The sequence below is a fragment of the Actinoplanes sp. 13 genome, assembly GCF_056134165.1.
This window is the reverse complement of record NZ_JBVYOQ010000005.1, coordinates 1-111,507: the sequence shown is the minus strand read 5'-3', so window position 1 is coordinate 111,507 and position 111,507 is coordinate 1. Positions and strand designations below refer to the sequence as shown.

General features: G+C 72.0%; 106 protein-coding genes (1 of these 106 only partly in view). 57 read left to right on the top strand and 49 right to left on the bottom strand.

All coding sequences use genetic code 11. The features are described from left to right. Nucleotides 1-797: the 5' portion of a lactate 2-monooxygenase gene (locus tag AC0NH5_RS13030; protein WP_474403166.1), read on the bottom strand. Its footprint begins 496 nt before the window's first position; 797 of the gene's 1,293 nt are visible here — the first part of the coding sequence; its start codon is at nt 795-797; its stop codon lies beyond the left edge, outside the window. Nucleotides 798-905: 108 nt separating this feature from the next. Between AC0NH5_RS13030 and AC0NH5_RS13025 the strand changes: the two genes are divergently transcribed. Continuing rightward, nucleotides 906-1,145 (top strand): hypothetical protein, encoded by a 240-nt coding sequence (locus AC0NH5_RS13025; RefSeq protein ID WP_474403164.1) that lies wholly within the window; start codon nt 906-908, stop codon nt 1,143-1,145. Here AC0NH5_RS13025 and AC0NH5_RS13020 read toward each other — a convergent pair whose 3' ends face one another. The 4 genes from AC0NH5_RS13020 to AC0NH5_RS13005 form a co-directional block, all read right to left on the bottom strand. Next, on the bottom strand, nt 1,146-2,333 hold the full coding sequence (locus AC0NH5_RS13020) for a CehA/McbA family metallohydrolase (RefSeq protein WP_474403162.1): 1,188 nt from the start codon (nt 2,331-2,333) through the stop codon (nt 1,146-1,148). A 35-nt stretch (nt 2,334-2,368) separates the two neighbouring features. Then, nucleotides 2,369-3,583 (bottom strand): polyamine ABC transporter substrate-binding protein, encoded by a 1,215-nt coding sequence (locus AC0NH5_RS13015; protein WP_474403160.1) that lies wholly within the window; start codon nt 3,581-3,583, stop codon nt 2,369-2,371. Between the two features lie 471 nt (nt 3,584-4,054). Beyond that, a complete protein-coding gene (locus tag AC0NH5_RS13010) occupies nt 4,055-4,462 on the bottom strand; it encodes a GNAT family N-acetyltransferase (protein WP_474403158.1) in 408 nt (135 codons plus the stop codon). Beyond that, entirely contained in the window at nt 4,459-6,534 is a 2,076-nt protein-coding gene (locus tag AC0NH5_RS13005) for a S9 family peptidase (RefSeq protein WP_474403156.1), read from the bottom strand. The genes AC0NH5_RS13010 and AC0NH5_RS13005 overlap by 4 nt, the downstream gene beginning before the upstream one ends. Nucleotides 6,535-6,576: 42 nt before the next feature. On the opposite strand from AC0NH5_RS13005, the gene AC0NH5_RS13000 reads away from it, so the two are divergent. After that, nucleotides 6,577-7,746 carry a lycopene cyclase family protein gene (locus AC0NH5_RS13000; RefSeq protein ID WP_474403154.1) on the top strand — a complete coding sequence of 390 codons (1,170 nt, stop codon included), beginning with the start codon at nt 6,577-6,579 and terminating at the stop codon, nt 7,744-7,746. Here the strand turns inward: AC0NH5_RS13000 and AC0NH5_RS12995 are convergent. Together AC0NH5_RS12995 and AC0NH5_RS12990 are read right to left on the bottom strand one after the other, a co-directional pair. Beyond that, nucleotides 7,733-8,056, bottom strand: a complete 324-nt coding sequence (locus tag AC0NH5_RS12995) for a nuclear transport factor 2 family protein (protein WP_474403152.1) — start codon at nt 8,054-8,056, stop codon at nt 7,733-7,735. The genes AC0NH5_RS13000 and AC0NH5_RS12995 overlap by 14 nt on opposite strands. Before the next feature lie 113 nt (nt 8,057-8,169). Then, nucleotides 8,170-9,540 carry a glycoside hydrolase family 6 protein gene (locus AC0NH5_RS12990; protein WP_474403150.1) on the bottom strand — a complete coding sequence of 457 codons (1,371 nt, stop codon included), beginning with the start codon at nt 9,538-9,540 and terminating at the stop codon, nt 8,170-8,172. Between the two features lie 168 nt (nt 9,541-9,708). Between AC0NH5_RS12990 and AC0NH5_RS12985 the strand changes: the two genes are divergently transcribed. Both AC0NH5_RS12985 and AC0NH5_RS12980 read left to right on the top strand, forming a co-directional pair. Then, entirely contained in the window at nt 9,709-11,079 is a 1,371-nt protein-coding gene (locus AC0NH5_RS12985) for an MFS transporter (protein ID WP_474403148.1), read from the top strand. 39 nt (nt 11,080-11,118) lie between these two features. Next, nucleotides 11,119-13,461, top strand: a complete 2,343-nt coding sequence (locus AC0NH5_RS12980) for a GH92 family glycosyl hydrolase (protein ID WP_474403146.1) — start codon at nt 11,119-11,121, stop codon at nt 13,459-13,461. Nucleotides 13,462-13,723: 262 nt separating this feature from the next. On the opposite strand, the gene AC0NH5_RS12975 is transcribed toward AC0NH5_RS12980, so the two are convergent. Beyond that, the gene (locus tag AC0NH5_RS12975; protein ID WP_474403144.1) at nt 13,724-14,311 is read right to left on the bottom strand and encodes a TetR/AcrR family transcriptional regulator; all 588 of its coding nucleotides are present in this window, start codon (nt 14,309-14,311) and stop codon (nt 13,724-13,726) included. Nucleotides 14,312-14,324: 13 nt separating this feature from the next. Next, the gene (locus AC0NH5_RS12970) at nt 14,325-17,030 is read right to left on the bottom strand and encodes a PEP/pyruvate-binding domain-containing protein (RefSeq protein ID WP_474403142.1); all 2,706 of its coding nucleotides are present in this window, start codon (nt 17,028-17,030) and stop codon (nt 14,325-14,327) included. Nucleotides 17,031-17,300: 270 nt separating this feature from the next. Between AC0NH5_RS12970 and AC0NH5_RS12965 the strand changes: the two genes are divergently transcribed. The 3 genes from AC0NH5_RS12965 to AC0NH5_RS12955 all read left to right on the top strand — a co-directional run bounded on the left by AC0NH5_RS12965 (nt 17,301) and on the right by AC0NH5_RS12955 (nt 18,447). Next, on the top strand, nt 17,301-17,573 hold the full coding sequence (locus tag AC0NH5_RS12965; RefSeq protein ID WP_474403140.1) for a hypothetical protein: 273 nt from the start codon (nt 17,301-17,303) through the stop codon (nt 17,571-17,573). A gap of 106 nt (nt 17,574-17,679) precedes the next feature. Beyond that, nucleotides 17,680-18,159 (top strand): macro domain-containing protein, encoded by a 480-nt coding sequence (locus AC0NH5_RS12960; RefSeq protein WP_474403138.1) that lies wholly within the window; start codon nt 17,680-17,682, stop codon nt 18,157-18,159. 57 nt (nt 18,160-18,216) lie between these two features. After that, nucleotides 18,217-18,447 carry a hypothetical protein gene (locus AC0NH5_RS12955; protein ID WP_474403136.1) on the top strand — a complete coding sequence of 77 codons (231 nt, stop codon included), beginning with the start codon at nt 18,217-18,219 and terminating at the stop codon, nt 18,445-18,447. Between the two features lie 49 nt (nt 18,448-18,496). Here the strand turns inward: AC0NH5_RS12955 and AC0NH5_RS12950 are convergent, their stop codons facing one another. Further along, nucleotides 18,497-18,775, bottom strand: a complete 279-nt coding sequence (locus AC0NH5_RS12950; protein WP_474403134.1) for a hypothetical protein — start codon at nt 18,773-18,775, stop codon at nt 18,497-18,499. A 142-nt stretch (nt 18,776-18,917) separates the two neighbouring features. Here AC0NH5_RS12950 and AC0NH5_RS12945 point away from each other — a divergent pair, with 142 nt between their 5' ends. Continuing rightward, nucleotides 18,918-19,364: a hypothetical protein gene (locus AC0NH5_RS12945; protein WP_474403132.1), complete on the top strand. Its 447-nt coding sequence runs from the start codon at nt 18,918-18,920 to the stop codon at nt 19,362-19,364. On the opposite strand, the gene AC0NH5_RS12940 is transcribed toward AC0NH5_RS12945, so the two are convergent. Further along, a complete protein-coding gene (locus AC0NH5_RS12940) occupies nt 19,361-21,985 on the bottom strand; it encodes a putative bifunctional diguanylate cyclase/phosphodiesterase (RefSeq protein ID WP_474403130.1) in 2,625 nt (874 codons plus the stop codon). The two genes, AC0NH5_RS12945 and AC0NH5_RS12940, sit on opposite strands and share 4 nt — an antisense overlap. A 110-nt stretch (nt 21,986-22,095) precedes the next feature. Beyond that, entirely contained in the window at nt 22,096-27,555 is a 5,460-nt protein-coding gene (locus AC0NH5_RS12935) for an ATP-binding protein (protein ID WP_474403128.1), read from the bottom strand. Nucleotides 27,556-27,692: 137 nt separating this feature from the next. Here AC0NH5_RS12935 and AC0NH5_RS12930 point away from each other — a divergent pair, with 137 nt between their 5' ends. Together AC0NH5_RS12930 and AC0NH5_RS12925 are read left to right on the top strand one after the other, a co-directional pair. Further along, complete coding sequence (locus AC0NH5_RS12930) at nt 27,693-28,691, top strand: nitronate monooxygenase (protein WP_474403126.1); 999 nt, start codon at nt 27,693-27,695, stop codon at nt 28,689-28,691. Between the two features lie 330 nt (nt 28,692-29,021). Then, nucleotides 29,022-30,077 (top strand): hypothetical protein, encoded by a 1,056-nt coding sequence (locus AC0NH5_RS12925; protein ID WP_474403124.1) that lies wholly within the window; start codon nt 29,022-29,024, stop codon nt 30,075-30,077. Nucleotides 30,078-30,140: 63 nt separating this feature from the next. On the opposite strand, the gene AC0NH5_RS12920 is transcribed toward AC0NH5_RS12925, so the two are convergent. Then, nucleotides 30,141-30,692 (bottom strand): GtrA family protein, encoded by a 552-nt coding sequence (locus AC0NH5_RS12920; RefSeq protein ID WP_474403122.1) that lies wholly within the window; start codon nt 30,690-30,692, stop codon nt 30,141-30,143. Nucleotides 30,693-30,930: 238 nt separating this feature from the next. Here AC0NH5_RS12920 and AC0NH5_RS12915 point away from each other — a divergent pair, with 238 nt between their 5' ends. Both AC0NH5_RS12915 and AC0NH5_RS12910 read left to right on the top strand, forming a co-directional pair. Further along, nucleotides 30,931-31,818, top strand: coding sequence for a GNAT family N-acetyltransferase (locus AC0NH5_RS12915; protein WP_474403120.1), 888 nt, complete (start codon nt 30,931-30,933; stop codon nt 31,816-31,818). A 216-nt stretch (nt 31,819-32,034) separates the two neighbouring features. After that, entirely contained in the window at nt 32,035-32,619 is a 585-nt protein-coding gene (locus AC0NH5_RS12910) for an NADAR family protein (protein WP_474403118.1), read from the top strand. Nucleotides 32,620-32,661: 42 nt separating this feature from the next. Here the strand turns inward: AC0NH5_RS12910 and AC0NH5_RS12905 are convergent, their stop codons facing one another. Next, the gene (locus AC0NH5_RS12905; RefSeq protein WP_474403116.1) at nt 32,662-33,375 is read right to left on the bottom strand and encodes an FKBP-type peptidyl-prolyl cis-trans isomerase; all 714 of its coding nucleotides are present in this window, start codon (nt 33,373-33,375) and stop codon (nt 32,662-32,664) included. Nucleotides 33,376-33,586: 211 nt separating this feature from the next. Between AC0NH5_RS12905 and AC0NH5_RS12900 the strand changes: the two genes are divergently transcribed. Then, nucleotides 33,587-33,742, top strand: coding sequence for a hypothetical protein (locus AC0NH5_RS12900; protein ID WP_474403114.1), 156 nt, complete (start codon nt 33,587-33,589; stop codon nt 33,740-33,742). A 35-nt stretch (nt 33,743-33,777) separates the two neighbouring features. Further along, nucleotides 33,778-34,335 (top strand): alpha/beta fold hydrolase, encoded by a 558-nt coding sequence (locus AC0NH5_RS12895; RefSeq protein ID WP_474403112.1) that lies wholly within the window; start codon nt 33,778-33,780, stop codon nt 34,333-34,335. Here AC0NH5_RS12895 and AC0NH5_RS12890 read toward each other — a convergent pair. Together AC0NH5_RS12890 and AC0NH5_RS12885 are read right to left on the bottom strand one after the other, a co-directional pair. Further along, a complete protein-coding gene (locus AC0NH5_RS12890; protein WP_474403111.1) occupies nt 34,319-37,243 on the bottom strand; it encodes a PQQ-dependent sugar dehydrogenase in 2,925 nt (974 codons plus the stop codon). The genes AC0NH5_RS12895 and AC0NH5_RS12890 overlap by 17 nt on opposite strands. A gap of 86 nt (nt 37,244-37,329) precedes the next feature. Beyond that, nucleotides 37,330-37,755, bottom strand: coding sequence for a methyltransferase domain-containing protein (locus AC0NH5_RS12885; RefSeq protein WP_474403108.1), 426 nt, complete (start codon nt 37,753-37,755; stop codon nt 37,330-37,332). Between the two features lie 48 nt (nt 37,756-37,803). On the opposite strand from AC0NH5_RS12885, the gene AC0NH5_RS12880 reads away from it, so the two are divergent. Continuing rightward, on the top strand, nt 37,804-38,613 hold the full coding sequence (locus AC0NH5_RS12880) for a YndJ family protein (RefSeq protein ID WP_474403106.1): 810 nt from the start codon (nt 37,804-37,806) through the stop codon (nt 38,611-38,613). A gap of 2 nt (nt 38,614-38,615) precedes the next feature. Here the strand turns inward: AC0NH5_RS12880 and AC0NH5_RS12875 are convergent, their stop codons facing one another. The 3 genes from AC0NH5_RS12875 to AC0NH5_RS12865 all read right to left on the bottom strand — a co-directional run bounded on the left by AC0NH5_RS12875 (nt 38,616) and on the right by AC0NH5_RS12865 (nt 42,223). Continuing rightward, nucleotides 38,616-39,134, bottom strand: coding sequence for a hypothetical protein (locus AC0NH5_RS12875; RefSeq protein ID WP_474403104.1), 519 nt, complete (start codon nt 39,132-39,134; stop codon nt 38,616-38,618). A gap of 280 nt (nt 39,135-39,414) precedes the next feature. Further along, nucleotides 39,415-41,595, bottom strand: coding sequence for a GmrSD restriction endonuclease domain-containing protein (locus AC0NH5_RS12870; protein ID WP_474403102.1), 2,181 nt, complete (start codon nt 41,593-41,595; stop codon nt 39,415-39,417). Nucleotides 41,596-41,605: 10 nt separating this feature from the next. Continuing rightward, complete coding sequence (locus AC0NH5_RS12865; RefSeq protein WP_474403100.1) at nt 41,606-42,223, bottom strand: hypothetical protein; 618 nt, start codon at nt 42,221-42,223, stop codon at nt 41,606-41,608. A 519-nt stretch (nt 42,224-42,742) separates the two neighbouring features. On the opposite strand from AC0NH5_RS12865, the gene AC0NH5_RS12860 reads away from it, so the two are divergent. Then, entirely contained in the window at nt 42,743-43,273 is a 531-nt protein-coding gene (locus tag AC0NH5_RS12860; RefSeq protein WP_474403098.1) for a class I SAM-dependent methyltransferase, read from the top strand. Between the two features lie 118 nt (nt 43,274-43,391). Here the strand turns inward: AC0NH5_RS12860 and AC0NH5_RS12855 are convergent, their stop codons facing one another. Genes AC0NH5_RS12855 through AC0NH5_RS12835 form a run of 5 tightly spaced genes read right to left on the bottom strand, consistent with a single transcriptional unit; the run spans nt 43,392 to nt 47,474 of the window. Continuing rightward, entirely contained in the window at nt 43,392-44,354 is a 963-nt protein-coding gene (locus tag AC0NH5_RS12855; protein ID WP_474403096.1) for a quinone oxidoreductase family protein, read from the bottom strand. Further along, a complete protein-coding gene (locus AC0NH5_RS12850; RefSeq protein ID WP_474403094.1) occupies nt 44,351-44,713 on the bottom strand; it encodes a hypothetical protein in 363 nt (120 codons plus the stop codon). Before AC0NH5_RS12850 ends, AC0NH5_RS12855 begins: the two co-directional genes overlap by 4 nt. Beyond that, nucleotides 44,710-45,573, bottom strand: coding sequence for a DODA-type extradiol aromatic ring-opening family dioxygenase (locus AC0NH5_RS12845; protein ID WP_474403092.1), 864 nt, complete (start codon nt 45,571-45,573; stop codon nt 44,710-44,712). The genes AC0NH5_RS12850 and AC0NH5_RS12845 overlap by 4 nt, the downstream gene beginning before the upstream one ends. Before the next feature lie 9 nt (nt 45,574-45,582). Then, a complete protein-coding gene (locus AC0NH5_RS12840) occupies nt 45,583-46,356 on the bottom strand; it encodes a citryl-CoA lyase (protein WP_474403090.1) in 774 nt (257 codons plus the stop codon). After that, nucleotides 46,338-47,474, bottom strand: coding sequence for a CaiB/BaiF CoA transferase family protein (locus tag AC0NH5_RS12835; protein WP_474403088.1), 1,137 nt, complete (start codon nt 47,472-47,474; stop codon nt 46,338-46,340). Before AC0NH5_RS12835 ends, AC0NH5_RS12840 begins: the two co-directional genes overlap by 19 nt. Before the next feature lie 154 nt (nt 47,475-47,628). On the opposite strand from AC0NH5_RS12835, the gene AC0NH5_RS12830 reads away from it, so the two are divergent. Both AC0NH5_RS12830 and AC0NH5_RS12825 read left to right on the top strand, forming a co-directional pair. Continuing rightward, nucleotides 47,629-49,065, top strand: coding sequence for an amidohydrolase family protein (locus AC0NH5_RS12830; RefSeq protein WP_474403086.1), 1,437 nt, complete (start codon nt 47,629-47,631; stop codon nt 49,063-49,065). Nucleotides 49,066-49,069: 4 nt separating this feature from the next. Continuing rightward, complete coding sequence (locus AC0NH5_RS12825) at nt 49,070-49,873, top strand: IclR family transcriptional regulator domain-containing protein (RefSeq protein WP_474403084.1); 804 nt, start codon at nt 49,070-49,072, stop codon at nt 49,871-49,873. 113 nt (nt 49,874-49,986) lie between these two features. Here AC0NH5_RS12825 and AC0NH5_RS12820 read toward each other — a convergent pair whose 3' ends face one another. Then, the gene (locus AC0NH5_RS12820) at nt 49,987-51,153 is read right to left on the bottom strand and encodes a serine hydrolase domain-containing protein (RefSeq protein WP_474403082.1); all 1,167 of its coding nucleotides are present in this window, start codon (nt 51,151-51,153) and stop codon (nt 49,987-49,989) included. Nucleotides 51,154-51,289: 136 nt separating this feature from the next. On the opposite strand from AC0NH5_RS12820, the gene AC0NH5_RS12815 reads away from it, so the two are divergent. Both AC0NH5_RS12815 and AC0NH5_RS12810 read left to right on the top strand, forming a co-directional pair. After that, nucleotides 51,290-51,790, top strand: a complete 501-nt coding sequence (locus tag AC0NH5_RS12815) for a hypothetical protein (protein WP_474403080.1) — start codon at nt 51,290-51,292, stop codon at nt 51,788-51,790. Nucleotides 51,791-51,881: 91 nt separating this feature from the next. Beyond that, nucleotides 51,882-53,240, top strand: a complete 1,359-nt coding sequence (locus tag AC0NH5_RS12810) for a phenylacetate--CoA ligase family protein (RefSeq protein ID WP_474403078.1) — start codon at nt 51,882-51,884, stop codon at nt 53,238-53,240. 35 nt (nt 53,241-53,275) lie between these two features. On the opposite strand, the gene AC0NH5_RS12805 is transcribed toward AC0NH5_RS12810, so the two are convergent. Genes AC0NH5_RS12805 through AC0NH5_RS12795 form a run of 3 tightly spaced genes read right to left on the bottom strand, consistent with a single transcriptional unit; the run spans nt 53,276 to nt 55,871 of the window. After that, nucleotides 53,276-53,854, bottom strand: coding sequence for a GerMN domain-containing protein (locus AC0NH5_RS12805; RefSeq protein ID WP_474403076.1), 579 nt, complete (start codon nt 53,852-53,854; stop codon nt 53,276-53,278). Next, on the bottom strand, nt 53,851-55,197 hold the full coding sequence (locus tag AC0NH5_RS12800) for a HAMP domain-containing sensor histidine kinase (protein WP_474403074.1): 1,347 nt from the start codon (nt 55,195-55,197) through the stop codon (nt 53,851-53,853). The genes AC0NH5_RS12805 and AC0NH5_RS12800 overlap by 4 nt, the downstream gene beginning before the upstream one ends. Continuing rightward, a complete protein-coding gene (locus AC0NH5_RS12795) occupies nt 55,194-55,871 on the bottom strand; it encodes a response regulator transcription factor (RefSeq protein ID WP_474403072.1) in 678 nt (225 codons plus the stop codon). Before AC0NH5_RS12795 ends, AC0NH5_RS12800 begins: the two co-directional genes overlap by 4 nt. Before the next feature lie 126 nt (nt 55,872-55,997). Here AC0NH5_RS12795 and AC0NH5_RS12790 point away from each other — a divergent pair, with 126 nt between their 5' ends. The 9 genes from AC0NH5_RS12790 (at nt 55,998) to AC0NH5_RS12750 (ending at nt 63,097) form a co-directional block, all read left to right on the top strand. Then, nucleotides 55,998-56,270, top strand: coding sequence for a hypothetical protein (locus tag AC0NH5_RS12790; RefSeq protein ID WP_474403070.1), 273 nt, complete (start codon nt 55,998-56,000; stop codon nt 56,268-56,270). Continuing rightward, complete coding sequence (locus AC0NH5_RS12785) at nt 56,267-56,608, top strand: STAS domain-containing protein (protein WP_474403068.1); 342 nt, start codon at nt 56,267-56,269, stop codon at nt 56,606-56,608. Before AC0NH5_RS12790 ends, AC0NH5_RS12785 begins: the two co-directional genes overlap by 4 nt. Nucleotides 56,609-56,787: 179 nt before the next feature. Continuing rightward, the gene (locus tag AC0NH5_RS12780; protein ID WP_474403066.1) at nt 56,788-57,483 is read left to right on the top strand and encodes a hypothetical protein; all 696 of its coding nucleotides are present in this window, start codon (nt 56,788-56,790) and stop codon (nt 57,481-57,483) included. Then, nucleotides 57,480-57,836, top strand: a complete 357-nt coding sequence (locus tag AC0NH5_RS12775; protein WP_474403064.1) for a transcriptional regulator — start codon at nt 57,480-57,482, stop codon at nt 57,834-57,836. Before AC0NH5_RS12780 ends, AC0NH5_RS12775 begins: the two co-directional genes overlap by 4 nt. A 145-nt stretch (nt 57,837-57,981) precedes the next feature. Next, on the top strand, nt 57,982-58,851 hold the full coding sequence (locus AC0NH5_RS12770) for a hypothetical protein (RefSeq protein WP_474403062.1): 870 nt from the start codon (nt 57,982-57,984) through the stop codon (nt 58,849-58,851). Next, nucleotides 58,848-59,519: a DUF4129 domain-containing protein gene (locus AC0NH5_RS12765; protein ID WP_474403060.1), complete on the top strand. Its 672-nt coding sequence runs from the start codon at nt 58,848-58,850 to the stop codon at nt 59,517-59,519. The genes AC0NH5_RS12770 and AC0NH5_RS12765 overlap by 4 nt, the downstream gene beginning before the upstream one ends. Then, nucleotides 59,516-60,820, top strand: a complete 1,305-nt coding sequence (locus AC0NH5_RS12760) for a DUF4350 domain-containing protein (RefSeq protein WP_474403058.1) — start codon at nt 59,516-59,518, stop codon at nt 60,818-60,820. Before AC0NH5_RS12765 ends, AC0NH5_RS12760 begins: the two co-directional genes overlap by 4 nt. Further along, the gene (locus AC0NH5_RS12755) at nt 60,817-61,779 is read left to right on the top strand and encodes an AAA family ATPase (protein WP_474403056.1); all 963 of its coding nucleotides are present in this window, start codon (nt 60,817-60,819) and stop codon (nt 61,777-61,779) included. Before AC0NH5_RS12760 ends, AC0NH5_RS12755 begins: the two co-directional genes overlap by 4 nt. A 1-nt stretch (nt 61,780) precedes the next feature. Then, nucleotides 61,781-63,097 carry a DUF58 domain-containing protein gene (locus AC0NH5_RS12750; protein WP_474403055.1) on the top strand — a complete coding sequence of 439 codons (1,317 nt, stop codon included), beginning with the start codon at nt 61,781-61,783 and terminating at the stop codon, nt 63,095-63,097. Between the two features lie 177 nt (nt 63,098-63,274). On the opposite strand, the gene AC0NH5_RS12745 is transcribed toward AC0NH5_RS12750, so the two are convergent. From AC0NH5_RS12745 to AC0NH5_RS12735, 3 genes are all read right to left on the bottom strand, one after another. Beyond that, nucleotides 63,275-64,873, bottom strand: coding sequence for an MDR family MFS transporter (locus AC0NH5_RS12745; protein ID WP_474403054.1), 1,599 nt, complete (start codon nt 64,871-64,873; stop codon nt 63,275-63,277). 259 nt (nt 64,874-65,132) lie between these two features. Further along, nucleotides 65,133-65,999: a TIGR03620 family F420-dependent LLM class oxidoreductase gene (locus AC0NH5_RS12740; RefSeq protein WP_474403052.1), complete on the bottom strand. Its 867-nt coding sequence runs from the start codon at nt 65,997-65,999 to the stop codon at nt 65,133-65,135. A 14-nt stretch (nt 66,000-66,013) separates the two neighbouring features. Then, nucleotides 66,014-66,985: a stage II sporulation protein M gene (locus tag AC0NH5_RS12735; protein ID WP_474403050.1), complete on the bottom strand. Its 972-nt coding sequence runs from the start codon at nt 66,983-66,985 to the stop codon at nt 66,014-66,016. A 54-nt stretch (nt 66,986-67,039) separates the two neighbouring features. Here AC0NH5_RS12735 and AC0NH5_RS12730 point away from each other — a divergent pair, with 54 nt between their 5' ends. After that, nucleotides 67,040-67,867: an RDD family protein gene (locus AC0NH5_RS12730; protein ID WP_474403048.1), complete on the top strand. Its 828-nt coding sequence runs from the start codon at nt 67,040-67,042 to the stop codon at nt 67,865-67,867. A gap of 82 nt (nt 67,868-67,949) precedes the next feature. Further along, the gene (locus AC0NH5_RS12725) at nt 67,950-68,510 is read left to right on the top strand and encodes a HAMP domain-containing protein (protein WP_474403046.1); all 561 of its coding nucleotides are present in this window, start codon (nt 67,950-67,952) and stop codon (nt 68,508-68,510) included. Nucleotides 68,511-68,594: 84 nt separating this feature from the next. Here the strand turns inward: AC0NH5_RS12725 and AC0NH5_RS12720 are convergent, their stop codons facing one another. After that, entirely contained in the window at nt 68,595-69,710 is a 1,116-nt protein-coding gene (locus tag AC0NH5_RS12720) for a TDT family transporter (protein ID WP_474403044.1), read from the bottom strand. A gap of 94 nt (nt 69,711-69,804) precedes the next feature. Here AC0NH5_RS12720 and AC0NH5_RS12715 point away from each other — a divergent pair, with 94 nt between their 5' ends. After that, nucleotides 69,805-70,725 (top strand): LysR family transcriptional regulator, encoded by a 921-nt coding sequence (locus tag AC0NH5_RS12715; RefSeq protein WP_474403042.1) that lies wholly within the window; start codon nt 69,805-69,807, stop codon nt 70,723-70,725. Between the two features lie 160 nt (nt 70,726-70,885). Here the strand turns inward: AC0NH5_RS12715 and AC0NH5_RS12710 are convergent, their stop codons facing one another. Then, complete coding sequence (locus tag AC0NH5_RS12710; RefSeq protein WP_474403040.1) at nt 70,886-71,281, bottom strand: PPOX class F420-dependent oxidoreductase; 396 nt, start codon at nt 71,279-71,281, stop codon at nt 70,886-70,888. 83 nt (nt 71,282-71,364) lie between these two features. On the opposite strand from AC0NH5_RS12710, the gene AC0NH5_RS12705 reads away from it, so the two are divergent. Continuing rightward, entirely contained in the window at nt 71,365-72,177 is an 813-nt protein-coding gene (locus AC0NH5_RS12705) for an SAM-dependent methyltransferase (protein WP_474403038.1), read from the top strand. Here AC0NH5_RS12705 and AC0NH5_RS12700 read toward each other — a convergent pair. Beyond that, complete coding sequence (locus AC0NH5_RS12700; RefSeq protein ID WP_474403036.1) at nt 72,089-72,604, bottom strand: hypothetical protein; 516 nt, start codon at nt 72,602-72,604, stop codon at nt 72,089-72,091. The genes AC0NH5_RS12705 and AC0NH5_RS12700 overlap by 89 nt on opposite strands. A gap of 98 nt (nt 72,605-72,702) precedes the next feature. On the opposite strand from AC0NH5_RS12700, the gene AC0NH5_RS12695 reads away from it, so the two are divergent. From AC0NH5_RS12695 to AC0NH5_RS12685, 3 genes are read left to right on the top strand one after another with little or no spacing between them, the layout of a single operon-like run. Next, nucleotides 72,703-73,161 (top strand): SRPBCC family protein, encoded by a 459-nt coding sequence (locus AC0NH5_RS12695; protein WP_474403034.1) that lies wholly within the window; start codon nt 72,703-72,705, stop codon nt 73,159-73,161. Beyond that, nucleotides 73,158-73,508: an ArsR/SmtB family transcription factor gene (locus AC0NH5_RS12690; protein ID WP_474403032.1), complete on the top strand. Its 351-nt coding sequence runs from the start codon at nt 73,158-73,160 to the stop codon at nt 73,506-73,508. The genes AC0NH5_RS12695 and AC0NH5_RS12690 overlap by 4 nt, the downstream gene beginning before the upstream one ends. Continuing rightward, complete coding sequence (locus tag AC0NH5_RS12685; RefSeq protein ID WP_474403030.1) at nt 73,508-73,942, top strand: SRPBCC family protein; 435 nt, start codon at nt 73,508-73,510, stop codon at nt 73,940-73,942. Before AC0NH5_RS12690 ends, AC0NH5_RS12685 begins: the two co-directional genes overlap by 1 nt. Here AC0NH5_RS12685 and AC0NH5_RS12680 read toward each other — a convergent pair. Then, a complete protein-coding gene (locus tag AC0NH5_RS12680; RefSeq protein WP_474403028.1) occupies nt 73,827-74,975 on the bottom strand; it encodes an AAA family ATPase in 1,149 nt (382 codons plus the stop codon). The two genes, AC0NH5_RS12685 and AC0NH5_RS12680, sit on opposite strands and share 116 nt — an antisense overlap. Before the next feature lie 67 nt (nt 74,976-75,042). Here AC0NH5_RS12680 and AC0NH5_RS12675 point away from each other — a divergent pair, with 67 nt between their 5' ends. The 5 genes from AC0NH5_RS12675 (at nt 75,043) to AC0NH5_RS12655 (ending at nt 78,926) form a co-directional block, all read left to right on the top strand. Continuing rightward, nucleotides 75,043-75,744 carry a hypothetical protein gene (locus AC0NH5_RS12675; protein ID WP_474403026.1) on the top strand — a complete coding sequence of 234 codons (702 nt, stop codon included), beginning with the start codon at nt 75,043-75,045 and terminating at the stop codon, nt 75,742-75,744. Next, nucleotides 75,689-76,294, top strand: coding sequence for a P-loop nucleotide/nucleoside kinase family protein (locus AC0NH5_RS12670; protein WP_474403024.1), 606 nt, complete (start codon nt 75,689-75,691; stop codon nt 76,292-76,294). Before AC0NH5_RS12675 ends, AC0NH5_RS12670 begins: the two co-directional genes overlap by 56 nt. A gap of 158 nt (nt 76,295-76,452) precedes the next feature. Then, nucleotides 76,453-78,189 (top strand): galactose-binding domain-containing protein, encoded by a 1,737-nt coding sequence (locus AC0NH5_RS12665; protein ID WP_474403022.1) that lies wholly within the window; start codon nt 76,453-76,455, stop codon nt 78,187-78,189. Between the two features lie 79 nt (nt 78,190-78,268). Further along, nucleotides 78,269-78,568: a YciI family protein gene (locus AC0NH5_RS12660; RefSeq protein WP_474403020.1), complete on the top strand. Its 300-nt coding sequence runs from the start codon at nt 78,269-78,271 to the stop codon at nt 78,566-78,568. A gap of 1 nt (nt 78,569) precedes the next feature. Continuing rightward, nucleotides 78,570-78,926, top strand: a complete 357-nt coding sequence (locus AC0NH5_RS12655; RefSeq protein WP_474403018.1) for a VOC family protein — start codon at nt 78,570-78,572, stop codon at nt 78,924-78,926. Nucleotides 78,927-78,995: 69 nt separating this feature from the next. On the opposite strand, the gene AC0NH5_RS12650 is transcribed toward AC0NH5_RS12655, so the two are convergent. Both AC0NH5_RS12650 and AC0NH5_RS12645 read right to left on the bottom strand, forming a co-directional pair. Next, a complete protein-coding gene (locus tag AC0NH5_RS12650; protein ID WP_474403016.1) occupies nt 78,996-79,745 on the bottom strand; it encodes a MerR family transcriptional regulator in 750 nt (249 codons plus the stop codon). A 13-nt stretch (nt 79,746-79,758) separates the two neighbouring features. Further along, nucleotides 79,759-81,114 carry a serine hydrolase domain-containing protein gene (locus AC0NH5_RS12645; protein ID WP_474403014.1) on the bottom strand — a complete coding sequence of 452 codons (1,356 nt, stop codon included), beginning with the start codon at nt 81,112-81,114 and terminating at the stop codon, nt 79,759-79,761. 103 nt (nt 81,115-81,217) lie between these two features. Here AC0NH5_RS12645 and AC0NH5_RS12640 point away from each other — a divergent pair, with 103 nt between their 5' ends. Beyond that, the gene (locus AC0NH5_RS12640; protein ID WP_474403012.1) at nt 81,218-81,697 is read left to right on the top strand and encodes a hypothetical protein; all 480 of its coding nucleotides are present in this window, start codon (nt 81,218-81,220) and stop codon (nt 81,695-81,697) included. Nucleotides 81,698-81,769: 72 nt separating this feature from the next. On the opposite strand, the gene AC0NH5_RS12635 is transcribed toward AC0NH5_RS12640, so the two are convergent. Continuing rightward, nucleotides 81,770-82,342, bottom strand: coding sequence for an XRE family transcriptional regulator (locus tag AC0NH5_RS12635; protein ID WP_474403010.1), 573 nt, complete (start codon nt 82,340-82,342; stop codon nt 81,770-81,772). A gap of 65 nt (nt 82,343-82,407) precedes the next feature. Here AC0NH5_RS12635 and AC0NH5_RS12630 point away from each other — a divergent pair, with 65 nt between their 5' ends. Further along, on the top strand, nt 82,408-82,854 hold the full coding sequence (locus AC0NH5_RS12630; RefSeq protein WP_474403008.1) for a DinB family protein: 447 nt from the start codon (nt 82,408-82,410) through the stop codon (nt 82,852-82,854). Between the two features lies 1 nt (nt 82,855). Here the strand turns inward: AC0NH5_RS12630 and AC0NH5_RS12625 are convergent, their stop codons facing one another. Both AC0NH5_RS12625 and AC0NH5_RS12620 read right to left on the bottom strand, forming a co-directional pair. After that, the gene (locus AC0NH5_RS12625) at nt 82,856-83,791 is read right to left on the bottom strand and encodes a hypothetical protein (RefSeq protein WP_474403006.1); all 936 of its coding nucleotides are present in this window, start codon (nt 83,789-83,791) and stop codon (nt 82,856-82,858) included. Between the two features lie 88 nt (nt 83,792-83,879). Further along, on the bottom strand, nt 83,880-84,383 hold the full coding sequence (locus tag AC0NH5_RS12620; protein WP_474403004.1) for a GNAT family N-acetyltransferase: 504 nt from the start codon (nt 84,381-84,383) through the stop codon (nt 83,880-83,882). Between the two features lie 52 nt (nt 84,384-84,435). On the opposite strand from AC0NH5_RS12620, the gene AC0NH5_RS12615 reads away from it, so the two are divergent. Next, the gene (locus AC0NH5_RS12615; RefSeq protein ID WP_474403002.1) at nt 84,436-84,963 is read left to right on the top strand and encodes a TetR/AcrR family transcriptional regulator; all 528 of its coding nucleotides are present in this window, start codon (nt 84,436-84,438) and stop codon (nt 84,961-84,963) included. Between the two features lie 91 nt (nt 84,964-85,054). Beyond that, entirely contained in the window at nt 85,055-86,215 is a 1,161-nt protein-coding gene (locus AC0NH5_RS12610) for an alkaline phosphatase PhoX (protein WP_474403000.1), read from the top strand. A gap of 5 nt (nt 86,216-86,220) precedes the next feature. Here AC0NH5_RS12610 and AC0NH5_RS12605 read toward each other — a convergent pair whose 3' ends face one another. Further along, nucleotides 86,221-87,081, bottom strand: a complete 861-nt coding sequence (locus AC0NH5_RS12605) for an NADP-dependent oxidoreductase (RefSeq protein WP_474402998.1) — start codon at nt 87,079-87,081, stop codon at nt 86,221-86,223. Between the two features lie 84 nt (nt 87,082-87,165). On the opposite strand from AC0NH5_RS12605, the gene AC0NH5_RS12600 reads away from it, so the two are divergent. Continuing rightward, entirely contained in the window at nt 87,166-88,071 is a 906-nt protein-coding gene (locus AC0NH5_RS12600) for an AraC family transcriptional regulator (protein ID WP_474402996.1), read from the top strand. A 179-nt stretch (nt 88,072-88,250) separates the two neighbouring features. Continuing rightward, nucleotides 88,251-89,048, top strand: coding sequence for an AfsR/SARP family transcriptional regulator (locus tag AC0NH5_RS12595; RefSeq protein WP_474402994.1), 798 nt, complete (start codon nt 88,251-88,253; stop codon nt 89,046-89,048). A 100-nt stretch (nt 89,049-89,148) separates the two neighbouring features. On the opposite strand, the gene AC0NH5_RS12590 is transcribed toward AC0NH5_RS12595, so the two are convergent. The 5 genes from AC0NH5_RS12590 to AC0NH5_RS12570 all read right to left on the bottom strand — a co-directional run bounded on the left by AC0NH5_RS12590 (nt 89,149) and on the right by AC0NH5_RS12570 (nt 95,435). Further along, nucleotides 89,149-89,931, bottom strand: coding sequence for an aminoglycoside adenylyltransferase domain-containing protein (locus tag AC0NH5_RS12590; RefSeq protein WP_474402993.1), 783 nt, complete (start codon nt 89,929-89,931; stop codon nt 89,149-89,151). Then, nucleotides 89,928-90,707, bottom strand: coding sequence for a RibD family protein (locus tag AC0NH5_RS12585; RefSeq protein WP_474402991.1), 780 nt, complete (start codon nt 90,705-90,707; stop codon nt 89,928-89,930). The genes AC0NH5_RS12590 and AC0NH5_RS12585 overlap by 4 nt, the downstream gene beginning before the upstream one ends. A gap of 148 nt (nt 90,708-90,855) precedes the next feature. After that, nucleotides 90,856-91,920: a hemolysin family protein gene (locus AC0NH5_RS12580; RefSeq protein WP_474402990.1), complete on the bottom strand. Its 1,065-nt coding sequence runs from the start codon at nt 91,918-91,920 to the stop codon at nt 90,856-90,858. Further along, entirely contained in the window at nt 91,917-93,272 is a 1,356-nt protein-coding gene (locus AC0NH5_RS12575) for a hemolysin family protein (protein ID WP_474402988.1), read from the bottom strand. The genes AC0NH5_RS12580 and AC0NH5_RS12575 overlap by 4 nt, the downstream gene beginning before the upstream one ends. A gap of 48 nt (nt 93,273-93,320) precedes the next feature. Further along, entirely contained in the window at nt 93,321-95,435 is a 2,115-nt protein-coding gene (locus AC0NH5_RS12570) for an NACHT domain-containing protein (protein WP_474402986.1), read from the bottom strand. 263 nt (nt 95,436-95,698) lie between these two features. Between AC0NH5_RS12570 and AC0NH5_RS12565 the strand changes: the two genes are divergently transcribed. The 7 genes from AC0NH5_RS12565 (at nt 95,699) to AC0NH5_RS12535 (ending at nt 104,417) form a co-directional block, all read left to right on the top strand. Further along, nucleotides 95,699-96,622, top strand: coding sequence for a carbohydrate ABC transporter permease (locus tag AC0NH5_RS12565; RefSeq protein WP_474402984.1), 924 nt, complete (start codon nt 95,699-95,701; stop codon nt 96,620-96,622). Beyond that, nucleotides 96,615-97,514, top strand: a complete 900-nt coding sequence (locus AC0NH5_RS12560; protein WP_474402982.1) for a carbohydrate ABC transporter permease — start codon at nt 96,615-96,617, stop codon at nt 97,512-97,514. The genes AC0NH5_RS12565 and AC0NH5_RS12560 overlap by 8 nt, the downstream gene beginning before the upstream one ends. Nucleotides 97,515-97,532: 18 nt before the next feature. Then, nucleotides 97,533-98,840 carry an ABC transporter substrate-binding protein gene (locus AC0NH5_RS12555; protein ID WP_474402980.1) on the top strand — a complete coding sequence of 436 codons (1,308 nt, stop codon included), beginning with the start codon at nt 97,533-97,535 and terminating at the stop codon, nt 98,838-98,840. Further along, nucleotides 98,837-101,011, top strand: a complete 2,175-nt coding sequence (locus AC0NH5_RS12550; RefSeq protein WP_474402978.1) for a rhamnogalacturonan lyase — start codon at nt 98,837-98,839, stop codon at nt 101,009-101,011. Before AC0NH5_RS12555 ends, AC0NH5_RS12550 begins: the two co-directional genes overlap by 4 nt. A gap of 526 nt (nt 101,012-101,537) precedes the next feature. Next, a complete protein-coding gene (locus AC0NH5_RS12545; RefSeq protein ID WP_474402977.1) occupies nt 101,538-103,136 on the top strand; it encodes an alkaline phosphatase D family protein in 1,599 nt (532 codons plus the stop codon). Beyond that, nucleotides 103,136-103,969: a discoidin domain-containing protein gene (locus AC0NH5_RS12540; RefSeq protein ID WP_474402975.1), complete on the top strand. Its 834-nt coding sequence runs from the start codon at nt 103,136-103,138 to the stop codon at nt 103,967-103,969. The genes AC0NH5_RS12545 and AC0NH5_RS12540 overlap by 1 nt, the downstream gene beginning before the upstream one ends. Then, a complete protein-coding gene (locus AC0NH5_RS12535) occupies nt 103,938-104,417 on the top strand; it encodes a cupin domain-containing protein (RefSeq protein ID WP_474402974.1) in 480 nt (159 codons plus the stop codon). Before AC0NH5_RS12540 ends, AC0NH5_RS12535 begins: the two co-directional genes overlap by 32 nt. An 11-nt stretch (nt 104,418-104,428) precedes the next feature. Here AC0NH5_RS12535 and AC0NH5_RS12530 read toward each other — a convergent pair whose 3' ends face one another. Then, nucleotides 104,429-105,943: an Hsp70 family protein gene (locus AC0NH5_RS12530; protein WP_474402972.1), complete on the bottom strand. Its 1,515-nt coding sequence runs from the start codon at nt 105,941-105,943 to the stop codon at nt 104,429-104,431. A gap of 185 nt (nt 105,944-106,128) precedes the next feature. Between AC0NH5_RS12530 and AC0NH5_RS12525 the strand changes: the two genes are divergently transcribed. Beyond that, nucleotides 106,129-107,319, top strand: a complete 1,191-nt coding sequence (locus AC0NH5_RS12525) for an aminotransferase class I/II-fold pyridoxal phosphate-dependent enzyme (protein ID WP_474402970.1) — start codon at nt 106,129-106,131, stop codon at nt 107,317-107,319. A gap of 37 nt (nt 107,320-107,356) precedes the next feature. Here AC0NH5_RS12525 and AC0NH5_RS12520 read toward each other — a convergent pair whose 3' ends face one another. Continuing rightward, nucleotides 107,357-107,923 (bottom strand): TIGR03086 family metal-binding protein, encoded by a 567-nt coding sequence (locus AC0NH5_RS12520; RefSeq protein WP_474402969.1) that lies wholly within the window; start codon nt 107,921-107,923, stop codon nt 107,357-107,359. 88 nt (nt 107,924-108,011) lie between these two features. Then, nucleotides 108,012-108,608: a dihydrofolate reductase family protein gene (locus tag AC0NH5_RS12515; protein WP_474402967.1), complete on the bottom strand. Its 597-nt coding sequence runs from the start codon at nt 108,606-108,608 to the stop codon at nt 108,012-108,014. Nucleotides 108,609-108,706: 98 nt separating this feature from the next. Between AC0NH5_RS12515 and AC0NH5_RS12510 the strand changes: the two genes are divergently transcribed. Both AC0NH5_RS12510 and ligA read left to right on the top strand, forming a co-directional pair. Then, nucleotides 108,707-109,237: a winged helix-turn-helix transcriptional regulator gene (locus AC0NH5_RS12510; protein WP_474402965.1), complete on the top strand. Its 531-nt coding sequence runs from the start codon at nt 108,707-108,709 to the stop codon at nt 109,235-109,237. Further along, nucleotides 109,234-111,219 (top strand): NAD-dependent DNA ligase LigA, encoded by a 1,986-nt coding sequence (ligA, locus tag AC0NH5_RS12505; protein ID WP_474402963.1) that lies wholly within the window; start codon nt 109,234-109,236, stop codon nt 111,217-111,219. Before AC0NH5_RS12510 ends, ligA begins: the two co-directional genes overlap by 4 nt. Nucleotides 111,220-111,507: the final 288 nt, after the last annotated feature.

The following is a 111,507-nucleotide window of genomic DNA, read 5'->3' as shown; positions in this document are numbered from 1 at the left end:
GTCTCGACCGAGGCGCGCGGCCGGGGCGAGCGCAGGTTCGCCCAGAACGACCCGGGGTGGTTGCGGACGATCGAGAGCAGCGAGCGGATCGCGGCCAGGGTCACCTGCGGTCGCGGGCCGGTCGCGGGCGGGCGCTCGTCCACCAGCGACCGGAACCGGGGGTCGGACGTGTACTGCCCGATGCCCAGCCCCTGAGCGAACGGCAGCGAGCCGAGGTTGAGGTCCTGCGGCCGCCAGCCCAGCACCGTGGTGTCCAGGGTGATGACCAGCGCGCCGGCGCCGATCGCCTCGGCCCGCCGGATCAGGCTGTCGACCAGGTCCTCGTCGGTGCTCCAGTACAGCTGGAACCAGCGTGGCGCGTCGCCCATCGCGGCGGCGGCGTCCTCCATCGGGGTGCCGCCCTGGTTGGTGAAGACGTACGGGATCCCGGTGGCCGCGGCGGCGCGCGCGGTGTGCAGGTCGCTGTCCGGGTCGACCAGCTGGCCGGCGCCGACCGGGGCGAGCAGGACAGGGGCGGGCAGGCGGGTGCCGAGCAGGTCGAGGGACAGGTCACGCTCGCCGGCGCCGCGCAGCATCCGCGGGACGATCGCCCACCTGTCGAACGCCTCCCGGTTGTTGCGCATGGTGCGGCCCAGCCCGGCGCCACCCGCCACGTACGCCCAGGCCTTGGCGCTGGACGCCCGGCGGGCCCGGCGTTCCAGCTCGGTGAAGTCGGTGGGGACGGCCGGCCGCCGCCCGAGCACACCGGCGCGGTAGATCTGGTTCTGCCGGAGACGCCCGGGCCCTGCGGAGATCATGCGCACACGATAGAGGGCTGGCCGCGAAGGTCGTACACCGTGAGGCGTGAGAAGACCGCGTCCTGGGTAGACGAATCCTGTCATCGACTTCGATCGGAAGGGACCCCCATGAGCCAGACGACGAGCGCCCGGCGCGGTGTCACCGCCGCCCGCGTCTGCACGATCCTCGCCTTCGTCTTCGCCGTCCTCGCCGTCCTCGTCAGCCCGCTGATCTTCGGTCTGGCCGGCCTGGTGCTCGGTGTCGTCGGTGGTTACCTGGGTGACCGCCCGCTCGGCTATTACGCCGCCGCGGCTGCCGTGGCCGGTGGCGTGCTCGGCGTGGTCCTGAACGCGATCATCCTGTCCTGATCAGGGAGCCAGCCACCAGGGGCTCGAGTACGCGACGCCCCAGTCGTTGCAGGGATGACCGGCCGGGCCGGGCGACCCGTTCGCCTGGCCCGGGTCGGAGACCCGCAGCACCACCCACGCCCCGTCCTCCACGTCGAGCGGCACAGTGAACTCGGTGATCCGCCCGGCCTGCGTCTCGACGACGTCCGCGACCGCCGGTGCCGCCGTTCCCGGCCGCAGCACCTGGATGGTGAGGGGCTTGCCCGCCCACTCCGGGCCCCGGTCGAGGTCGGCGACGAAACGCACGTCGCCCCGGGCGAACGGCAGACTGCCCCCCATGCGTACACCGTCGGCCGTCGCGTCCAGCCGCAGCCCGCTGACCCGGGTCGCGAAGAACCGCCGGTCCCGCATCGCCGCCAGCACGCCGTTGCGGGTGTTCTCCACCGCCCAGATCCCGGTGCGGCCCTTGCCCTCCGGGTAACCCCACTCGGTGCCGTGCTCGTCGGTGACCCCGGTCAGCCCGGTGCGCCAGCCCGCGTTGAGGCACGCGTTCAGCGGCGAGGTCTGCCCGTCGCGCCAGCCGTCGAAGAGGTAGTCGTCGCCCCGGTTGAACATCTCCAGGCCGACCATCTGCTCCCGCAGCGCGGCGTTGTAGGCGAAGTTGTTGAACCGCAGCAGTTCCCGGCCCGGGTGGTTGAAGCCCCCGATGCCGCCGGTCCGGCTGATCCAGTCGTAGAGCCGGTTCATGCTGCTGGACCCGCCGAGGTCGGTGAAGCCGCCGGTGTACCAGACGTTGACGTGGCCGAGCAGCGGATGGGACCACTCGAAACCGCGCAGCGCGGTGTAGACGCCGGGCTCGTTGGCGGCGTCGGCCAGTTGGCCGGTGCGGTTCCACTCGGCGGACGAGAGGCCTTCGATGCCGAAGAGGGTGGCGTGGTCGGTCAGCGCGGCGACGTCCAGACCGGCGTCGCGCATCGAGGCGAAGGCCTTCGCCGGATCGCCGTCACCGTCCGACATGAGCGTGTGGTTGTGCAGGTCGGCGTGGACCAGGGTGGTGCCCTGGGTGATCGCGGAGGCTCTCGCCGCGCCGCCGGCGGCCCTCCCGCCGGCCACGGTGGTGGCCGCTGCGGAGGCGGACCCGGGAGTGGCGGCCAGCATCAGGAGCCCGCCACTACCGGCCAACAGGGAACGTCTTCCGAGGGGATTCATCGATTCAGCAGAATCGATGCCGGGTAACGCCGCAACTACCCCAGGACGATCGGATCGAAAATCTTCGAGAAGTCCTGCTGTTCCTCGGCGGTGTCGAACCCGACGTAATAGTGCAACTTCGCGTAATCCGCCGCGCTCGGGAACACGAGCGCGCTCTCGGCGACCGCCCGGTCCTTGACGAGCTTCTTCGCGGCCGGCACCGGGCACACATAGTTGATGTACTCCGCCAGCGACGCCGCGGTCTCCACCTCGTAGAAGTAGTCGATCAGCATGAGCGCGTCCACCGGGTTCGCGGCGGTCACCGGGATCGCGAAGTTGTCGGTCCAGATGGTGCCGCCCTCCTCCGGGATCACGAACTGGAAGTTCGTCCCGTCGGAGAGGTTCTTCTGGAAGATGTCACCCGACCACGCCTGGGTGATCCACACTTCGCCCTTGCCGAGCGCGTCCACGTATTCCTGCTGGTAGTACTTGCGGACGATCCCGGCGTCCCGCTGCTGCTTCAGCTTCGCGGCAGCCTTGCGCCATTCCGCCTCGCCCGACTCCGCGGGCACGCTGCCGGTGGCCAGCAGACCGAAGTTGGCCAGCTCGGTGGTGTCCGACATCATGCCGACCTTGCCGGCGAACTCCGGATCCCACAGGTCGGCCAGCTTCGTGATCGGCCGCTTCACCTTCGCCGGGTCGTACGCGATGCCGGTGATCCCCGACGCCCACGGCACGCTGAACACGTTGCCCGGGTCGAACGCCTCCTGCGAGTACTTCTTCGCCGCGTTGGCGGTGTAGTTCGGCAGCCGCGAGTGGTCCAGCGGCGCCAGGAAGCCGGCCGCCCGGAACTGACCGAACTGGATCCCGTTGGTGATCACCATGAGGTCGAAGTCGATCGGCTGCTTCGCCGACAGCAGCGGCTGCACCTTGGCGAACCACGGGCCCATCTCCTGAATGACCTCTTCGTAGTTCACCGCGATGCCGGTCCGCGCGGTGAACTCCTTGAGCTCCGGCCGCGCCGGATCCATGTAGAGCGGCCAGTTCGCGAAGTCCAGCCGGCCGTTCCTGGCCCTGCCGTCCCAGAACGTCGCGATCGCGTCGGCGTCCGCACTCGCCGCCGGGGCACCCCGCCCTTCCACGCCGCATGCCGCGAGCGCCGCACCCAGCGCCGACAGCCCACCGAGCCGCAACACGTCACGCCGCCCCGGACGCCGCCCCGGACGCCGCCGCGTGCCGCCGCGCAGAAAGGAAGGGTCAGGGAAAGGCATCGTGCTCCTCGGGCAGGCTTCTCCAGTGCAAGATCACCCTAGGTGCGGCACCGCAGCGCCCGGATCGGGAGGAAAGCCCGCCCAAGATCACCCATCGGCGCCCGGAGGCCGACGTTCGGCTCTTTCTCTGTTAGATCGCCCACGCCGGATGCTTTCCTTTCGAGTACGCCTACGGAAGTCCCCACCCACACCGCGACCCGGCGGGGCCGCCCGGACCGTCCGGCGACCGCCGGGCTGACCTGCCCACCACAACCAACGCCGGGCCGCTCAGGCGCAGGGCCCGCTCACGCGCAGGGGCCGCTCACGCGCCAGGGCCCGCTCACGCCCAGGGCTGCCGCTCCGCGGGGCAACGCTCACTCGCGCCCGTGGCGACTCGCGCCCGCGGGGCCTCCCGGCAAGGGTCCCAGCCGAGGGCTCGCGCCCGGCGCCGGCTCCGTTCAGAGTGGCCTCGCGTGCAGAGTGCCTTCGCGTTCACAGCGGCTTCGTGCAGAGGATGTCGGGCATCGGCAGATAGCCGAGCGCCTGCCAGAACCGCAGCCCGTCGTCGTTGTCCGGCATCACCAGGAGGTTGACGCGCGGGCAGCCGAGCCGGCGGAGCCGGGACTCCAGCTCGGCGACCAGCCTGCCGCCGATGCCCCGGCGGCGCCGGGACGGGTGCACCGCCAGCCGCAGGATCCAGCCGCGCCGGCCGTCGTAGGTGCCCATCACGACGCCGGCGAGCCCGCCGCCGTCCTCGGCGACCAGGAACAGCTCCGGGTCCCGGACCAATTTCGCCGCCAGTTCGGCGCGGGGGACCACTTCGCGCCCGGCCGCCGCCCACACCGCAGCGACCGCGTCGTAGTCGTCCCAGCAGAACTGCCGGATCGCCGGGACGGTCACGCCAGGCCCAGGGAGCGGCGCAGGAAGTCCGCCTCGAACTGCCACAGGTTCTCGGTGGTGCTGCCCATGTGGGTGGCCGCGGGCAACGGCAGCACGGTGTGCGGGCGCCCGGCGGCCAGCAGCGCGGCGGAGAGCTTCATGGTGTGCACCGGCAGCACGTTGTCGTCGAGCAGGCCGTGCACCAGCAGCAGCGGCCGGCTCAACCGGGGCGCGTCGCCGATGAGGGAGCCGTGGGCGTACCCCTGCGGGTTCTCGGACGGCAGGCCGAGCGTCCGCTCCTGCCAGTGGGTGCTGTAGAGCAGCTGATCGGTGACCGGTGCACCCGCGACAGCCGCGTGGAAGACGTCCGGCCGGCGCAGCACCGCGAGCGCGGCCAGATATCCGCCGGCCGACCATCCGCGGATGCCGACCGTGGCGAGGTCCAGGTCCGGGTATTCCTCGGCGGCCGCGTGCAGCGCGTCCACCTGGTCCTGCAGCCGGGCCCCGGCGTGGTCGTCGCCGCGGGCGCGTTCCCAGCGCGGCCCCCGTCCGGGGGTGCCGCGGCCGTCCGCGATCACCACCGCGAAACCCTGGTCGGCGAACCACTGGGCCGCCCAGTACCGGTTGCGGGCCGCGACCGCGCGCTGGGCCGCTGTCCCGCCGTAGGGGTCCATCAGCACCGGGAGCCGCCCGGATCCGGGTTCGTGGCCGGTGGGGAAGAGCACCGCCGTCCGCAGCGAGCGCTCCCCGAGGCTGTGCAGGCGCACCACCGGCCGAACCTCCGGCGTGGCGGCGAAGCTGCGCAGCTTCCGGACCTGGACCCGGGGAGCCGAGCCACCGGGAGAGCCGTCGACGGTGACCGTCTCGCCGGCCGGGGTGAAGGAGGTCGTCACGGTGACCCCGCCGGCGCGGACACCCGTGTGCAGCCCCGGCGCGTCGGTGAGCTGCGTGAGCCGGCCCGCCGTCCACGTCCACAACTGCCGCGACGCCGGCTCCGACCGCCCGGTGAACAACACCGTCTCCCCGTCCACCGAGAGCAGCTCCTCCATCTGCAACCCGGGCGGGGTGACCGGCACGCCGTCGGCGGTGAGCCGCCGGGTGTCGCCGTCGTCGATCGTCCACATCAGGGTCCCGTCCGGGGTCCGGGCCGGCACTCCCGCGACGATCGTGGTCCACCGCGGATCGGTGCTCTCGGCCACCACCTCGGTCAGCCCGGTGACGGGATCACAGGCCAGCACCCGCATCACGGTCTGCCGCCGGTTCTGCACCACCACGAGCAACCCGTGGCTGTCCCAGACCACCCGGGTCACATATTCGAACCCGTCCCGGTCCCAGACGACCGGGACCCGGCTGCCGTCCAGCCCCAGCACGTGCAGGCTGACGTCGGCGTTCGGCGTGCCCGCGGACGGATATCGCAGGGCGGTCGGCGGCAGCGACGGGCGCGCGGGGTCGGTCACGTACCAGACCTGCACCGGGCTGTCGTCGACCCGCGCGGCGACCAGGCCGCTGCCGTCCGGCGCCCACCAGTACCCCTCGAAGCGGTTCATCGACTCGGCGGCCTCGTGCTCCGGCAGACCCCAGGACACGTCCGGGCCGTCCGGTTCGGCCAGGGCCCGGTCGTCCTTGCCGTCGCGGCCGATCAGCCGCAGCCCGGTGTCGTGGACATAGGCGATCGTGCGCCCGGCCGGATCGATGCGCGCCTCGGCCGCGGGCTCGGCAGCGCCCAGCGTGGTCAGGTCACCGGACGCCACGTCCACCGCGTAGAGCCGGCCGGACACGGTGAACACCGCGGTCCGCAGGGCTGCGTCGGTGGCGTACGCGCCGATCCCGGCCGACCTGTCGCGGGCCCGCTCGCGCCGGGCCTTCTCCCGCTCGCCGAGTTGCACGCCGGTGCCCAGCGACCGGGCGTCCACCAGGCAGTGCTCCGCGCCGGTGGCCACGTCATAGATCCAGAGATGTCCGACCGGGTCCTCGCCGCCGTCGGAGCGCAGGAACAGGACCCGGGAGCCGTCCGGTGCGACCGCCGGCCGGCGGGCCAGCCCGAGCGTGAAACCCTGGGTGCGGGCGACCGTCGAGGGGAACGAGGAAGTCATGCCACGTACTCTTTCGCAGCCGCCGCCGGGCCGGAAGCGATAATGGTCGCCGTGGACGTCGACCTTGCCGTGACCGGATCCGGTGGCGCGGCGTCGCTGCTGCTCAGCGCCCTCGACCGGCACGGAGTGCGGGGACTGCGGATCGCCGTGATCGATCCGCTGCCGGCGCGTGGGCACCGGACGTGGGCGTTCTGGACCGGGCCGGCCGACGACCTCGACCCGGTGCTGGATGCGGCCTGGCCGCGGGTCGACCTCTACGGGCCGTCCGGCCTGCGGCGCCTCGACCTGACGCCGATGCGTTACGCCATGGTGCGGTCGGAGCCGGTCTACGCGGCGGCGGAGCAGGCGGCGGACCGGCTCGGCGCGAAGAACATCACCGCTGCCGCGGCCACGCTGGAGGACGACGGCGATTCGGTCACGGTGCGTGATGCGCAGAACCAGGTGATCGTACGAACCAGGTGGGCGCTCGACTCGCGTCCCGTGGCGCCGGCCAGGCCGGGCCGGACGTTCTGGCTACAGCATTTCCGCGGGTGGTGGGTCGAGGCGGCGCGGGACGTGTTCGACCCGGCGTCCGCGATCCTGATGGACTTCCGCACCCCGCAGCCCGCCCGGGGGGTGTCGTTCGGTTACGTGCTGCCGACCGGACCGCGGACGGCGCTGATCGAGTACACCGAGTTCTCCCCGGCACGCCTCGACGACGCGTCCTACGAGAGCGCGCTCCGGTCGTACCAGAAGATGCTGGGTCTGAAGGATCTGCGGGTGACCCAGGTCGAGGACGGCGCCATCCCGATGACCGACGCCCCGTTCGTGCGGCGGCCCTCGCCGCGCGTGGTGCGGCTCGGCACCGCCGGCGGGGCGACCCGGCCGTCCACCGGTTACACCTTCTCGGCGATGCGCCGCCAGGCGGACCAGATCGCGGCGTCGCTGGCGGCGGGGCGGGCGCCGGTGCCCGGGCCGGCCTATCCGCGACGGCACCTGTGGATGGACTCGGTCGCGTTGCGGGCCTGGGACCGTGGTCTGGTGCCGGCGCCGGCCTTCTTCGAGCGGCTGTTCGCCCGCAACCCGGCGGACCGGGTGCTGCGCTTCCTCGACGGGCTGACGTCGCCGGCCGAGGAGGTGGCACTGATGGCGTCGACACCGCTGCTCCCGATGACCCGCGCCGCCGCCGGCGACCTCCTCGGGCGCGCCGCCGGTGGCCTCAGTCGAAAGTGACGGTGAGCTCGGCGATCTGGCCGTCCTGGTGGCCGAGGGTGAGGGTGCCGGTGCCGCCGCGGGTCCACTCGAAGGTGACGACGTCGCTGTCGCCCTCGGACGCGATGCCGACGATGCGCATGGTGTCACCGGGCGGATTGGCCACATAGGCCGCGGCGATCGCATGCCGGCCGTGGAACGGCCCCACCGGCGGCCCGACGAGCGTCATCACCGCGGCCGGGTGCAAGGCGCTGACGAACGCTGTCCAGTCACCGTCGGTCACCGCCGCGTTGAACCGTTCGATGTGATCGCGTGCCGCCGTCTCGCTCATCGGAGGAACGATATCGTTCGATCCCGGCGATCGGATGACGGTGGCGGCTTTCTCCCGTGACGGAGGTGGTGACCGGCCGGGGGCGCGGGCGTCGGCGCCCCCGGCCGATCAGATCACGCGGCGGTGCAGGTCAGCGTCGGCGACCCGGGCGTACCCGAGGCGATCAGGCCGAAGGTGGCCGACCCGTTGGCGGGCAGATTGCCGTTCCAGGACACGTTGCGCACGGTGGCGGTCGACCCGGCCGTGGTCAGCGTCCCGTTCCACACCTGGTTGACGGTCTGCCCGGCGGGCAGGGTCCAGGACACGGCCCATCCGCCCTGCGTGCCACCGGTGGACCGGACGGTCACCTCGGCCTGGAAGCCGCCCTGCCACGTGCTCACCGCGCGCAGCGTCGCCGTGCACGGGCCGCCGGGCTGCGGCGACGACGGGCCGGGTGACGACGGGCTGGGCGAGGACGACGACGGCGACGAGCTCGGGGAGGAGGACGGCGACGACGGCGGGGACGACGGCGGGTTCTGGGCGCTGCTGGCCAGGCTGTACGCCAGGTCCGGCTGGAACGAGCCGGCCGAGTACCGGCAGCCGTCCGCCTCGCCCGGCGGCTTGATCCACAGGTAGGCGTCGATGTTCGCGTCGCCGGTGTTGACCGTCGGGTACTGGCCGATCCGCCGGTCGGTGTTGTCGTCACCGCACCAGTCGCCGCTCGCCCCGCCGTTGCGGCTGGTGTCGATCACCTGGCGCTTGCCGCTGACACCCTGCCCGTTCAGCGCGTTGATGATCGCGCGCCCGTACGACGCCTCGGCGCTGGTGGGCTGGAAGTTCGAGGCGTTGGTGTAGAAGCCGTCGGCGCTCGCGATACCGGCCGCCACCAGCCGCGACGCCTGCTCGCTCGCGCTGTTCCACGCCGAGTGGCCGCCGTCGAGATAGACCTTGGCGTTCGGGTTGCCGGCCTTCAGCGTCTGCGTGGCGGTCCGCAGCGCCTGGTTGCGGGCCGCGATCTCGCTGCTGCTCAGGCAGGTGAGCAGGGCGATCGAGTCCGGCTCCAGGTTGATGATGACCGTCCGGTTGCCCAGCGACCGGGCGATGTTGCCGACCCACGTCTGATATTGGTTGAGGTCCGGTGCGCCGCCGGAGCTGGCGCCGCCGCAGTCCCGGTTGGTGATGCCGTAAACGGTGAGGGCGGGGATCTGCCCGGCGGCGTTCGCCGCGTTGACATAGGAGGCGACCTCGCCGCCGATGGTGGAGATGTTGAAGTTCGACAGCCACCGCGTGGCCGGCTGGCTGGCGATCCGGTCACGGATCACGGCGGCGCGCGAGTCGCCGGGGTTCGCGGCGAGCCAGCGGTCGGCCGGGGTGCCGGTGTCGCGGTACAGGGTTCCGGAGATCGTGCCGGCGGAGGCGGTGCCGGTCGCGAGCCAGATCCCGGCCGAAGCCACGGTGGCGCAGGCCGCCGCGGCCGCGAGGGCCTTGAGGGGGGAACGGATCATGCTGCTCTCCTGGGGACGAGGGGTGGGAGCGCTCCCAAGTTAACTGCATCGATGCGCCTCGGCAATATCTGGGTGCCCGCTCCGCTCGTGGCGGGGAAAACCCCCGCCCGGCTTCGAGGGCTGTCCCGGGTGGTTTCGATCCGCACCGGCCGGTGACCTGAAAGGTTCATGGAGGACAACCACGGCTGGGGCGCCGCGCTGGTGCTGGCCGGCGCCATGTTCCTGGTGCTGTTCGACAGCCTCGCGGTGGCCACCGCGCTGCCCGCCATCGGCGCCGAGTTCGACATCCCGCCTGAGCAGTTGCAGTGGGTGGTCACCCTCTACTCGCTCAGCATCGGCGGTTTCCTGCTGCTCGGCGGCCGGGTGTGCGACCTCTGGGGCCGCCGCCGGCTGATCGTGGCCAGTCTCGGCGTCACCGCGGCCGGCCTGCTGCTGTCCGGTGTGGCGACGTCGACCCCGCCGTTGCTGGCCGGCCGGGTGTTGCAAGGTCTCGGTGCGGCTTTCGCCATTCCGGCGACGCTGGCCTCGGCGGCCACGCTCTTCCCGGGCGAGCCGTGGCGGAGCCGGGTGTTCTCGGTGGTCGCCGCCGCCGGCAACACCGCCGGTGTGGCCGGGGCCGTCCTCGGCGGACTCATCACGTCGGCCCTCGGCTGGCGCTGGATCTTTCTGGTCGTCGTCCCGGTCGCGGTGCTGGGCGCCCTCGCCGCCCTGGTCGTCCTGCCCGCTGACACTGCGCACCGGGCAGCGCCGGGGAGCCTCGACCTGGTCGGCGCGTTCCTGGCGACCGGCGGGGTGCTGAGTCTCATCTACGGCGCCACCCGCGCCGGCGAACACGGCATCCACCTGGCCACCGTGCTGCCTTTCGTGGCCGGGCTGATCCTGCTGGCCGCGCTCCGCCCATGGGAGCGGCGCGTCAAGGATCCGCTGATCCGCCCGTCGGCGGTCCGTTCCCGCCGGCTGATCGCTTCGTGCGTCGCGTTCTTCGCGCACTGCGCCGCCTACAGCGCCGTCATCGTGGTGGGCAGCCTGCAGCTCCAGGACGTGCACGGCCTGTCCGCCGCCCAGGCGGGCCTGGCCCTCGCCCCGCTCCTCGTCGGCTCGCTGATCAGCTCGGTGCCGGCCGGCTCGCTGCTCCGCCGGTACGGCACCCGCCGGGTCGTGGTCTGCTGCCTGACGCTCAGCTCGGTCAACCTGGCCTTCGTCGCCGTCGCCGGCCGATACTCGCTGCCGCTGACCGTGCTCGGCCTGGTCCTCTGGGGTCTCAGCTCCGGCCCGGTCTTCGTGGCTCTCACCCGTGAGTGCGTGGGCGACGCCGCCCCGGAGGACCGGGGCATCGCCTCCGCGCTGTTCGAGTCGACGAGCCACGTCGGCGGCGCCATCTCGGTGGCCGTCTACCTGACGATCCTCGGCGTGGGCGGCGGGTACGACGTCGCCCAGCTCGTCGGCGCCGCAGTCGTGGGTGCGGCGGTGATCCCCACCTTGCTGATCATGCCGAAACGTAAGGAAACCTTCACGCAGGCTCCGATCGGCGCCCGCTGATTCCTCATAGGTTGAAGGCGACCCAGGAGAGGAAGACGCATGTCGATGAGGGCGACCATCGCCGCGGCCATGGCCACGGTCCTGACGATCACGCCGGCCGCACCGGTCCACGCCGCACCCCCGGAGATCGACCCGGTGAGCTTCGTGGACCCCTTCATCGGGACCACCCGTGGCGGCAACACGTGGCCCGGCGCCACCCGGCCGTTCGGGATGATCGCCTGGAGCCCGACGGGCAGCAACGGCGACCAGACCAACGCGCCCGCCAACGGCTACGAGTACAACACCACGAAACTGCGCGGCTTCAGCCTCACCCACGTCAACGGCGCCGGCTGCGCGCCCGGCGCCGCCGGCGACGTCCCGATCCTGCCGTTCACCGGCGCGGTCGACTCGTCACCGACCGCCGACACGAAGGACGCCAAGTACGTCGCGTCCTGGTCGCACGCGAACGAGGCGGCCACCCCGGGCCGCTACACCGTCACGCTCGACGACGGGACCCGCACCGATCTGGCGGTGACCACCCGCGCCGGCGTCGGCGAGTTCGCCTTCCCCGGCGGGCGGGAGGCGAACCTGCTCTTCCGCACCTCGAACTCGCTCAACGGCAGCGAGGACGCCGAGATCAGCATCGACCCGGCCACCCGGACGGTCACCGGCTCGGTGCTCACCGGCGGCTTCTGCGGACGGCGCGGCAACGGTGGCGGAGACACCAACCCGAACCGGCGCTCCTACTACCGCCTGCACTTCAGCGCCGTCTTCGACCAGCCGTTCACCAGCACCGGCACGTGGGTGAACAGCACCCTCCACCCGGGTGCCACCACGGCCACCGGCGGCGAGGGATACCTCACCGGCGCCAACCGGGCGGGACGAGGCTCGGGCGGCTGGGTCGCGTTCGAGCCGGGCAGTGACGTACGGATGCGCGTCGGTGTCTCGTACGTCAGCAAGGAAGGCGCCGCCGCCAACCGCGACGCCGAGATCCCGGCCGGAGCCACCGCCGACACCGTCGCCCGGCAGGGGCGTGCCGCCTGGCACGCCGAGCTGGACCGGATCCGGGTGGCCGGCGGCACCGCGGCCCGGACCACCGCCTTCTACACCGCCGTCTACCACGCGCTGATGCAGCCGCAGACCATGAACGACCTGGACGGCCGCTACCTGGGTGCGGACCAGAAGATCCACACGAAGCGGCCCGGGCAGCAGGCCGTCTACGGCACGTTCTCCGGCTGGGACCAGTACCGCGCGCAGATTCAGCTGCTCGGCCTGCTCCGCCCCGACGTGGCCGGCGACATGGCCACCTCGATGATGCACTTCGCCGCGCAGAACAACGGCATCTGGGACCGCTGGCTGCACCTCGGCGCCCCCACCCACGTGATGACCGGCGACCCGGCCGCGCCCACGCTCGCCACCTGGGCCGCCATGGGCGTCCGCAACTTCGACACCACCGGGGCCCTCGACTCGCTGGTGCGGCAGGCCACCGTGCAGAACCCGGACGCCCTCTCCGACGCCGGCTGCCCCGGCCAGTGCAAGGGCCAGCGCCCCACGCTCGACACCTACCTGGCCCTGGAGTACGCCGCCAACGACATCTGCCACTGCTGGGGCGGCGCCGCCGAGACCCTGGAGAACTCGCTCGCCGACTTCTCGCTGGCCATGTGGGCACGGCGCACCGGCCGCACCGGCCTCTACCGGCAGCTCCTGCCGCGCGGCGGCTACTGGAAGAACACCTTCAACCCCGCCGTCGGATATCAGGCCGCCCGCAAGGCCGACGGCAGCTGGCAGCCCGGCTTCACCCCGAACACCGACGTCGGCTTCGCCCAGGGTTCCAGCGCCACGTACACCTGGATGGTCCCGCAGGACGTGTCCGGCCTGGCCGCCCTGATGGGTGGCCGCGCCACCGCCGCCGACCGCCTGGACGCCTTCTTCGCCAGCGGTTACGACCCCACCAACGAGCCCGGCATCCACGCGCCCTGGCTCTACAACGGGCTCGGCAAACCGTGGAAGACCCAGGAGACGGTGCGCCGCCTGGTCGACACGGTCTACGGCACCGGCCCGGCCGGCCTGCCCGGCAACGACGACCTCGGCACCATGAGCGCCTGGTACGTCTTCGCCACCATGGGCGTGTTCCCGCAGGTCCCCGGCCGCGCCGAACTGCTCGTCGGCAGCCCGGTCTTCGCCCGCGTGGACGTGCGCCGCAGCAACGGCGTGGTCCTGACGATCAAGGCCGACAGCACGGCCACCTACATCCGCTCGGCCCGCCTCAACGGTGCCGCCCTGACCCGCTCCTGGCTGCCCGAGTCCTTCGTCCAGCGCGGCGGCACCCTCACGCTCACCCTCGCCGACACCCCCGACCAGACCTGGGCGACGGCGCCGCGGGACCTGCCGAAAGATCATTGACCCGCGGGGGTACGACCTACCCGAGTCCCGCACTGCACGCGACCCGGCTGCCGCTCCAGCCTGTGCCGCGACCGCCGGGCTGAGCTGCCCACTCCAGCCCTGCGAACCCGAAGTCCCTACACAGGCCACCCAAATCTGTGTGGTGACTTCGGGTTCGCTGCGCACCCGAAGTCCCCACGCTGACTGCTCGCCCCTTGGTGCGCGCTGCGCACCCCAAGTCGCCGGCGCGCCTTGTGTGGTGACTTCGGGTTTGCTGCGTGCCTCAAGTCGGCACGCTGCGGGCCGGCTGGCTGAACAGCAGGTCGAGCTGGGTGTCGAGGGCCGTCAGGGCCTGCTCCTCCGTGTACTGGCCGCCGAGCAGATACATCCCCAGCCCTTCCATCAGCGCCAGCAGACCCGCCGCCCGGGTCTCGTCGCCGTCCGGGAGCAGGCCGGTGATGAAGCCGAGCATCTGTGCGGTCCCCTCCCGCAGCGCCGGCGCCGTGGCCGGCCGCACCGCCGTGTAGGCCAGGAACGCCAGCGCCACCCGCCCGTCGGCCCGCGTCTCCTCGTCGAGCGGCAGCAACGCGGCCAGCAGCGTTCGCAGCAGCAGCCGCGGCGCCGGATCAGCGCCCAGGGCTGCGACCGCCGCGTTCACCCGGGCCTCACCGCGGTCCCGCACCACGTCCAGCGCGAACGTCATCATCTCGTCCTTGGTGCTGAAGTAGTGCTGCACCATGCCGGCGGACACCCCGGCCTCGGCGGCCACGTGCCGAAGGCTGACCGCCTCGAGGCCCTGCTCGGCGGCGACCCGCATCAGCGCGTCGGCGATCTGTGTCCGCCGTTCCTGGCGGTCGACCTTCCTGGGCATGGCGCCGATGCTTTCACGCCACCGTGACGGTGCCGGCGGCACCGTCCACGATGATCGTCTGACCGGGACCGATGCGGGTGGTGGCGCCGGGCACGCTGATGACGGCCGGGATGCCGTACTCGCGGGCCACCGTCGGACCATGCGCCATGATCGCCCCGGTCTCGCTGACCAGGCCGCCGGCGGTCAGGAACAGCGGCGTCCACGCCGGATCCGTGGTGGACACGACGAGGATGTCGCCGGGCTCGACGTGTGCGGTCGCCGGATCGTGGATGATACGGGCCGGCCCGGTCACCCGACCCGCCGACGCCCCGACCCCGCGCAGCGTCCCGCCGGAAGCCAACGCCGTGCCGCCGCCCGCCGTGCCGCCCCTGACAGCCATCGCGCCGCTGCCCGCCGTGCCGCCCCTGACTGTCATCGCGCCGCCGCCCGCCGTGCCGCCCTCGACGGCCGCCGTGCCGCCTGATGACATCGCCGCGGCGACCTCCACGTCGGTGCCGTCGGAGAGCAGCGCGACCGGCACATGCCGCCGCCGTGACTCGGTCTCGTGGATCTCGCGGCGCCGGACGACCAGGTCACGGTGGTCGGCGCCGTGCCGGATCGCGGCCTCCACCTCGTCCAGGTCGAGGAACATGATGTCGTGCGGCGCGGCCAGCAGCCCGCGCCCGGTCAGGTCGGCGCCGATCAGCAGGAGCTGTTCCCGCACCGTCCGGAGGTGGTGCAGCCCGGCGAACTTGCCCGATTCCCGCAGGCCCATCAGCGCCCGGGCGCGGCGCAGGAAGAACACCGCCAGGCTGCCGCGCACCGGCCTGCGCCGCCGGGCGCGCCTGGTGAGATCCAGGAGGGTCACTTCCGCTTTTTCTGCGGTACGCGTGAACCGCGCATCCGGGGCCTGTGCGGGGTCGTCGACGCGCAGATAGTTGGCGATGGCGGCGAAGACACCCGTCGGGTCCTCGGCCCACCGGGGCACGCCGAGATCCGCCTCGGCGGGGCCACGGTGACCGTAAGTGGCCAGGAACGGCCCGAGCCCGATGTCGGGGAGGTCGCCGCCGAGGTGTAGCGCCGCGAGGGTGCCCGGTGGCGTGTGCAGCAGCAGGTCACGATGGGCGGAAGCGTCCCGGGCGAGCCGCCACAGGGCCAGGTCCATCTCCAGCGTCACGTTGTGCGGGAGGCCGCTGAGAACAGTGTGGATCTCGGCCGGTTCGGCGAGGCCCTTGAGGAGCACACCGGGCACGGAGGCGGAGAGCAGACCCGCGACGATCGGCCAGGTGATGTCGTCGGCGGCGGCGGGGGAGTCGTCCTGCCGTACGAAAGCCAGCCGTTGATCTGAGGTGTGCAGGTCCGGGGGAGCGGCGGCAGCGAGCCTGAGCTGCTCGGTGGCCGCCTGGAGCCGCCGGCGCGCCGCGTCCGGCCGGGCCAGCGCCCGGGTGATGCCGGACAGCGCGCGGACCGCGGTGCGCGCCGCCGAGGCGTCCTTCTGCGGCCGGCCACCGTCGCCGTCCCGCTGGTCAGGGCCGGTCTCCCGCGATGTGCCGTCGCCGTCCCGCGTCTTGCCGTCGGCCACCCGCGTCTTGCCGTCGGCCACCCGCGTCTTGCCGTCGGCCACCCGCGTCTTGCCGTCGCCCACCCGCGTCTTGCCGTCGCCAACCCGCGCTTTGCCGTCGCCCGCCCGCGCCTTGCCGTCGCCCCGCGGCTTGGTGGAGTCGGGGGTGAAGCGCGGGTCGGCCAGAACGTGTTCCATCGCCGCCTGGGCTCGCGGGCCGAAGTCGACCGCCATGAGCTTGACCAGGCGTTTCCGGGCGGTGCGGTGGCGGGCGAGGTCGGTGAGGTCGCCGTAGAGCCGCCCGCCGATGTCCACGATCTCGGCGCGCAGCCCGAGGGCGGCGGTCATGCCGGCGATCAGCTGCTTGAGCGAGGACATGCCCATCGGGGTGGCCGGCTGGAGCATGCCCTGGACGTGGCCGAACTCCAGGTAGACCCGGATGTCGTCGGTCGCGGGCGGCAGCGGGAACAGCGTGGTGATCGGCCGGGACTGGAGCAGCCAGAGCACGCCGTCGTGGTCGAAGGCCCACTCGATGTCCCGCGGTTCGCCGGCCGCCCGCTGGATCCGCTCGCCGGCGGCCTTCAGCTCGTCCAGCTGTTCCTGGTCGAGGCAGCCGCCCTGACCGGTTTCGCTCAGTCGATAATGATCGGCCGCCGCGGTGCCGTCGACGACTCCGGTGCCCAGCCCGGGCACCGCGTCGGCCAGCATCTCGGTGCGGCTGCCGGTGAGCGGGTCGGCGGTGAACAGAACGCCGGCCGCGGCCGGGTCGACCATGCGCTGCACGATGACGGCCATGCTCAGCTCGGTGTCGTGCCGGGCATGGGCCTCGCGGTAGGCGCGCGCCCGGTCCCCGTGCACCGATTCCCAGCACTTCGCGACCGCCGTCAGAATCTCGTCGACGCCTTCCACCCGCAGGAAGGTCTCGTGCTGTCCGGCGAAACTGGCGCCCGGAAGGTCCTCGGCGGTGGCGCTGGAACGGACCGCCACGGCGCCGCCGCCGATCGCCTCGTACGCAGCGGCGATCTGTTCCCGGGAGAGCACTCCGTCGCGGTGCGCCGTGGTGGTGATCACGAAGCCGGGCGGTACGCGCTCGCCGTGGCGGATCAGGGTGGCGAGGCCGGTCGCCTTGCCGCCGGCCAGGTCTGTCCGGTCGGCGTCCCGCAGAGGGATCACGAGCATCCCGGCCTCCCCATCATCGTTGCAATGCAAGTGTATTGGTTTCGAGCGTAGCCGGTGATCCGATACAACTGCAATGTCGTGGACCGGGCGGTGGCGCTGTCGGAGACCGGGCAGCCCTGACTGGCGGCGTGGACCTATGTTCGAAGAGGCGGCGAATGCCCCGGCAGAGCGGCCGGAAAAAGTGTCGTACCCCCGGGCTAGCGTCAGCGATGAGTTTCCGGGAGCCGGCCGGTCCACCGTTGGTAACGCCGTTCGAAGGAGGAGATCCCGATGACCACCATGCTTGCCGCGGCCCGCGCCGAGGCCCTCTTCACCAGCACCCTGTCCACCGGCAGCCGTCCCGCCGGTGACACCGTCGAGCAGCTGATCCGCGTCGCGGTGCGCTCGCACGGCGGCGTGCGGGGGTGCGCCGCCGACGTCGCCAGTGAGTATGGTGATCATCCCGATCTGGCCGTCCCGCGGATGCGGTGGGCGCTCGAGGTGGTCGACGGCTACTACGGCGGTCATCGGCGTCCGCTCGGCGCGTCGGCGCTCGTGGGCTGACCGGCCCACGCCGCCGGAGGACGGACCACCGCCCGGTCCGCCGAGCGCCCGCCCGTCCGACCGACCGCCCGCCCGCCCGGTCCGCCGTTCTCCCTGAAGGATGCACATGGTGCCGCTGAGATTTCTCAAGGGCGACGCGACCAGTCCCCAGGCCGCCGGGCCGAAGGTCATCGCGCACGTCTGCAACGATCTCGGCGGGTGGGGCAAGGGGTTCGTGCTCGCGGTGTCGCGGCGCTGGCCCGAGCCGGAGCGGGCGTTCCGGCAATGGCACCGGGGGCGGGCCGGCAACGACTTCGGGCTCGGCGCCACCCAGCTGGTGCAGGTGCGGCCGGACGTCTGGGTGGCCAACATGGTCGGTCAGCGCGGCATCCGGACGGCGCGGAGCACCGGGGTGCCGATCCGCTACGAGGCGGTCGGCAAGTGCCTGACGTCTCTCGCCGAGCATGCCGTGCGGTTGCGGGCGTCCGTCCACATGCCCCGGATCGGCTGTGGTCTGGCCGGCGGCAAGTGGGAGCGCATCGAGCCGCTGGTGGTGGAGGCGCTCTGCGCCCGGGACATTCCGACGGTCGTCTACGACCACGACTGACAACGGCGGCGCGCGCCGTGGAGCGAAGCTCCGGCGTGGCACGCGGCCGGGTGGGCAGTGCGAGCCGGCATCCTCGCCGTCGCGATGACCGGCACCGCGCGAGCCGGCATCCTCGCCGTCGCGATGACCGGCACCGCGCGAGCCGGCGTCCTCGCCGTCGCGATGACCGGCACCGCGCGAGCCGGCGTCCTCGCCGTCGCGATGACCGGCACCGCGCAAGCCGCCCAGGCCGGCGCCGGCAGCTACACCGAGACGCTCCCGGCCGGCGCCAAGCTACCCAGCGTGTGAAGTTGCGGTCCGATTCGAGCCGCAAGTCCCCACGCAGGGGGTGCCGGCATCAGAGGACCGCGCGGAACTCCGGCCACGTGCCCCAGAACCGCTCCACCTCTTCGATGATCGGCTGCATGCTCGACGCGACCTCCGGCGGCACCGGTGTGCCGTCGTCCCAGCGCGGCGAGTCGGGCAGGTAATACAGGCCGCCCCGGACGCCCGGTTCGACACCGAGCGTGAGCACGTGCCCGTCGAGCTCGAACTGTCTGGCGAAGCGGCCGTGACCGCGCAGGATGGCGCCCGAGTGGTGTTGCGCCTCCTGGCGGTGCAGCTCCTGGACCGTCATGGTGTCCTCCTCCATCGGCGGGGTGATGACCCCGGCACCAGTGGGTACGCCGCTGCGACGCCACTGGTTCACTTCGATATCGGGCTCATGAGGTCACGGAAAGTTGCGGGATGGCGTTCTGCCACCCGAAGGTGTGACCGCTTTGCCATGGTATGGTGTGCGACTTTCCGGGCTCAGGCGGACCGCGGTCTGGCAGTTCGCCGCCGCGCCGCCGGCGATCTGGCTGGTGCTGACGCTGGCCGGGGTGGGCGGCCTGGTGACGCTGGGGCGCGGCGGCAGGCAGTCGCTGGGGCGCGGCGGCAGGCAGTCGCTGGATCAGCGCTTCGAGCTGCGGGTGCAGCTCGTGGCGGACTTCGTCACGAGTTACGTCGCGGACCTGCTGGAACGGGAGCGGGTGCAGGCCGAGGCGTTCCTGACCGAGCCGGTGGTGGACGAGCGCGACTTCGTGCGCTCGGTCGGCGCGTTCGGTCACCCGGCCGCGGTGCTGCTCGACGACGAGGGACGCGGCCACCCCACCACCGGCCGTCGGGCACCGTCCCGTCCCGGCCGCCCGGGACACGGCACCCACGTTCAGGACCTGAGGTCCTAGACGGCGACGGCGGCGAGCCGTTCGCGGAAGTCGGCGGCCGGCATCGGCCGGGCGAAGTAGAAGCCCTGGGCCCGCTCGTAGCCCAGGCGGGTCAGGCGGTCCGCCTGCTCCGGGGTCTCCACCCCCTCGGCCACCGCCTGGAGGCCGAACGCGCGGGCCATCTGGGCCACCGCGTCCGCGATCGCCTCCGAGCCGCGGTCCGGCGCGAACGAGCGGTCCAGCTTGATCTGGTGCACCGGGCAGGCGGCGAGCAGGCTGAGCGTGGACGCGCCGGTGCCGAAGTCGTCCAGCGACAGCCGTACGCCCAGGTCCCGCAGATCCCGCAGGTTGTCGGTGGTCGCGCCGCCGCCGACGGCGACCGACTCGGTGATCTCCACGGTGAGCCGGTGCGCCGGGAGCCCGCTGTCGCGCAGCGCGTCCGCCACCACGTCCGGGAAACCGGCTTCGCGCAGCTGCCGGGCCGACACGTTCACCGACACGGTGGCCTTGCCCGGCCACGTCGCCGCCTCGCGGGTCGCGGCGCGCAACACCCAGGTGCCGAGCGGGACGATCAGGCCGGTCTGCTCGGCGGTGTCGATGAAGGCGCCCGGCCCGAGCAGGCCGTCGGTGGGGTGCTGCCAGCGGACCAGCGCCTCGGCGCCGGTGACCCGGCCGTCCGGCAGCCGCACCATCGGCTGGTAGAAGACCACCAGCTGGTCCTCCAGGATCGCGGTGTGCAGGGCGGCCGCCCGCCGGCTGCGTTCGGCGCCGCGCGCCTCCATGCCCGGCCGATACCGCTCGAAGCCGCCCTCGCCGCGCTCCTTCGCCTCGTACATCGCGATGTCCGCCTGGCGCAGCAGGTCACCGGCGTCGTCACCGCCGCGCCCGTCGACGACCCCGAAGCTGGCCCGCACGGTCATCGGCTCACCGTCGATCACGACCGGCTCGAGCAGGGCCGCCGCCATCCGGACGAGGACCTGGTCCACCTCCGCGCCGACGACGTCCTCGAAGAGGATCGCGAACTCGTCGCCCCCCAGCCGGGCGACCGTATCGGTGGGCCGCACACTGACCCGCATCCGCTCGGCCACGTGCACCAGCAGCGCGTCGCCGGTGGCGTGCCCCAGTGTGTCGTTGACAATCTTGAAGTCGTCCAGGTCGACCAGCACGATGCTGACCCGCTTGCCGGGACCGGCGGCGGTCACCGCGGCGGCGACCCGCTTGCCGAACAGCGCCCGGTTGGCCAGGCCGGTCAGCACGTCGTGACTGGCCTCGTAACTGAGCCGGTCCCGCACCTCACGGGTCTCGGTGATGTCCCGGGCGTTGCTGACGATGCCGCCCACGCTGGGTTCGTCCGTCAGGTTGGCGCTGATCACCTCGAGCCAGCGGTACGACCCGTCGGCGTGCCGCAGGCGCACCTGGTACGTCGCGGTGTTGCCGGGTGCGGCGGCCACCGCCGTGAGCCGCTCGGTCACCGCGGCCAGGTCGTCCGGGTGCGTCCGCAGGGCCATCTCGGTGCCGATCAGATCGTCCGGGCCGGTGCCCAGGATCCCGTGCGCGGCCGGGCTGACATAGGTCAGCGCGCCGAACGGCTCCGCGATGGTCACCATGTCGGTGGAGTTCTGCACCAGCAGCCGGAACCGGTTCTCCTGGACGCCGATCCGGGCGAGCAGGGCGTCGTTCTGCCGGAACGCGATCAGCTGGCGGATCACCACGAGCGCGGTCAGCGTCACCGCGACACCGTCGATCAGCATGCCGTCCCCGGTGCCCCAGATGTTGTGGTGCGCCACCATGGCGTCGACCGCCGCCACCGCCACGTACGGCATCAGGCTGTAGCCGCGCGGCTTGCGCCGCGACCGGGCGCCCGCGGCGGTCTCCACCACCTGCATCCGGGCGCCGACCGCCGCCGTGCACGCCGCCAGCGGCAGCACCAGCACCAGCAGGTCGCCGTCCGGCTGGTGCGGGTGCAGGAAGCTGATCGCCGAGCCGAGCCCGCCGATCAGCGCCGACGCGCCGATCCAGTAGAGCCCGTGCCGGGCGAACGAGTCGACGCCCGCGAGCACCACTTTGGCTGCCAGGTAGACCCCGTTGAAGCCGGCACCCATGATGACGGCCGCGGCGAGCACCCGGGGCACGGTGACCCGGCCGTCGGCGAACTGGGCGGACGCCGCGAAGTGCCAGATCAGCAGGCCGGCCGCCGAGGTCAGGGTGCCCAGGTCCAGCCAGACGGCCACCTTCGCCGCGCGGGCGCGGGCACTGAACGGCAAGCCGATCAGCGGCCAGGTGAGCACGACGCCGCCGACGACGTGCAGCACCACGGAGGCCGGCAGCAGCCGGCCACCCGCGCCCAGCTCGGAGAGGACGCGCAGCCCGGCGACGCCGACGAACAGCAGGATGCCGAAGGCACCTGTGCGCCAGTAGCGGCGCACAGCCGGTGCGGACGCCGGGTCGGACCGCACCCGCCGGCAGAGAACCAGGGTGGGCACGATGACCGCGATCACCAGCAGCCAGTCGATCGGCGCCGGCCACAGCCGCCCGGTGTACTCCTGCAGCAGGAACGCGGCGACATCGACAAACGTCAGGGCCGTGACGGCCTGAAACGCCCGATCAGCGAAGAGCGGCGGGCGGCCGGGCGTATCAGGCACACCCTTAATGTCGACTCCGGCCGGGCCGGGTTGAGTTGCCGGACGGGACAAAAGCAGCAGCGGGCGTACGGCCAGGACGGCCGCACGCCCGCTGCGCGGGTGGTCGCTGTCTAGTTCCCGCTGCCGTACGCCTGGATCGTCTCGATGATCCGGGGGCGCAACTCCGCCGCCCGGATGACCGCGTCGACCGAGCCCATCTCGACCGCCCGCTGGATGCTGTGCACGCGGTCGAACTCGGCGGCCACCTCGCCCAGCTTCTCGGTGCGCACCGAGGCGCGCAGCTCGTCGAGCTCCGCGGCCAGGGCGCCCCGGTCGGCGCCGGTCGCCGCCGCGACGCGTGCCTGCAGGGCCGTCACCCGCGGGTCGGCCGCCGTGCGCGCGTTCACCTCGCCGGTGAACACCACGGCCGCGGCCGGCGCGCCGCCCAGCACCGAGGCGAACGAGCCTTCGATGGCCAGGACGGTCATGTTCGGGTTCAGCGCCTTGGAGAAGACCACGAACGCGCCGCCGTGGTACCGGGAGATCACGCAGAACACGATCGGGCCCTGGAAGTTGACGATCGCCCGGCCGATCTCGGCGCCGTACTCCAGCTGGAGCTTGCGCATCGACTCCGGCGAGCCGTCGAAGCCGGAGAGGTTGGCCAGCACGACCAGCGGACGGTTGCCACTGGCCGCGTTGATCGCCCGGGCCGTCTTCTTCGACGACTGCGGGAACAGCGTGCCGGCGGTGTAGGTGTCCGGGCCGTCGGTGGGCGGGAAGCCGCGCCGGGACACCGACTTGGACTCGATGCCGAGCAGACAGACCGGGATGCCGCCCAGGTGCACGTCCTGCACCACGGCGGTGTCCGCGTCGGCCATGCCGGCCCAGCGCTCCAGCACCGGGTGGTCCTGGTCGGCGACGGCGCGCATCACTGTACGGATGTCGAACGGTTTCTTGCGGTCCGGGTTCGCGGTCGGTGAGAAGATCTCGCCGACCGTGGCGAAGTCGGTGCCCTCGGCCTGGTGCGGGAACGCCGAGACGTCCCGGTCGACCGGGTCGGTGGTGGTGGTCGGGCGCGGCCCGGCCTCACCGGGCACGACGTACGTGTGGTCGTAGTGCGACATCAGCACGTCACGGGCGGCCGTCAGGTTCGGCGCCCAGTACTGCGCCTGGCCGTTCGGGCCCATCACCCGGTCGTACCCGCCGATCCCGAAGTTGTCCTCGGCGGACACGCCGCCGGAGAAGTCCAGGGACTGCTTGCCGGTGAGAACCATGGCCGAGTCGGGGGTCATCACCAGGATGCCCTTGGTGTGCATGAGCATCGTGGCCTCGGCGTTCCAGTACGGCTGGGCGCCCACGTTGATGCCGGCCACCACGACGTTGATCTCGCCGCCCGCCTGGGTGAACTCGACGATCCGCTTGAGCGCGGCGGCCACCCAGTCCATGTTCTCGGTGCCGGACTCCATCGAGATCCGGGCGCCGGCGGAGAGCGCGTACCACTCCAGCGGCACCCGCATCCGCTCGGCCAGGTCGAGCGCGGCGATCACCCGGCGGCACTCCGCCTCGGCGAGCGCGCCCAGCGACTTGGTCGGGTCGCCGAGCAGCACGACCCGGACAATGCCCTCCGGGTTGCGCGCGGTCGGGGTGGTGACCACGCCGGCGACCAGCGCGGCGGAGTTGCGGCCCTTGGGCCGGTCCACCGGCACCAGCTCGTGGCTCTCGTTCAGGTCGTGCTCGGCGAAGTCGCCCAGCAGGCCGGTCAGCTCGTACGGGTACACCGTGTTGCGCGCGGCCGCCCGCAGCACCTTCTGCCGGTACCCGTCCAGCGGCTCGATCGGCTCGTCGGACGGCGCCTCGATGGTGAGCCGGGTGCCGCCGGTGACGTCGAACGTGATCCGTACCGCGATCTTGGTCAGCTCGCCGGTCTTGTGGTCCCGCCGCCGGGCGATGAACTGGATCTCCTCGAGGCCGGCGCCGGCCGTGGTCGGCGCGACCCGCCGGGCGATCATCTCCATCTCGGAGTGGCTCAGCCCGACCGCCGGCCACACGTAGAGCACGATCCGGTTGGTGTTGAACCGCTTGTCCGACGGCCGTTGCAGCTGCGCGCGCCGGATCGAGTCGAGGCAGGTGGCGATGGTGTCCTCGGTGGTCGGCAGCGCGACCAGGCGGCCGTCGTGCTCCCGCAGCTCGGTCAGGTCCCGCACCTGCGCGAACGCGACCAGGCGGTCGTCGGCCGGGTTCTCCCGGGCCACGCACTGGAACAGGTAGATCTCCTCGTCGGCCGACGGCAGCCGGGTGAGGTCGAACTTGCGCAGCCGCTCCAGCTGCATGCGCTGAGCGATGTACGGGTGCAGGCCGCGGATCAGCCGTTCCTCAGCCATCCCGGTGGTGGAGGGCCGGAACGTGAAGTGGTGGTGCATGACCGCGCCGCTGCGCCCGGCCACCGTGGTGGTGACCCGGCGGATCTGGGCGGGCAGCGGCCGTGCGGTGACCACCTCGAGCAGGGCGGCGGCCATCTCGCCCGGGTCGACCGGCTGGCCCTCCCAGGAGAGGTAGACGTCGGCGTCGACGGTGGTGTCCCCGGCGGCCAGCTCGGCGAGCCCGTCCAGGGCGCCGCGCAGCCCGTCGAAGCCGACCGCGGCCGAGACCAGGTGCGAGCCGTCCCGGTCGGCGATCACGAACGTGCAGCCCGCGGCCTCGGTGGAGCGGACACCGGTGATGCCCTTGTTGCCGTAGTAACGCCGGGTCAGGACCTCGAGCATCACCGAGTTGTCCAGGTTGTCGCGCAGCAGGCGCTGGCCGAGCAGCCGCACCAGGGGTTCGGTGCTGCGGACCATCTCGGCGATCCGCTCGTCGCGGTCGGCGGCGGCCGGGCTCTCGTCGAGGTGGCGCAGGTGCCGGCGGACGTCCGCGTACACCCGGGCCCGGTTGCGCCGCAGCAGCGGCTGGCCGAACCATGCGAACACCACGCCGCGGGCCAGGTCGGCGACCGCCGGGAAACGGACCTGGGTGGCCGCCACCAGGCGCTCCAGGGCCAGGCCGGCGGGCTCGCGCAGCGCCTCGTCCGGCGGCGGCTCGCGCAGCCAGGAGCGCAGCAGCGTGGCGATCAGCGTGGCGTCGGCGGCGGCGCGCTGCTGGGCCAGGAAGATCCGGAACACCGCGGCCTCAAGAGCGGGCGTACGCTCCAGCTCCGTCACACCGTAGTGGGCGAGGGCCTTGCCGAGCCTGGTCTGGAAGCTCTGCGGCAGGCCGGCCCGCTCCACGTCGAGGCTCTGCAGGTAGGTGTGGAAGTACTCGCGGGCACTGTAGGCGTGGGTGCTGCCGTCCTCGGCGGCCGGCCGGTTGCGGCTCAGCTCGGCCAGGTCGGCGAACACCTCGATCAGCGTCACCTCGCCGGCCAGCGGTCGCCGGCCCTCCGCGGCGGCGGCGTCGCGGGCGGTCAGGTAATCGCCGAGCACCCGCTTCTCGTCGTGCGGGTCGACGTCGAAGCCGAGCAGCAGGCCACGCAGGTCCTCCTGGCCGCGGGCGGCGCGCAGCGGCGCCGAGCCGGCCGGGGGAGCGGCGGGCAGGTCGATCTCGGCGGTGCCGGTCTCCGCCTCGGCCGCCGCGTCGTCGCCGCCCAGCGGCTCCAGGCGCAGCAGCGGGGCACCGGCGTCGACCTTGGCGCCGACCGAGACCACGCACTCCTTGAGCCGGGCGCGGAACGGCGCGCGCAGCACGGCTTCCATCTTCATGGCTTCCAGGACCAGGACCGGGGCGCCCGCCTCGACCTCGGCGCCCACCTCGAGCGGCGTGGCGACGACCAGCGCGGGCATCGGGGAGCGCAGCACGCCGCCCTCGTCGCGGCTGACCCGGTGCGTCACGCCGTCCACCTCGACCAGGTGGATGGCGCCGTGCGTGCCGGTCAGCAGCCGGTGCCGGGCGCCGTTCACGGTGATCCGGCCGCTGTGCTCGTCGAACCGCTCCAGCTCCACGTCGGCCGCGCGCACCTCGCCGCCGGCCTCGATGCCGACCCGGAACCGGTGCGGGGCGACCCGGGCGACACCCACCCGGTAGCTCGCGCCGCGCAGTTTCAGATCAAGCGGGCGGCCGCTCTCGTGCCGGACCTGGGGACGCCCGCCGAACGCGGTGGAGAGCAGGCGCTGCTGCTCGACGCGCTCCTCCTCCTCGTACCCCTCGATGGCGGCGGCGGCCAGCGCGACGGCGGAGTGCCGGTGCGACACCAGGCGGCCGGCCTGGCGGACCCGGTCGATCCAGCCGGTGTCGGCGCTGCCGTCGATCACCTCGGGCTGGTCCAGCAGATCCAGGATGAAGCTCTTGTTGGTGGCGCCACCCTCGATCACCACGGTGGTCTCGGTGACCGCCCGGCGCAGCCGGCTGAGCGCCTCGTCCCGGTCCTTACCGTGCGCGATGATCTTCGCGATCATCGAGTCGAAGTCGCCGGGGATGGTGTCACCCTCGCTGACCCCGGTGTCCACCCGGATGCCCGGGCCGGCCGGGAACTCCAGGCGGGCGATCCGCCCGGGTGAGGGGGCGAAGTCGCGGTCCGGGTCCTCGGCGTTGAGCCGGGCCTCGATGGCGTGCCCGCGCTCGACCGGGGGCGTGCCCACCAGCCGGCCGCCGGACGCCACGTGCAGCTGGGCCTTCACCAGGTCGAACCCGTTGGTCGACTCGGTGATCGGGTGCTCCACCTGGAGCCGGGTGTTGACCTCCAGGAAGGCGAGCAGGTCCTCGCCGGGGTGGTAGAGGAACTCGACGGTGGCAGCACCGCGGTAACCCACCGCGACCGCCAGGCGCTCCGCCGACGCGCGCAGCTCGGCCGCCCGCTCCGGCGGCAGGACCGGCGACGCCGACTCCTCGATCACCTTCTGGTTGCGCCGCTGCACCGAGCAGTCCCGCACGCCGATCGCCCACGCGGTGCCCGCGCCGTCGGCGATCACCTGCACCTCGACGTGCCGGGCGCCGGTCACCAGCCGCTCCAGGAACACCACGCCGCTGCCGAAGGCCCGCGCCGCCTCCTGGCTGGTCCGCTCGTACGCGTCGGTGAGCTGGTCGCGGTCGCGCACCAGGCGGATGCCGCGGCCGCCACCGCCGGCGGTGGCCTTGAGCATCAGCGGGTAGCCGATCCGGTCGGCCGCCTCCAGCGCGGCCTCCAGAGTCTCCACCGGGCCGCGGCTCCACGGCGCCACCGGGACGCCGACCTCCTCGGCGATCAGCTTCGCGCCGATCTTGTCACCCAGCTTGCGCATCGCGTCCGGGCTGGGTCCGACGAACGTGATGCCGATCCGCTCGCAGAGCTCGGCGAAGGCCGGGTCCTCGGCCACGAAGCCCCAGCCGACCCAGGCGGCGTCGGCGCCGGTCTCCACCAGCGCGTGCTCCAGGACCTTGAGGTCCAGGTACGGCCGGGCGGCTGCGGCACCCAGCTCGTACGCCCGGTCCGCCTCACGGACGAACGTGGCGGTCCGGTCCACGTCGGTGTGGAGCGCGACGGTCTCGATCGGCTGCCCGATCTCCGCGGCCAGCTCACGGACGGCGTGGATGAGCCGCATCGCGGCTTCACCACGGTTGACGATGGCGATACGACTGAACACCCGATCAAGCCCTTACCTCGGCAGAACCTACGCCAGGAGACTACAGCCGCCGCGCGTCGCCGAAGCCGCTCGACGGTACTCCGCAGTAACCTCCCACCTGCGCATTCCGGCGGATCGACGGAACGGAGGGGCCGGCCGTGCCCGAGCTGACCGGGAAGATCATCATCGCGCCGATGGCCGGTGGGCCGTCCACGCCCGCCCTGGTGACGGGCGCCGCCCGGGCCGGAGCGCTGGGATTTCTCGCGGCCGGGTACAAGAGCCCGGCAGCCGTCGAGTCCGAGATCCGGGCGACCATCGGCGTGCCGTTCGGCCTGAACATCTTCGTCCCGGTGCCCGCACCGGCCGACCCGCGGCCGATCGAGGAGTACCGGCGGCGGTTGGAACCCGAGGCGCGGCGGTACGGAGTCGACCTTCCCCCGCTGCGGCCGGCCGACGACGATCACTTCGCGGCCAAGGTCGAGCTGGCGGTCGCGTACGCGGTCCCGTACGTCAGTTTCACCTTCGGCGTGCCGGACCCGGCCGTCGTGCGCGCGCTGCGCGCCGCAGGGAGCACCGTCCTGATCACGGTGACCACCGGCGCCGAGGCCCGCCGGGCGGTGCTCGCCGAGCCGGACGTGCTGATCGCCCAGGCCGGCACGGCCGGTGGCCACTCCGCCACCTCGGAACCGCACGGCTATCGAGGTGACAGCGTTGCCGCGGACGTGCTCGCCGAGGTCCGGGCGGCGACCGATCTGCCGGTCGTGGCGGCGGGTGGCACCGCGTCGGTGGAGGACGTCGCCCGGTTGTGGGGTGCGGGCGCTGCCGCGGTCCAGGCCGGCACCGTGTTCCTGCTGGCCGACGAGGCCGGGACCCGGCCGGCCCAGCGCGCGGCGATGCAGTCCGGCGACCATCGCGAGACCGTGGTGACCAGGGCGTTCACCGGTCAGCCGGCGCGGGCGCTGCGGAACCGGTTCACCGACGCCTACGGGGACGCGCCGGTGGGCTATCCGGCCGTCCACCACCTGACCGCACCGCTGCGCGCGGCCGCGGCGGCGCGCAGGGACGCCGGCGGGCTCAACCTGTGGGCCGGCACGGGATTCGCGGCGGCCCGCCCCGCCCCCGTCGCCGACCTCCTCGCCTCCCTGACTCCCGTGTGAAGTTCGGGCGCGATCCGCACCCCAACTTCACACACACAAAGTCCCGCCCCGGTGTGGAACCAACCCGCGTGTGAAGTTCGGGTGCGGATCGAGCCGCAACTTCACACGGGGGGTTGGGGGCGGGAGTGGTGTGTGAAGTTGGGGTGCGGATCGAGCCGCAACTTCACACGGGGCGCTTTGCCGGGCGTACACCATTGTTTGTTTGGAGTCGGGGTTAACCGCGGGCATATTTCGGGCGGCTCGGAAATGAACTGCCCGGCCCGTTGACAAGTGTTACAGCGCCGTATGCAACCCTGTTCTCCCACTTGGTTCTACGGGGGATGAGATCGCATGCCGAAACGCGTGTTCCTGCACGTCGGCGCACCGAAAACGGGCAGCACCTTCGTGCAGAACGTGCTGTGGCACAACCGGGAGAAATTGCGTCGGGCCGGCATTCTGCTGCCCGCCACCCGGCCCGCGCACGACCAGGCGATGGCCGATCTGCGGCAGGCCTCCTGGCGTGACCCGGAGGCCACCTGGACCTGGGACCGGCTGGTCGGCGAGTTCACCCGCTGGCCCGGCGACGTGATCATCACGAACGAGGGTCTGGGTGGCGCGACCGCCGCCCAGGCAGCCCGGGCCGTACGCACCCTGTCCGCCGCCGCCGAGGTGCACGTCATCGTGGTTGGCCGTGACCTGGAACGTACTCTCCCGTCGATGTGGCAGGAGAACGTCCGGTCCCGCAGCGTCGGCGGGTTCGGCGCCTATCTCACCGCGATCCAGGAGGGCCGCAACGACGCGTTCTGGAACCACACCGCCAACCGCATGCTGTTCCGCTGGGGCGACCTGGTGCCCGCCGCGCACCGTCACCTGATCACCGTGCCGCCGCCCGGCTCACCGGAACTGCTGCTGTGGGAACGTTTCGCGAGCGTCGCCGGCATCCCCGCCGGCCTCTGCGAGATCGACGCGCCGTCGGCGAACCGGTCGCTCGGCGCGGCCGAGATCGAGCTGCTGCGCCGGTTGAACGCGGCGCTCGGCGATCGCTACCCGCATCGGATGCCCTACCGGCGGGTGGTGCTGCGGCACCTGGTCAACCCGGTGCTGAAGAACGGGCGCAACGAGCTGCGGTTCGGCGTCGGGCCGGACAAGGCCGACTGGGTCCTGGAGACGACCGAGGAGCGGATCAAGGAGCTGGCGGACTACCCGTGCCAGGTGGTGGGGGATCTCGACGAACTGCGGCCGGCCGGGATCGCCGCGGGCTTCGCGCCGGACGAGGTCACCGAGAAGCAGTTGCTGGACGTGGCGGTGGAGACCATCGTCGGGCTGCTCGGGCACACCGACTCGCTGGCCCGGCGCGCCGACCGGGACCTGGTCACCCGGGTCCGGCACCGCCTGCGCCGCCGATAGACACGCCGGCGGCTCTCTCGGCGGCCGCCACCTCGCGCGCGTCGCCCGGCAGTGCGGGGCCGATCAAGGCTGCGGATCCGGGGTCTTCACCGGCCGGGGCTCGTGCTGGACGAGCGGGCGGCGGGTGCGGATCCGCCGCGACGACCGGGCCGGGCGCGGCGGGCGGGCGTCCTTGTGCGGGAAGACCACCTTCTTGAAAGCCCACAGCCGGAACACCATGGCGATCACCGTGCCGATGATCATGCCGCTGACGAAGTCGGCCAGTTCCTGGACCGGGCGGGTGACCTCCGGGACCTGCAGCTGCAGCAGGTAGCGGGACACTCCGAGCGGGACCACGTTGAGCACGGTGGCGACGGCGCTGACGGCGAAGAACAGGGCGGCCTCGTGCCGCCGCTCCCGGCCGCCGCGGCTGCGGAAAGCCCATTCGCGATTCAGCACGTACGACAGGATGGTGCCGGCCACGGTGGCGAACGTGAGCGCGGTCACCGGCTTCTCGTGCAGCACGGTCAGCTTCAGCGCGTAGTTGATGACCGTCGTCGTCGTGAAGCACAAGCCTCCCACCAGGAGAAACTTGACTGCTTCATGATGCTTGCGGATCAGACGGCTCAGCCACATCGGGCGAAGCCTAGGGCATGCTCCTAGCAACGAGCTGTCCGTAAGGGCCCTCGTTCGATCACGATAAGGCCAATAATCGGTGGCGCCGCCCGGCCGGAGGCGGTAGAACTGGCCGCCTCACCACTGTGGAAAGGAGGGCTGACGCATGTGCCGCCTCGACACCGCGCTCATGTCCTCCGGGAAACTCGGCTGATCCGAGCCCGGAACCGGCGGGGCGCTCCACATCCCGGAGAAAGCCTTGACTCTGACTCTTCGCCCGATCACCGGGCCGGAGGAACTCGGCCTGTTCAACCGTTTCCCGTACATCCTCAACGACCAGATCGAGGGTGACCTCACCGCCGGGCGCCGCCGCCCGGAATGGCTGTGGGTCGCCCTGCGGGGCGACCGCCTGACGGCGCGTGCGGCCTGGTGGTCCCGGCCCGGCGACGCGCAGCCGGCCCTGATGGACGTCTTCGACGCCGAGAACGAAGCCGATGGGGTACGCCTGATGAAGGCGGCCGTGCCGATGCAGGACGGCGCACCTCCCGGCTACACCCGGTTCGTCCCGCCGGACTGGCGTGCCCACGACGCCCCCTGGCAGGACATCCTCGAAAAGGCCGGGGCCCGCGTGTTCGTCGAGCGGCTGCGCCTGGAGTGGCGCCCCGGCACCCCGTTGCGACAGCCCCGGGGCCGGCTGCGGTTCCGCCCACCGCGCGACGCCGACGAGCTCATCGACCTGATGACGGCGGTCCTCGAGAACACCCTCGACGCGCACAGCCGCAACGACCTGACCCGGATGACCGCCCGGCAGGCCGCCGAGAGCCAGTTTCGTGAGGAGTTGGGCCGTTACGCCAGCCCGCACGACTGGTGGCGGGTCGGCGTGCTGCCGGACGGGCGGGCCGCCGGCTTCGTCATCCCGGCGCACAACGGGTACAACCCGATCATCGCGTACATCGGGGTGGCACCCGGGCACCGTGGCCACGGCTACGTGGACGACCTGCTCACCGAGGGCACGAGGCTCCTCGCCGAGCAGGGCGTGCCGCGCGTCCGGGCCGCCACCGACGTCGGCAACCTGCCGATGGTGGCGGCGTTCGCCCGCGCCGGTTACGTCGCGTACGAGCACCAGATCGACATGACCTGGCGCTGACCCCGACAACGGCAGGCCGCGCGAAGTGCCCGGCCTGCCGTCACGACGGAGCACCGGCCGCGCTCGGACCGGTCCCGCCATTGACCCGGAGAGCCACCCTCCTGGATCGAGCGGGGCGGCGACGCGGCTGCAGCGGGCAGTGCGGCCGGTGTAAGTCGTCCTGCCGCGGGCAAAAGGCGTGGCGCGTCGCTGCCCTGGTCGAGCACACTCGCGATCATGCCGGCTTCATATCGTTGCGTTGCTGATCTGGTCTCCGCACGGGTGCGCGGAGACCGGGTCAAGTTCCTGTTCTTCTGGGGGCATCAGCCGGAGCGGGACGGCAGCGCGGGTGCCGGGTGCCTGAGCCAGTGGTGGTCGGCGCCGTTCACCGTCGGCGGGCTCGTCTTCGCGACCGCGGAGCATCACATGATGTGGCGCAAGGCCGTCCTGTTCGGCGACGACGCCATGGCTGAGCGCATCGTCGCCGCGCCGCATCCGCACGCGGCCAAGGCGCTCGGCGGCCGCGTGGCCGGCTTCGATCAGCAGGTCTGGGACGAGCACCGGTTCCGGATCGTGGTGGACGGCAACCTGGCCAAGTTCCGGCAGCACGCCGAGCTGCGCACGTTCCTGGTCGGCACCGGACGCCGGGTTCTCGTCGAGGCCAGCCCGATCGACCGGATCTGGGGCATCGGGCTGGCCCGGGACGACGCCGCAGCGTCCGACCCGGCTCGCTGGCGGGGGCTCAACCTGCTCGGGTTCGCGCTGATGCAGGTCCGTGACCTCCTCGACGACCACCGGAGCATCGACCTCGAGGAACGCTGAGTGCGGGAACCCGCGGCCGCGCCGGGTCGGTCGGTGGTTGTGTCAGGAGGCTCCGAGGACGTCGACGATGAAGCGGAGGGTGCCGGCCGGCTGGCCGCCGGTCGGGTTGTCGCCGTAGGCCAGGTCGGCCGGGATGTCGAGCTGGACGCGGCTGCCCACCTTGACGCCGAGCAGGCCCTGGTCCCAGCCCGGGATGACGTTGCCGGCGCCGATCGGGAAGCTGAACGCCTCCGAGCGGGTCCACGAGGAGTCGAACTCCTTGCCGTCGGCGTAGGTGACGCCGACGTAGTTCACGGTGACCGTCTGACCCGACTGGACCTCGGCGCCCGCGCCCTGGATCTGCGTCGTCGTCGTGAGTTCGGTGACGGCGCCGGTGCCCGCGCGGGCGGTCGGCTTCTTGCTCAGGGCCGGGTCGGCGCCCGGCGGAACCGGCGGGAACGCCGCCGCGCTCGCCTCGGCCGGGGTGGGGGCGGCCTCGGCGCTCGCGGTCGCAGCGGGCGGGTTCGGTTGCCCGGACGTGTTGCCGATCCAGACGGCCAGCCCGACGATGAGAGCCAGCACGACCGCGGCGGCCCCGCCGACGGTCAACGCCTGGCGGCGCCGCTGCCGCGCCTGGGCGCGCGCTTTGGTGGCCTTGGCCTCGGCCCGTTTCTCAGCCTTCGTCTTCAGCGGCTGGTTACCCGCGTTCTTACGCGGCGGACCGGCGGCGGCATTCTTGGCAGCCGCGTTACTGCGGCTCGTCACGGAGTCGGGCACCGTCCGACAATACGACACCGGGCTGGGAAGAACGGGCCTCCGGCCGAGTTGCCCGTCGATGGACGCGGGTCTTCGACGCGGCAACCAGTGCGGCTTTGTGTGTGAGCTGTGGAGATACTGTGCGAAGTCGGTGAAGCGGTATTTCGGCGGGCCTCGCCGGGTGATGGGATTCGCGCGGTGACAACAGCATCCCCCCGCGAAGGAGCGCCCTGTGAAATACGTTCTCGTCGTTCTGGCCGTCGCACTCGGCGTCGCCGCGTTCATCTACGGTGGAGCCGACGACTCGCCCGGACTTCAGCTTCTGGGCGCTGTTCTGGTTCTGGGATCGGCCGGTTTCGCGGTGGTGCGGGCGCGGCGGCGCACCTGAGGCGGGTGCCGGCCCGCGGTGCGGGAGGGCACAGCATGGCACAGATCCGGCAGGTCCTGTTCATCCAGGGCGCCGGCGCGGGAACGTACGACCAGTGGGACGACAAGCTGGTCGACAGCCTGCGACGCGAGCTCGGTGACGGCTTCGAGGTTCGGTACCCGCGCATGCCGGACGAGGACGAGCCGACGTACGCCGGGTGGAGCGCGGCGATCCGGCGGGAGCTTGCCTGCGTGGACGACGGTGTGGTCGTCGCCGGTCATTCGGTGGGCGGCACCATCCTGATCAGCGTGCTGGCCGAGCTGCCACCGGAGCGGCGGCTCGGCGGCATCGTGCTGATCGCCGCGCCGTTCGTCGGCCGGGGTGGGTGGCCCGGCGACGAGTTCGAGCTGCCGTCGGATCTCGGGCGGCGGCTGCCCCCGGGTGTGCCGGTTCACCTGTTCCACGGTGGGGCGGACGAGACCGCCCCACCGGCGCACGCCGACCTGTACGCGGGAGTCATCCCGCAGGCCGGCGTGCACCAGCTGCCGGGGCGCGACCATCAACTCGACGACGACCTGAGCCCGGTGGCGACGGTGATCAAGGGCGGGGTTTGAGCAGCGTGATGCGGTTGGCGCCCAGCTCGGTCACGTACAGGTTCCCGGTCGGCAGGTTCTGCGTGACGTCCAGTGGTTGACTGAAGCCGGTCAGCCCGGGGATGCCGGTGGTCCGGTTGCTCAGCGCGCCCGACGGCGCCACGTCGAAGGTCTGGATGTCCTGGCCCGACGAGTACCGCACGACCAGCAGCTTGCCGTCGAGCAGCCCGCCCCGATATTCCACGACACCGTTCGCGGAGGCGTGCAGGGCGGCGTCGTACGTGCCGGCCAGGTCGAAGTTCGGGTCGGGCTGGGTGCCCACCGGATAGGCCGGCACCTCGAACGGATTGGTCCCCGATGTCGGGTTGCCGCCGGCCAGCACCCATTCGCAGCGGGCCGGGTTCGGGTGGCCGTAGTAGCGGCCGGGGCGGACGTCGAAGACATAATCGGTCTCGGCAGTGGGGACGCTGGTCAGGGCGGGCACGGCCGGGCCGGTGTAGCCGCGCCGGGCGCAGGCGGCGGGCAGCGGGGCCGGCGTGGCGGGGGTGTTGCCGCCGGCCGCCGAGCCGTTGGTGGGCGCGTACAGGTGGCCGTTGCGGTGCCAGGTCAGGTCGAAGGCGTTGCGGACGCCGGTCGCGTACAGCGTCAGCGGCGCACCGGCCGCATAGGTGTCGTAGGCGCCGTCCTGCACGTTGAGCGGCAGCGTGGCGGGCAGCCGCGCCGGGTCGAGACGCAGGATCGCGGCGCTGAGCAGGCGCTCCGGCCGGTTGCCCCAGGTGGAGTCGGGCGCGCCCATCGCGTTGTTGGCGCCCTGACTGAAATAGATTGCGCCATCGGGGCCGAACGCCAGCGAGTTGGTCTCGTGGTCCTTCACCGAGCGCGGCAGGCCGACGACGACGGGGGTGTAGGCGCCGAGGTTCGCGCCGGTCAGCCGGCCGACCCGGCCGGACCAGTCGGGCACGTTCAGTGGGCCCACGTACTGATAGTTGTCGGTCACCCAGAGGATCGGCGCGGCGGCCGTGGACGCCGGGTCGAAGGCCATCCCGATGATGGTCCGGGCGGGTGCGCCCGGCAGGCTCAGGGCAACAGCGTTGTCCCGTACGGTCGTGATGATCGTCGGGGTGCCCAGAGTGCCGTCGGCGTTGATCGGGAATCGGAAGATCCGGCCGTCCAGGGTGCCGGCGTAGAGGCGGCCGTCCGGTCCGGTGAGCACCGTGGTGAACGGTGCGCCGGTGGCCACGCCGACGGTCTTGTCGAACGCGACCGGGCCGCCGGTCCCGCCGCCCGCACCGGTGGTGAAGACCATGGAGAACGGGGCGAAGGCCCGGCCGGTCACGTCCCGCACGCCGCTGGTCAACGTGAAGCGGTACGCGGTGTTCGCGGCGAGCGCGGCCGTGGGGGAGAGGTTCACGACGTCCCCGCCGCCGCTGGTGATGGTGGTGGCCGGGACGGCCGTGCCGTCGGCGAGACGGGTGAGCGTCACCGTGGCGGCGGTCAGCGACGACGCGGCGACCCCGCCGTTCGGCAGCACCAGGTCGGTGACCACACTGCCGGTCGTGGAGACGGCTGTCGCGCCGTTGGCGGGTGTGCTCACGCGTACCGCCGGAAGAATCCCCCAGGCGGGCACCGACGCGATGTCGATGTAGTCGAACTTGGTGTTGGTCCCGCCGGACGGCGTCAGGGTGAGCTTGCCGTCGGTGACCCGCACCGTGCGCGTCGCCGTCGCGTGCCGTGTCGCGGCGGTCGGCACGAAGCCGGCGATCGCGTTCTGGTCCTCGACGTTCGCCCAGTGCACGCTGTTCAGCGCGGTTCCGGCATCACCGACGGCGACGGTCACCGTGTAGACGCCGGCCGGCACGGCCGCCTCCCACGCACCCGGGGTGGGCACCCCGGCCGATCCGGCCGGCAGCTGCGCGTGCATCAGCGTCGCGAGACGCACATCGGCCTGTCCGGCCGCGGGGTTCCGGTTGCGGCCGTTGCCCACCAACGACACGGGGGTACGCTCGCCGAGATCCACCCAGCCATATCCCCTGGTGACGGTGTACGCGTCACCGGAGTCCCGCAGATAGCCGGTGGGCGGCGGCGTCGCCGCGTCGGAAAAGTTGACCTTCAAGCTGACCGCGGCGGGCGTTGCCGTGACCGTGTTCGTCTGGCCGGTCGTGTCCCTGACCTGATAGCTGTACGCCGTTCCGTTGGTGACCGCGGTGTCCAGATAGGAGGTGCGCGTGGACGTGGCCAGCGGCGTGCCGTTGCGCAGGACCTGGAAGTCGGCGGAGCTGCCGGTCCAGCTGAGCAGCACCTGGCCGTCCCCGGCGGTGGCGGTCAGCGCGGCCGGCGGCTCGTCGGTGACGCGGGCGATGTCGACGTAGTTCAGTTTCGTGTTCTGCCCGCCGACAGCGTCCACGGTCAGGCGGCCGTCGGTCACCGACACGGTGACGGTGGCCTGCCGGAATTCGGCGGCGGCGGCCGGAACGAAGGCGGTGATCGCGGCGGCGCCCTCGACCCGGACGGTGTGGCTGCTGTCGTAGGCGGGCTGGTCGCCCGCGGAGACGGTGACCTGATAGCGGCCGGCGGGGAGGGTGTGCTCCCAGGCGCCGGGGGTGGCGACGCCGTTGGTGCCGCCGGTGTCGCCGTACTGCAGATGGATCACGGTGTTGAGCCGGGCGTCGATGCCGGTGCGCGCCCGGTCGCGGGTGTTGGCGGTCAGGTTCAGCGGGGTGCGGTCGTCCTGGCGCACCCAGCCGTATCCGCGGGACGTGTCGAAGGCCGCGCCGGTGTCCGCGACGTAACCGGCGGGAGTGGTGGCGGAGGCAGGCTGAAAATTGACTTTGGCGACCGGGGTGACGGCGGCGTGGGCCGCGGTGGCCGGGATCAGTGAGGTCAGTGGCAGAAGAAGGACTACAGCGACTGTCCGAATGCGACGGAGCATGACGACAACGTCGCACACCGTGACAGTCATGGGGCTGTCAGATATCCGTCGGCCTAAATGGCCTGTTCAGGGGTGCCGGCCGCGGGTCAGCGGTGCGTGATCGGGATTTCGCGAAGTGGGTGTCCACCGTCGATGAAGAGGCGCGCAGCCGGGTGGGTGGCGGCGGCTATCCGGGCGAGCGCACGACGGCCCGCCTCCGGGTGCCGGCCGTCGAGGGCGCCGACCCGGATCGCGAAGACGAGGTCGAACGGTTGCTCCCCGGGGGCGAGGACGAAATCCTCCGCGGCGGACCGGCGGAAGCTCAGGCGGCCGGCGGTGATCGCGCTCCGGCCGGCCGCCGTGGCCTGCGCGATCGCGGTCGCGGAGCGGTCGATCGCGAGGATGTGGCCGGTGGTGAGGCGGGCGGCGACGGCCCGGGCCGCCGCGCCGGGCCCGCAGCCGATCTCGAGGACCCGCAGGTGCGGCTCCAGTGGCAGGGCGTCGACCACGGCGGCCAGGCGAGGGGAGAGCACGGGTGTACTCTACCGAAGTTGAACGTGTTCAACAAACGGGGAGGCGTCGTGTGGGCGTTGGTGAACGTGCTGGTCACTGTGGGGATGCTGGTCGTGGTGCCGGGTGGTTTGCGGCTGCTCGGGCTGGACCGGGCCGCCCGGTTCTGGCCGGTGGCGGCGGTGGCGGGAGCGGTCAGCCTGTGGCTGCCACGAGGCCCTTACGCGACCGGGTTGGCGATCGTTTACGGGCTCGCGGCGGGGCTGCTTTGCGCGTACGCCATGGGGGCGGTGAAACGCCGTGAGAGTGCGGTGATCACTCAGGCCGCGGTGATCACCGCGCTGGTCAGCCCGGGGATCGCAGCGAGTGCGCTGATCGCGGAACGGGCCGGCTTCCCGTTGTTCGGGTTCGAGATGGGGGTGCTGACGCTGACCGTGGCGCACTTCCACTTCGCGGGGTTCGCGGCGGCGCTGATCGCCGGGCTGCACCAGTGGGTGTCACCGGGCCGCTGGGCCGACACGGCGGCGCTGACCGTGCCGGCCGGGACGCTGCTGGTGCTGGTGGGCTATTTCGTGGGCGAGTTCGTGGAGCTGGCCGGCGCGGTCGTGCTCACCGCCGGCATGTGGATCGTGGCCAGGCTGACCTGGGGGCAGGCGCGGGCGAGCCGCGACCGGGTGACCGGGTGGCTGCTCGGGACGTCGGCGGTCGTCCTGGTGGCGTCGATGATCCTCGCGGTCAGCTGGGCGCTGGGCGAAGCGACCGGGATTCCGCACCCGTCACTGGGGTGGATGGCCGCCACACACGGGGTGGCGAACGCGCTCGGGTTCGCGGTGTGCGGCATCGTGGGCCTGCGCCGGGCCGGCGTGGCCCTGCCTCGCTGACGTCACCCGGGCCGGACACCGGGGGCGATGCCGTCCCTGTCCCGGCGGACCAGGCGCAGCGCCGCCCACCAGATGATCCCGGCGCAGGTCGCCACGGTGACGGCGAACCAGAAGACGCCGGCCCCGCCGTACCACGGTGCGACATGGTCCTCGACCATCGACCACGCGTCCGGGTCGCCGCCCCAGTTCGTGGTCACCGGGTTCAACAGGAACTCGCCCAGGAACAGCGTGGCGGCGACGACCGCCGTGACGATCGCCCGGACGAATGTCCCGGCACGCCCTTTGGCCAGCTGCTTGGCGGTGGGCATGAAAACCCCTGACAGCACCAGGTTGAGGAACGCGAAGAAGACCGCCATCATCCGGCCGGGCCCGTCGTAGTTGGAGACGAAGTACCGCCCTTGGCGGTCGCCTTCCGCGATCGCGGCATAGGCGGCGTCCGCCGTGTCGGACACGCCGGACCACCACAGCATGGGGCCGAGCAGGACTGTCCAACCGAGGAGCATCCATCGACCTGCGACCATCGCCGGAGTCTACGGAACGGGGCAGACGCGGCGGGGTCACGAGCCGCGGCGGTACGGTCGCGCCAATCTCGGCCCACTCCGCCGACGCCTCCTCATCCCGCGATGAGTCTCACCTGCGACCAGCGGATCCGTTCCATCTTCCGTCGCCGGTGAGGTCGGGCATCACGTCACTCGGCAGGCTGGTCGAAGTGGTGAACCACCAGCCGTGACCGGCGGCCCGCGAAGGCGCTCCTCGAATCTCTGCCGCAACGCGTGGACGATGGCGCCCCGGGCCGCCGGTCTAGCGTCCGACACGGTCGAGGTAGCGGTGCCGGACCGCGTCGAGCCGGTCGCCGGTTTGCTCGACCTGCCAGAAGCCCCAAGGATCGCGCGCCGACCCGACGACGTCCTGCATGGCCCTGCTGAGCGATGTCGCCGGTCCCGCTTCTGTATCGAGCGCGCCGTCTGGAAGAACGCGGGCGTAGTGCGTCTTGCCGCGCCTGCGGCCGATGAGGCGATCACCAGGGTTGATGAGGCCCGCCTCGACCAGATGGTGGAACCGGACACCGTAGTGGGTGCGCTTGGCCGGTGTGGCCGCCCCCGGAGGCGCTGACGTTGTCAGCCCGAGCTCGTCCAGGCTCCAGATCTTCTTCGCGACTTCGCGGTAGAAGTGCCCGCGAGCCTCGATGAACGGCTCTAGCGGAGTGCTCGCGTCGTAGGCGACCACGAGCGGGAACAGTCCTTTGTCGCGAAGGAATGTCTCCAGCACGGTGTTGCTGCGCCGGAAGAAGTCGGGGTTGAGCATCCCGGCCAGCCGGGTGTCCTTGCGGTACCGCACCAGTTTGTCTTCCAGGAGCATCCCGCCGTATTGGCCGTTCTCACGTCCTTCGAGCAGGAGTAGCGCGCCGATCGAACTGCGCAGGTAGCGGTATTGCCGGGCGTCCGGCATTTTGTGCGCATACGCCGACGCTGTGCTGGTGAACAGGTGTTCGATCTCGAAGTTCCGGGCCCGTTCCCTGCGGCGGAGGAAGCGTTCGGTGGGATCCGCCTCGCCGTTGGTGGCGCCCAGCTCGATCCACGCCGTCAGACGGGTCAGCACGTAGTGTGTAAATCTTCGGTGGGTGTCGTAGCGCAGGTCAGGGATGCGGTCCAGCCGAGCTGGCCAGTCGGCCGCGTACTCTCCGAGGGCGCTGTTCAGCTCGTCCGGCGTCTCGGTCCGCCGCACCCGGGGCATGACCGCCGCAACCAAGTCGTCGATTTGTTTCTGCTCGACCGGTTCATCGTCCAGGGTTTGCGTCACGTAGAACAGGTCGAGGAAGTTGGCCACCGTTCTGGCCTTCGACCTCCAGAGGTCCTTCTCGTCGCCCGGGCGTAAGGCGGCGACGGTCAGGTCGAACTGGTCGGCGATGCCGTTGAACGCGTTGTAGCGTACGGCCGACAGATCCCGGTTGAGCCGCGTGCGCGCGTCCAGGAGCTCGATGTAAAGCTTGTGGAACGGGTAGAGCACGTCGGTGAGGAGGCGGGCCCGGTCGCCGTTCTTCCGGTTGGGCCAGATGTCGTCCTCATGGATCCGGACCCATTCGAAGGTCGCGTCGTTCAGGCTCGGCCCCGGCAATCGGGCGACCTGCGGGAACCTGGCTCGCAGGACCGTCCTCAGATAGGCGAAGGCGGCACCCCGCTCGACCTTCTCCAAAGCCGTCACCATCGTGGTCCACATGCCCTCGAGGGCCCCGGGATCCTCGTCGGCATCACTGAGCAGGAAACGCTTGAGATGATCCATGGGCGAGAGTCGCAGCCCGGTGTCGTTGATCGACTGGTACATCTCTTCGGCGCGGACACGATCTCCGGCATCCATGACCACCAGCGAGACACGGTAGAGCAGCCATTCGGCAAAAAGAATCAGTACGTCACCGCGGAACTGCTCCTTGAAGTTCATTTCAATGATCTGATACGCCTCCCAGATTCGCCGGATCGCGGGAGAAGCGTTGCCGAGGTCGGGATTGCGCCCGTTCAGCAAGTCGTTGAAGCAGTCGTTGTACTCGTCGACACCGACCCGGAACGTTTTCTTGCCGAATCGATCGGTCATGACCAACGTGTGGAGCTGGGCGGCCTTGCTTGCCGCTTTCGGCAACGCAGCCAACTGCCGCTGTAGGTAGATCAGCATGAGCAAAAGGGTGATGATGCGCTGCTGACCGTCGACCAGGTACGCCTTGTTCTGTTCGGCGTGCACGATGTAGGGCCCAAGGAAGTACGGATCGTACAACCGCACGTCACCCGGGGAGTGTTCTTCGCTCCACTGATCCAAGAATTTGCGGGAAAGGTCAGTGGTCAGCCGGGTAACTTGCTGATCTCCCCAGACGTAGTCGCGCTGGTAGAAGTCCAGGAGGAACCACTTGGTACTGAACGCCGCCTCGATGCATTGATCACGAGCGCGGACCAGTTCCTTCGCGTCGCCTCTGTTCGGCTTACTTTTCCTGGCCATAGCGCAGCGATCAGACGGCTACGACGGCTTTGGTTGCCACGGTAGGCTCGCCTGCGCCGCGCCACAGGTAACCGGAACGAACGACCCGGACAGCGGTGCCAGGATTGGGTGGCTCCATCTCGGCCTCATGCGTATCCGGATCGAACGCGACGGTGTCGCCCGGTTCGGCGAGCCGCCGCAGTCGCTTCTGACTCACCTCTTCGGCCAAGAGCTCGACCACCTCATCGATGGTGCTTCCGCGTGCCTGTAGCACCTCGACCGCGACGGCCAGCTCGGCGACCAGCCTGGCCTGCTGAAATTGACGCTCTACCCATCCGCTATCGGTTGCGCCGGCCTGCTCGACGGCGTCCGCCACGTTCTGCACCCACGGCGCCGTAAGCCACTTCCGTCGCCTTGCGGTGACGCCTTTGGCAAGCAGATCCAGTGAGCTCTGTGCTGAGCGCCGTTCGGGCAACCACTCGTATTTGTTGCTCGCCATAGCGATCTGAGGGTGCAGCGTGATCACGCGCTGCACTCGAGTCCAGTATCGATCGACATCGTCCTTCTTGATGCCCGCGTCGATCAACGGCTGCTTGATGTCTCGGGCCCGGAGCGGCGTCGGCGAGGCGTGGATGATGTCGACAAACACAGAACCGGGATCTTTCCCGAATTGCCTGACGAGAGCTTCTGTCTCCACGGCCCACCGTTCCTCAGCCCGAGTCGCGTATTCCCGGATAATAATCATCCGGGAAGGAGGAAAGCTTGTCGCCTACGCGACAGATGCGATCCGTTCTGATCAATGCAACGCTGAGCTATGGAGGATCGGTGGCCCATTCCGAAATGGCCTCGTCGTGCCGTGCGACGGGCGAAGGGCCGCCGCAGAGGGGCAAGCGACAGAACGCCCGTCATCACCTTGCCCGTCCGTCGGTGATCTCTCATGTCCGCGGGACGGACCCTAGGGCTGGCCGACGAACTGATTCGACCGCGGAGAAGGAGCCGCTGTGGTCACCTGAGCGGCGCCGGCTGTGTTGTGGTGTGCCCGGAGCAGCGTCTACGGGCTGTCCCCGTCGACTTCGTCGAGGAGTTCTGCGGCCGGTCTCTACGGCGCGCGAGGAGCGGCGATCTTGCCGGACCCCGCCACGCCGGCACGGTGCGGTACGGTTCGACGGTGGGTGATCGCCTGAAGAGCAGAAAGCACCCGCCGAAGGTGAACGGGCACAGGTTCCACGGAGACCCGGATCGTTTCCCTTTGATGGCCGAGTTCATCGGCGAGCGCTTCGGCAACTCGGTCGAGTACGTTGCCGACGTGGCCGGCGGCCAGGGAATGCTGGCGCGGGAGCTGCGGAAGCGCTTCAACTACCGGGTGGAGGTCGTCGATCCGCGGGGGTGGACGCTGAAAGGCGTCGAAGCACGCGCCGTTCCGTACCTGGCGGAGGACGCCTCTTACTACGATCTCGTTGTTGGGCTTCACCCCGACCAGGCGTTACGCGAGGTCGTTCACTCGGCACTGAGCAGAGCAACCGTTGTCGTGCCTTGCTGCAACTTCTGGCGGGACGATCAACGACTCGGCCGGGATGCTTTGGCCGAGTCGATCGCGGAGTGGTTCAAGGGGAACCACGTGCGCTACGAGAGGGTCCGGTTCCCCTTCCGAGGGCCGCAAAATCTCGGGTTCGTGACAGCGCCCCCAGAAGGCGGCTGACGGGCCGGCAGCATTCGCGGCCTGAACCGATGGCCCGAGCGGATCCCGGGATCAGCGGCACTCCGTTCGGACCGGTTGTCACCATGCGTGCCGAGTCGGCCGAGATGGGGCCGGGGCCTCAGAAGGTCAGCACGATGCGGCCGGTCGCGGCGCCCGCGGCCTGCCGGTGCCAGGCCTCCGTGGCCTGCTCGAACGGCACCACCTCGTGGGCCACCGCCAGCCGGCCGGCGGCGGCCTGCCCGGCGACGTAGGTGATCGACTCGGCGCGCTGGTCGACAGTCAACGCGTTGTTCGTGTAGCCGAGGATCTGCAACGAGCCGCCGCGCAGGGTCGCCGAGTCGACGGTGGCGGTCGGGCCGGCTGAGCTGCCCAGGTTGACCAGGCGGCCGCCGGGGCGCAGGACCGCCAGAGCGGCCGCGGCGGGGACGCCGAAGACCGGGTCCACGACCAGGTCGACCGGGCCGTCCGCGGCCGCGCGCAGCCGGGCGGTCAGGGTGGGTGCGTCGTCGTCGGGTTCGAAGGCGATGGCGGCGGCGGCGCCGAGTTCGAGGGCGCGCGAGCGGGACTCGGCCGACCGGGCGACGGCGATGACGCGGCGGGCGCCGGCGAGCATGGCCAGCTGGACGGCTGCCTGGCCGACCACGCCGCCGGCGCCGAGCACGACGACCTGCTCACCGGCGGCGAGGGAGCCGGTGCGGGTGAGGGCGGAGTGCGCGGCGACGGCGGAAAGGCCCAGGGCCGCCAGACCGGCGAGCGGGGCCCGGGGCGGCAGCCGGACACAGTCCTTTTCCGGTACGGCCACGGCGGCGGCCATGCTGCCGTCCCCGGGGAGCATGCCGGCGGACGTGGCGAACCAGACGGGTGTGCCGTCGGGAAGATGGCCGACGCCCTGCACGCCGGGGATGTACGGGGTGGCCGGTGTGCCGAAATAGCTCGTGCCGGAGGCGCAGAGCAGGTCCAGCGGAGTGATCGGCGCGGCAGTGACCGTGACCAGTACCTGGCCGGCGCGGGCGAGGGGAACGCGGCGGGAGGTGACCGACGGCGGCTGCCCGCAGGCCTCGATGACGGCCGCGCGGATCATGTGGCGATGTCCGGGTAGGGCATGTCGAAGTGCAGCAGCCGGGCGCCGAACGCCTTCTGGTATTCCAGCGGCTCGTTGTTGTCGCGCTCGAACATGGCGATGAACAGCGTGAGCGTCAGGAACGGGTGCGCGCCGAGCGCGAAGAGCTTGACGTGATCGTGGCCGGCCAGCGCCTCGCGTTCCTCGTCGGTGAACCGCAGCCAGGTGCTGCTCTCGCCGGTGTGGCAGTTCAGCACCGCGTTGGCGCGTTCGGCCTCCCACCACGAGACCAGCTCGCGCGGCTCGGCGCGGTAGCGCTCCACCAGGTCGGGGTCCCGGTCCACCGTGTACAGGAACTTGTTCAGCAGGTATTTGCTCATGCCGGCGCTCCGTTCGGGTACCAGGTGAAGTAGGCCTCCATGGTGTGGAACAGGTCTAGGGTGTCCACGTGATCGGCTTTCGCGCCGGCGCCGGCCACGCCCATCATCAGCATGAAGTCCATGAAGCCGTGTGTGGCGTTGCCGGGGGAGTGCAGGCTGTCCAGGGTCACCTCGCGCAGGCAGTTGTCGAGGTCGCCGGTGGCGATCCACTCGACGGCCCGGCGGTCGAACTCCGGGTCGGGGCCGTGCGGGCCGAACTGGCGGGGGCCGCCGAGCTCCAGCGACAGGTGGCCGGTGCCGATGATCGCGACCCGCAGGTGCGACGGCCAGGACTCGACGATCTTCCGGATGGCCTCGCCGAGCTTGACGAAACGGGACGGCTGCGGCAGCGGCGGCGCGAAGATGTTGGTGTAGATCGGCACGATCGGCAGGTCGGCCTCGGGCCGCAGCGTGATGATCGGGCAGGTGATGCTGTGGTCGATCCGCAGCTCGTTGCTGAACGCCAGGTCGAAGCCCTCGTCGAGGCCGGCGCGCAGGACGTGCGCGGACAGGTCCTCCTGGCCCTTGAGCAGCATCCGCGGCAGGCCGAACTCGCGCTCCTCGTTGTACCAGTTGGCGTCGTAGAAGGGCGCCTTGCCGACCAGGAACTGCGGCATGTTGTCCAGCCAGAGCTGGTGGAAGTGGTCCGAGCCGACCATCACCAGCACGTCCGGGGCGGCCCGGGTCAGCGTCTCCCGGAACGCCAGGATCTTGCGGGTCCACTCGTCGGCGAACGGGGGCCGGTCCTCGCCGGTGGCGGTGCTGGCCCGGTAGTAGAACGGGTGGTGGGTGGAGGCGATGACCGCGACGATGGTGGCCATAGATCATCCTTACGGTTCGTAGACGGCGTTACGGTCGACGGTGAGATAGATGTCCATGCCGAGCGGGTGCTGCCGTTCCTCGGCGAGGTGGCCGAGCAGCCCGGCGGCACGGGCCAGGAGCGCGAAGCCGCGCAGCAGGTCGACGGGCAGGCCGAGGTCTGCCAGCGCGGCGCCGCAGACACCGGCGCCGTTGAGCGGGAGCCGGCGGCCCAGGACCGCCGGGTGCACCCGGCCGATGGCTTCGAAGAGCTGCAGGTGCGGCCCGTAACAGCCCTCCTCCTTGGCGATCCGGATGAGGACCGGGGTGCGGGGGTCCTCGACCTTGTGCACCGGGTGCCCGAGGCCGGGCACGAGACGTCGCTGCGTCTTCGCCGCGGTGAGTGCCTTGAGCGCGATGTCGTCATGGTCGTCGTGGTCGTCGGCGGTGGCCAGGGTCTCGGCGAGGAAGCGGCCGCAGTCCTCGGTCACCCCGAGGAACCGGGAGCCGCCGCCGAGCAGGCCGGCGGCCAGGGCGCCCTGCAGTGCCTCCGGGGCCGACAGATATGTCAGGCGGGCCGCGATCGCGGTCGGCGTGAACCCGTGATCGGCGAGCGCGACCAGCACCGCCTCGAACACCCGGGTCTGACCGGGAGTGGGCCGGCGCCGGGCCACCAGCCAGAAGGCGAGCTCGCCGAAGCCGACCTTGCCCATCAGGTCACCGGCCAGATCGTGCCCCAGCAGCGAGATGGTGGTGGCGTCGGACGTGCCGAGGCCGGTCGGGAAGCTCAGGTGTTGCTCAGCCACGCGCGGATCTCCTCGCCGTGCTCGTCGAGCCCGGGCGGCGGCAACTCGTACCGTGCGGGGGTCTCGGAGAAGGTGATGGGGTTGCGGACGGCGGGCACGCCGCCCGTCTCGACCACGGGCTCGAGGCCCAGCTCGCCGGCGAACGCCACCCCGCCGTCGATGGTGTTGATCGGCGCGCACGGCACGCCCGCCGCGATCAGATCGCGGAACCACTCGTCACGCGTGCGTTTCGCCAGGCGTTCCACCAGGAGCGGCCGGAGCTGCTCCCGGTTGGCGGTCCGGTCCTGGTTGCGGCCGAACCGGGGGTCCTCGGGCAGCTCGGGCAGATCGAGCACCTGACACAGCTTGCGGAACTGGCCGTCGTTGCCGGCGATCACGATCAGTTCGCCGTCGGCGACGGGCAGCGGCTCGTACGGGAAGAGGCTGGGGTGCGCGTTGCCCATCCGGAACGGCACCGAGCCGCCGGCCACGAACCCGCTGGAGTGGTTGACCAGCCCGGACAGCGCCGAGGACAGCAGGTTGACCTCGATCCGCTGGCCGCGGCCGGTCTCGTCGCGGTGGTGCAGGGCGGCCAGGATGCCGATGTCGGCGTGCATGCCGGTCATCACGTCGAAGACCGAGATGCCCGCCCGGAACGGCGAGCCGTCCGGGTCGCCGGTGAGGCTCATCAGCCCGGAGATCGCCTGGACCATCAGGTCGTACCCCGGCAGTCCGGCGCCCGCACCGGAGCCGAAGCCGGTGATGCTCGCATAGATCACCCGCTGGTTGGCCGCGGACACCGTCGCGTAGTCGAGGCCGAACCGGGCCAGGCCGCCGGGCTTGAAGTTCTCGATCAGCACGTCGGCGCGGCGGGCCAGCTCCTGCGCGGCGGCCCGGTCGGTCTCGTCGCGCAGGTCCAGGGCGATCGAGCGCTTGTTGCGGTTGATGCCCAGGTAGTACGTCGAGACGCCGTCGCGGACCGGTGGCATCCAGGTGCGGGTGTCGTCGCCGGACGGGCCCTCCACCTTGATCACCTGAGCGCCGAGGTCGGCCAGGAGCATCGTGGCGTAGGGCCCGGCGAGGATCCGGGAGAAGTCCGCCACGAGCAGGCCGTCGAGTGGCCCCTTGTGCTGCCTCATCGTCACCGCCCGTTCTGCGGACACGTGTCCGCCCGCTCAGCTTGGTGGCCTGAGCGCGGACTGTCAATGGAGGATTGACAGTAATCGTGACCGGGACCACACTGACGCCACCTCGCTGTCCGTGCAGCGGACAAGCGTCCGAGAGGGGGAGTCGATGAGCGTGAACGATCGGCCGGTGGTGCTGCGCAACGGCCTGGTTCTCACCATGGACGACTCGCACACGGTGCTTCCGGGCGCCGATGTGCTGGTGGTCGGCGGCCGGATCGCGGAGGTGGGGCACCGTCTCACCGCGCCCGGTGACGCCGTGGAGATCGATGCGACCGGTGGCGTGATCATGCCTGGCATGATCGACACGCACCGGCACATGTGGCAGACCGCGATGCGGGGGTACGGCGCCGACTGGACCCTCACCCAGTACTTCGTCTGGTACTACCTCGAGTCCGGCCGGCACTTCCGGCCCGAGGACGTGCACGCCGGCAACCTGCTGTCGGCGATCGAGGCGATCGACGCCGGTGTCACCACCAGCGTCGACTGGTCGCACGGGCTGCAGAGCGCGGACCACGCCGACGCGGCGGCCGACGCCCTGGAGGCGGTGCCGGGGCGGTTCGTCCTGGCGTACGGCAACATTCAGCAGGGCCCGTGGGAGTGGGCCACCTCGGGCGCGTTCCGCGACTTCCATCGGCGGCGCGTCGACGGCGGGCGGCTGGCCGGGTTCCAGATGGCGTTCGACGTGACCGGTGACCCGGCGTTCCCGGAGAAGGCGGCCTTCGAGGTCGCCCGCGAGCTGGGCGTGCAGGTCACCACCCACGCCGGCGTCTGGGGCGCCACCAATGACGACGGCATCCGCCTGATGTACGACAACGGGTTCATGACCCCGGGCACCGTCTACGTCCACGCCGCCACGCTGGCCGCGGACTCGTACCACCGGATCGCCGCCACCGGTGGCTCGGTGTCGGTCTCCACCGAGAGCGAACAGAGCGCCGGGCAGGGATACCCGCCCACCTGGCAGCTGCGCAACCACGGCATCGGGGTCTCGCTGTCGATGGACACCAGCGTCTGGTGGAGCGGCGACCTGTTCTCCGCGATGCGCAGCACGCTCAGCGCCGACCGGGTGCGTGAGCACATGGAGGCGCACAGCAAGCAGGAGACGGTCACCCACCACCACCTGCGGGCCGAGCACGTCGTCGACTGGGCCACCCGTGGCGGGGCCAGGGCCCTCGGCATGGACTCCGCGGTGGGCGCGCTCACGCCGGGGCGGCAGGCCGACGTCGTGCTGATCAAGAACGACGCCTCACCGGCGATGTTCCCGGTCCTGAACCCCTACGGTCACGTGGTCTACCAGGCGCAGCGCGGCGACGTGCACACGGTGCTGGTCGGTGGCCGCGTGGTGAAACAGGACGGCAAGCTGGTCGGCGTCGATCTGGCGGCGGCCCGGGCCAAGGTCGCCGCGACCGTCGACCACCTGCGCGAGACGCTGGGCGAGGACGCCTGGCAGCGGGGGATGAACCCGGACATCCCGGAGAAGAGTGCGATGGAGAACCCGTACCAGTACTCCGACTACGACGCCGGATCGGCGCAGTGGAAGCATTGACGCCATGACCGACATCGGAAGGAGCGCGGCTCCCGACTTCATCGAGGCGCTCGCCCGCGGCCTCGACGTCCTGCGCTCCTTCCGGGCGGGCACCCCGGCGATGACGCTCAGCGAGATCGCCACGCTGACCGGGCTGGCGCGGCCCACCGTGCGGCGGATCCTGATCACGCTGGAGCAGTTGAAGTACGTGCGCGCCGACGGGCGCGGTTACGCGCTCACGCCACGGGTGCTGGAGCTCGGTATGGCGTACGTGCACTCGCTGAGCATGTGGCAGGTGGCGCAGCCCCATCTGGAGAAACTGGTCGCGCAGACCAACGAGTCCTCGTCGATGGCGCAGCTCGACGGCAGCGACATCGTCTATGTGGCGCGGGTGGCCGTACCGAAGATCGTGACGCTCGGGGTGACCATCGGCACCCGTTTCCCGGCCCCGCCCACCTCGATGGGCAAGGTCCTGCTGGCGGCCCTGCCTCCGGCCGCCGTGCCGGAGGTGCTCGCCGAGGCCGGCCGGTCCGGCATCACGCCGCGCTGGCAGCCCTCGGCCGCCGAGCTGGACAGCGCGTTGCGTGAGGTGCGCGCGAAAGGCTGGGCGCTGGCCGACCAGGACCTCGCGCCGGGCATCCGGTCGGTGGCCACCGGGGTCCGCGACGGCGACGGCCGGGTGGTCGCCGCGGTGAACGTGACGGTGCACGCGGCGGAGACGTCGGTCGAGACACTGATCGAGGACCATCTGCCGTTGTTGCTGCGGACGGCGGCCGACATCAGCCACGACTGGTCACTGATCGCCGCCATTCCGGCGGTCACCGTCTGAGGGAAGACCGCTGACCGGCGCGGGGCGCGCCGGTCAGGCAGTCAGGCGGTCAGGCAGTCAGGCGGTCAGGCAGTCAGGCTGTCAGGCAGTCAGGCGGTCAGGCAGTCGGGCAGTCAGTCAGCCGGGCCGCAGATCACGTCGTCCATCAGCTGCAGCGAGCGCCGCTCCACGGCGACGGTCGCCTCATCGTCGGCGAGCTGGGTGCTCAGCGACAGGACCGCCACCCGGTCGCCCCGCGGGCTCACGCCGTTCTTGGTGCTCATGCCCGGCACGTCGCCGCCGTGCGACCAGTACCCGCCGCACCGGTTCGGGATGAACATGACGCCTAGGCCGTACCGCGCGCCGGGAATGTATTCCTGCATGGTTTCGGCGAGCACGGTCTGCCGCATCTGCGCCATCTCCCGGGGTGCGAGCAGTTTGCCCTGCTGCAGAGCCTGCCAGAAGCGCGCCAGGTCGGTGGGCGTGGTGACCAGGTTGCCGGCCGCTCCCGCGCCGGTGACGTTCCACCGGGTGGTGTCGGTGAGCGGGCCGCCCGGCGCCCACTGCTGGTACGCCTTGGCGTGCGGCCGCGGCAGCGACGTCCGGTCCCCGGGTGACGAGGTGTCCCGCAGGCCGAGCGGGCGCAGGATCCGGTCGCGCACCTCGGTGTCCCACGGCCGGCCGGTGGCCGCCTCGATGATCATCCCGGCGAGCATGTAGTTGGTGTTCGAGTAGTCCCAGCGGGCGCCCGGCGCGAAGACCGGCTCGTGCTTCATCGCGAGGGCGACCATCTCCTCGGGTTCGACATGGTCGTACCGGTGCGCGAGGAACCCTTCGTAGGAGCTGAGCGCCGGGAAGTCGTTGGTGTAGTTGTAGATCCCGCTGGTGTGCTGGAGGAGCTGCCGGATCGTGATCCGGCGGCCGTCGTTGCCGTTGCCGCTGACCAGTCCGGGCAACCACCGGTCGACGGTGTCGTCGAGCGACAGTTTCCGCTCGCCGGCCAGCTGGAGGACGACCACCGCCACGAACGTCTTCGTGTTGCTGCCCATCCGGAAGAATCCGTTGGCCGGCACCGGGGTGCCGCGTTCCAGGTCACCGACCCCGGCCCGGGCCTGGGTGGTGACGCCGCCGGTCCGGGCCAGCCCTTGCACGCCGGTGATGCCGAGCCGGTGCAGGTCGCCGACCGCCGTCCGCAGCGTTCCGTGGTTGTTCGGGCCCGCCGCGACAGGCGCCGCACCGCCCGCCACCATTCCTACCGCCATCGCCGTCGCCAGTCCCCATCGACCGAGGTTGCGTCGCATGCCGTGCCCTCCTGGATGTCGGTTTCGGATCGGTTCTCACCATATGAAGCCCTTCGATGCGATCCCATCCCGCTGCCACCCCGAACGGGGTAGGGCTGGCCCCACCCCGGTTGACGGCCAAGGTCATGATGGCGCCGTGAACAACGGTGAACCCATCGTCTGGTACGCGCGAACCGACGACCCGAACTACGCGTGGCGGGAGGGCGGGCAGTGGATCGCCGTCTCGCTGATCCCGGCCGGCCTGATCTTCGCCGGCTCGGCCCTGATCGGCGAGTTGCTGGCCGTGGCGTTCTGGCTGTCGCTGCTGCTTCCGCTGGCCGCCGCCGGATACGCAGCGTGGATCATCCTCATGGACCGGCGGGCCGTCGTGGAGCTCCGGCTGGCCGGCGGCGAGTTCACGCTGCTCCGGAGCGACCGCAGCACCTCGACCCACCCCGCACGCGAGGTCGAGCGCATCGAGGTGACCCGCGTTCGGTACGTCGGCGGGTCCACCCCGCCCTGGTCCAAGATGCGGCTGCGCGTCGGCGGGCGGGTCGAGCGGACCCGCCCCGGCGACGACCTCTCCACCGAGCTGTCGCGGGCGATCACGACCGCCGAGGTGGACCTGAAGCAGGTCGTGAAGACCCGCGAGGAGTGACCGGTACGGCGCGCCCGGCTCCCTCCCGCGGGGGAGGAGGCCGGCGCGGGGGAGGGATCCCGGCCGGGTCCCGGTCCGCGATGATCGATCGATGAGCCTGATATCGGTGATGCGCGACCTGCGCCGGGTGCGCCGCGGCGGCCCGGGACTGGTCGCCGAACGACAGCGCACCCGTCTGGCCGGCCTGGTCGCGCGGGCCAGGGCCGGCTCGCCGTACTACCGGCGGCTGTACCACGGCCTGCCGGAGCGGATCACCGACGTGACGATGCTGCCGGTCACCGGCAAGGCCGCGTTGATGCGGGAGTACGACGACTGGGCCACCGACCGCGCGGTGACGCTGGCCGGGGTGCGCGCGTTCGTCGCCGACCCGGAGCGGGCGGGCACCCTGCACCGGGGCCGGTACCAGGTCGTGACCACCTCCGGCACCAGCGGTGAGCGCGGCGTGTTCGTGCAGGACGAGCGGACGTACGAGGTGCTCTCGGCGATCACCGTGGCCCGGGCGAGCGGCGCCTGGCTGTCCGGGCGTGACTATCTGTCGATGCTGCGCCGGGGCAACCGGGTGGCCGCGGTCTGGGCCACCGGCGGACACTTCGCCGGCTGGTCGACCGCGCGCCGGCTCATCCGGGAACGCCCGCTGCGCGAGCGCAGCATCCGGGTGCTGTCGGTGCACCTGCCGCTCGACGAGTTGGTGCGGGCCGTCGGCGATTTCCGCCCGACGATCCTCAACGGGTATGCCAGCGCCGTGGCGTTGCTGGCCCGGGAGCAGCGGGCCGGGCGCCTCGACATCGACCCGCTCCTGGTGATCACCTCGGCCGAGGGCCTGTCGCCGCCGGAGCGCACCCGGATCCGGGAGACGTTCGGGGCCACGGTGCGCGACCAGTACGCGTGCTCGGAGTTCATGGGGCTGGCGCACGGGTGCGCGCTCGACTGGCTGCACGTCAACGCGGACTGGGCGATCCTGGAACCGGTCGACGAGCGTTTCCGCCCGGTGCCGCCCGGACAGCCCGCACATACCGTGCTGCTCACCAACCTGGCGAATCAGGTGCAACCCATCATTCGGTACGACCTCGGCGACAGCGTCACCACGCGCCCTGACCCGTGCCCGTGCGGCAACCCGCTGCCCGCGATCCGCGTCCAGGGCCGGGCCTCCGAGGTGGTCTCCCTGCGGCGCGCCGACGGGCAGACCGTCGAGCTGCCGCCGCTCGCGCTCGGCACGGCTGTCGACCGGATCGGCGGGGTCCGGATGTTCCAGATCATCCGGACGGACCCGCGCCGGCTCGCGGTCCGGCTGCTCACCGACGGGCAGCCCGAGCAGGTGTGGGACGAGGTGCGGCGGTCCCTGCGCGGCGTGCTGGACGGTCAGGGCCTCGGCGACGTGGTGGTGGACCGTGACCCCGAGCCGCCCCGGCGCTCCGCCGGCGGCAAGTTCCGCACGGTCGTGGTGCGGTGAGGCGCCATGTCGACATGCCCGCGGGCCGGGGCGGGTCAGGCCGGCCGGATGAGCGTGCGATAGTCCCAGCCGCGCAGCGGGCCCGCGGTCAGCGAGCCGTCGGCGCGGGGCACCCGCAGCGGCTCGCCGTCGCGGGTGAACGAGACCGAGCCCACGTCCGAGCGGGCGGTCAGCGTGCAGACGACCTGCGCGTAACCGAGCACCTCGTCGGTGCGGGCGGTGCCGTCGTCGGACTCGGTTACCTCGACGGAGACGTCGTTCTCGCTCAGCGGGACGGTCACGGCCAGCGACACGCCGGTCAGGGCCGTGGACAGGCCCAGCGCCTGCTCCTCGGGGGTCGGGCCGGCCACCAGGTCGTCCACCTGCTGTTGCGCGGTGGGCACCGAGCCGGCCCGGCGCACGGTCTGGGTGAGACGCCCGTCCCGGATGAGGCAGAGCACCTGGGCGACCTCACCCTCCGGGCCGGCCGTCGACGGCGCGGTCGGGCGGGTGTTGAGCGGTGGGCGGGGCAACTCGACCGGATGCGGCTCGCTCTGGGCCGGGACCCCGCACGCGGCGAGGGCCAGGGCCGGCGCGAGGGCTACGGCGAGTGCTCTGGCGCGTACCCCCGTCATGATGAACTTCCCGGCAGCTCCACCCGGAAGCGTGCCCCACCGCCCGGCCGGTCCTGGACTGTCGCCCGCCCGTCGTGGGCGGCGGCGTGCTCGGCGACGATGGCCAGGCCGAGCCCGGTCCCGTCGCCGGCGCCGCGCGCGCCGGCCGCCTTGCCCCGGACGAACCGGTCGAAGATCGTCGGCCGATCCTTCTCGGCCACCCCGGGCCCGGCGTCGTCCACCTCCAGGAAGCAGCCGCCGCCCCCGCCGAGCGCACCGAGCCGGACCGCGATCGGCCCGCCGCCGTACCGGACAGCGTTGTCGAGGAGGTTGCCGAGCGTCTGCTCGACGCGCCGGCGGTCCACCCGCCACCGCTGCGGGGTGCCAGGCTCGATCTCGACGAGACCGTCCGGCAGGTCGCGGGACCGGCAGACGGCCCGGGCCAGTTCGGCCGCGTCGACCGGCTCACGGTGCACCGGCTGGTCACTGCGGGCCAGCTCGAGCAGGTCCTCGACCAGGCTGCGGAAGCGGGCCACCTCGGCGGCGATCAGCGTGACAGCGGCCGCGGACCGGTCGTCCAGGCCGTCGCGGCGCCGCTCCATCACGCTGACCGCGGCCTCCAGGGTCTGCAGCGGCGACCGCAGCTCGTGGCTGACGTCGGCGGCGAACCGGCGGTCCCGCTCCAGGCGCCGGGCCAGCCGGTCGGCCATGTTGTTGAACGCCTGCGACAGCGGCGCCAGGTCGGGTTCGGTGTCGGGGTCGAGGCGGGTGCCCAGGTCGCCGCCGGCGATGCCGCGGGCCGCCACCGCCACCCGGGCGAGCGGGCGAAGGGCGTGCCGGGTGACGTACCAGCCGACGGCGGCGCCACCGGCCGCGACCATGATCGCCACCGCGGTCAGGACCAGCGCCAGCAGTTGCAGGGTCCGGTCCAGCTCGCGCAGCGAGACGACCTCGTAGAGGGTGGCCGAATCGGCCAGCGGGATGCCGACCACCAGGGCCGGCTCCCGGTCCCGGCGGATTCGCTGCGTGCCTGCCGCCCCGCTCGCGGTGAGCTCCTGCAGCTCCGCGGGCACCGCCGACTCGCCGCCCTCCTCAGCGGTCCGCGAGAACCACTGCCCGTCCCTGTGCAGCAGCACGTAGCGTTCCGGTCCGGTGTCCAGGGACTGCAGCGCGTCGGCCGCGGTCACGCTCGCGTTGATCACCGCGCCGTCGAAGTAGGCGGTGCGCACCGCCGTGCGCTCCCGCTCGGCGAACAGCGTGCCGCGGATCAGCTCGTAGGACACCAGGCTGACCAGTGCCGAGAGCAGCAGCGCGCCGACCGCGAAGGCGGCGCTGACCCGGGCGCGCAGGCCGATGGGTCTCATGCCTGGAGCTTGTAGCCCAGGCCGCGGACCGTCACCAGGTGCTCCGGGCTGCTGTTGTCCTTCTCGATCTTGTGGCGGAGCCGGCCGACGTGCACGTCGACCACCCGCTCGTCGCCGAACTCGTAACCCCACACCCGCTGCAGCAACTGCTGGCGGGAGAGCACCTGGCCGGCGTGCTCGGCCAGCTCGCACAGCAGGCGGAACTCGGTGCGGGTGACGGCGACCGCGGCGCCGTCGACGCGTACCTCCCCGGCCTCCGGCCTGATCTCCAGATCACCGAAGGTGAGCGACGTGATGGCCGGCGCCGAGGCCACCCGGGCCCGGCGCCGCAGCGCCCGCAGTCGCGCCGCCAGCTCCTTGACCGCCACCGGCTTGACCACGTAGTCGTCGGCGCCGGCCTCGAGCGCGGCCACGATGTCGTGGGTGTCGTCCCGCGCGCTGACCACGATGATCGGCACCTCGTCGTCGCGGCGCAACTGACGGATGCACTCGTAGCCGTCCATCCCCGGCAGCATCAGGTCCACCAGCACGGTGTCGGTGCGCAACCGGCGCTGCTCGGCCAGGCCCTCCTCGGCGGTGGCGACCGCGTACGCGGTGTAGCCCTCGTCCTCCAGGGCCATCGTCAGGGAGAGGCGGATCCGGTCGTCGTCCTCGATCAGCAGTACGGCCGTCATAAGAGGGAAGTCTGACGCGTCACCGGCCGGACGACGACTTTGTCACGGAACTGTCATGGCCCGGAGCCGGGTTCTTGTGATTGCCCGGCTTTCCTGGGGATTCGTCGTTCGACAACGGAGTGGCTCATGACAACGGGCAGCCTCGCCGCCGGGATCGCCGCCGGCCTGATCGTCGCCCTCGCCGGCCAGGCGCTGGTGTGCCGGCGGCGGGGCGTGCCGTTCTGGCTGTCGCTGGCCGTCGGTGTCGGCGCCGCTCTGCTCGCCACGATCATGGCCCGGCTGGCCGACCCCGGCCGGGCCGGCCTCACCCCGGCCGACGTGGTGCTGCAGATCGTTTTCGCCGGGACCGCGGTCGGCGTCGTGGCGGTCACCGCCGGGCGGACGAGGGAGTTGCGATGAACCTGTTCGTGCTGCGTGAGGATGCCGGCGTCGTCGTGGTGGAGCCCTTCGACGACCTGCGCGAGGATGTCGCCGAGGTGCTGCGCCCGGCGCTGATGACAGCCGCCGCGGCGGGCCGGCACGTGGTGGTGGACCTGCACGCCGTGCACACCATCGACCCGGCCGGGCTGAGCCTGCTGGTGCGCGCCCACCGCGAGGCTCGCCAGCACGGCGGCACGCTGTCGCTGGCGGCGCCGTCCCGCTTCGTCCGCACCGTGCTGCACACGATGCGCCTCGACGGCGTCTTCCCGATCGTCGGCGAGACGCTCCTCGAGGACCGCGCCGATCCCGCGGCCTGACCACGCCGGCCGGGCCCCGGGCCGGCGATGGGTCGGCCGCCGCGGGTGCCACCCACCCGCCCCGGCGGCCGATACGGGGCCGGGCCGCCGTTCGCCCCGCGGCGGCCCGGCCCTCACCTTCCTCGCCGGTCTCGTGTTCGGTACTGGCGCCGATAGGTTTGTTGTGGAAACCTATTGGCATGACAACTGAACCGATGTCCGCGGCCGGTGAACCCCACCGGCTGCTCTCCGACGTGCGCGCCCTCGCCCACCGCGTGCGTCTCGACCAGCGGATGACCTGGGCAGCCCTGCTCGTGCTCGGCGTCACGACCCTCGTCGCCATCCCGTTCGACTGGTTCGGCATGTGGGTGAACTGCCTGCCCGACGGTGGTTGCCAGTTCTCGCGGCGGGGGATGCTCTACTACTGGCCGGTGGCGATGCCGCTGGCGTACGCCGTCATCGCCTTCCTCCATGTGCGGGCCGCCCGGGCGCGGGGGGTGGGTGCGCGGGTGATGCCGTACGCGCTCACCGGCGCCGTGACGACCGTCGTGTTCCCGGCCGCGTGGCTGGCGGTGTACCTCTATTTCCGCAGCCACCCGTACCCGGACGGGCCCCTTCCGTACTGGTATTTCGTGCTGGACCGCCTGGTCATGCCGTGGGGCATGATCGGAGTGACGTTGCTGGTGCTGGTCTGGCTCGAGCGCAACGTCGCGCTGCTGGCGTTCACCGCCGGCTACCTCGCGCTGGTGCTGCTGGTGCTGCCGATGAACTTCGGTTACGGCCTGCCCCAGATCCGGCTCGGCATGGCGGTACCCCAGCTCATCGCCGGCATCGTGCTGCTGCTGGGCGCGGCGGGCTTCGCGCGCGCCGACCGACGTCGCCGGCGCACGCCATGACCGACGCTCCCGAACCGGACGCCGCCCACCCCGCCCTCGGGCTTGACGACGTGGTGCACCAGCGGGTGCGACTCGGCATCCTCACCATCGCGCACGAGGCGCGCCGCGTCGAGTTCGGTTATCTGCGCACCCAGCTGGAGCTGACCGCGGGCAACCTCTCCAAGCATCTCAGCGTGCTGGAGGAGAACGGCCTGATCGAGGTGGAGAAGGGCTACGAGGGCCGGCGCGGCCGCACGTGGATCACCCTGACCGCCCTCGGCGCCACCGCGCTGGCCGAGGAGATCGGCCGGCTCAAACAGCTCATCGCCCGGATGGAGACCGGCGGCCCGCTGCCCGGCCCCCAACCCGCGTGACGGCGGCCCGACAACCTGTGTGTTGATTTGGGGCTCGATTCGAGCCCTGAATTCACACAGTGGTTGAGGGCGAGTGGGCGGCTCCGGCCTCTTCAGGGTGGCACCCGGACCGCGCGAGCTGGGGTGATCACTTAGGATCGCCGGAATGCGGGCTGGCGCGGGCGACGACGGGACGGCGTTCCCGCCCGCCCTGCCGCTGCGCGCGATGACCGCCGGTGAGGTGCTCGACGCGGCCGCCTCGCTGCTGCGGGAGCGGGCCGTGCCCCTGCTGTGCACGGCCGCGGTGCTCGCGGCGGGGGAGCAGGCGCTGCTCGCCGTGATGCGGGCGCAGGCCGGGCTGACCGCGCCGACGTACCTGCCGAGCTGGGACGACGACATCGGGCCCTGGTGGCTGATCGTCGCCACCGGCGTCACCGTCGAGACGGTGGTCATCGCGCTGCTCGGGGCCTATGCGGGCGCCGCCGTCGGGCCCTCCCTGCTCGGCCGCCGGGTCTCGGACAAGGCACTGTGGGCGCGGACCCGGCCCGGACCCGTCCTGATCGTGGTGGCGATCCTGGGCGCGCTCTCGTGGCCGGCCGCGCTGTTCGGGTTCGCCCCCTGGCTGTTCCTCTACGGACTGTGTGGTCTGGCCGTCCCGGTGCTGACCCTGGACCGGGTGCGCGGCCCGTTCCGCGCGCTGGCCCGCTCGTCGGCGCTGGCGGCCCGCGACGGCGGGCGGGCGTTCTGGATCCGGCTGCTCGGCTACTTCGTCTGGTTCGCGATCCGGCTCGCGCTCGGGGTCGGCTGGATCGCGGTGGCGACGACGTTCACCCGAGCGGTCAGCGGCGACTGGGTGGCGTGGGCGGTGCCGGTCGCGTGGGCCCTCGCGAACACCGTGGCGTACGCGGCGCTGGCCTGCCTGGACGCGGTGCTGCTGGTGGAGACGAGGATCCGCACCGAAGGGCTGGACATCGCGATCAACCGCAGCCGCAGCCGGGGCGAGGACGAGACGGCCGCGCTGGTGGCGCCCCGGTGAGAGGGTACGACGAGTGGGTGGCGTCCGTCCTGGACGTGGTGCCGCCACGGGTCCTGCTGCTGGTGCTGTTCGGCGTCACCTTGCTGACGTCGGTGCTCTGGTACTCGTACCCCGCCTGGTTGACGATTCCGAAGCTCGTCGCGCGTCGCATGCGCAACCTGCGCCTGCGCCTGCGGCTGCCTCGATGGCGGCGCCGCCGACGCGCACCGCGAGCGCCGCGGGCCGCCCGGCCGGCCTGGAACTGGCGCCGCCTGCTCACCTGGCTGCTGTTCTGGCGGCGCGCGCGGAAGCAGGCCGCGCCGAAGCAGCCGTCCGCCGGGCCGCAACCGGTCGTCGACACCCCGGCGGCCGCGGCACCGCCCGACCTGACGCTGGCCGACCGGCTGGCCGCCGAGGGCCGCTACGCGGAAGCGATCCGCCAGCGGCTGCGCGACACCGTGGCCGACCTGACCCGCGCCGGAGTCGTCCAGCCGCAGCCCGGCTGGACGGCCGCCGAACTCAGCGCGGTCGCCGCGGCCAACCGGCCACCGCTGGGACCGGCCCTGGACGGCGCCACCGATCTGTTCTCGCAGATCTGGTACGGTCGGCTCGCCGCCCGCGCGGACGAGGACGAACGGATGCGCCGGCTCACCGGTGAGGTGCGCTCGGCGCTGGGAGCGACGCGATGAGGCGCCGGACGCGTGCCGTCCTGCCGTTCCTGGTGCTGCTCACCCTGGTCGGCGGCACCCTGATCGTGCACGCGGTGGAACAGCCCGACCCGGCGGACCCGGCGTACCTGTCGCCGGTCAGCACCGCGGACATCGGCGGCGCCGCGCTCGCCGGGATGCTCCGGGAACGCGGCGTCGAGGTGGACCGGCGCACCACGACCGCCGAGGCGCTCGCCGCCGCCCAGGACGCGGTCACGCCGGTCACCGTCTTCATCCCCACCCCGGGGTACGCGCACCTGGACACCCTGACGAGCAGCACCGACGTGCCGGCCGGGACACGGCTGGTGCTGGTCGGCGCGGACGGGCAGATCCTGGAGTCCCGCGGCTGGCCGGCCGACGTCCGGCGGACCCGCTGGGCGGCCGCGCCCGCCGACCCGGCCTGCGCCGAACCGGTCGCCGCCGGTCGTGCGGCGGTGCTGCGCCACGAGTACACCACCGAGGCCGGGACGCTCTGCTACGGCGGCGGGGTGCTGCGCTTCACGCAGGACGGATATCACGTCACGCTCGCGGGCGCGGCCGACCCGTTCCGCAACGACCGGATCGGGGAGCACACCAACGCCTCGCTGGCGGTCGCGTTGCTGGCCGAGAACCGCCGGGTGGTGTGGCTCGACCTGCATGCGCGCGACGTGCCACCGCGGCCGTCCGTGGTGCCGGAACCACGGGCCACCACCGAGCCCACCCGGGACCCGCAGGCGCCGCCGGACGCCGAGGAGACGGGCTATCCCGACGACGCCTTTCCGCCCGAGCGCGACCAGGCGCCGCCCGAGGCGCCGACGCAGGAGCAACCCGGGCAGGAGGGGGAGGAGGCCGGCCAGTCGCTGCGGGACAGCCCACTCGCCCAGGCCTTCCCGCCGGCGCTCTGGGCGACCGCGCTGCTGATCCTGCTCGTCGCGATCGCGTTCGCCGCGGCCGCGGCCCGGCGGCTCGGCAGCCCGGTCACCGAGCCGTTGCCGTCCCGGGTGCCGGCCCACGAGACGATGCTCGGCCACGGCCGGCTCTACCAGCGGGCCCGGGCCCGAAGCCGGTCGCTGGCCATCCTGCGCGAAGCGGCCCGACGCCGCATCACCGAACATCTCGGCCTGCCCGCCGACGCCGGTGCCGACCGGATCGCCGCCTCCGCCGGTCTGCCCGCCGAGTACGTTCAGCAGGTCCTCGAGGGCGGGAAGCCCCGATTCGACGAGGACCTGGTGGCCGCCGCCCGGTCGCTGCAGGACCTCGAAGACGCCGTCATCCACCGCCCGCTCGAAGGAGAAACCCCGTGACGTCCGAACACGAACAGGCCCGGCTCGCGCTGAGCCGCCTGCGCACCGAGGTCGGCAAGGCCGTCGTCGGGCAGGACGCGGTCGTCGGCGGCGTGGTCGTGGCGCTGCTCTGCGGCGGGCACGTGCTCCTCGAAGGCGTGCCGGGCGTGGCCAAGACGCTGATGGTCCGGGCCGTGGCGGCGGCGCTGAACCTGGACACGAAACGGGTGCAGTTCACCCCCGACCTGATGCCCGGCGACGTCACCGGCTCCCTCGTCTACGACGCCCGCACCGCGGCGTTCAACTTCCGGGCCGGACCGGTCTTCACCAACCTGCTGCTCGCCGACGAGATCAACCGGACGCCGCCGAAGACCCAGGCGGCCCTGCTCGAAGCGATGGAGGAACGCCAGGTCAGCGTCGACGGCACACCCCGGCCGCTGCCGCAGCCGTTCCTGGTGGCGGCCACCCAGAACCCGATCGAGTACGAAGGGACGTACCCGCTGCCGGAGGCGCAGCTGGACCGGTTCCTGATCAAGCTGTCGGTGCCGCTGCCGGAACGCGACGACGAGCTCGACGTGCTGCGGGCGCACCACCACGGGTTCGACCCGCGCGACCTGAAAGCGGCCGGTGTGACCCCGGTGGCCGGGCCGGCCGAACTCGCCGCCGGGCGGGCGGCGGTGCAGCGGATCGGGGTGGCGGAGCCGGTGCTCGCCTACATCGTGGACCTGTGCCGGGCCACCCGGAACACCCCGGCCCTGGAGCTGGGTGCCTCGCCACGCGGCGCGACCGCCCTGCTCGCCGTCTCCAAGGCGTACGCCTGGCTGAGCGGCCGGGACTATGTCATCCCGGACGACGTCAAGGCGTACGCCGTACCGGTCCTGCGGCACCGGGTGCGGCTGCGCGCCGACGCCGAACTGGACGGTGTGACCGTCGAGGCCACCCTGGCCGGCGTGCTCGCCACCGTCCCGGCGCCGCGCTGACATGGTCACCCGGCGCTTCGCCGTCCTGCTCGCGGCCGGCATCCCGGTGCCGGCCCTGCTGCCCTGGCCGTGGCCGGGCCTGCTCGGCGTGGTCGTCGTCGCGGTCCTGGTCGCCCTCGCCGACGCGGCCGTCGCGGGACCGCTGACCGGCGTGCGCCTGCGCCGCGACGGTGACCGCACAGTCTGGCTCGGCGGCACCGCGACCGTGACACTGATCGTTACCAACACCGGCCCCCGGGCGCTGCGCCTGCGGCTGCGGGACAGCTGGGTGCCGTCGGCGGGGGCGGGCCCGGCCCAGCACGACGTCACGCTGGAGAGCGGGTCGTCGGCTGCCCTGACCAGCACCCTGCGCCCCGTCCGGCACGGCGACCGGCCCGCCGTCCGCGTGACGGTGCGGTCGTACGGGCCGCTCGGGATCGCGTACCGGCAGCGGCGCCGCGGCTGGAACGACAACCTCACGCCGCCGTGGACACTGCGGGTGCTGCCACGCTTCCCGTCCCGGCGGATCCTGCCGGAGAAACTCGCCCGGATGCGCGTCATCGACGGCTCGGTGGTGGCCCGCGGCCGTGGCCACGGAACCGAGTTCGACGTGCTGCGCGAATATGTCATCGGCGACGACGTGCGCTCCATCGACTGGCGGGCCAGCGCCCGGCACAACGACGTGGTGGTACGCACCTGGCGGCCCGAACGCGACCGCCGGCTCGTGTGCGTGCTGGACACCGGGCGCACCTCGGCCGTCCGGATCGGCGACGCGCCCCGCCTGGACGCCGCGATCGACGCCGCGCTGCTGCTCGCCGTGCTCGCCGCCCGTGCCGACGACCGGGTCGACCTGCTCGCCATGGACAGCACGGTCCGCGCCCGCATCGAGGGCGGCGGCCACCGCACCAAGGTGGCCCGCCTCATCGAGGCGATGTCGGCGCTGGAGGCCGCCCCGGCCGAGACCGACTACGCGATGCTCGGCCGGGACCTGCTGCGCCGGGATCGGAAACGGTCCCTGGTCGTCATCTTCACCGCCCTGGAGCCGGCGCCGATGATCGAGGGCCTGTTGCCGCTGCTACCCCGCCTGACGGCGCGGCACAAGATCATAGTCGCGGGGGTACGGGACCCGGCCGTGTCCCGCCTGTCCCGCATCCCCGAGTCTGCCACCGCGGCGGACGTGCACGTGGCCGCGGCGGCCGAACGGGTCCTGACCGAACGTGATCGGGTCCGCGAGGTGCTGGGGCGGTTCGGGGCCACCGTTGTGGACGCTGAGGTGGGGGCGTTCGCGGGCCGGGTCGCGGACGTCTACCTGCTCCTCAAGGCCACCGGCCGCCTCTGACCCCCGCGCTGCCCTCCCCGGGACCGCACCCTCGCGCCTGCAGCCACCCCTCGTCCCTTCAGCCGCCCTCGCGCCTCCGGCTCTCGCTCCGCCTCCAGCCCCCACCTCGCGGCTCCGGCCGGCAACCACGCATGATCCCGACCCGGGATCCTGCGTGAGTGCCAGGTCAGGCAGCGGTCAGTGGGCGGGGAGGTGGGCGCCCGGCAGCGGCTCGGTACGGCGGATCAGGAGTGACAGCGCGACCGCCACCAGCGACACCACCCCGCCCAGGACGAACGCCGCCTGCACACCGTCTGCGGTGGCCGACAGCGTGTCCGCCCCTTCGGCCACGCGGGCCGTGGTCGTCTTGGACAGCACCGTGATGAACAGCGCCGTACCCGCCGCGCCGCCCAGCTGCTGCAACGTCCCGAGGATCGCGCTGCCGTGCCCGTACAACTCGGACGGCAGGGCGCCGAGGGCCGACGCCATCAGCGGCGTGATCAGCGTGGCCAGCCCGGCGGTCAGCAGCATGTGGAAGAGGACGACCAGCGGCAGCGGCGTGCCCGGCCCCGCCGTCGAGAGCAGCCACAGCGACGCGCTCATCGCCACCGTTCCGGGCAGCACGAGCGGGCGCGGGCCGAACCGGTCATAGAGGCGCCCGACGATCGGCGACATCACGCCCATCGCCACGCCGCCGGGCAGGACCAGCAAGCCGGCTTCGAGGGTGCCGGTGCCGTGCACGTTCTGCAGATAGATCGGGAGCAGGATCAGCGCCCCGAACAGCCCGACGAAGCCGGTCACGAGCACCAGCAGGCTGATCGTGAAGGAGCGGTGGGCGAACACCCGCAGGTCCATCAGCGGACCGCGGGCGTCGCCTTCGCGACTGGCGAGCTGCGGGGAGGGGTCGGTAGCAAGTTGCCGCGGAGCGTCGGTTGCGAGCTGCGGGGAGCTGTCGGTAGCAAGCTGGGGGGAGCGGTCGGTTGCCCGCTGCAGGGAGCGCTGCCGCCACACGAACAGGGTCAGCGCGACGAGACCGCCGGCGATCGGGATCCACGGGGCGACGGGGGCGTGGCCGGCCGCTTCGCCAAGGCTGGACAGGCCGTAGATGAGGCCGCCGAACCCGGCCGCGGAGAGCAGCAGGGACAGCACGTCCAGGTGGGCGCGCCGGGTGGTGGTGATGTTGCGCACCTTCACGGCGCCCAGCGCGAGCGTGACCAGGGCGATCGGCAGGACCACGAGGAACAGCCAGCGCCAGCTCAGCCGGGACAGCACCAGCCCGGAGACGGTCGGGCCGATCGCGGGGGCCACCGAGATGACGATCGAGATGACGCCCATGATCCGGCCGCGGGCGTGTGCCGGGACCAGGTTCATCGCGGTGGTCATGACCAGCGGCATCATCACGCCGGTGCCGACGGCCTGCACGACCCGGCCGAGCAGGAGCAGCTCGAAGCCGGGCGCGGCCGCGGCGACGGCGGTGCCGAGGCTGAACAGGCCCATCGCGGCGACGAAGATCTGTCGTACCGTGAAACGCTCCATGATGAAGCCGGTCGCCGGGATGACCACGGCCATCACCAGCAGGAAGCCGGTGGTGAGCCACTGACCGGTGGCCGCGGAGATCTGCAGGTCGGCCATCAGCCGGGGCAGCGCGAGCGACATCACGGTCTCGTTGAGGATCACCACGAAGGCGGAGAAGACCAACAGGCCGATGAGGGTACGGTCGGCGGCGCTCAGCTCCGGCCGGTGCGGCTCGGGGCCGCTCGTGTCCGGCGGCGTGACGGTCTCTGGTGCGGTGGTCAAGAAGCTTCCCCTGTCGGACGGCTGCGATCCGCCGGTGTCGGCGGGCGGTCAGGTCCGGCAGCCGCGTACGGCTGCCGGACCTGACGCGGCGCAGGCTGCCCAGCATAGGTCGGCCGGCTCCGGCGCCCGGGCGCCGAGCGGGAGGCGGACGGGCGCCCGCGGCCCGGAACGGGAGACGGACGGGCGCCCGCGGCCCGGAGCGGGGACGCGGACGTGCGCCCGATCCCGATCATTCGGCCGGGCGGAACCGGGACGGGCGCTAGATCCCGAGCACCTCGGCCAGCTGCCGCCACTGGGCGCGAGGCAGCTCGCCCGGCATCCCGCCCTCGGTCAGCACCTGCACGGCGACGTGATCAGCCCCGGCGGTGAGGTGGGCGCCGATACCCGCGCGGATCCGGTCGGCGTCGCCCCAGACCACGGCCTGGTCGATGAAGCGGTCGCTGCCCTCGCCGGCCAGGTCCGGTTCGCTCAGGTCGTACCGCTGCAGCTGTCGTGTGTAGTTGGGCAGGGAGAGGTAGAGCTTGAGCGCCCGGCGGCCGGCCCGGCGGGCCGCGGCGGGATCGGTGCCGAGGAAGATCTTCTGCTCCGGGGCGAGCAGGGGGCCGTCCCCCAGGATCCGGCGGGCGTCGGCGGTGTGGGCGGGCGGCATCAAGTACGGCAGGGCGCCGGCGGTGAGTTCGGCGGCGGCTTCCAGCGTCTTCGGCCCGAGGGCGGCGATCATGCGCTCGCCGGCGGGCACGTCCGCGAGCGGGCCGGTCAGGAATTCGCGCAACCGGGTCAGCGGCTTGGTGTAGGACTGGCCCTGTGACTCGGCGGTGGGCGCGTGGCCGGAGCCGACACCGAGGTAGAACCGGTTCGGGAACCGCTCCCGGATCCGGGCGTGCGAGGCGGCCAGCGTGTCGCCGTCACTGGTCCAGATGTCCACGATGCTGGTGCCGACCACGAGCGTGTCGGTGGCTGCGAGCACCGCCTCGGCGAGGTGGAGGTCGTCGCGGGGGCTGCCGCCGATCCACAGTGTCCCGTACCCGAGGTTCTGGATCTCCCGTGCGGCGTCGGCGATCGTGTCCGGGTCTTCCGGCCAGATCTGCCCGGGAACCCACAGTCCATACCGTCCCAAATCGTTCATGGACCGATCCTGCCTCAGCTGCTCGCGCCGGCGCCACCTGAAGAGCCCCGCGCGTCCGCCCGGCTCCCCTGCACCAGCGCGTAGAGCAGGAACAGCACCCACACGGTGGCGCCGACGGCGATCCGTGCCCAGGCCGGGACCGGCGCCGGCGTGACGTACGCCTCCACCACCCCCGCGACCAGCAGCGCCGCCGTGAGACCGACAGCGATCAGCATGCCGCTGCGCGCCCGGTCCGCGAGGGCCTGCCGGCGTGTCCGCGACGGCCCGGGCGCGATCCACGCCCAGCCGATCCGCAGTCCCGCCCCGGCCCCGACGAAGACGCAGGTCAGCTCCAGCAGGCCGTGCGGCGTCAGATAGGTGAGGAAGGTGTCGCCGGCGCCCGCCGAGATCATCACTCCACCGGTCAGGCCCACGTTGAACATGTTGACGCCGAGCAGGTAGACCACCGGCAGGATGAGCACCCCCGCGGCGATGCACTGCGCGGTCAACAGCGCGTTGTTCGTCCACACCTGAGCGGCGAAGTTCTGTGCCTGGAACTCGCTGTAGTACCCGACGAAGTCCTGCTGGACGAGCTGCTCGCGCTGCGCCGTGGAGAGGAACAAAGCGGCGACCGAGGGGTTCTCGGCGATGTAGAGAGCCAGCGCGGTGGCCAGCGCCACCAGCAGCAGACCCAGGGTGATCCACCAGTGGCGGGCCCGGTACAGCTCGGCGGGCAGGCCGTCGGTCAGGAAGTGCCCCACCGACCGCCACGAGAACCGGCTGCCGCGGGTGATCGCCGCGCGGCCCGCGAGCAGCTGGCGGGACAGGTCGGCGACCACCACCGGGTCGGGCACCCGGCTGCGGATCACCGACAGGTGGGTGGTGGCGCGCTGATAGAGCACCACGAGCTCGTCGGCCTCGTCCGCGGAGAGGCGCCGGCGCCGCGCCAGCTCCTCCATCCGGTCCCATTCACCGGCGCGCTCCAGGACGTACGCGTCGAGATCCACGGCGGCAGCCTATCCGCCGATGTCCGGCCGGTGACGATCGTGTTCACTGGGCGGGTGAGTGTGCTGACCAACGCGGAGGCCGTGGAGATCGATCTGCGGCCGGCCCGGCTCGGCTCCCGCGCGCTCGCCCTGCTCTTCGACATCATCGGCCAGCTCGTGCTGGGCGGTCTGCTGTTCGCGCTCTCCGCGGTGGTGCTGGCGTCGCTGCCCGGCGATCTGATCGACGACGCGTTCCTGTCGACGTGGTGGCGGGTCGCGCTGATCACGGTGGTGCTGCTCTACCCGACGGTGATCGAGACCCTCACCAACGGCCGCAGCATCGGCAAGCTCATCGTCGGGCTGCGGGTGATCCGCGAGGACGGCGGCCCGATCCGGCTGCGGCACGCGTTCACCCGGGCGCTGGTCGGCCTGGCGGTGGAGTGGCCGGGGCTGCTGCTGCCGCTGGTCACCTGGGTGGTCAGCCTCGGCACGATGCTCTCGTCGAGCCGGGGCCGCAGGCTCGGCGACCTGGCCGCCGGCACCCTGGTCGTGCACGTGCGCCGCCCGGTGCCGTGGCAGTCGGTCCCGCCGATGCCGCTGCACCTGTCCGAGTGGGCAGGCGTCGCCGACCTCTCCGCGATCGGTGACGACCTGGCGCTGTCGGTGCGGCAGTTCCTGGCCCGCGAGCACCGGATCCGCCAACCGCACCGGGACCGGATCGGCACCGAGCTGGCCACCGAGGTGGCCGCCCGGGTCAGCCCACCGCCGCCGCCCGGCACCCAGCCGTGGTTCCTGCTGATCGCGGTGATCGCCGAACGGCGGCGGCGGGCCGAGGCGCAGGTGGGCACCGCCCGGTCGCTGACCGACCGGATGCTGCCGGGATTCGGCCGGTTCCCTCATTGAGCGATCAGGCCACGACGGCCGCCGTCGAGAGGCTCGGCCCGCCTTCTTCGCCGCCCGGGACGCGCTGACCACGCTCGACGGGATGGAACGGGACCAGGCTGCGGCGAGCGCGCAGGAGGCCGAGGACACCTGTCAGAGCTCCCGCAACCTGCTGATCACCGTGCTCGTCCTGGGCGTGGCCGTCTCCCTCGCGGCCGGCGTCTACGTCGCCCGCTCGATCGGCCACGCCTTCGCCGGGGTGGTCGGCGTGCTGCGCCGCGTCGAGCAGGACGATCTCACCGCGACCGCCGAAGTCCGCTCCGGCGACGAGCTCGGTCAGCTGGGCACCACGCTCAACGCGACCACCAGCCGGCTGCGCGACATCGTCGGCGGCCGGCGACGTCGCCCAGACGGTGTCCGGCGTCGCGGAGGTCGCGGCCACGACGGCCGAGGGTGCCCGGACCACCCGGGTGGCCGCGGACGAGCTGACCCGCCGGGCGGCGGACCTCACCGACATCGTGGGAGGCTTCCGGCATTGACCTCGGTCCCGCTTTCCGGCAACCGTTTCGGTACGCGACTCGCCGCCATCGCCGATTCCACATCGTCCCGCCGGCACCACGCGATCTGCTGCCCACCCGAGGCCGCAGCGCGGCCGCCGGGCTGAAGCGGTGGTCACTGTGTGAAGTTCGGGCCCCGTGGTGGGCGCAACTTCACACGCTGGGCGGGCGGGTGTGTGAAGTTCGGGTCGCTATGTGGGCGCAACTTCACACACTGGGGGGTGGTTGCGGGTTGCGGTGGTGAGGGCGGCCGCGGAGCGGAGGGCGACGGTCAGCCAGGCGGCGGTCAGGCCGGTGTAGATGACCACCGCGGCCACCTGGAACAGGACGGCGCCGGTCTGGGTCGCCAGGGCCGACGTACCGGTGACGCAGGTGCCGACCGGGAACGTGAACGACCACCAGGCCGGGGTGAACGGCAGGTGGTCGCGCGCGGCGCGCACGGTCAGGGCGGCGGCCAGGCAGGCCCAGAGCAGAGCGAAGCCCCACAGGGGTACGCCCAGGACGACACCGAACGCGGCGAAGGCCCTGGCCTGGCCGGCGGGCAGGGTGTGTTCCGCCGCGGCGCCGAGCAGGTTCGCCGCGGTGATCGACTGGCCGATCGGGCCCAGCACGATCCACAGTGTCGGGACGGTCGCCGCCGGTCCGGCCGTCCCGACGGCCAGCCGCTGCCAGATCAGCGTGATCACCAGGAGCGCCGCGATCAGGCTCAGCCCGAACATCGCGTAGCAGGCGAACAGCAGCGTGAGCCGCGGCTGCCCGGCCGGGGTGTGCGGCACGAGCAGCGCCCCGCCGGCCGCGGACACCATCGGCGGGACCACCGGCACCAGCCAGCCACCCGACGGGATGCCGCCGGTGTGCCGGGTGAACCGCAGACAGGTAACGGCCACCGCGCATACCAGCCCGGCCACCGTCCCGGCCGTCCACAGCACCCAGGCCGCCGCGACCGCCGCCCGGGGCCCGAGGCCCACGTGGGCGAGCAGGTCCGGCCCGAGCAGGAGCGCCCCGGTGCCGACCGTCATCAGCGCCATCGCCGGCGCGCCGTAGAAGTCCGCGGTCGCCGGGTCCCGATGGTGTCCGCGGGCGACGTGCGGGTGGCGCCGCCACTGCAGCACGGCAGCGGTGAGGAGTACCGCGAGCAGCGCGGCGGCGAGCAGCCACACCACGGTGGCAAAAGGGCGCAGCCCGGCCACCGGAGAAAACACAGCGGCGGGGCGCAGCCCGCCGACCGGAAGGGACACGGCGGCGATCGCGACGATGCCGGTGCCCATCACGGCGGCGAACCAGTTGGGGGCCAGGGAGTAGCTCACGGTCACCACCTTCCGCCGGTCGCCGGCGATCCGGTAGCGGCCCCGTTCTTGTGGAGTCACAAGGCGCCTTTGTGACCGCGTACGATCAAAGCTTGTGACCCTGAGCCCGCGCATGCCGGACCTCGCCGCCCTGGAGATCCTCCTCGCAGTGGCCCGGACCGGAAGTCTCAGCGCCGCCGGCCGCGAGGCCGGGCTCACCCAGCAGGCGGTCTCCGCGCGGCTCGCCGCGCTCGAGGCCCGCACCGGCGTCCGGCTCGCCGCGCGCACCCCGCGCGGCACCCGCCTCACCCCGCAGGGCGTCGTCGTGGCCCAGTGGGCCGACCGGCTGCTGCACCTGGCCGCCGAGGTCGACGCCGGGCTCGCCGCGCTGCGCGACGAGGGCCGCAGCACGCTGCGGGTCAGCGCCAGCCTCACGGTGGCCGAGCACCTGCTGCCCGGCTGGCTGGTCAGCCTGCACGCCCAGGCGGCACGGCGCGGCGAGACGCCGATCCGGGTGGTGCTCACCGCGACCAACAGCGATCAGGTGATCGACCACGTCCGGGACGGCGCGGCCGGCCTGGGCTTCATCGAGGGGCCGACCGTGCCGCCCGGCGTGCGCAGCCGGGTGGTCGGCCGCGACGACCTCGTGCTGGTGGTGCCGCCGGGCCATCCGTGGGCGCGGCCGGCCGGTGTGCGGGCCGCGGTGCTGGCCGAGACGGCGCTGGTGACGCGCGAGGAGGGCTCAGGGACCCGTGACTTCCTGACCGCCGCGCTGCACACCACCGGCTTCACCCAGGCGGCGCCGGCCCTGGAACTGTCCACAGCGGCGGCTGTCCGGGCGGCGGTCCTCGCCGGCGCGGCGCCCGCGGTGGTGAGCCGCCTCGCGGTCGGCGACGACCTGCGGTCCGGACGGCTGCGCGAGGTGCCGCTGACCGACCTGGACCTGCGACGCGAGCTGCGGGCCATCTGGACCGGCCCGCGCACCCCACCGGCCGGCGCGGTCCGGGCCCTGCTCAGCCACATCGTCACGGCCTGACCGTCCGGCTGTGTGAAGTTCGGGTGCACCCGTGGGCGCAACTTCACACACAGGATCGGCGGCCGGGAGCGGGCGGGCGGTCGCGGTGTGGGCAGGGGACCGGCCGTGGGTCGTACGACGTGGGCCCGGCGCCTGTCGCCAGGCGCCGGGTGAGCGTGGGTCAGCGCTTGCCGATCTGGGTGGGGCGGACGTGGAAGACCACCCGGTCGGCGGCGTCCTTCGGGGCGTCGGTGCCGAAGGGCGCCTGGTAGCGCTTGGCCAGCTCGACGTAGAACGCGCCGGTCGGGTCCGGCTCGATGCGCTCGACGACGCCGCGGATCTCGATGTAGCGGTACGGGTCGGCGGGGTCGATGATCGACACCGCGACGGCCGGGTTGGCCTGGATGTTGCGGAACTTGCGCCGGAAGTTCGTGTGCGTGAACTTCAGGAACTCGCCGTCCCAGGCGTACCACATCGGGTTGTTCTGCGGGGTGCCGTCCTCCCGGACGGTCGCGAGGTCGGCGAAGAGCGGCCGCTCGAGGAGGTCTCGCAGCTCGTCGGGGATGAGCCCGGTCATCTTTTCTCCCATCGGATTCCTAGGTTGCCGCTCCACCCTATTTCGTGTTGCCCCGGCGGCGATCAGTGCCTACCGTCGGCACCGTGACGGGGGACCTTTTCGACGCCGCGGCCATGTATGACGACGACTATCTGCACTTCTTCGCGGCGGCGGGTCCGTCGTCGGCACCGACGCACGGGCCGGCGGTGCCCGGGATGGTGGACGGTGCGCCCGACCTGGTCTGGCGGCTGCTGGACCTCGCGCCCGGGATGAGCGTGCTCGATCTGGGCTGTGGCCACGGCGCGCTGGCCAACGCGCTCGCCGCCCGCGGGTGCCGGGTGACCGGGCTGGACTCGTCGGAGGTGTTCCTGACCCGGGCGCGCGCGTCCGGTGACGCCGAGTTCGTCGGCGGGGACATGCGGTCGCTGCCCGCGGCGTGGACCGGGCGCTTCGATCGGGTGGTCAACTGGTCGACGGCGTTCGGCTATTTCGACGACGTGGTGAACAGGCGGGTGCTCGACGAGATCGTGCGGGTGCTGCGGCCGGGCGGGCGGCTGGCGATGGACCTCGACAACATGATCGGGTTCCTCCGCAGTTACACGCCGTCGCGCATCACTGCCCGGCGCGACGACGGCGACATGCTGGTGGACAGCCACGTGCTCGACGCGCTGACCGGCCGTTTCGAGGTGACCCGCACGGTGATCAGGGACGGGCGGGCGCGGCAGCTGACGTTCGTGAAGCGGCTGTTCGGCTTCCCGGAGATCCGCGACTGGTGCCGGGCCGCCGGGTTCGCGACGGTCGCCGGGCACGGGGAGGACGGCGAGCCGCTCACGGCCGGCCACCGCCGGATGATCGTGGTCGCTGCTGATCCGCGCCCTCCATCCGGTCCAGGCGCAGGTCCCGTTCCAGCTCGGTGATGAGCTCGCGCAGGTCGTCCAGGCGCTGACTGACCATGATGCGGTCGATCTCGTCGGGCACGCCGTCGTGGTCCTCGTCCTTGCCGAGCGCCTCGGTCATCTCCAGGCGGCGGGCCTCCTCCATCGAGTTCACGATGACCGCGATCAGGATGTTGAGCAGCAGGTTCACCGTGATCAGGACGTAGTGGACGAGGGTCCACCGCGACCGCTCCATGCCGCCCGTGCCGTACACGTAGAGCGTCACCAGCGCGAGCGCGAGGAAGCCGCCGACGCCGGGCAGGCTGCGCAGCAGCGCCGTGACGATGGTGCGCAGGCCGGGGAGAGGCGCACCAGCCGCAGCACCCGGGCGATCCGGATGACCCGCAGCGCCGGTGAGTCGCCGTGCAGGCCGGGCCAGAACGCTGGGGACTCGGTGATTCGCTGACACGTTCAGGCTGGCGCGCGCACCGCGTCAGCCTACGGGCCTTGTCCTGCAACCTTTGGTTGCGCTAATGTCATGTGCAACCAAAGGTTGCAGGAGGAGTCATGGAGTACGGCGCCATCGAGCGGGAGATCTACATCGACGCGTCACCCGACGTCGTCTTCGCAGTGGTCAGCAAGCCGGAGCACGTGGCGCAGTGGTGGCCCGACGAGGCTTCCTACGACGTCGCGCCCGGAGCCGGCGGGACCATCTCGTTCGGCGACACGGTCGAGTCGTTCGCCGTCGTCGACGTGCGGCCGCCCGACCTGTTCTCGTTCCGGTGGACCCACCCGGCCGGGTCGGTCGCCGCCGCGGGCAACTCGCTGCTGGTCACGTTCGAGCTGAGCGCGAAGGACGGCGGCACGCTGCTGCGGATGACCGAGACCGGGTTCCGGGAGATGGGCTGGGAGGTCGCGGTCCTCGAGGAGCAGTTCCACGCGCACGAGCAGGGGTGGTCGTTCTTCCTGCCGCGCCTCGCGCCTTACGTCGCAACTTTGGGCGTACGACCCGTCGCGCGGTCGTGAGCAGCGATTTCTCGTCGGTGGACGATCAGCTCTGGTCGGCGATCGGGGACCCGACCCGCCGCCGGATGCTCGACCTGCTGCTCACCGACGGCGGCGGCACGGCCACCACGTTGAGTCACCGCATGACGGTCACCCGGCAGGCGGTCGCCAAGCACCTCGCCGTCCTCGACCGGGCCGGCCTGGTCCGGTCGGCGCCGGCCGGCCGGGAGCGCCGCTTCCAGGTCGACGATGTCCAGCTCGCCCGGGCGGCTGCCCAACTGGCCTCGGTCGGCACCGCGTGGGACGCCCGACTGCAGCGCATCAAGCGGATCGCCGAGGCGATCCAGAAAACCCAGGAGGAGAAGTAATGCCGGACATTCTTCATCGCGTCGGGATCAAGGACGCCTCGCCCGAGCGCGTCTTCGAGGCACTGACCACCGTCGACGGCCTGTCGGGGTGGTGGACCGAGGAGACCCGTCTCGTCGACGGGGTGCTGCAGTTCCGCTTCAAGGCGGGCGGATTCGACATGGAGATCGAACGGGAGCGGCCGGCCTCGCAAGTCCGGTGGCGCGTGGTCGACGGGCCGCCCGAGTGGGTCGGCACCACGATCCACTGGGATCTGCGCCAGGACGGCGATTACACCATCGTGCTGTTCAAGCACGAGGGGTGGCGCGAGCCGGTCGAGTTCATGCACCACTGCTCGACGAAGTGGGGCCAGTTCCTGATGAGCCTGAAGAGGCGCGTGGAGACGGGCTCGGGGGAGCCGGCTCCGCGCGACGTGCGCATCGACGACTGGAACTGAGGATCGCGTCGGCGGCCTGCCGCACGGTCAGCCCGTCGGTGTCCACCCGCACGTCGCCGAGCCGATCCCGGTCGAAGGCCGCGGCATCCGCCGCGGCCTTCGCGGCGATCCCGGCCAGGTACGCCGTGGAGCGCCCGGCGAGTGGGTCGCCCGGCTCCGCCCAGCTGCCGCCCCGGCCGCGCAGCAGGACGCGGCGCCGCAGCTCCGCGGGGGAGGCGTGCAGCCGGCAGACCGTCACCGTGGCCGCGGGCAGGGCGCGCCGGTAGGTCTCGATCGCCGCCTGGTCGTCGGCCGGGCCGACGACGGTGAGGCGTGGCGCGCCGGCCGCACGGAAGGCGCTCCACATGCGCGCGAGGATGCCGGCCCGCATCGGGTGGCCGCCGGGGAAGAAGCCGATCTGGTCGAGGTCGACGAAGGCCCCGGGCAGGGACTGCAGGAACGCCGCGTGGCCGGCGGCCGACCTGCCGGCGCCGGTGGGCCCGCACACCCAGAGCACCGGCCCGTCGGCCGGGGGCCGGTGCGGTGCCGGTGCGCCCGGATCGCGCCGGTCGGCCCAGCCCTCGGTCTGCTCCCGGACCCGGGCGACGACCTCGGCCACCGAGAGACCGCTGGTGTCGAGACCACGGCTGTCGGCCTCGGCCGCCCGCAGCGCCCCGGCGATGAAGTCCTCGGCGGCGTTGCGGGCGACGAGTCGCTCGCGCAGCACCGCGCGGTCGGCGCGCAGCCGGCAGACCGTCACCGTGGCGTTCGGCAGCAGGTCGGCGTGCACGCCCCGCTCCGGGTCGTCGACGCCCGACACGATCACGGCCCGCGCCCCGGCCGCCGCGTGCCCCGCCACCACGGCGCTGAGGTTCTCGGCCGCGATCCGGAAACGGCCGGGATCGCCGGCCGGCTCCGGGAAGCACATGTTCAGCTGGTCGATGTCGACGAAGCCGGTGCCGGGCAGCTGCTGGTGAAGCGCCCAGGCGACGGTGGTCTTGCCGGCACCCGGCATGCCGCACACCCACAGCACGGGTGTCCGCTCGGTCGTCACGCCCGGATTCTTCCGGTGCGCCCGGCGGCTGTCGACCGGGTTGGCGGGCGGTCCGTACGCTCGCCCCGTGGCGGAGCGCAAGATCGACCTGACGGTGGTGCGGTGGTACGAGCGCGCGAAGGCGTCCCCGGACATCGCCGCGCGATGGCTGGCGGCGGCCGAGGAGCATCTGCCGGAGGCGTTGCCGCGGCGGTTCGGCGCTCACGAACCGTTGCCGGGCCGCCTGGACCGGGACGGCACCGATGGGTTCCGGGCGGCGTTCGGCGAGACCGAGGGACTGTTCTTCCTGGCCGGATCCGGGCCGGTGCATCACGCGTCGATCGCCGCCCGCCGGCCGCGCACCCATGGGCCGACTGCCGCGCACTCGCTCTCGGTCGAGCTGCCGCCGGACGATGAACGGTTGCGGGGGTTCGTGCTGGCGCTCACCCATCCGGCCACCATCTATGCGTCAGTCTCGACGTCGGGCGGGTCGGTGCTGGACGGTGAGACGGTCTACGGGCCGGCCGAGCGACCGGAGGAGCCTTTTCTGGCGCCGCTCGGGGAGTGGCTGGGATTGCCGCCGGCGCCGCCGGTGTGGTGCTGGTTCGGTCCGGCTTATGCGCGGTTGACGCGGCGGGAGCCGCTGTGGGCAGGCGGACCGTGGGTGGAGGAGAGGCTGTGGGCCCGGCTGGGGGAGACGGATCCGGTCCGGCGGCCGGCTGAGCGGATGCCGCGTGGGCTGCGCCGTTCCACGGTGCGGATGTTGTGGGGTTCGGTGCGCCGAGCTTGAACTGACTGTGCGTGGGCACAATATTGCTGTGCGTGGATATGTGCTTGTCGGTGGGTGGCCTGCGTCCGGGAAGACGACGGTGGCGCGAGGGCTCGCCGAGGAGCTGGGCTTCGCCTATCTGTCCAAGGATGAGATCAAGGAAGCCCTGATGGACGCGCTCGGGGCGCCGGCCAGTGTGGAGCGGTCACGGCGGCTCGGGGTGGCAGCGGTACATGCGGTGCTGCGGGCGGCCCGGGGGTGTCCGGCAGCGGTCGTCGACAGCACCTGGTTTCCCTATGCGCTGCCTCTGGTGCGGAGTCTGGACGGTCCGTTCGTGGAGATCCGGTGCCGGGCCGAGCTGGATCTGGCGCGCGAGCGCTATCACCGGCGGGTGCGCGACGAACGGCATCTCGACCGGCGGCGGAGTGAGGACGAGCTGTGGGGCGATGAGATGCCGCCGCTGGGGGTGGGGCCGGTGCTCGATGTCGACACGATGCAGCCGATGGATGTGAACGAGCTGGCGAGGAAGGTTCGGGAAGCGCTCTCTCAGTTCCGGAACTTCGCCGGCTGACCGGCCCTGAGCTGCGATTTTCCGGAACCGGTGCCGAAACCGGTTCCGGGAGGCATTGACACTCCTGAGCTGCCCGACAACAGTGTCGGCAAGAGAGCGCTTTCACAGGTTGTTCCCCACCTGGAAACAGCTTCGACACATCGAGGAGCCCCGTCCCCATGATCACTCCTGTCCGGAAACGGCCACGCTTCGGCCGTACCAGAAAGGTCGCCCTGAGCGCGGCCCTCGCCGGCCTGATGGCCGGCTTCTTCACCATGACCACCACCCCGGCCGCGGCCGCCGAGGTCCTGGTGTCCCAGGGCAAGGCGGCGACGGCCTCGTCCACCGAGGCCGCCGGCGCCTACCAGGCCGGCGAAGCGGTCGACGGCAACGCCGGAACCCGCTGGTCCAGCGCGTTCGCCGCGTCGCAGTGGTTCCAGGTCGACCTCGGCGCCCCGACCGCGGTCAGCCGGATCGCGATCAACTGGGAGGCCGCGTACGCGCGAGGCTTCACCATCCAGTTCTCCACGAACGGCAGCACGTTCACGCAGGCGTACGCCACCACGACCGGCACCGGCGGGCAGCAGAGCATCACCGTCGCCGGCACCGCGCGGTACGTGCGGATCAACCTGACGCAGCGGGCGCTGGAGGCGTACGGCTACTCGTTCTGGGAGTTCCAGGTCTACTCCGGCGACGGTGGCCCCACCACCCCGCCCACCACGCCGCCGCCCGCCGGATCGACGCGGCTGCTCTCCTACGGCAAGCCGGCGCAGGCCTCGACGTGGCAGAACGACGTCAACTGCAACCCGTGCAGCCCGGACAAGGCGTTCGACAACGACCCGGCCAGCCGCTGGGCGACCAGCTCCACCAACGGGTGGGTGGACCCGGGCTGGATCTCGGTCGACCTGGGCGCCACCGCCCAGATCAGCCAGGTCGTGCTGCAGTGGGACCCAGCCTACGCCCGCAGCTACGAGATCCAGGTGTCCGCGGACAACGCGAACTGGACCCGCATCTACGGCACCACCACCGGTGACGGCCTGAAGGACGTCATCAACGCCACCGGCACCGGCCGCTACGTCCGGATGTACGGCACCGCCCGCAGCAGCGCCTACGGGTACTCGCTGTGGGAGTTCAGTGTCTACGGCACCGGCGGCAGCCCGACCGCCCCGCCCGCGCAGCCCGCCGACCCGGTGTTCCCCGCCACCCGGCTGGTCTTCGCCGACGAGTTCAACGGCGCCGCCGGCAGCAAGCCGGACGGCTCGAAGTGGACCATGGACCCGGGCGTCCCGCAGAACGGCGAGATCCAGTACTACACGCCGAACAGTGAGAACGCCGCCATGAACGGCTCCGGCTCGCTGGTCATCGAGGCCCGCCGGCAGGACTACCAGGGCCGGCAGTACACCTCGCACCGGATGAACACCAGCAACAAGTTCAGCGTGCAGTACGGCCGGATCGAGGCCCGGGTCAAGGTGCCGAAGGGCAACGGGCTGTGGCCGGCGTTCTGGCTGATGGGTGACGACTTCCTCACCGGGCGCCCGTGGCCGTACAACGGCGAGATCGACATCATGGAGGTGCTCGGGCGCAATGTGAACGAGGCGTACTCGACGCTGCACGCCCCGGCGTACAACGGCGCCGGCGGGTACGGCCAGAAGTACGCGACGGTGGACCTGTCCCAGGACTACCACGTCTGGGCGGCCGAGTGGGACAGCAAGGGCATCCGGTTCTTCCTGGACGGCCGGCAGGTCTTCAACGCCGACAAGGCCACCGTGGAGAACACCCGCGGTCCGTGGATCTTCGACCACAAGTTCTACCTGATCCTCAACCTGGCCGTCGGTGGGGACTTCCCCGGCCCGATCGACGCCACCACCCCGTTCCCGAGCCAGATGCTGGTGGACTACGTCCGCGTCTACCAGTGACTGAACGCCAGGGTGTCCGGCCGCGACACCCTGGCTCCGTCCTCCCCGTCCCCCCACTCAGCCATGGCAGAATCCGGCCATGGCTGAGTGGATCTATTTTCTGCACCCGCCGCGCAGCGACTTCGCGGCGACCATGACCGAGGCCGAGCAGGCGGTGTGGGGAAGCCACTTCGCCCGCCTGCAACGGCTGATGGCCGACGGCGTCCTGATCATGGCCGGTCCGACGCTGGGCGAGACCAACACCGGCGTGGCGATCATCGAGGCGCCGGACGAGGCCGCGGCCCGGCAGATCATGGAAGAGGACCCCGCTGTCGCCAGCGGCATCGCCACCGGTGAGCTTCGGCCGTTCCAGGTGGCCCTGCTGCGCGGGCGCGACTGAGATGGCCATCGCGCGTTTCCCGAGTGTCGTCCTGGACTGCCCGGACCCGCAGGCGCTCGCCCGCTTCTACGGCGCGATGCTGGACTGGACGGTCGAGGGCGACGATGACTGGGCGGACGTCCGGGCCGACTACGGGCAGTGCCTCTCCTTCCAGCGTGTCGACCCGTACACGCCGCCGGCCTGGCCCGGTCAGGACGCGCCGCAGCAGATGCACCTGGACGCCGTGGTGGACGACCTGGACGCGGCGGAGGCGGCGGTGCTGGAGCTGGGCGCCACCCGGCACCCGCATCAGCCGGGGAAGCAGTTCCGGGTGCTGCTCGACCCGGCCGGGCACCCGTTCTGTCTCTGCCTGGGCTGAGGCCGGACGGTCACTTCAGGATCCACTCGGCGGCGGGCGTCCCGTGCCGCAGCGGGACCCGAGGGAGACTCAACTCCCGCCGGCCAGCTCGGCGATCCGGATCCAGGCCGGTGACATCGCGCTCGTGGTGAGGGCGGCCAGCCGGGCGGCCACCGGATCCGCCGGCGGCGCCGCCTCGGTCCCGGCGGCCCGGCCTGCGAACCACCGCCGGGCGCGCGCGGCCAGCGCGGGCAGCCGAGGGTCGTCGGCCGGCCAGTCGAAGGCGGCGTCGTAAGCCGCGTACATCGCCCGGAACTCCGGGTCGGCCATCGCCTCCAGCTTGTCGGTGGCCCAGGCAGCCGCCGCGTCCGGGGCCACCGCCTGGAGCAGGATCCACAGGTCGCGTTCCAGCCGGACGACCCGCTCGCTGATCCCGGCGTCGCGGAGCAGGCCGAGGTAGCGGGCCACCTCCGCCGACACGAACAACCGGTCGCCGCCGTCGAGCTGCGCGATGCGCTGCCGGGTGCGGCGCAACTCCTCGGCCCGCTTCCGCAGGCCGCTGTCGATCTCCTCGATGGCCGCGGCGAACTGCTCCGGGCCGGCCGCCAGCAGCTCCCGGATCCGGGCCAGCGGCACGCCCGCCTCGGCCAACGTGCGGATCTTGACGAGCTGGACGGCGTGATCGGCGGTGTACCGCCGGTAGCCGGCGGCGTCGCGCGCCGGCTCGGGCAGCAGGCCCCGCTCGTGATAGACCCGGACCGCCTTGACGGTGACCCCGGCGTAACCGGCGAGCCGGCCGATCGTCAGCAGGTGCCGCCGCCCGGCCGGATCCTCCGTCATGGCACGCATCGTGTCAGACCGCGGCGCGCCGGGTGAGCCGGCCGCCGGAGCACCGGAAGGCCCCGCCGTCCGGGTACGACACCAGGTAGTGCGGGGACAGCCCGTCCAGTGGCACCCCGGCCGGGGCGAACAGGCCCTCGCCGACCGGGACGTACCGCGTCGGCGGGACGGCGAAGGGCCCGCCGACGAAGCCGGTGAAGATCTTCTCCTGCGACGGGTCGGCCGGCTCGTAGGTGACCTGCTCCTCCAGCTCGCCGCCGACCACGCGGACGTCGATGCGGAGCTGATCGGAGCGGAAGGTTCCGGAGAACGGTGTGAGGTCGATCGTTGCGGGCCGGTAGGAGGGGCTCGGCGCGCCCGCGAGCTCGTCGGCGATCTCGTCGTGCAGGGCGAGGACCCGGGCGTCGTTGCCGTACGCCGCGTAGACCAGATCCTGCGACGGGATGACGACCAGCACGGCGACGCCCCCCGGGGAGGCGCCGGTCATGGTCAGCACCCGGGTGCCGGCCACTTCCCGGATCAGCCAGCCGAGACCGACCGCGGAGGTGTTCGGCGAGGTGGCTTCGTGCGTCACGGTGCGCATCAGCGCGATCGACTCCGGCGACAGCACCCCGGCGCCCTCGCCGAGGTGGAGCCGGCCGAAGGCGAGCAGGTCATCGACGGTGCCGATCGCGGTGCCACCGGCCGGTCCCCAGGTGCGCGGCAGCGTGAACATGCCGGTCGGGCGGACCTCGCCGGTGACCGGGTCGGGGAAGTGGCCGATCGCGGTGGACCGCAGGATCGCCTGCTCGGCGGAGGTGCACGCGCCGGTCATCCCGGCCGCCGCGAAGATGTCGGTCGCCAGCAGCTCGTCGTACGGCCGGGCGGTCACCACCTCGAGAAGGCGCCCGGCGACGATCATGCCGCCGTTCGAGTAGCTGACGCGCGAGCCCGGCTCGAACAGGGCGCCGCACTCCCGGCCCAGCCGCTCGACATAGGTCGCCAGCGCGCCCGGGCCGCACGCGTCCGGGAAGAACAGGTCGGCGTCGATGCCGCTGCTGCAGTCGATCAGGTGCCGGACCCGGATCTTCTCGGCCGCGCCCGGCGTGGCCAGCTGGAACTCCGGCAGATAGCTGACGACCGGGGCGTCGAGGTCCAGCGCGCCCCGCTCGACCTCCCGCAGGACCAGTGCGGTCGTCATGATTTTGGTGATCGAGCCGAACAGGAACCCGGTGTCCGCGCCCATCGGCGCCCCGGTCGCGACGTTGGCGACGCCGTGCGCGACGACGGCCTGCTCCCCGCGGTGGTGGATCCCGGCGACGACGCCGGGGACGCCGGTGGTCGCGCAGAAGGCGGCGGTCCGCTCGCTGATGTGAGTGATCGTGTCCATGCCGAAATTCTCGAACCTTGCCCCAGGGGCAAGGTCAAGCGATCGGAGAGAATTGCCGGATGTACGACCTCGGAGACGGCCGCGGCCCGGCCGGCGCGATCCGGTGAGCCGTCGCTACAACTGCCGCTGCGGCAAGAAACGCTACCGCGACGAGCGGGCCGCGCTCGCCGCCGCGGCCACCGACCAGGAGGCGTACGGCGAGGCGGTCACCGTCTACCGCTGCCCGGGCGGGCTGGCCTGGCACCTGACCTCGCACGGGTTCACGCCGCAGGCGCTGCGGTCGGTGGGCCGGCGGCTGGCGTTCGACCTGGTGGAGCAGGGTCAGGTCGAGCTGGCGGAGTTCGGGGCGCGGGCCTACCGGTCGGATCCGCGCAGGTGGGGACGGGTGGAGCGGTGCGCCGCGCGGATGACAGGGCTGGGGCTGGCCCGGTGGGAGACGTCCGGGCGCCTCGCGGCGATCGACCTGCCGGGGCTGCGGCGGGTGGTCCAGGTGGGTCTGGATGCGTACACCGCGGAGAAGGACCCGGCAGCTCCGCCCGGCGGTCGCCCCGCGGGCCCGGGCGGCACCCAGGCCGCGTCGTAGCTACGGGAGCGGTTGTAGGTCGTACCGAACCGTGGGGATTCGGGGTTTGAATCGCGCCCGAAATCACCACGGTCAGGGGGTGGGGAGGTGGGCGCGTTCGCCCTGGGGGCCGAAGAGGGTGAGCAGCTCGGCGGGCCGGCCGTCGGCGCTGCCGAGCCAGTGCGGCGTGCGGGTGTCGAACTCGGCCGCCTCACCGGGGCCGAGTTCGAACTCCTGCTCGCCGAGGACGAACCGGACCCGTCCGTCGAGGACGTAGAACCACTCGTACCCGTCGTGCACCTGGAGCTTGCGAGTGGCCGGGCGCCCGGCCGGTGGATAGATCACCTTGTACGCCTGGACGCCACCGGGCCGCCTGGTCAGCGGGATCACCGTGAACCCGGACCGGCGCACCGGCCGCAGGTGGATCCGCGGGTCGCCGACGGGCGGAGCGGCGACCAGGTCGTCGAGGGGTACGCCGTGGGCCCGGGCCAGCGGCAGCAGCTGCTCCAGCGTCGGCCGCAGCTTGCCGGTCTCCAGCCGGGACAGGGTGCTGGCGGTGAGACCGGTCTCGGCGGCCAGCGCGCCGAGCGTGGCGCCACGCGCCCGGCGCAGGGCGCGCAGGCGCGGCCCGACTCCGGCGAGGACGTCCTGCTCGGTGGTGGCCATCACCCCATGATGCAGATCCGCAATACTTCTTGCAAATTCGGAACGGTGCGGTCGATGCTGGCCCGGTGACAGACGAACTCGGGACCCTGGTGGGATTCCTGAACCACCTGCGGGCGGCCGTCGCGGAGAAGGTCGCCGACGTGCCGGAACCGCAGGTGCGCACGCCCGGCGTGGCCTCGGGAACCAACCTCCTGGGGCTGGTGAAGCATCTGGCGGCGGTCGAGCGGTTCTACTTCCTCGCGGTGCCGATCACGAACCTGCGGCGCACCCTGCGGCCGGTCGCCCGGGAGAGCCGCGACGGCCTGCTCGCCGACTACCGGGAGGCGGTCACCGCGGCGAACGAAGTCGTCGAGACCTGGACCGACCTGACCCTGCCGGCGCCACGCCCGCCCGGCCGCGGCCCGGCACCGGCACGCCGGTGGGTGCTGGTCCACATGATCGAGGAGACCGGACGGCACGCCGGCCACGCCGACATCCTGCGCGAGCAGATCGACGGCTGGACCGGGCGCTGAGTCACCGGCCGCACGCTCCGCACGCGCGACGGGTCCGCAGGTGGTAGTCGGTGGACGCCGCGATCAGGCCCAGACCCCAGACGCAGTACGCCGACAGCGCCGCCACCAGGAAGGTGTCGGAGAACTGGCTGACCGGCTCGGTTGTCGCCAGCTGCACGAAGCCCATGCCGAAATAAGCGACCATCCCGACGCCGAGACCGAAGCCCGGAACCAGCAGCAGCAGGCGCGGGATCGTCCGGCCGCCGAGCAGCGGCACCCACGCCGGCCAGATCTGTCCCCACCGGTGCACCAGTGCCATCGGCAGCAGCACCCCGGCCAGCAGCATCCCGATCTCCAATCCGAGTATCGGGGCGTCCTGCGGCACCAGGCCGAAGCCCACCACGTACTGCGCGGTGAACCGGGCGGTCAGGCCGGCCACCGCCGTGTACGCGGCCCACCGTGCCCACCGGGCCGGCTCGATGCGCGGCCGGGCCTGCGCCCCGGTGCGGCAGCAGGACGCGCAGTCACCGCGGGTGCGCCGCTGGTAGGCGGCGATGGTCAGGCCGAGCAGGACCGCGCCGCCGACACAGGCCAGGCGGCTGGCGAAGGCGACCGGGTCGAAGTGCGGGCCGGGGCTGAGCAGCAGGAGGCCGACGAGCTCCGGAAGCAGGATGCAGGCCGCCGCGACCAGCGTCCCGGCCGACGTCCAGGCCGCGGCGGCCAGCACCGGGCGCCAGGTCGTCGTCCGGTGCACGGCGACCGCCATCACGCCGGCCGTGGCGCACAGCAGGACGGTCCACCAGCCGGTGAAGACGATGAGGTCGGAACCGTACGGCCCGGTGGGCGGCTCGCCGATGGCCCAGGCCACCCGGAGGCCGCCGTAGGCGACGGTCCAGGCGAGGACGGCCCACAGCAGGCGGCGGTCGGTGGTCCGAGGGTTCGATGTTGTCGGCAGCATGAGGTCAGCGTGGCCGGGCGGCCTCCCGGCCGGTTCCCCCGGCGAGGTGGACCGCTTCCCTCCCGCGAGGGAGTGCGGTGACCCGGGTTCACCCTGCGATGACACGCTCCCACGTCTCGGCGACGAGGTCGTGGCCCCAGCTCCGCTGCGGACGCGACTCGCGGAGGGTGAAGCCGGCCGCCTGGTAGAGGCGGCGCGCGGCGACCTGCTCGTCGGTGGTCCAGAGGACGACCTTGCGGTAACCGGTCCGCGCCGCGAAGGTGAGGCACTGCTCGACCAGGCGACTGCCGAGGCCGTGGCCGCGGGCCTCCGGGGTGACCAGGAGGACGCGCAGGCGGGCGGCGCCGGGCTCGTCGTCGGCGATCAGCATGACGCAGCCGGCGCGGACGCCGTCCACCTCGGCGATCCAGAACGCCTCGCGGGCCCGGTCGTGGCCGGTGGCGAAGTCGCCGATGATGCCCGCGACCAGGGCCTCGAACTCGCTGGTGTAGCCGAACTGCCGGTGGTAGATCTCGCCGTGCGCCATCACCGCCCAGCCGAGGTCGCCGGGCCGGTCGGCGCGGCGCACCGTGACCTCCGCTGTCCGCGTCATCGTGACCTCCGCCCACTGAAACGACCGTTTCAGTAACGGTAAGCTACTCCGCATGTCGTCCGCACGCCAGACCGAGCTTCTCGAAGCCGCCTACCGGTACGCGCTGGACAACGGCCTGGCGGACCTGTCGCTGCGGCCTCTGGCGGCCGCGATCGGCTCCAGCCCGCGCGTGCTGATCTTCCTGTTCGGCAGCAAGGACGGCCTGGTCCGGGCGCTGCTGGCCCGGGCGCGCGCGGACGAGCTGGCGTTCCTCGGCGGCGTCGGGGCGGCCGCCGGGCTGGCCGGCACCGCCGAGCGGGTCTGGGACTGGCTCACCACCGACGAGGTGCGGCCGCTGCTCAAACTCTGGGTCGAGGCGTACGCGCGATCGGTGATCGAGCCGGACGGGCCGTGGGCCGGCTTCGCCGCGGACACCGTTCGTGACTGGCTGGCGGTGCTGTCCGCCGCCGGGCCGTCCAGCCCGGAGCGGTTGACCGCCGTCCTGGCGCTGCTCCGCGGCGCGCTGCTCGACCTCCTGGCGACCGGCGACGAACGGCGGATCACCGCGGCGGTGCGGCACCAGCTCCGCGCTCTCGATTGATATCCGCCGATTCGCCCGGCGTTCACCGCGCGCTTCTCCGGTGGACAGCCTGACCCGGCTATCTGGAACCTCACCACATCTTGGAGGTTTCATGGACCGGCGATCACTGCTGCGCGCCACTGTGGCCGGCGCGGGCGGGCTGGCACTGCCGTTCACCGCCTGGTCGGCGGCGTACGCCGCACCGGCGCAGAACGCGGCCGGCCCGTACGGCCCGCTGCAGTCCGCCGACGCGAACGGCATCCAGCTCCCGGCCGGGTTCACCAGCAAGGTGATCGCCCGGTCGCGGCAGGTCGTGCCGGGCACGTCGTACGTCTGGCACGACGCGCCGGACGGTGGCGCGGTGATCCCGAACGGCAGCGGCTGGATCTACGTGTCGAACTCGGAGGTCTCCTCGTCGGCGGGTGGCGGCGCCTCCCGCATCCTCTTCGACGCCAACGGCAACGTCACCGGCGCGTCGCGGATCCTCGCCGGCACCAACCAGAACTGCGCGGGCGGCAAGACGCCGTGGAACACCTGGCTGTCCTGCGAGGAGATCTCGCTCGGGCGGGTGTGGGAGACGTACCCGCTGGGCGGGACCGCGGTGGTGCGTCCGGCGATGGGACGCTTCAAGCACGAGGCGGCGGCGGCCGACCCGGTCCGGAAGGTCATCTACCTGACCGAGGACGAGTCGGACGGGCGGTTCTACCGGTTCGTGCCGACCACCTGGGGCAACCTGTCGGCGGGCACGCTGCAGGTCCTCCGGGCGGGGACCGGCACCTCCGGCTCGTTCACCTGGCAGAACGTGCCCGACCCGGACGGCTCGCCGACGGCCACCCGGTACCAGGTGTCCGGGTCGAAGTCGTTCAACGGCGGCGAGGGATGCCACTACGCCAACGACACCGTGTGGTTCACCACCAAGGGCGACAACCGGGTGTGGCAGGTCAACCTGACGACGAACACCTATGAGCTGGCGTACGACGACAGCCTGGTCAGCCCGGGAACGGCGCCGCTGACCGGGGTGGACAACGTGACCAGCTCGACGTTCGGTGACCTCTATGTGGCCGAGGACGGCGGCAACATGGAGATCTGCCTGATCAGCCCGGACGACAAGATCTCGGTGTTCCTGCGGGTCACCGGCCACGGCGCGTCCGAGCTCACCGGGCCGGCGTTCACCCCGGCGGGCAACCGCCTGTACTTCTCGTCGCAGCGCGGGACGTCGGGCTCGTCGTCCGGCGGCATCACGTACTGCGTGACCGGTCCGTTCCGGACCTGATCCTCTCAGCGGGCCGGCACCAGCACCGTCTTCCCGGTGCGGGTGCCGGCCTCGGCCTCCCGGTGCACGTCCGCCAGGTCGGTGAGCGGGCGCCGCGCCGCGACGTCGACCCGCACCGCGCCCTTGTCGACCAGCTCGACCAGGGCGGTCAGGTCGGCGGTGTCGTTGCGGACGATGAAGTGCACCCCGACCGGGACGGTCGCCGACACCAGGATCCCGCCGGGCCGCAGCAGCTCGCTTGCCGGCGGCTCGGCGGGGATCAGGTGCAGTACGGCGTCAACCGGCTCGATCGTGTCCGGGTTGACCTCGTGCGCCCCCGCTGTCAGCGCCGCCTCGGCGTTGCGCGGGCTCGCCACGGCGATCACGTGCGCCCCCGCGTGCCGGGCCAGCTGGATCGCGTAACGACCGATGGCGCCCACCCCGTTGATCAGCACGCGCTGCCCCTCCCGCACCTGTGCGTGCTCGCGGACGGCCTGCCAGGCAGTTACCCCCGCGATCGGGAGGGCCGCGGCGTCGGCGAGGGGCACGTTCTCCGGGGCGCGGACCAGCACGCCGGCAGGCGCCACCACCAGCTCGGCGGCCGCTCCGCCGTCGAGACGGCCGATCACCCGGTCACCCACGGCGACGGCGCGCACGTCACGGCCCGTCCCGGTCACCCTTCCGGCAAGATCCCAGCCCATGGTGTACGGGAGGACGACGTCCGCGATCGACCGGAGCATCCCCCGGCGCAACCCGATCTCGGACGGGTTGAACGACGTCGCGGCCACCTCGACGAGCACCTCGCCGGGACCCGGAACCGGGCTGTCGATCTCGTCGGCCCGGATCACGGTCGGGTCGCCGTACCCATGCATGCGCATCGCTCTCATGGCCGCCACCGTAAGCAGACCGCGCAGGACGATGAATGCTTCAGGGTCTTCGTTATCGCAGTCATCGTCTCGTACGCTCGCCGCATGGACGTGCTCAGCGACGTGCTCGCCGTGATGCGCACCGGCCGGGCCCGGTCCGCGCTGGTGGGATGGCAGGCGCCGTGGGCCCAGGAGTTCGCGGCGGTGCCCGGCTCGGCCGGCTTCCACGTGGTGCTGCGCGGCTCCTGCGTGCTGACGCGGCCCGGCGCCGAGCCGCTGACCATGGGCGCGGGCGACATCGTGTTCCGCGCGCACGGTGACGGGCACGTCCTCGCCGACACCGCCACCACCCGGCCGGTCGCCCCGGCGTGCGGCCCCACCGCAGTGACGGAGCAGTTCGCGGTGGCCGGCGCCGACCTCGGAACGGTCACCCTCTGCGGCGCGTACGAGCTGGACCCGGACCTGGTGCACCCGCTGATCCGGGGCCTGCCCGACCTGATCCACGTCCCCGCCGACCACGGGCGCCACCGGCACCTCCGGACCACCGTCGACCTGCTCGCCGCCGAGCTGACCACCCCCGGCGCGGGCACCTCGGCGCTGATCCCGGCCCTGCTGGACACGCTGCTCGTCTATCTGCTGCGCAGCTGGATCACCGGCGCCCACCCGGCCGGCTGGGCGGCCGCGCTCGCCGACCCGGTCGTCGGCACGGCGTTGCAGGCCATGCACCGCGACCCGGCTGCCGGTTGGAGCGTGGCCGGTCTCGCCGCCGAGGCCGGCCTGTCCCGCGCGCCGTTCGCCCGGCGCTTCACCGAGGTGCTCGGCGAGCCGCCGATGACCTATCTGACCTGGTGGCGGATGACGGTCGCGGCCGGCCTGCTCCGGCGCACCGACCTGCCGCTGGGCGGGGTCGCGGGGCGGGTGGGGTACGGCTCGGAGTTCGCCTTCGCCGCCGCCTTCAAACGGCGGTTCGGCGTGGCGCCGGGCCGCTACCGCCGGCAGTCAGCCCGCTGACGGGCCCGGTGCGCCGCCGCTCGCTGCCGTCGCGCCCGGCTACCGCGGGCTGGCCGGTGACGGCGCGGGTGGGGCTGGGGACTACCGTCGGCGGGCTGACCGGTATCGGTCGGCCGGACGACGGGACGCCACCGTCGGTGACTGCCCGCCGAGCCGGGCCGTCGTTATGCTGCTGCCTGATGGGGGATGTCGAGATGACCGGTGGCACGTCGCCGGTCGCGCCGCGGTTCCAGATCCTCGGCCCGGTGCGCGCCTTCCGCGGCGCCGAGCCCGTGGACATCGGGCCGGTCAAGCAGCAGGCACTCCTCGCCCTCCTGGTGCTGGAGGCCGGCCGGCCCGTGCCGATGACACACATCGTCGCGGCCCTCTGGAACGGCGATCCGCCCGAGAACGGCGTCGACATCGTGCAGCGCTATGTGGGTGGCCTGCGCCGGGCCCTCGACCCGGGACGGACATCGCTGATCGCGCTGGCCGACGGCGGATATGTGCTCCGGGCCGGTGCGGAGGCCGTCGACGTCGGCGTCTTCCGGGCCGCGGTGGCCCGGGCACACACCGCACACCGCAACGGCGACGCGGAAGCGGTGGACACCCAGGTGCGGCAGGCGCTCGGCCTCTGGCATGACGAGCCGCTCGCCGGCCTGACCGGCCCCGTGTTCGATGCGGCCCGCGCCCGGCTCCGACTGGAACGCGCCACCGTGGCGAAACTTCTGGGGCATGCCGCGCGCTTCCCCACGGCAGCGCCCGGGTCATCGCACTTCCCGGCGGCGGCGACCGGGTCATCCCGAGGCCCGGCGCCGGCGACCGGGTCGGCGCGGGTGCCGGCGACAGCCACCGGATCGGCGTCCGCCTCATGGTCCGCCGCTGCGGAAAGGCCTGTCGACGAGAACCCCGCGGCTGCGGGACCCGCCTATGCCGAGCCGGTCGATCCCTGGGTAGGGCACGACCTGTTCCCGCCCGATCCGAGATCCATGACCTGATCCCAGTGTGTGAAGTTGCGGTGCGCATCGAACCGGAACTTCACACGCTTGATGACCTGAACTCAGTGTGTGAAGTTGGGGTCGGAATCGGACCGGAACTTCACACGGTGGGTTGTGGGGTGGTGGTGAGGACGTGGGTCAGGAGAGTGGCCAGGGCGGACGGGTCGACCGGGGTGGTGAGGGCTCCTTCATGCTGGTGCAGGGCCTGGCGGACGGCCAGGAGCGTCGGGTCTTCGGCCAGGGCCCAGTGCGCGGCGGCCGACTTGGAGGAGTGGACGTTCTCCACGGCGAAGCGCCATATCCGGCAGGCGGTCAGGGTCATGAAGGCGGCGTGCTCGGTGTCGTCGGTGCGGGTCTGCCAGGTGGTCAGCCAGTGCCGGCCGCGGGCCACCAGCCACGGCGCGGGGATCGGGGCGAGCACGTCGTGCGGGTCGGCGCCGAGGAGGGCGCGGCCGTCCCGGGCCGTGGAGAGTTCAGCCGGTAGGTCGGGGGCGGCCGGTACGCGGTGCTCGACCTCGAAGTCGATGGTGGACCGGTCGTAACGGCCCAGGTGGAGCTCGAGGGCGGGCGCCGGGGTGGGGGAGTGGGCCGTCCGGGCGGTGACCACGTCCAGGTCCAGGCCGGACGCGGTGCCGAGGTCGGCGGTGCGGGCCAGGTGTTCGAGGGCCTGCGCGCGGGCGTCGAGGAGGTCGTCGCCGACGATGACCAGCAGGTCGATGTCGCTGCGGCCGGGACGGAAGTCGCCGGTGGTGAGGGAGCCGTGCAGCACCACGGAGCGCACGGTGTCACCGAGCACGGCGGCGCACGAGCGGGCGATGCGCCCGGCGGCGGCCAGGGCGGGCCGGGCGCGTTCGGAATCGGACCCGGCGGGCTGGGTGCTCATGAGGCAGTTGTAGCAGCGCCGGCGCGTTCGTAGTGGGCCCAGATGCTGCCGTCGGCGCCGACGGTGACGTCGACGGTTCGCAGCGGGGTGGGTGGGGCGCCGAGGGCGAGTGGGGGGCCGTCCGCGACGGACGGGGTGTCGAGGCCGCCGACCAGCGCCGGCACCGTGATGATGTGCAGTTCGTCGATCAGGCCGGCACGTAGCAGGGCGCCGTTGAGGGTGCCGCCGGCCTGGGAGACGACGCAGGTGGCGTGCAACCGGGTGCGGAGTCCGGCCAGCGCGGCGGGGAGCGCCACCCGGGCGGAGCCGGCCATCAGGTAGGGGATGTTCTCGCGGCGCAGGTGGGCCAGGTAGGGCAACGGCGTGCTGGCGCACACCAGCACCAGCAGGCGGGTGTCGCCGTCCTGTTTGTGCGTCCAGGGGATCCGGCCGCGGCTGTCCACCACGACGAACCATCTCGGGCTGTGCTCCGGCACGAAGTCCTGGCGCAGGCCGGCGGCCGGAAGGTCGGCGGGCGGCAGGGGCAGCGGGCCGGCTTCGTCGGCGACGAAGGTGCCGCTGCCCTCGAGGACCACGGTGGGGTGGTGCCGTTCCTCGATCGACGCGGTGCGGCGGGCCAGGAGGTCCGGCACGTCCGGGGGCCACGCCGCACGCCACCGGGCGCCGGTGTTCGCGTCGAGGAGCCGCTCGGTGCGGTTGAGCGACACCCGGCCGTCGGCTGTCGCCAGGACCGAGACGATCACCCGGGGTCGCGGGGTGTGCTGATCCGTGGTCATGGCGAAACGGTAGTGGGGACGCGTCGGGTTTCGTCAGTGTGCCGGACCACCGATCTCCGTCCGGCGGGCGCGGCACAGGCCGGTGTGGCAGCCGGGCCGCGGTGTGGCCACGGAAGCTGTCGGACAGGTCGTATCAAATGATCTTGATTTAGAAGCGACCGGCGCGCCGGGCGGCGTGGATCACCGGGTCGGTCTCGTCGTCGAACTGGCCGATCACCTGCTCCAGCAGGTCCTCCAGGGTGATCAGGCCGGTGACGCCGCCGGGGCCGGCGACGAGCGCGAGATGGCTGCGGCGCTGGCGCATGGTGAAGATCGCGTCGACGACGCTGGTGGTGGCGGTCAGCGTGACGGGCGCGGTCATCAGGCTGCGCGCGGTGGCGGGCTGGTCGCGGCTGGTCGCGCGGGCGGCGTCGCGGACATGGACGACGCCGGAGACGGCACCGTCGGGCTCGAGCACCGGAAGCCGGCTGCGGCCGGTGGCGGTGCTGCGCAGTTCGACGGTACGGGCATCGGCGTCCGCGTCCACCGAGACGATCCGTTCCGTCGGCACCATGACCTGCTGCACCGTCGTCGACTGGATCCGCAGCATCGCGGTGAGCAGCTCGTGCTCGGCGTCGGCGATGGTCCCGTGCTCCTTGGAGGTCTCCAGCAGCATCCGCAGCTGCTCGGCGTTGTGCACCTGGGCCAGCTCGTCCTGTGGGGTCACCTTGACCGCCCGCAGGCAGGCGTTGGCCAGGCCGTTGAGCGCGGCGAGGACCGGGCGGAACACCGTGGTGAAACCGACGAACGGGATGGCCAGCAGCTGCGCGGAGGTCTCCGGGTGGCTGATCGCCCACGACTTCGGGGCCATCTCGCCGACCACCACGTGCAGGAAACCGACCAGGGCGACGGCCAGGACGAAAGCCACCACGTACGCGGCGCCGGCCGGCAGGCCCACCGCGGTGAAGACGGGTTCGAGCAGGTGGGCGACGGTCGGCTTGGCCAGCGCGCCCAGGCCGAGCGTGCACAGCGTGATGCCCAGCTGCGCGCCGGCCAGCATCATCGACAGGCTGCGGGTGCCGGAGAGGGCGGCGCGGGCGCCCCGGGAACCGTCGGCGGCGGCCTGTTCGAGGCGGTGCCGTTTCGCGGCGACCAGGGCGAACTCGGCGGCCACGAAGAACGCGTTGAGCGCCAGCAGCAGCAGCGAGATCAGCAGCGACCAGGAGGTGCTCATGCGGACAGCTCCTGATCATGGATGACGGTGAGCGCGATGCGGCCCGGCACGTGCCGGTGGATGGAACGCACGGTCAGCCGGGCGATGCCCTGCGGCAGTGGACTGCCGTCCTCGCCGACCAGCGCGGGCAGCTCGACGTCGATCCGCTCGTCGACCGCGGGCAGATGGCCGAGACGGGCCAGGATCAGGCCGGAGACGGTGTCGTACATGTCGTCGCCGGGCAGCCGCACCCCGGTCACCTCGGCGATCTCGTCGACCCGCGCCCGGCCCGGCACCAGCCAGCCGCCGTCGCCGTCACGGTCGATGCCGGGCTCCGGCAGGTCGTCCTCGTCGCGGATGTCGCCGACCAGCTCCTCGGCCACGTCCTCGAGGGTGATGATGCCGGCGAAGCCGCCGTACTCGTCGACCACGATCGCCATCTGCCGGTGCGCGGACTTCAGCCGGTCCAGCACCTCGGGGAGGCGGGCCGACTCGGGCACCGCGACCGGCTCGGTGGCGAGGTCCCGGACCGGGGTGGTGTGCCGGTCGGCCGGGTCGAGGGTGACCACGTCGGCGATGGCCACCACGCCCACCACGTCGTCCAGGCCGTCGTCGGTCACCGGGAACCGGGAGTGGCCGGTGTCCAGCAGATCCACCACCCGCGCGGCGGGCTCGTCCGCGTTGATCGTGGTGACGTCCACCCGGGGACGCATGGTCTCGGCGGCGGTACGCGTCCGGAAGTCCAGCCCGTGGTCGAGCAGCAGGGCCGCCCGTGGGTCCAGAGCGCCCTGCGTGCCGGAGTTCTCGATGATGCGGTCCAGGTCCTCGGCGGTGGCGCCCTGCGGAAGCTCCTCCACCGGCTCGATCCCGACGGCCCGCAGCAGCCGGTTGGCGGTCGCGTCGAACAGCCGGATCAGCGGTCCCGCCACGGTGAGGTACACGATCGTGGAACGGGACAGCGCCTTCGCCAGGGTCTCCGGTTTCGCGATGGCCAGGTTCTTCGGGGCCAGCTCGCCCAGCACCATCTGCACCACCGTGGCGAACAGCAGGGCGAACACCATCGAGACGGAGGTGGTGACCGCCCCCGGCAGGCCGGTCGCGCCGAGCAGCTCGGCGGTGCCCTTGCCGAGGAACGGCTCGGAGACGTACCCGGCGAGCAGCGCGGTCACGGTGATGCCGACCTGCGCACCGGAGAGGACGAAGGACAGCCGCTGGGTGACCGTGAGGGCGCGCGCCGCGGCGGGGTCGCCCTGGTCGGCCATCGCCTTCAGCTGCTCCCGGTCGACAGCGACGTAGGCGAACTCCTGCGCGACGAAGTAGCCGGTGGCAGCGGTGAGCAAGACGATGCTGAGAATGCCGATGGTGATCAACACGGGTGGTACGTACCGCCTCCGGCCAGGTCATCGGGCATGTACCGCAAATTAGCACGGGTCGGCTGGACGGACGCTGTGGCTGAGGGAGGTGGTCGTCACTGTGCCGGTGAGGGAGCGGATGCCGGCAAGTTCGTCGCGGAGCAGGGCGTGGCGGAACTGGTAAGTGGCACCGGACTGGCGGAACACGCCTCTGCTGCAGGCGTCCTGAAGGAACGCGGCGACCCGCCACGGGAGTCGGCCGGTGAGTGGCAACCACAACCGGGCGACGAGCAGCCATTGGACCCACGCTGTCCGCACGGCGACGAGAGGCGTGAGGAGCATCCCGGTCGCGATGGCGAGAAGGGCCGTCGGCAACTGGTCCGTCGATGGCGCCGTGACGGCGAAGACGATGATCGGCGAGCCGAGCGCGGTCGCTGCGATCTTTGTCATCGAGTGGCGGCGATCGGCGGTGAGTGAATGGAGAACGGTCGGTGTGGACGGTATGTCCATCGGAGCGCTGAGGCTCCGCACCAAACCCCAGGCGACGCCGCCGACAAGGGCGAACGGAGCCGAGAGGCCGAAACCGATCAGGGCGAAGAACGCACCGGCCGAGGCCGCTTCGGCCAGGTTGCGCCCTACGTCGAGCGGTGTGGCGGTGCCGATCAGCATGATGCCCACCAGCGAGACGACCGACGCGATGGCCGCGAGGATCAGGAGGGCCTGACCCACAGTCGTTGCGATGTTGCGGAAGACACCTCGGAGACCGAGCGCCGTGTTCGCCGGCACCGGGGCCTTCCGGCGCAGTCTCAGACCGGCGCCCGCAGCGATGGAGGCGACGGCGACGGTCCACCAGCGGAGGGATTCGGGTTCGAATGCCGCCGGTGCCAGCACCAGCGCGAGAAGCAGCGCCGCGAAGGCGGTGAAGCCCAGCGACCAAGCCGGTCTGTTCACCGCGTCGCGCAGGGACCACCAGGCCAGCTCGTAGGTATCGGTCCGCACCAGGTGGCGCGCCAGGAAGGTGTGCCATCGCAGCGCCCGGCCGGCGGGCCATCGACTGTCCGGCTGGTTGTAGACGGCAGGTACATATGCGGTGAGCAGGTGTCGCTCCAGCGCCGGCGGATCGGGAAACCGGTGCCGATCGAGTAGTTCGGCCGGGTCACCGTCGGCGTAGACCGAGCGGGCCAAATAGATCATCAGCGGCTTGCCCAGCGTCTCGCGCAGCGGGGCGTCGTAGCTCAGAGCGTCGACGATGCCGGTCCAGAGGCCACCCGCGCCGTCGAGGGCCGGACGCGTGGTGGTGCGAGGCAAATATGCGGCGATGTCCTCGATCGTCAGGTCGTCGACCGCGATGATCGCCGCGCCGGTCAGGACATCGGAGTCCTCCACCGCCGCCCGGAACTCGGCGGGGCGGGTGGCCAGGATCAGCGGTGTGCCGCTGTGCCGGTTCAGTTCGCGCAGGGCCGGGCCGCGCAAGCGGGGGCTCATCTCGTCGAAGCCGTCGAGCACGAACAGGACCCGCCCGGTCCGCACGAGTTCGGCGGCCGTGTCCGCGAAGCGCGGGTGGTCGGGCCGGATCTGCCCGGCCAGCCAGTCGTCGAACGTGACGGTGACCGGGTTCCACGTCGCCATGGTGACGATCACCGGCACCCGCTCGCCGGTGGAGGGTGCGGCGGCCAGTTCGGCGACCAGGCGCATCAGCAGGACGGACTTGCCGGAGCCCGCCTTGCCCACGACGACGAGGCGGCCGGAGGGAATCCTCCGGTACAGGCTGCCGATCTCGTCGAACCGGCCACCGAGTTCGAGGTCACCGCCCTCGGCCCCGACCGGCTGCCGCAGGATGTTGGCGAGGTGATCGGAGAGGTTGCTGGAAGCGGCCCGCCAGGTCGTCGGCAGCGGAACCGGGTCGTCGACCTGCCGATTCCCCCACTCCCGCCGCATCCGGCCGGCGACTGCCCGGGCGAGGCCGGCAGCCGCCTCGTCGAGGTCGGACTCGGTCGGGGTGGTGGCCGGTGGGCGCCGTAACTGGAGCACGAGGGCGATGGCGAACAGGAGCCCGGTGACCGTCCAGATGACGGGGCGCCACCAGGCAGCCGACGGCTCGATCGAATTGGTCGCCAGGTTGCCGGTCAGGGCGAGCGCGAAAGCCACACAGGCGGTGAGGGTCGGTGCGAGACGTCGGCGCACGTCACCTCCGAAGGCCCGGGTGTCCAGTATCGACGCCTGTGGTGTCCCTGCAACTCCCCGAAAGGGGTGGTCGTCGGAGAGTTGAATAGTTAAAAGTCGATCTTGGCTACCACCGCGTGGAGTACGGTGTCCGCCCTCTGAAACGATCCAGATTTAACGGCATCGAACCGTTGACCCCGTCGATGTGACGGGGCACACTGCCAGGAAAGCGCTTTCCTCCTCTGGTCGGCGCGCCCACCCGCTGACGTGCGAAGGAGGGTTCCGTGAGCGCCCTCGGCGAGCTTCACCACCTTCGACGATCGAAGGCCGGCCCGAAACCGCGCGACAACAAGGCCGCCTTCCTCTTCCTGGCGCCCTGGTTCGCCGGGCTGGTGCTGATCACCGCGGGACCGATCGCGGCGTCGTTCCTGCTCGGGTTCACCGACTACAACCTGATCCAGCCGCCGGAGTTCAACGGCCTGGAGAACTGGTCGCGGATGGTCTCCGACGAGCGGCTGCACCAGGCCCTCGGCGTCACCTTCAAGTACGTCTTCATCTCGGTGCCGCTCCAGCTGGCCGCCGCGCTCGGCCTGGCGATGCTGCTCGACCGGGGGCTGCGCGGGCTGGCGTTCTACCGGTCGGCGTTCTATCTGCCCTCGCTGCTGGGCTCCAGCGTCGCGATCGCGGTGCTGTGGCGGCAGATCTTCGGCGCCGACGGCCTGATCAACCAGGCGCTCGCGCTGGCCGGGGTGGAGGGCCGTGGCTGGATCTCCGACCCGGGCACGGCGCTGGGCACGCTGATCGTGCTCAACGTGTGGACGTTCGGCGCCCCGATGATCATTTTCCTGGCCGGGCTGCGGCAGATCCCAGCGATGTATTACGAGGCCGCGCAGGTCGACGGCGCCGGGCGGTGGACGCAGTTCGCCAGGATCACGGTCCCGCTGCTGAGCCCGATCATCTTCTTCAACCTGGTGTTGCAGATCATCCACGCGTTCCAGTCGTTCACCCAGGCGTTCGTGGTCTCCGGGGGCAGCGGCGGCCCGTCCGACTCCACCCTGTTCTACACGCTCTACCTCTATCAACGGGGCTTCAACAACTTCGACATGGGCTATGCCTCGGCGCTGGCCTGGCTGTTGTTGCTGATCATCGCAGCGTTCACCGCGGTCAACTTCTGGGCCGCCAAGCGATGGGTCTTCTACGATGACTGACCTGCACGAGCGCGTCGCCCCGGTGCGTGTCGCCGACGACCCACCGCCCCGGCGCGGTGGCCTTCCCGCCCCGGTCCGCTCCGTCCTCAAGCACAGCGGGCTGCTGCTGCTCACGATCGTGATGCTGTACCCCGTACTCTGGATGATCGTCAGCTCGCTGCGACCCAACAATGCGATCTTCCGGTCGCCGGGTCTGGTGCTGTCCGACCTGGAACTGCAGAACTACGGCCAGGGCTGGGACGCGCTGTCGAGCCCGTTCGGCCACTTCCTGACGAACTCGGCGATCGTCGTCATCGGCTGCATCATCGGCAACCTGGTCTCCTGCTCGATGGCGGCGTACGCCTTCGCGAGGCTCGAGTTCACCGGCAAGCGACTGTGGTTCGCGATCATGCTGGGCACGATCATGCTGCCGATCCACGTGCTGATCGTGCCGCAGTACATCATGTTCTCCAACCTCGGCTGGGTGAACACGTTCCTGCCGCTGATCGTCCCGAAGCTGCTGGCCACCGACGCGTTCTTCGTCTTCCTGATGGTCCAGTTCATCCGCGGCCTGCCCAAGGAGCTCGACGAGGCGGCCCGGATCGACGGGGCCGGGCATCCCCGGATCTTCCTGCGGGTGATCCTGCCGCTGATGCTGCCGGCCCTGGCCACCACGACGATCTTCACGTTCATCTGGACCTGGAACGACTTCTTCTCGCAGCTGATCTACCTGACCGACCCGGACATGTACACCGTTCCGGTCGCCCTGCGCTCGTTCGTCGACTCCACCGTGTCCACCAGCTGGGGATCGATGTTCGCGATGAGCGTGGTCTCGCTGCTGCCGATCTTCCTCGCCTTCCTGATCGGCCAGCGCTACCTGATCAAAGGCATCGCCACCACCGGCATCAAATAATCCCCGGAAGGATCCCCCATGCCATACACCCGACGGTCCCTTCTCTCCCTCGGTCTCGGTCTCGGTGCGGCGGCCGGCCTCGCCGCGTGCGGCGGCAGCGGCGGCGACGCGTCCGGTGACATCTCCCAGGACGCGGTCAAGCTGCGGTTCACCTGGTGGGGCTCGGACGCGCGGCACAAGCGGACCCAGCAGGTGATCGACATGTTCACCAAGAAACACCCGAACATCACCGTCTCCGGCGAGTTCAAGGAGTGGAACGGCTACTGGGACAGCCTGGCCACCACGGTTGCCGCGAACGACGCCCCGGACATCATCCAGATGGACGAGCTGTACCTGGCGTCGTACGCCGAGCGGGGCGCCCTGCTCGACCTCGGCACCGCGGAGAAGCACCTCAAGACCACCGGCATCGACCCGGCCGCGCTGGACACCGGCAAGGTCGACGGCAAGCAGTTCGCCATCCCGACCGGTCTCGCCGCGTACTCCATCGTGGTGAACACCGACCTCCTCGCCCAGTACAAGATTCCGGTCCCGGACGACTCGACCTGGACCTGGGACGACCTGAAGCGGATCGGCGCCGAGGTCTCCAAGGCCTCCGGCGGCAAGGTCACCGGCGTGCAGTCGTGGGGCTTCGACTCCGGCGGCGTCAACATCTGGGCCCGCCAGGCCGGCGCCTCGCTGTACGACGCGGACGGCAAGGTGGCCATCCCGCCGGAGGTGCTCGCCTCGTACTGGCAGTACCTGCTGGACCTGGCCAAGCAGGGCATCGCCCCGGCGCCGTCGGTCACCGTCGAGCGCGCCGGCGCGCCGCTGGACCAGTCCGGCACCGCCACCAACACCTCGGCGTTCGGCACCTGGTGGAACACCCAGCTCACCTCGCTGTCGGCCGCGTCCGGCCAGAACCTCAAGCTGCTCAAGCTCCCCGGCAACGGGCAGCCGGGCGCGGCGACCGCGCCCTACTACAAGCCGTCGATGTTCTGGTCCGTCTCCGCGCGCTCGGAGCACCCGGCCGAGGCCGCGCTCTTCGTCGACTACCTGCTCAACACCACCGAGGCCGGCGACGTGCTGCTGACCGACCGGGGTGTGCCGTCCAACACCACGGTCCGCGCCGCGATCACGCCGAAGCTGGAGGCCACCGACAAGGCAGCCGCGGACTACCTGACCACCATCAAGGTCGGCGAGTCGCCGCGGGTCACCCCGAACGGCGCCAGCGGGATCGAGGCGATCCTGAAGCGCCACACCGAGGAGGTCCTGTTCGAGCGGCAGACCCCGCAGGTCGCCGCGCAGGGCTTCATCAAGGAGCTCCAGGCGGAGATCGATGCCGCATGAGATCGCCCCTGATCGCGGCGGCCGCTGCCGTCCTGGTGCTCGGTGTCCCCGGCGCCGCCCCCGCACACGGCAAGCCCGGCATCAAGCTGGAACGCCTGGACCGGGGCCTGGTGGCCGCGTCCACCAGTGAAGGTGTCTTCCTCAGCTGGCGCCTGCTCAAGACCGAGGTCAGCGGCGCCTCAGCGACCGGGCTGACCGGCCGTAACTTCGCCGTCCACCGCGACGGCAAGCGCATCGCCACGGTCACCGACAGCACGAACTACCTGGACCGGGACGGTACGGCGACGTCGCGGTACCGGGTGGGGGACGCGACCGCCACCCCGTGGGCGGCCGGGCACACCGAGCTGCCGCTGCAGAAGCCCGCGGACGGGGTGACGCCGAAGGGCGAGACCTACACGTACGCGGCGAACGACATGAGCGTCGGCGACGTGGACGGTGACGGCCGGTACGAATACATCGTCAAGTGGGACCCGTCGAACTCCAAGGACGTGTCCCAGGTCGGGTACACGGGGCCGGTCTACGTCGACACCTACCGGGCGGACGGCACCCTGCTGCACCGCATCGACCTGGGGGTGAACGTCCGGGCCGGCGCGCACTACACCCAGTTCCTGGTCTACGACTTCGACGGCGACGGCCGCTCGGAGATGATGATGAAGACCGCCCCGGGCACGAAGAGCATCCGCAACGGCCGGGAGCACCACATCAGGAACGGCTTCCAGAAGGACGCCGACTTCCGGATGAGCGCGGCCGACTACTACGAGCACGTCGTCGAGATGTTCCTCGGCTGGCACGCGCACCCGGAGGTGCGCGCGGGACGCTGGCCCGCCACCCTGGAGCAGGCCTTCGGCATCGCGCCCACCTATCGATATCCGTTGTCGCGGGCCGACGCCGAGGCGCTCACCGACTACTTCATGGACGTCTACGCGCCGTCCCGCAGCGCCCGCAACAACCTGCGCGCGTTCGAGGGCTTCATCGTCGACGGCCCGGAGTGGCTGACCGTCTTCGACGGCGCCACCGGCCGGGAACTGCAGACCGTCGACTACAAGCCGGGCCGGCACGACGACGGCCTGATGTGGGGCGACTACGCCATGGCCCGCATCGAGCCCGGCAACCGGGTGGACCGGTTCCTCGCCGGCGTCGCCTATCTGGACGGCCGGCGGCCCTCCGCGGTCTTCGCCCGCGGGTACTACACCCGTTCCACGCTGGTCGCCTATCACTGGGACGGGCGCCGGCTGCGGGAGAACTGGTTCGTGGACAGCGGCTGGACCCCGATGACCAACCCGTTCAACGACTCGCCGCACGGCCGCGACGGCACGTCCGCCGAGTTCGGCACCCTGACCACGCAGGGCTTCCACTCGCTCAGCGCGGCCGACGTCGACCTCGACGGCAAGCAGGAGATCGTCTACGGCGCCGCCACCATCGACCACGACGGCAGCCTGCTCTACTCCTCGTTCGGCAAGCTCCCGGACACCGGCGCGGACGCCCGCCTGGGCCACGGCGACGCCATGCACGTCACCGACATCGACCCGGACCGCCCCGGCCTGGAGATCTTCACGGTGCACGAGGGCGGGACCTCCGCGCCCTACGGCATGGCGATGCGCGGCGCGGCCCGCGGCGACGTCCTCTTCGGCACGTACTCCGGGCGGGACACCGGGCGCGGCATGATCGGTGACGTGCTGCCCGAGGTGCGCGGCATCGAATCGTGGGCCAGCATGCCCGGCGGCTCCGAGGCGCTCGGCCTGCACAGCGCCAAGGGCCAGATCCTGACCACCACCATCCCGGGTACGAACCAGAGCATCCGCTGGGCGGGCGACCTCACCACCCAGATCGTCAACGGAACCGGCGACGTCACCCCGACGATCGACGACTGGCGGCGCGGCACGTTGCTGACCGCCGAGGGCACCCGCACCAACAACGGGACCAAGGGCAACCCGAGCCTGGTCGCCGACGTGCTCGGCGACTGGCGTGAGGAGCTGCTGGTCCGGACGGCGGACAGCTCGGCGATCCGGATCCACCTGAGCACCGAGGTGACCGGCCACAAGCTGTACACGCTGATGCACGAACCTCAGTACCGGGTGGAGGTGGCGCGCCAGCAGACCACCTACAACCAGCCGTCGTACCCGAGCTTCTACCTGGCCTCGGACACCGACTGGCGACGGGTGCCCCGCTGACGCAGCGCGCTGACGGCCCGTGCCACCGCCGCAACCAGAGCGACGGCGGCGCGGGCCGCAAGCGTCAACCCGAGGACCGACCAGGGTACGACGATCGGCGCCGGCGCGACCTTCATCGCGACCCCGATGTTGAGCAGGCTGAGCGCCGTGACGAGCAGGCCGAGGACCGCGCCGGCCGCTGAGTGACCAGAGTGAAAGCCACAGAGTGCGATGGAGCAGTGCCCGCCTTCCGTACTCGCCTGGCCGCCCGCATCGCGTGGAAGCAGGCGTGCCCAGTGCCTCCACTCGCCGTGCCGACTGACCACCAGCGGCGTGCTTGGCGGCCGACGGCCGCTGCGCATACTGCTGGGTGACGTCGAAGCGCGTCCATCGGCGCCGCGGTGACCGTCGGGGAAGCCTCGGTGGCCAAGCACATCCGCAACATCCTCCAGAAACTCGGCCTGGGGCCGGCCGCTGCCCTCCTGGCGTCACGTTCCCCCGGCTGATCCGTTAGCCAGATGGGGAGACGCCTGCTAGGAGCCTGCATTTGCTGCCACCGCACCGCCCGGGCCCGGCCCTGCGGGTCGCCGCGCTGCCCCGGCGCGGCCTGTTCGCGCTGGGCGGGGCCGCGCTCGCCGTCGCGCTTGCCCCGGTCCGCGCCGCGGCGTCGGTGAGCGGGGCGCCGATGCGGGCCGACCCGTTCACGCTCGGTGTCGCCTCCGGGGATCCGCTGCCGGACGGTGTGGTCATCTGGACGCGGCTGGCGCCGGAGCCGTACGCCCCCGCGGGTGGCATGTCGTTCGCGAGCCGGCCGGTCCGCTGGCAGGTCGCCGAGGACGACGGTTTCCGCAAGGTGGTCCGGTACGGGACGGCGACCGCCCGTGCCGAGTACGGGCATTCCGTGCACGTCGACGTGGGCGGGCTGCGGCCGGGACGGGACTACTTCTACCGGTTCCGCTGCGGGGCGCACGTCAGCCCGGCCGGGCGGACCCGCACGGCGCCCGCCCGGAAGGCCTCGCCGCGCCGGCTGCGGTTCGCGGTCGCGTCGTGCCAGTCCTACACCGGTGGCTGGTTCACCGCCTATCGGCACCTGGCCGAGGAGGACCTGGACGTCGTCTTCTTCCTCGGCGACTACATGTACGAAGGCGCCGTCGACAGCCTGGGCGGCGACCGCCTCGACCCGCGTCTGCGCCTGCCCGAGACGTTCATGCTGGCCACCGACACGCTGGACCTCTACCGGATGCGGTACGCGCTCTACCACGCCGACCCGGATCTGCAGGCCGCACACGCGGCGGCGCCGTGGGTGGCGACCTGGGACGACCACGAGGTGCAGGACAACTACGCCGCCGGGGTGCCGCGTTTCGACATCAGCGCCGGGGACTTCCTGGTGCAGCGGGCCAACGCCTACCGCGCGTACTGGGAGAACCTGCCGTTGCGCCGCCCGCAGCGGCCGTCCGGCGCGGGTATGCGGCTGCACCGGCGGCTGCGGTTCGGCGATCTGGCCACCGCGCACGTGCTGGACACCCGGCAGTACCGCAGCGACCAGGGGTGCGGCGACGGCGTCAAACCGGACTGCCCGGACCGGGCCGACCCGTCCCGGACCCTGCTCGGCGCCGGGCAGCGCAGCTGGCTGCTGGACGGCATGACCGGCGGCGGCACCCGCTGGAATCTGCTGGCGCAGCAGATCATGTTGGCCGAGTGCCGGTACGGCCCGGCGGGCGACCGCTTCGACATGGACAAGTGGGACGGTTACCTGGCCGACCGCGACGCCGTGCTGGCCGCCGCCGCCCGGGTTCCCGGCACCGTGGCGCTGACCGGTGACATCCACTTCAACTACGCCAACGACCTGCGCGCCGACTTCCGCCGCCCGGAGTCGCCGGCGATCGGCGTGGAGCTGGTCGGCACGTCGATCTCCAGCGGCGGGGACGGCTCGGAGACCACCCCGAACCTGGACCGGCAGCGGGCGGTCAACCCGCACCTGCGGTTCACGAACGCGCAGCGCGGCTATCTGCGGTGCGAGCTGACCCGCGATCAGATGCGTGCCGATTTCCGGGTGCTGCCGCACATCACCCGGCCGGGCGCGCCGATCGGCACCTGTGCCTCGTTCGTCTCCGACCGCCGCCGTCCCGGATTGGCTCCCGTCTGATGCGCCGCTTCGCCGCTGCCGCCGCGCTGCTGCTGATCACTGCCCCGGCTCCGGCTCCGGCCCGCCTCTCGGTCACCCCGGCGAAGCTGGCCATCACCACCGGTCAGTGCAACGGCGGGGACCTGCGGGTGCAGCTGCGCAACCCGCATCGGAAGCCGATCTACGCCAGGGCCGTGCTGAAGGGCGGGCACGGGCTGCACATGCCTCGGCGGCTGATCGAGACGTGGTTGCCGCCCGGACATGCCGGCACCGTCCCGGTGACGGTCAGCGCCGCGACCGCCGGCGATTACACCGTCCGCGTCACGAGCGGCGACGACCGCCTGTCGATTCCGGTCACCGTTACCTCACCCGTACCATCGCTGGATCTTGTTCGGACCGCCTCCCGGGTGACCGCCTCGTCGGCCCGGGCCGGGCTCCTGGCGTGCGGGGCCGTCGACGGCGACGCCGACCCGGCGCGCTGGTGGAAGGGCACCGGCTGGGCCGACGCGACCGGCCGGGAATGGCCCGACTGGTTCGCCATCGCCTGGGACGAGCCGCAACGGATCGCCGCGGTGGATCTGGTCACCGTGGACTCCGCCGAGTTCCCGGTGGGCGGATTCGGCCTGCGCGACTGGGACGTGCAGGTCCGGGCCGGCGCCGGCTGGGAGACGGTGGCCGAGGTGCGCGGCAACACCAGGACCACGGTGCGCAGCACCTTCCCACCGCGGCGCACCACCGAGGTACGGATCATGACCTACGCTGCCAACGGTACGAACGACTGGTCCCGCATCGTCGAAATCAGCGTCCATCCGGAGGTTCCCGATGAGTTACCCGCCGCCGCTCCACCACGGTGACAGGGGCGAGATCAACGCCCGTTACCGGCCGGCCGGGACCGAGCCGGAGCTGGTCTATCCGAACGGCACCCGGGTCCATTACCTCTCCTCGGGCCCGTCCACCGGCGGGCTGTTCGGCCTTTACCGGTGGGAGTGCGGCCCGGGCGTGACCGGGCCCGACCCGCATTTCCATCAGACCATGACCGAGTCGTTCTACATCCTCGGCGGACAGATGCGCATCTACAACGGGGTGGAGTGGCTCACCTGCGATCCGGGCGACTACGTGCACGTCCCGGCGGGCGGCGTCCACGGGTTCAAGAACGAGTCCGGTGAGCCGGCGTCGATGCTGCTGCACTTCTCACCCGGCGCGCCCCGCGAAGGCTATTTCGAGGGCCTGGTCCGGATCGCCGAGATGAGCGAGGAGGAGCGGCGGGAGTTCTACCTGGAGCACGACAACCACTGGGTCTGATCGTTCCCCGGTCACCGGCGGCGGGACGCCCACCAGCCCAGCGCCGCGATGAAACCGGCCACCGTCCAGGCGCTCGCGGCCAGCGCGAACACCGCCCCGAGCAGCAGCGCCAGGCCGAGACGCAGCCCCGGCCGGGTGGTCAGCGTCAGGCCGGTCGCCACCCCGAGCAGCGCCCCGCCGATCATGTCGAGCGGCGGGGCCTGCTGCAGGACGGTGCCGGCCGTCGCCATCACGATCGGCTCGGCCGGCAGCCGGGCCGCCTTTCCCTTGTGCGCGGCCTTTCCGGCCCACCAGGCGGCGAGCGCGGCGACAGCCACGGCGAGGGCCAGGCTTTCCCACCGCAGCGGTACGCGCACCGCGCTCACGAAGGTGTGCGCCAGCAGGACGAGCGAACAGGCGACAAGAACGCCCACCACAGACCGCCGCTTCCGGGGGCTCCGCACGGTCGGGGGCCGGACGGCGCCGGCGACGAGGGCGTGCGGGTCGCGGACCGTCACCGTGGGCCGCAGCCCGGCGGCGGTCAGTCCCGCCCGCAGGCCGGGCAGCGCGTTGTCCGCACCGACCAGCACCACCGCCACGACCTCGGCCGGGTCCACGCCCGCGTCGGTGAGCACCTGTTTGGCCGCCTCACCCAGCCGGGTCAGATGGGGTGCGCCGGCCGCGGCGAGGTCGGCGCGGGCGAGGGTCACCGGGGGCTCGGAGTCCGGGAGCGTGACCGGGGCGCGCTGTTCGACGGTGAGCGTGACCCGCGCCTGCTGGATCTGCCAGGCCACGCGCCAGTCGTCGAGAGCCGCGGCCGGGTCGGTGCCGGGCGCCACCCGTTCCGCCGCCAGCTGGATCAGGGCCTCGTCGATCGCGGGGAACTCCGGATCTCGCACCGCTGTCGAGGCCAGCTGCTGGTAGTCGTCGTCCACGTCCACGACAGTCAGCTCCGGAGCGGCGTCCCCGGAGGTGCACACGACCACACAGGTCCGCCGCCGATCGGCCGGCCCGGGCGTGCCGGCACCGGTCCCGCTGATCTCATCACCGCCGGTTTCCTGGCGAGCGCTCGCCGGGCGCGCGAGGGCGGCGGCTGCGGCGGCAGTGGTGACGACGGCGGGCCGCGGCAGGCCGGCGCGGGCCGCGGCCTGGTGCAAGCGGTCCAGGGCGCCGACCCCCCAGGCCTGGGCCGTGATCACGGTGAGCGCGGTGACCTCGGCGCCCGCCTGGGCAGCCGCCGTCCGGGCGACGTGGGCGAGCACCTCGGCCACCGCGGCGACCGGGTCGAACCGCGCGTTCGGGGCGGGGGTGCCGGTGCGCAGCAGCGTCATCGGATCAGGGCGGTAGCCCTCCGGGTTCCGCACGCTGGCCTCCAGCGCCGGCACACCGATGGTGATCACGCGGGTCTCGGGGTCGAGGAACACCCCGCTGGGCAACTGCGGTTCGCCCGCGAACACGACCGGCCGGACACTGCCGCCCGACTCGTACACGGCGGTGGTCCACCAAGCGGAGATGTCGACAGCAACATGAAGATCCCCGACTGGCATGCCCGGAAGTGTCCCAAAGGGACGGTTGGCGTCTGATTGCGACCGGGATCTTCTTCGCATAGTGACAGATCGATGCTTGGCAGTGGCCGTGCCGATCTCGGGAGGGTAGGGGTCGATCCGGGCATATCGCGATCCGCCCGGCCCGGGCGGCGCCGGGGCCCGAGCGCAGTATCTAGAGTTTGGCTGTGACACAGCCACGGATTTCCCGGCGGGCGCAGGCCATGGCGCCGTTCTACGCGATGGAGGTCGCCAAGCACGCGGCCATGCTGGAGGCCGGCGGGCACCGGGTGGTGCGGCTGAACATCGGCGAGCCGGACTTCGGGGCCACACCGGTGGTGCGCGAGGCCATGCGGGAGGCGATGGACGGGCGCCCGATGGCATACACGGCGGCGCTGGGGCTGCCCGCGCTGCGGGACGCCATCGCCGGGTTCTACGCCGAGGAGCACGGGGTCGAGGTGAGCCCGGCGCGGGTCGTGGTCACCGCCGGGGCGTCGGCCGCGTTGCTGCTGGCCGCGGCGGCGCTGGTCGACCCGGGCGACGAGGTGATCATCGGCGACCCGTCGTACCCGTGCAACCGGCAGATCATGGAAAGTTTCGGGGCGCGGGTGCGGCTGGCCCCGACCACCGCCGCGATGCGGTTCCAGCTCGATGCGCGGGCGGTGCGGGAACACTGGTCGGCGCGGACCGCCGGGGTCATGATCGCGACGCCGTCCAATCCGACGGGTACGTCGATCGAGGCGTCCGAGCTGGCCGGGATCTGCGCGCTGGCGGCCTCGCGTGGCGCGTGGCGGCTGGTCGACGAGATCTATCTGAACCTGGGCGACCGGGACGCGCGGGGCCGGGCGCCGCAGACGGCACTGGCCGTCGACCCGGACGCTGTGGTGATCAACAGCTTCTCCAAGTACTTCGGCATGACGGGGTGGCGGCTCGGCTGGTGCGTGCTGCCGGCCTCGCTGGTGGGCGCGGTCGAGCGGCTGGCGCAGAACTACTTCATCTGCCCGTCGGTGCCGGCCCAGAACGCGGCGCTGGCCTGCTTCACGCCACCGGCGCGAGCGGTGTGCGAACAGCGGCGACTGGAGTTCGTGAGCCGGCGGGCGCTGGTGCTGGAGGGCCTGGCGCGGATCGGGCTGCCGGTGCCGGCGGTGCCCGACGGGGCGTTCTACGTGTACTTCGACGTGCGCGGGACCGGGCTGTCGTCGTGGGACTTCTGTGAGCGGGCGCTGCAGGAGGCGCACGTGGCGCTGACTCCGGGGCGGGACTTCGGGCAGTGCAGCGCGGAGAGTCATGTGCGCTTGTCGTACACGGCTTCGGTGGAGGACCTGCGGGAGGGGCTCAGCCGGCTCGGGCGCTTCGTGGCCGGGCTCGGCACCTCCTGAGCCGATCTTCGCTCTTCGGCCCTCCGGGTCAGGCGGGTCAGGCCGGCTGCCAGGCGGGGTCGCGGCCGATGAAGCCGAGCAGGCGGGTCTGCGGGTCGGCGCCGGCGGGGACGGGGACGCGCGGGCCGTACTGCCCGGAGCCGCGCATCAGCTCCTCCATCGGCTCCATGCCGGCCAGCAGCTCCGCGCACGCGTCCTGGTCCAGGCGGTCGTCCTGGCCGGTGGCGCGGGCCAGGTCCCAGGTGTGCATGAAGACGTCCGTGGTGTAGAAGCGGTCGATCGCCTGGTCGAGCGGCAGATCGCCGATGTGCGGGTTGGCGAGCGTGCGCCGCGCGGTGGCCGGGTCGTCGAGCAGGGCCTGCACGGCGTCGTTGTGCACGTGCCAGGCCCGGGCCGGATCCTCGTCGGCGCCCGGGCCCCGGGGCAGGGTGACGTCGGCGCCGGAGGCCAGGAAGCCGGGCAGCCACTCGACGAGATGGCGCACCACGTCGCGGGCGGCCCACCCGTCGACCGGGGCGGGGGAGTCCCACTTCTCGGTGCCGTCGACGCGGGCCGAGAAGGTGGCGGCGATGCTGCGGTGCCGCTCCGCGGGGGTCAGGGCCATGGGTTCGCCTTCCTGCGCTTTCAACCGGATCGTTGAAACGAACGTTAGCGGGACGGCGCCCCGGGGTCAAGCGACTCCGGACTCCCCGTCAGCGGAGCACGCGGTAGGTGATGTGGGTGGCCGGCGCGGCGGGGCGGGACCGGATCTGCTCCAGCCGCAGGGCGGGGACACCGTCGAACAGCCGCCGGCCGGCTCCGAGTGTCACCGGGGCGACGGTCAGGGTCAGCTCGTCGACCAGGCCCGCCGCCAGGTACTGGTTGAGCGTCGCGGCGCCGCCGGCGATGGCGATCCGGCCCCCGGCGGTGGCCTTGCTCGCCTGGTCCAGCGCGTCATGGATGCCCGTGGTGACGAAATGGAAGGTGGTGCCACCCGCCATCGGCAGGTCCTCCCGGGCATGATGAGTCAGGACGAAGACCGGCTTGTGGTACGGCGGCTCGGGGCCCCACCATCCGGTCCAGGACAGGTCCCACTCGCTGCGGATCGGGCCGAACATGTTGCGGCCCATGATGAACGCGTCGGCGTCGACGATCTCGTCGCGGATCGCCGCGTTCTCGTCGGGCGTCTCGAACATCCACCGGTGCAGCTCGTCGACCGGGCCGTCGCCGAACGGCTTGTCGGCGCTGAGGTTCGGGCCGGCGACGAAGCCGTCGGCGGAGACCGAGATGTAGGCGTTGACGAAGGCCATGACCGGGTTCCTCCCAGCTGAACCGGTTGCTTTCTGCTACTGGTTGGCACCGTAGTCAAGACCAGTTGTAAGCTGCAAGTGGTTTGGAGGAGGAATTCATGGACGATCACCGGTCCGGGTGCCCGATCAACCTGTCGCTGGAGGTGTTCGGGGACAAGTGGTCGTTGCTGATCATCCGGGACATGATGTTCGGCAACCGGCGCCACTTCCGGGCGCTGCTGAACGGCTCGGACGAGGGTATCGCCTCCAACATCCTGGCCGACCGGCTGCAGCGGCTCACCGCGCTCGGGATGATCTCGTCGGCGTCGGACCCGGGACACAAACAGCGGGTCCTGCTGAGCCTGACCGAGCCGGCCATCCAGCTGGTGCCGGTGCTGGCGCAGCTGGGGGCGTGGGGGCGCCGGCACCTGCCGGTCACGCCCGAGCTGTCGATCCGGGCCGAGCTGCTGGAGCAGGGCGGGCCGCAGCTGTGGGCGCGGTTCATGGACGAGCTGCGGGAGCTGCATCTGGGGGTGCCGCAACCGGCCGGGACGCCGTCGGTGCTGGCCGAACTGACGACGGCCTACCTCGCCGTCGCCGCCGGTTCACGCGCGGAATTGTCGGACCCCGGCCGTAGTCTCTCGGCATGATCGAGAGCATCAGCCCGTTCTCCACCCGCGACGAGTTCGACCAGGCGGTGGAGGAGGCGCGCCGGGCCGCGCAGGTCTATTACGACACCGGTGACGCGGTGCTGACCGACGCCGACTACGACGTCCTGGCGGACCGGATCGCGGCCAGCGTCACCGCCCATCCCGACTGGGACGACCGGGGGATCACCACGGCGGTCGCGGCCGGCGCCTCGGCGGGTGGCGACGTGCGGCACCCGACGCCGATGCTGTCCCTCGACAAGATCAAGACCCCGGAGGAGCTGGCGGCGTTCGTCGCCACACTCGGCGGCGACGGCTGTCTGGTCGAGGTGAAACTGGACGGCCTGGCCATCCGCGCCGAATACGCCGGCGGCCGTCTCCAGCTCGCCGCGCTGCGCGGCGACGGCGCCACCGGTGAGGACGTGACCACCCAGGTGCGCCGCGGAGTCGCCGGGCTGCCGGCCGAGCTGCCCGCACCGTGGAGCGGCGAGGTGCGCGGCGAGGTCTACATGACCGTCGGTGACTTCGAGGCGGCCAGTGCCAACCGGGTGGCAGCCGGCGGCAAGGCGTTCGTGAATTCGCGCGGAGCGGTCGCGGGGGCGATCCGGGCGATCGACCGGAACTACGAGGCGCCGATGACGTTCGCGGTCTACGAGATCAGCGGCACGTTCGGCAGCCACCTCGCGGCCATGGAGTCGGCTGCCGAGCTGGGCTTCCGGCCGGCTTCCTCACTGGTGGCCGAGGCCGCCGGCGAGCGGTTCACGGTGGCCGAGGTGACCGGTGCCGTCGAGACCGTCGGAGCCCGGCGCGCCGGCCTCGACTTCCCGATCGACGGCGCGGTGATCAAGGCCAACCAGGAGAGCACCCGCCGCCGGCTGGGGCTGGCCAGCCGCACGCCGTACTGGGCGGTGGCGTTCAAATACCCGCCGGACACCGCTTCCACGGTGCTGCGCGACATCGAGGTGCGGGTCGGGCGCACCGGGCGGATCAGCCTGCGCGCCCTCATCGATCCGGTCATGGTCGGCGGCACCACGGTCACCAAGGCGACGCTGCACAATCCGGCGTGGGTCCACGAACAGGGCCTGGCGATCGGGCAGACCGTGGCGGTGTGGCGGGCCGGCGACGTGATCCCCCGGGTGACCTCGCCGATCGGGGAGCAGCCGCACGGGCTGACCCCGTGGGCGGCTCCGGAGCAGTGCCCGCAGTGCGGCGAGCCGTGGGACAAGTCGTCGCTGCTGTGGCGCTGTCACACGGCGTCGTGCGCGGCGGCGAACGCCTTGGCGTACTGGTGCAGCCGGGACGCGCTCGACGTGGACGGCGCGGGCGACGCGTTCTGCGACGTGCTGGTCGAGCAGGGGATCGCGCGCACCGTCGCGGACCTCTACGACCTGACCGCCGACGGGATCGCCGAGCTGGCGGTCGGCCGGACGGCCGCCGGCGGGACGGTGACGCTCGGGCGGTCCAACGCCGAGCGCATCATCGCAGGGCTGGAGGCGAGCAAGCAGCAGCCCTTCAACCGGGTGGTGACCGGCCTCGGCATCCGGATGACCGGGCGCAGCGTGGGCCGATGGCTGGCGGCCCGCTTCAAGACCATGGACGCGCTGCGGGCCGCGACCGTCGAGGAGATCGCCGAGATCGACAAGATGGGCCTGATCAAGGCGCAGCACGTGGTGGACGGCCTGGCCGCGATGAGCCCGGTGATCGACCGGCTGACCGCCCACGGGCTGACGATGAGCGTGGCCGACGACGGCGGCGAGAAGCCGTTGGCCGGGAAGACCTACGTGGTGTCGGGGTCCGTGCCGGGCTACACGAGGACCACGGTCAGCGAACGGATCGAGGCGCTCGGCGGGTCGGCCAGCAGCAGCGTGTCGGCCAGAACCACGGCGCTGGTGACTGCGGAGACGACCACGAGCAAGGCCAAGAAGGCGGCGCAGCTGGGGATTCCGGTCATCGATCCGGAGGAGTTCGCCCGGATGCTGGCCTGACCTCCTTCCCGCGGCCTCCGCCTCACGGCCTCGGGCTTCCCGGTGGCCTCCGCCTCACGGCCTCGGGCTTCCCGGTGGCCTCCGCCTCACGGCCTCGGGCTTCCCGGTGGCCTCCCCTGCCACCGGCTTCCCGGCCCCGGCTCTTTGCTGCGGGTCGGCGCCAGACCGCGGCCGGTCCTTCGGGGGGGACTGTGCCAGGAGCGGTGTTTCAGGCCCGACACGCCGGGCTGTGGTCCGGCGAGATGGGCACCGTGAGTGATGACATCGAAAGTTGTGAGTCCACGGAAG

Excerpts from the sequence above, each read along its gene's own strand:
- AC0NH5_RS13025 (WP_474403164.1), top strand. The coding sequence starts at position 906 with ATGAGCCAGACGACGAGCGCCCGGCGCGGTGTCACCGCCGCCCGCGTC.
- AC0NH5_RS13020 (WP_474403162.1), bottom strand. The coding sequence starts at position 2,333 with ATGAATCCCCTCGGAAGACGTTCCCTGTTGGCCGGTAGTGGCGGGCTC.
- AC0NH5_RS13015 (WP_474403160.1), bottom strand. The coding sequence starts at position 3,583 with ATGCCTTTCCCTGACCCTTCCTTTCTGCGCGGCGGCACGCGGCGGCGT.
- AC0NH5_RS13005 (WP_474403156.1), bottom strand. The coding sequence starts at position 6,534 with ATGACTTCCTCGTTCCCCTCGACGGTCGCCCGCACCCAGGGTTTCACG.
- AC0NH5_RS13000 (WP_474403154.1), top strand. The coding sequence starts at position 6,577 with ATGGTCGCCGTGGACGTCGACCTTGCCGTGACCGGATCCGGTGGCGCG.
- AC0NH5_RS12995 (WP_474403152.1), bottom strand. The coding sequence starts at position 8,056 with ATGAGCGAGACGGCGGCACGCGATCACATCGAACGGTTCAACGCGGCG.
- AC0NH5_RS12990 (WP_474403150.1), bottom strand. The coding sequence starts at position 9,540 with ATGATCCGTTCCCCCCTCAAGGCCCTCGCGGCCGCGGCGGCCTGCGCC.
- AC0NH5_RS12985 (WP_474403148.1), top strand. The coding sequence starts at position 9,709 with ATGGAGGACAACCACGGCTGGGGCGCCGCGCTGGTGCTGGCCGGCGCC.
- AC0NH5_RS12980 (WP_474403146.1), top strand. The coding sequence starts at position 11,119 with ATGTCGATGAGGGCGACCATCGCCGCGGCCATGGCCACGGTCCTGACG.
- AC0NH5_RS12975 (WP_474403144.1), bottom strand. The coding sequence starts at position 14,311 with ATGCCCAGGAAGGTCGACCGCCAGGAACGGCGGACACAGATCGCCGAC.
- AC0NH5_RS12970 (WP_474403142.1), bottom strand. The coding sequence starts at position 17,030 with ATGCTCGTGATCCCTCTGCGGGACGCCGACCGGACAGACCTGGCCGGC.
- AC0NH5_RS12965 (WP_474403140.1), top strand. The coding sequence starts at position 17,301 with ATGACCACCATGCTTGCCGCGGCCCGCGCCGAGGCCCTCTTCACCAGC.
- AC0NH5_RS12960 (WP_474403138.1), top strand. The coding sequence starts at position 17,680 with ATGGTGCCGCTGAGATTTCTCAAGGGCGACGCGACCAGTCCCCAGGCC.
- AC0NH5_RS12950 (WP_474403134.1), bottom strand. The coding sequence starts at position 18,775 with ATGACGGTCCAGGAGCTGCACCGCCAGGAGGCGCAACACCACTCGGGC.
- AC0NH5_RS12925 (WP_474403124.1), top strand. The coding sequence starts at position 29,022 with ATGCCGAAACGCGTGTTCCTGCACGTCGGCGCACCGAAAACGGGCAGC.
- AC0NH5_RS12920 (WP_474403122.1), bottom strand. The coding sequence starts at position 30,692 with ATGTGGCTGAGCCGTCTGATCCGCAAGCATCATGAAGCAGTCAAGTTT.
- AC0NH5_RS12910 (WP_474403118.1), top strand. The coding sequence starts at position 32,035 with ATGCCGGCTTCATATCGTTGCGTTGCTGATCTGGTCTCCGCACGGGTG.
- AC0NH5_RS12895 (WP_474403112.1), top strand. The coding sequence starts at position 33,778 with ATGGCACAGATCCGGCAGGTCCTGTTCATCCAGGGCGCCGGCGCGGGA.
- AC0NH5_RS12890 (WP_474403111.1), bottom strand. The coding sequence starts at position 37,243 with ATGCTCCGTCGCATTCGGACAGTCGCTGTAGTCCTTCTTCTGCCACTG.
- AC0NH5_RS12875 (WP_474403104.1), bottom strand. The coding sequence starts at position 39,134 with ATGGTCGCAGGTCGATGGATGCTCCTCGGTTGGACAGTCCTGCTCGGC.
- AC0NH5_RS12870 (WP_474403102.1), bottom strand. The coding sequence starts at position 41,595 with ATGGCCAGGAAAAGTAAGCCGAACAGAGGCGACGCGAAGGAACTGGTC.
- AC0NH5_RS12855 (WP_474403096.1), bottom strand. The coding sequence starts at position 44,354 with ATGATCCGCGCGGCCGTCATCGAGGCCTGCGGGCAGCCGCCGTCGGTC.
- AC0NH5_RS12850 (WP_474403094.1), bottom strand. The coding sequence starts at position 44,713 with ATGAGCAAATACCTGCTGAACAAGTTCCTGTACACGGTGGACCGGGAC.
- AC0NH5_RS12845 (WP_474403092.1), bottom strand. The coding sequence starts at position 45,573 with ATGGCCACCATCGTCGCGGTCATCGCCTCCACCCACCACCCGTTCTAC.
- AC0NH5_RS12835 (WP_474403088.1), bottom strand. The coding sequence starts at position 47,474 with ATGAGGCAGCACAAGGGGCCACTCGACGGCCTGCTCGTGGCGGACTTC.
- AC0NH5_RS12830 (WP_474403086.1), top strand. The coding sequence starts at position 47,629 with ATGAGCGTGAACGATCGGCCGGTGGTGCTGCGCAACGGCCTGGTTCTC.
- AC0NH5_RS12825 (WP_474403084.1), top strand. The coding sequence starts at position 49,070 with ATGACCGACATCGGAAGGAGCGCGGCTCCCGACTTCATCGAGGCGCTC.
- AC0NH5_RS12820 (WP_474403082.1), bottom strand. The coding sequence starts at position 51,153 with ATGCGACGCAACCTCGGTCGATGGGGACTGGCGACGGCGATGGCGGTA.
- AC0NH5_RS12810 (WP_474403078.1), top strand. The coding sequence starts at position 51,882 with ATGAGCCTGATATCGGTGATGCGCGACCTGCGCCGGGTGCGCCGCGGC.
- AC0NH5_RS12805 (WP_474403076.1), bottom strand. The coding sequence starts at position 53,854 with ATGACGGGGGTACGCGCCAGAGCACTCGCCGTAGCCCTCGCGCCGGCC.
- AC0NH5_RS12800 (WP_474403074.1), bottom strand. The coding sequence starts at position 55,197 with ATGAGACCCATCGGCCTGCGCGCCCGGGTCAGCGCCGCCTTCGCGGTC.
- AC0NH5_RS12795 (WP_474403072.1), bottom strand. The coding sequence starts at position 55,871 with ATGACGGCCGTACTGCTGATCGAGGACGACGACCGGATCCGCCTCTCC.
- AC0NH5_RS12790 (WP_474403070.1), top strand. The coding sequence starts at position 55,998 with ATGACAACGGGCAGCCTCGCCGCCGGGATCGCCGCCGGCCTGATCGTC.
- AC0NH5_RS12785 (WP_474403068.1), top strand. The coding sequence starts at position 56,267 with ATGAACCTGTTCGTGCTGCGTGAGGATGCCGGCGTCGTCGTGGTGGAG.
- AC0NH5_RS12780 (WP_474403066.1), top strand. The coding sequence starts at position 56,788 with ATGACAACTGAACCGATGTCCGCGGCCGGTGAACCCCACCGGCTGCTC.
- AC0NH5_RS12775 (WP_474403064.1), top strand. The coding sequence starts at position 57,480 with ATGACCGACGCTCCCGAACCGGACGCCGCCCACCCCGCCCTCGGGCTT.
- AC0NH5_RS12770 (WP_474403062.1), top strand. The coding sequence starts at position 57,982 with ATGCGGGCTGGCGCGGGCGACGACGGGACGGCGTTCCCGCCCGCCCTG.
- AC0NH5_RS12760 (WP_474403058.1), top strand. The coding sequence starts at position 59,516 with ATGAGGCGCCGGACGCGTGCCGTCCTGCCGTTCCTGGTGCTGCTCACC.
- AC0NH5_RS12750 (WP_474403055.1), top strand. The coding sequence starts at position 61,781 with ATGGTCACCCGGCGCTTCGCCGTCCTGCTCGCGGCCGGCATCCCGGTG.
- AC0NH5_RS12740 (WP_474403052.1), bottom strand. The coding sequence starts at position 65,999 with ATGAACGATTTGGGACGGTATGGACTGTGGGTTCCCGGGCAGATCTGG.
- AC0NH5_RS12725 (WP_474403046.1), top strand. The coding sequence starts at position 67,950 with ATGGAACGGGACCAGGCTGCGGCGAGCGCGCAGGAGGCCGAGGACACC.
- AC0NH5_RS12710 (WP_474403040.1), bottom strand. The coding sequence starts at position 71,281 with ATGACCGGGCTCATCCCCGACGAGCTGCGAGACCTCCTCGAGCGGCCG.
- AC0NH5_RS12695 (WP_474403034.1), top strand. The coding sequence starts at position 72,703 with ATGGAGTACGGCGCCATCGAGCGGGAGATCTACATCGACGCGTCACCC.
- AC0NH5_RS12685 (WP_474403030.1), top strand. The coding sequence starts at position 73,508 with ATGCCGGACATTCTTCATCGCGTCGGGATCAAGGACGCCTCGCCCGAG.
- AC0NH5_RS12665 (WP_474403022.1), top strand. The coding sequence starts at position 76,453 with ATGATCACTCCTGTCCGGAAACGGCCACGCTTCGGCCGTACCAGAAAG.
- AC0NH5_RS12660 (WP_474403020.1), top strand. The coding sequence starts at position 78,269 with ATGGCTGAGTGGATCTATTTTCTGCACCCGCCGCGCAGCGACTTCGCG.
- AC0NH5_RS12655 (WP_474403018.1), top strand. The coding sequence starts at position 78,570 with ATGGCCATCGCGCGTTTCCCGAGTGTCGTCCTGGACTGCCCGGACCCG.
- AC0NH5_RS12650 (WP_474403016.1), bottom strand. The coding sequence starts at position 79,745 with ATGACGGAGGATCCGGCCGGGCGGCGGCACCTGCTGACGATCGGCCGG.
- AC0NH5_RS12645 (WP_474403014.1), bottom strand. The coding sequence starts at position 81,114 with ATGGACACGATCACTCACATCAGCGAGCGGACCGCCGCCTTCTGCGCG.
- AC0NH5_RS12635 (WP_474403010.1), bottom strand. The coding sequence starts at position 82,342 with ATGGCCACCACCGAGCAGGACGTCCTCGCCGGAGTCGGGCCGCGCCTG.
- AC0NH5_RS12625 (WP_474403006.1), bottom strand. The coding sequence starts at position 83,791 with ATGCTGCCGACAACATCGAACCCTCGGACCACCGACCGCCGCCTGCTG.
- AC0NH5_RS12620 (WP_474403004.1), bottom strand. The coding sequence starts at position 84,383 with ATGACGCGGACAGCGGAGGTCACGGTGCGCCGCGCCGACCGGCCCGGC.
- AC0NH5_RS12615 (WP_474403002.1), top strand. The coding sequence starts at position 84,436 with ATGTCGTCCGCACGCCAGACCGAGCTTCTCGAAGCCGCCTACCGGTAC.
- AC0NH5_RS12610 (WP_474403000.1), top strand. The coding sequence starts at position 85,055 with ATGGACCGGCGATCACTGCTGCGCGCCACTGTGGCCGGCGCGGGCGGG.
- AC0NH5_RS12605 (WP_474402998.1), bottom strand. The coding sequence starts at position 87,081 with ATGAGAGCGATGCGCATGCATGGGTACGGCGACCCGACCGTGATCCGG.
- AC0NH5_RS12600 (WP_474402996.1), top strand. The coding sequence starts at position 87,166 with ATGGACGTGCTCAGCGACGTGCTCGCCGTGATGCGCACCGGCCGGGCC.
- AC0NH5_RS12595 (WP_474402994.1), top strand. The coding sequence starts at position 88,251 with ATGGGGGATGTCGAGATGACCGGTGGCACGTCGCCGGTCGCGCCGCGG.
- AC0NH5_RS12590 (WP_474402993.1), bottom strand. The coding sequence starts at position 89,931 with ATGAGCACCCAGCCCGCCGGGTCCGATTCCGAACGCGCCCGGCCCGCC.
- AC0NH5_RS12585 (WP_474402991.1), bottom strand. The coding sequence starts at position 90,707 with ATGACCACGGATCAGCACACCCCGCGACCCCGGGTGATCGTCTCGGTC.
- AC0NH5_RS12580 (WP_474402990.1), bottom strand. The coding sequence starts at position 91,920 with ATGAGCACCTCCTGGTCGCTGCTGATCTCGCTGCTGCTGCTGGCGCTC.
- AC0NH5_RS12560 (WP_474402982.1), top strand. The coding sequence starts at position 96,615 with ATGACTGACCTGCACGAGCGCGTCGCCCCGGTGCGTGTCGCCGACGAC.
- AC0NH5_RS12555 (WP_474402980.1), top strand. The coding sequence starts at position 97,533 with ATGCCATACACCCGACGGTCCCTTCTCTCCCTCGGTCTCGGTCTCGGT.
- AC0NH5_RS12550 (WP_474402978.1), top strand. The coding sequence starts at position 98,837 with ATGAGATCGCCCCTGATCGCGGCGGCCGCTGCCGTCCTGGTGCTCGGT.
- AC0NH5_RS12540 (WP_474402975.1), top strand. The coding sequence starts at position 103,136 with ATGCGCCGCTTCGCCGCTGCCGCCGCGCTGCTGCTGATCACTGCCCCG.
- AC0NH5_RS12535 (WP_474402974.1), top strand. The coding sequence starts at position 103,938 with ATGAGTTACCCGCCGCCGCTCCACCACGGTGACAGGGGCGAGATCAAC.
- AC0NH5_RS12530 (WP_474402972.1), bottom strand. The coding sequence starts at position 105,943 with ATGCCAGTCGGGGATCTTCATGTTGCTGTCGACATCTCCGCTTGGTGG.
- AC0NH5_RS12520 (WP_474402969.1), bottom strand. The coding sequence starts at position 107,923 with ATGGCCCTGACCCCCGCGGAGCGGCACCGCAGCATCGCCGCCACCTTC.
- AC0NH5_RS12515 (WP_474402967.1), bottom strand. The coding sequence starts at position 108,608 with ATGGCCTTCGTCAACGCCTACATCTCGGTCTCCGCCGACGGCTTCGTC.
- AC0NH5_RS12510 (WP_474402965.1), top strand. The coding sequence starts at position 108,707 with ATGGACGATCACCGGTCCGGGTGCCCGATCAACCTGTCGCTGGAGGTG.
- ligA (WP_474402963.1), top strand. The coding sequence starts at position 109,234 with ATGATCGAGAGCATCAGCCCGTTCTCCACCCGCGACGAGTTCGACCAG.